We start from the raw sequence: 114111 nt of genomic DNA, 5'->3' as shown, positions 1-114111 counted from the left end.
CCTCGTCAGGTCGACAAGGTGTGGAGGACGAGGCGCACCTGGTGCTCGAGGAGCGCCGCGGCCTCGGGCGGGCCCTCGGGGCCGAACTGTCCGAAGACCTCGAGGCTGACGGCGCCGACGAGGGTCGCCCACAGGTGCACCGCGCGCGCCGCGACCTCGGGGCTGCGCCCGGTGCCCACACCCTCGCCCACGGCGCGCAGCCCGGTGGCCAGTGCGCGCGGGAGGGCGACGCCGGGGACCCGCGCGGACACCTCGCCGCGGTCGACCCCCTCGGCGACGAGCGCGGAGAGCAGGAGGACGACCCGCGTACCGGGCCCACTGGTCCGTTCGGCAGGAGCGACGTATCCGGGGACGGGGCTGCCGTAGAGCAGGGCGTACCGCGAGGGGTCGTCGACCGCCCAGGCGCGGAAGGCGAGGCAGCCGGCGACGACCTGCTCCTGCCAGGACCGGCGCGCCACGGCGGCCACGGCGGTGTCGACGGCGTCGGCGAGGTCGGTGTACGCGTCGACGACGAGGAGGGTGAGCAGCTCGTCGCGGTTGGCGACGTACCGGTACACCGCCGAGGACACCATGCCGAGCTCGCGCGTGACGGCCCGCAGCGACAGAGCCGCGGCACCGTCGGTCGCCAGGTGGCGCCGGGCGATCTCGAGGATCCGGTCGGTGACGTCCTGGCGGCGCTCGGCACGGGAGGGGGACACGCTTCCATCCAACCACAGGAACGAGAGCACTGCTCTTGACAAGGAGCAGCACTGCGACCCACACTGAAACCGAGAGCAGTGCTCACACTTGAGGAGAGACCATGACCCCCACCCCCGGACCTGCGTCCGACCCCCGTCGCTACGTGGCCCCGAACGGCCGGATGGACCGGTGGTTCCAGGTCGCCGTCCGCTGGCTCACCGAGCGGGGGGTCAGCCTCATGGGCTCGCGCGTCCTCACCGTGCCGGGCCGCCGGACCGGCGAGCCCCGCACGGTCGTCGTCAACCTCCTCGTCCTGGACGGAGAACGCTTCCTCGTCGCGCCGCGCGGCAACACCCAGTGGGTCCGCAACGCGCGAGCGGCCGGCGGTGGCGAGCTGGCCCTCGGCCGGCGGACCGAGCGCGTCGTCCTCACCGAGCTGCCGGTCGCCGAACGCGGCCCGGTGCTGCGCGTGTACCTCGACCGCTGGGGCTGGGAGGTCGGCCGGTTCGTCGAGGGCCTGACCAAGGACTCCACGGACGCCGAGCTCGCCGCGGCTGCTCCCGGCTTCCCCGTCCTGCGGGTCACGGCCGCCTGACCCGCCCTCCCTCCCCGAGTCGCGTGCCCGGGTGGTCGCCAGGGCAGCCACCTGAGCACACGACTCGGGAGAGCGCGGATGGCGTTGGCTAGTGTCGAGGGCGTGAGCGACGCACTGGTGCACCGGCAGGACGACGACCGCATCGCCGTCATCACCCTCGACTCGCCCGCCAACCGCAACGCCCTCTCGCGCCGGCTCGTCGCCGAGCTGGGCCAGGCGCTCGCCGAGGCCGGTGCCGACGAGTCGCTGCACGGCGTGCTGCTCCGCTCGTCGCACCCGGTGTTCTGCTCCGGTGCCGACCTCAAGGAGGCCGCGACCGTCGACATGGTCGAGTCCGCCCGCGCCATCGTGGCCCTGCAGCGGACCGTCACCGCCCTCCCGGTCCCGGTCGTCACGCGCCTCGACGGGGCGGTCCGTGCCGGTGGTCTCGGCCTCGTGGCGTCCTCCGACCTCGTCGTCTGCCGCGACGACGTGACCTTCGCCCTCACCGAGGTCCGGCTCGGGCTCGCCGCGGCCGTCATCTCCATCCCGCTGCGGGCCAGGCTGCACCCGCGGGCCGCGTCGGCGTGGTTCCTCACCGGGAGCGCCTTCGGCGCCGGCGAGGCGCTCGAGCACGGCCTGGTCACCGCTGTCGCCGACGAGGCCTCGATGGACGTCGCGGTCGACGCGGTGCTCGCCGACCTCCGCGCCGGCGCCCGCCAGGGGCTCGTCGAGGCCAAGCGGCTGCTGAACCGCGACCTCGTCACCGCGTTCGACCGCGACGGCGAGGAGATGGCGCGGCTGTCCGGGCTGCTCTTCCACAGTCACGTCGCGCAGGAGCGGATGGCCGCGGCCCTGCGCCGCTGACAGCCCCACCACCGGGAGCCGGATGACGCGGCTCCGGGTGCGGGTGTCGGTGGCCGCAGGCAGGGTTGGGGGATGAAGACGCCGCCCGCGCCGCACCGGTGCTCGATCGTCCCGCCCTACCTCCTCGAGGCGCTCGCCTCCTCCGACGACCCCGCCCTCGCCGCGTGGGCCCGGGCGACCCTCGCCGCCGACGCCGACCTGCGCCGGTCGCGCCGCACGAGCGAGCTGCGACGCTCACCCGGACGCTCCGAGGCGGCGTCGACGACGCGCCCGCGACGCGGGACCGCCGAGGGCCCCCAGCGCGCGGTCCACGACGCCGCCGGAGGCACGACCCTGCCCGGCACCCTCGTGCGCGCCGAGGGTGCGCCGGCGACCGACGACCGCGAGGTCACCGAGGCCTACGACGGGCTCGGCGCCACCTGGCAGCTGTGGCAGGAGGTCTACGGGCGCAACTCCCTCGACGGGCGCGGGCTCCCCCTCGTCGCCACCGTGCACTACGGCCGCCAGTACGACAACGCCTTCTGGGACGGCAGCCAGATGGTGTTCGGTGACGGCGACGGCGTCATCTTCCAGCCCTTCACCCGCAGCCTCGACGTCATCGGGCACGAGCTGGCCCACGGCGTCACGCAGTACACCTCGGGCCTGAACTACCAGGACCAGTCGGGGGCGCTCAACGAGTCGGTCTCCGACGTCTTCGGGGTGCTCGTCAAGCAGCGCCTCCTCGGGCAGACCGCCGACGAGGCCGACTGGCTGGTCGGGGCCGAGCTGCTCGGCGACGACGTCGAGGGGGTCGCCCTGCGGTCGATGGCCGCGCCGGGCACCGCCTACGACGACCCACGGCTGGGACAGGACCCCCAGCCCGCCCACATGCGCGACTACGTCGACACCACCGACGACAACGGCGGTGTCCACATCAACTCCGGCATCCCCAACAAGGCCTTCCACGTGGTCGCCACCACCCTCGGTGGCCCCGCCTGGGAGGTCGCCGGCCGGGTCTGGTTCGACACGATCACCGGCGACATCTCGGCCGACTGCGACTTCTCGACCTTCGCAGGGCTCACCGTGCAGGCCGCCACCGCCCGGCACGGAGAGGGATCCGAGGTCGTGGCGGCGGTCCGGTCGGCGTGGGAGGCGGTGGGCGTGCTGGGGGCCGCATCGACCGGTGCCCCCTCCCCCGCTCCCGACGGCGCCGAGGCACCCGTGCCGGACCGGGCCGCCGAGGTCCCCGGGGGCGGCACCGAGGTGGTGGTCCGCCGCACCGGCGGGTTCGCCGGCCGCACCCTCGAGCGCACCGTCACCCTCGACCAGCTGCCCGAGGGCGATGCCCGCGCGTGGCAGGGCCTCCTCGCCGACGACCGCCTCTCCGTCCTCGCCCGGGAGGCGGCCGCGAGCCGCCGGCTGCCCGACGCCTTCTGCTACGGCGTGCGCTGCTCGGTGCCGCCGCTCGACGTCGAGCTGCCCGAACCGCAGCTGAGCGACGACGTGCGCGGCCTCCTCGAACGCACCCTCGCCCGCGGCGCCGGATGACGCCGGGATGACGCCTGCCCGCCTCGCCACACCGTCGAGCTGGTCGGCGCCCGACCCCGGTCCCCGAGGTCGCGCGGACCGTCCTCGGGCGGTGCCTGGCCACCCGCGGCGTCCCCCCCGGATGGGCCCTGGGCGCGAGGTCGGGGAAGGCCGCTCAGGCGCGCTGGGGGTCGGGGGCGCGTGTCGGGGGTCGGACGGCGCCCCGAAAATGCCGGAAATGTGCCCACACGGGCCTCCCCGAGGCATGTCCTGACGGTTCCGACCGGTAGAATGGCGGGTGATCCCGCGCCCACGGCGTTCCACGCCGCGGGCGCGTGCCATGGGCCCCGCCGGAACCACCGGTGCGGGCCACCCGACGAAGGAGACCCGTGGCGGAGCAGCAGCCCGACGTGACCCCCGACGAGACCCCGGTCCCGGGCCCCGAGCCGAGCGGCCAGGAGGCCGTGCCGGTTCCCGCGGGTGAGGGCCCGGCCTACGACGCGTCGGCCATCACCGTGCTCGAGGGCCTCGAGGCGGTCCGCAAGCGCCCGGGCATGTACATCGGCTCCACCGGCGAGCGCGGCCTGCACCACCTCGTCTGGGAGATCGTCGACAACGCGGTCGACGAGGCCCTCGCCGGGTACGCCGACACCATCGACGTCACCCTCATGGAGAACGGCGCGGTCCGGGTCAAGGACAACGGGCGCGGCATCCCGACCGACATCCACCCCACCGAGGGCGTCAGCGCCGTCGAGCTCGTCCTCACCCAGCTCCACGCCGGCGGCAAGTTCGGCGGCGGCGGGTACAAGGTGTCCGGCGGCCTCCACGGCGTGGGGTCCTCGGTCGTCAACGCGCTCTCCACCCGCCTCGACGTCTGCGTGCGGCAGAAGGGCCGCGCCTTCCGGATGCGCTTCGACCACGGCGTGCCCGCGGGCCCGCTCGAGGCGATGGAGGAGACCGACCGCACCGGCACGACGATCACCTTCTGGGCCAACCCCGACATCTTCGAGACCGTCCAGTACGACTACGAGACGATCCGCGCCCGGTTCCAGCAGATGGCCTTCCTCAACAAGGGCCTGACGATCAACCTCGTCGACGAGCGCGTCATCGAGGCCGCCGACGGCGACCTCGACCTCGACGGCGTCGACGCCGACATCACCGTCGTCGAGGACCACGAGGACGACGAGGCCGGTGGCGAGACCCGCGCCACGAAGGCCCGCCAGGTCTCCTACCGCTACGACGGCGGCCTCGTCGACTACGTCAACCACCTCGTCACCTCGAAGCGCTCCGACCCGGTGCACGCCGACGTCATCGCCATCGAGGTCGAGGACGAGGAGCGCAGCCTCTCCCTCGAGCTCGCGATGCAGTGGACGACCGCCTACTCCGAGTCGGTCCACACGTACGCGAACACCATCAACACCCACGAGGGCGGCACGCACGAGGAGGGCTTCCGCGCGGCGCTGACCAAGCTCGTCAACGACTTCGCGCGCAAGCAGAACCAGCTCAAGGACAAGGACGACAACCTCACCGGCGACGACGTCCGCGAGGGCCTGACCGCCGTCATCAGCGTCAAGCTCGGCGAGCCGCAGTTCGAGGGCCAGACGAAGACCAAGCTCGGAAACTCCGAGGTCAAGGGCTTCGTCCAGCGCGCCATGACCGACGAGTTCGGCGCCTGGCTCGACAGCCACCCGAACGAGGGGCGCGAGATCGTCCGCAAGTCGATCCAGGCCGCGGCGGCCCGGATGGCGGCGCGCAAGGCGCGCGAGGCCACCCGCAAGCGCGTCCTCGAGTCCGGCGGGCTCCCCGGCAAGCTGCGCGACTGCCAGGCCAAGGACCCCGCGGTCTCCGAGGTCTTCATCGTCGAGGGCGACTCCGCCGGCGGGTCCGCCGTCCGAGGCCGCAACCCGCACACCCAGGCGATCCTCCCGATCCGCGGCAAGATCCTCAACGTCGAGCGCGCCCGCCTCGACAAGGCGCTCGCCAACCAGGAGGTCCAGGCCCTCATCTCGGCGTTCGGCACCGGCATCGGTGAGGACTTCGACATCGAGAAGGCCAGGTACCACAAGATCGTCCTCATGGCCGACGCCGACGTCGACGGCATGCACATCCGCACGCTGCTCCTGACGCTGCTGTTCCGGTTCATGAAGCCGCTCATCGAGGCCGGCTACGTCTACCTCGCGCAGCCCCCGCTCTACCGCCTCAAGTGGAGCAACGCCCCGCACGAGTTCGCGTTCACCGACCGCGAGCGCGACGCCCTCGTCGCCGAGGGCCAGAGCAAGGGCCGGCGCCTGCCGAAGGACAACCCGATCCAGCGCTACAAGGGTCTGGGCGAGATGGACTACTCCGAGCTGTGGGAGACCACGATGGACCCCGACCAGCGGGTCCTGCTCCAGGTCACCCTCGACGACGCCGCGGCGGCCGACGAGATCTTCTCGATCCTCATGGGCGAGGACGTCGAGTCGCGCCGCTCGTTCATCCAGCGCAACGCCCGCGACGTCCGCTTCCTCGACATCTGACGCCGTCCCAACTTTTCCGCCTGATGCCGGAACCTTCGCCGAGGCACCCCGAAGTTCGGGGTGTGTCACCGGAGGTTCTGGTGCGAAGCACCGCACGACACGCGAAGGACACCGATGACTGAGCAGCCCCCGGTCGAGTTCGACCGCACGGAGCCGATCGACCTCAACACCGAGATGCAGCGGTCGTACATCGAGTACGCCATGAGCGTCATCGTCAGCCGAGCGCTGCCCGACGTGCGCGACGGCCTCAAGCCCGTGCACCGCCGCGTCCTCTACGCGATGTACGACGGCGGCTACCGCCCCGACCGCGGCTTCAACAAGTGCAGCCGCGTCGTCGGTGACGTGATGGGCCAGTACCACCCGCACGGTGACAGCGCGATCTACGACGCCCTCGTCCGCCTCGTCCAGGACTGGTCCCTGCGCTACCCGCTCGTCCAGGGCCAGGGCAACTTCGGCTCCCCGGGCGACGACCCGGCCGCGGCCCCGCGGTACACCGAGTGCCGGATGGCGCCGCTGTCGATGGAGATGGTGCGCGACATCGACGAGGAGACCGTCGACTTCAAGCCCAACTACGACGGCAAGACCCTCGAGCCCGAGGTCCTGCCCAGCCGGTTCCCGAACCTGCTCGTCAACGGCAGCGCCGGCATCGCGGTCGGCATGGCCACGCAGATCCCGCCGCACAACCTGCGCGAGGTCGCGGCGGCGGCCGAGTGGGTGCTCCAGCACCCCGAGGCGACGCGCGAGGAGACCCTCGCCGCGGTCATGGCCGAGGTCAAGGGTCCCGACTTCCCCACCGGCGCGCTCATCATGGGCACCCGCGGCATCGACGACGCCTACCGCACGGGCCGCGGCTCGATCATCATGCGGGCCGTCGTCGAGGTGGAGGAGATCCAGGGGCGCCAGTGCCTCGTCGTCACCGAGCTGCCCTACCAGGTCAACCCCGACTCCCTCGCCCAGAAGATCGCCGAGCACGTCAAGGACGGTCGCCTCACCGGCATCGCCGACATCCGCGACGAGACCTCGGGCCGCACCGGCCAGCGCCTCGTCATCGTCCTCAAGCGCGACGCCGTGGCCAAGGTCGTCCTCAACAACCTGTTCAAGCACACCCAGCTGCAGACGACGTTCGGCGCGAACATGCTCGCCCTCGTCGACGGCGTGCCGCGCACCCTGCCCGTCGATGCGTTCGTGCGGCACTGGGTCGACCACCAGATCGACGTCATCCAGCGCCGCACCGCGTACCGGCTGCGCAAGGCCGAGGAGCGCATCCACATCCTGCGCGGCTACCTCAAGGCGCTCGACGCGCTCGACGAGGTCATCGCCCTCATCCGCCGCTCCCCCACCGTCGAGGCCGCGCGGGTGGGCCTCATGGAGCTGCTCGAGATCGACGAGCTGCAGGCGCAGGCGATCCTCGACATGCAGCTGCGGCGCCTCGCCGCGCTGGAGCGGCAGAAGATCGTCGACGAGCACGACGAGCTCGACACCCTTATCAAGGACTACGAGTCGATCCTCGCGACACCCGCGCGCCAGCGCGAGCTGGTCTCCGAGGAGCTCGCCGAGATCGTGCGGAAGTTCGGCGACGAGCGGCGCACCGAGATCCTCCCCTTCGACGGCGACATGTCGATGGAGGACCTCATCCCCGAGGAGGACGTCGTCGTCTCGATCACGCGCGGCGGCTACGCCAAGCGCACCCGCGTCGACGCCTACCGCTCCCAGAAGCGCGGCGGCAAGGGGGTGCGGGGCGCGGCCCTGCGCGGCGAGGACATGGTCGACCACTTCTTCACGACGACCTCGCACCACTGGCTGCTCTTCTTCACCAACCACGGCCGGGTGTACCGCGCCAAGGCCTACGAGCTGCCCGACGCCGGCCGCGACAGCAAGGGCCAGCACGTCGCGAACATCCTCGCCTTCCAGCCGGGCGAGGAGATCGCCCAGGTGCTCGCCATCCGCGACTACGCCTCGGCCGAGTACCTGCTGCTCGCGACGAAGGGCGGCCTGGTCAAGAAGACCCGGCTCTCCGAGTACGACAGCCCGCGCTCGGGCGGCCTCATCGCGGTCAACCTGCGCGGCGACGACGAGCTCGTCGGCGTCGGCCTCGTCGGCGAGCGCGACGACCTCCTGCTCGTCTCGCGCAAGGGCCAGTCCGTGCGCTTCCACGCCGATGACGCCACGCTGCGCCCGATGGGCCGGGCGACCTCCGGGGTCACGGGCATGAAGTTCCGCGGCGACGACTCGCTGCTGTCGATGTCGGTCATCGAGGAGGGCTCGGACCCCGACGTGTTCGTCGTGTTCGAGACCGGTCTGGCCAAGCGCTCGAAGGCGTCGGACTGGAACGTCAAGGGCCGCGCCATCCTCGGTGTCGCCGTCGCCAAGATGTCCGACAAGGGCGGCGACCTCGTCGGTGCCCTCACCGTCGACGAGGACGACGAGGTGCTCGTCATCTTCGAGAAGGGCAACGTCGTGCGCTCCCGCGTCGACGGCGTCCGGCTCACCGGCCGCAACACGATGGGCGTGCAGTTCGCCAAGGCGGGCAAGGGCGATGCCATCGTCGGCGTGGCCCGCAACCCCGAGCGTGAGGTCGAGGAGGCGGTCGAGGCCGTCGAGGCAGCAGCGGAGGGATCGGTCGCCGCGTCCGCCGCAGATGGTGGTGCCGTTGGTGGCGCCGTTGGTGGTGCCGCCCCCCTGACCGATGACGATGCGGTCTCGGAGTCCGGCGCGCCTGCTTCGGAGGTCGCAGACGGGTCGGAGGATGCCGTACCGTCGGACGACGACGACACAGGAGGCAGTGAGTGAGCACGGCAGACCACGCAGGTCGTTCCCTGCGACCCTCTCCGTCCTCCTCCGGGGATGCAGCCCGCCGCGGCGCACAGTCGGGAGGGGGCCCGGGGGCTTCGGGCTCCGGTGACGGCGGCGCCCTGCGCCGGCTCGCCGGTGGCGACGCGACCCCCACGACCGCGTCGGCCCCGACGGCCCCGATCTCGACGTCGTCGGCGCGGACGTCCTCCCTCCCGTCACCGGCGGCCTCCATGGTCTCGCCCACCGCTGGCGCGGCGTCGTCCTCGAGTGCGTCGAAGACCGCGGCCCGCCCCGGGGTGAACCGCCGCGTCCGCCTCACCGTGTCGCGCGTCGACCCGTGGTCGGCGATGAAGATCTCGTTCCTGCTCTCGGTCGCCCTCGGCATCGCGATGGTCGTCATGGTCTTCGTGCTGTGGACGATCCTCGCCGGCATGGGGGTCTTCGACCAGATCAACGGCGTCGTGGGGCAGGTCGTCCAGGACGGCGGCCAGCGCTTCGACATCATGGACTTCATCGGCCTGGGCCGGGTCCTCTCGCTGTCGATCGTCATCGCGGTCATCGACGTCGTCCTCATCACGGCGATCGCGACCCTCGGGGCGTTCCTCTACAACGTCTCGAGCGCCCTCGTCGGCGGGGTCCAGCTGACCCTCACCGACGACTGACCTCCGCTCGCCCTCCGGGTCGCAGGACACGCCGACAACCCACCGCGGATGTCGGCGTGTCCTGCGACCCGAACCGTTCGCCGGAGGTCGGTGCGGGGTCGGCATGGGGTGGCTCAGGCCGTTTTGGGGGACGGGGCGCGCATCGGGTAACCTCGTGCACCGCGCCTCCCTCCGTGGCGGCGCACGCCGATCGGCGGACGGGCCTATAGCTCAGACGGTTAGAGCGCTTCCCTGATAAGGAAGAGGCCACAGGTTCAAGTCCTGTTAGGCCCACCACCCCGATCCCTCACTCCCAGGCGGTGACCCGGTGAAGAAGATCCTCCTCGTGCTCGCGACGGCTGTCGGAGCGCTGGCGGTCCAGAAGAAGATCGCGGCCAAGCAGGCCGAGAACAGGCTCTGGGCGGAGGCGACCGACTCCCCCAGGAGCTGAGATCCTCGATGACGTCGCCCGCTCGCCGCGTTCCGCGGGTGCGGGTCACCTCGTCAGGGGGCCATGGCGCAATTGGTAGCGCACCTGCTTTGCAAGCAGGGGGTTAGGGGTTCGAGTCCCCTTGGCTCCACCGCAGGTCAGAGGCCTTATCCGCTCCGCGGGGAGGGCCTCTATCGCTGTCGTACCCCACAGGAGTACTGCAGTACCCGGCATCCTTTCCCTCTCTGGGGGTCATGACAGCCCGTTCACGTACCCGATGGCACTGGTCACCGCCATCAAGGCTTGAATGGCGCTTCGGCGGCTGTACTGGCGCGACCCTGCCGCGTGAGTAGTGGCATGCCGAGAGAACGCGTGCGGCACGACGTCTCCGTTGGCGGTGAAGTAGTGCTGGTGGGTGCTCCACATGGCCGCTGCCACGTAGCCCTCCCAACCGCTCAGGTCGTCCAAGCGCTTGGTGAAGTCGGTGACAGACTCGCCCACCCTTCGCTTCGCTGTGACTCGTACATCGACAGGAAGCTTCGAGCTCAAGATGGCATCCAAGATATTCGCCGCCAAAGCTTGTGCCGGCGCGTACAGGTCAGCGTCAAACGCGTCCAGAGCCTGGAGTGCGAGCTCGCGGTACTTAAGGACTTCGAGCTCATCGCACCCCGCTAGGACGGCACGGCAGTCGGTGGCGATGTCACATCGTCGCTCGCCAAGGATGCGCCGTACCGCTGCCCCGTCCTTCGCATCGAGGAGCCGCTTAGCAATGCTTGGCCTTGGAACCAGGTACAACGAGACACCGTGCTCGATAGTGAACTCCACGACATCATCTGAGGTGATGGTCGAGAGCGACCGCAGATTTGACGGCAGCCTGGACGAACGAATCGCCTCGAGGAGTTGCTCCATGCCCCGTGCCAAGCCAGCGGTTGTGTAGACCGGCAAGTTCGCCGTGGCTTGGCGGAACGTCTCGATTGCTGCCGAGAGTCCCGTCAAATTCACGCCGCTGATCTGAGCCAAATAGCCACTGATATCTGGCAGCGCACCAGCCCATGTCTGAGCAATCGAGGGCGACACGATTGAGGACTGCGCCTGGGTGATGCTGCGCAGGATCCGGCTGGTGTCCGGTACTGCAGTGGCCCAGACAGGCGCCGACAGGATGGAGGACTGCGCTTGGGTGATGCTGCGCAGGATCCGGCTGGTGTCCGGTACTGCAGTGGCCCAGTCGGACGCCGACAGGATGGAGGACTGCGCTTGGGTGAAGCTGCGCAGGACCCGGCTGGTGTCCGGTACTGCGTTCGCCCAGGCCTTGGAGAGGGCCGCCGACAGGATCAGGGACTGCGCTCGGCTCACCCCACGCGGCATCAGCTCTGTCTCCGGGACGGGCGTGACCAATGCACCCGGTGACTCAGACGTGGGAACCCGCAACGAGTCCGCTTCTGAGCCACCCGCCGCCACCGACGAGGGTTCCTCGGCTTCCTCGTCAGGCCTGGCATGTTCGCTGGTCACGAGGGGGAGACTACTTCCCGGGTGCGACAGCGCCGTCGTCCGCTTGTGACCAGGCCTGCGCTCCTACGGTACCCATCACGAATCGCTGAGGGTGCTACCCAGCTGCGTTAACGCACGGCGACTTGCCGCCGACGACACTTGCGAATAGACATCCATCGTGAGGGCGATACGACTGTGGCGGAGAACGGCCATGGCGACCCGCGGGTGAACATCCAGAGCGACGAGCAGGCTGGCGCACGTGCGCCGAGTCGCATGAACGGGAATGACGGGGACACCCGCCTTCTTCGCCCGAAGCTTGAAGTCACGGTGAAAGTTTCGTGGGTCGACGGGATCGCCCAACCGAGTCGTGAAGACCAGGCCGCAGTCACCCCACATCTCGCCCGCCGCGAGTCGTCGCCGATTCTCCTCGACTCGATGCCGCTCGAGCGCCCGCAAAGCGATCGCGGGCAGTGGCAGCGGGGCATCCGAGGACGGCGTCTTCGTCTGACGCCGGAGCAGCTGATGCCCGACCCGTTGAACCTGCCACGCGATGAGCGCCTCCCCGCGCTCGAGGTCGACATCCTCCCAAGCCAGGCCCAGCATCTCCCCACGTCTCAGACCGAGCACCAGCAAGAGGACGTATCCCGCGTACATCGGATCATCGTCGGACCTGGCGGATTCGAGGAACCGCCGCGCCTCGTCCACGGTCCACACGGCTTGCTTCTTGTGGCGTGGCACCGGCACACGCACCAGCGCGGCCACGTTCCGGAAGACGAGCTCTTCTCGCATTGCCTGGGTCAGTGCGCCACGCAGCACCCGCACGGCTTGGTGCACCGTCCAGTCAGACGCGACTTGGTGGCAGCATTGCCCGATCGCGCAGCATTGTGGAACCGAGCGCGCGGCGTCTTTACCTTGGAAGCAGCATTGGCACCGGATGCGAAGCGTGTTCACCCAGACCTGGACGTCCCGCACCATCAGCTTGTCGAGCTTCCGGTCCCCGAGGTCGGGGACGATGTAGAGCCGCGTGAACATCTCGTAGTTTGAGGCCGTGGCCGGTGACAAGCTCGGCCGCACCGTCTCTTCCAACCAGCGCTCGAGGAAGTCCCGCAGGCGAGGAGAGACCGGCACCATCGGACCACGTCGGGCCTGTTCGTGCAGGCGAAGCCACTTCTCGTGTACCTCTGGCCTCGTCTTCCCGTAGACGGTCTTGCGCTGCCGGCGGCCCATCGGGGTCACGATCCACACATGTGCCGCGAAGCCCTTCCGGTAGGGATAGATGGACCCCTCCCCGTTCGCCCGGCGGCTCACGGCCAGTCCGCCTCCGCCTGGGCCGCCCGCATGGCGACGTACTCGTCGACCCACGCCGGCAGGATCCGTCGGGACCCTCCGTCCTTCAGCGATCGCAGATCGCCGCTGATACACATCATCCGCACCTTCGTTGGCCCGTAGCCGAGCATCTCGGCGACTTCAGGCACCGTGTACCACCGCCGCTGGATCGGGCCGATCGGTGCCTTCCGCTGGTCGGCTCGACCGCCGTTGTTCTCCGCCATCGCTGACATCTCCACTCCCTTCTTTAGGGACCGGCCTCCCGGAGGCCCTATCCCACCTGTTGCTGACAGACACCTCTTGCCTGTTCCCGCCTGGTCGCTCATCCCGTCGCTCTCACGCTGTGTTGGCTCGCAGTTGCCGAACGACTATCCACAGGTGGATCAACTCCAGCCAGAGACTTGGCGTACTCGTACTGTTCCCGCCAGCGGCGTCGCTCGAGCACCGTCTCCATGAGGACGGCGGCCGACGTTCCTTGGTGGCACACCACGGCGGCCCACACGAATCGCTCCCCGCCGTCGGCTGCTTCGACTTCGGCTGCCATCCGACGGGCCGACTCCACTTCGATGCCTGCCGCCTCGAGTGCCTCCCGCACGACGGCGGCGCGGTCTGCCTTGTGATCGGAAAGTGTCTTCCCGGACCACCCACGGGAGACGAGCACGCGACGACCTCCGACCCCAAGGTGCTCCCTGTCGTGTGCCTTGCTGAGGCATCGGCCCGGTACGAGACCTGGGCCAACCTTCCGCGGCTGGACACCGAAGCGGAGCCAGTTCGCGCAGTCCGGTGAGCACGGAAGCCACCGGACTTCGTGGTGGAGCCGGTCGACGTGTGCCTCGTAGGACGGGTCCTGCGCCTGGTCGGCGTACGTCTCGCCGACAGCCTTGGTGAGGTATTTGGTGAGGTAGCGGACAGATCGGTCGGCGTCGGAAGTGCCGGCCAGCAATCCCTGCACGTCGAGCTCACGGCCAAACCGGATCACGTGCGCGGGCTGCGCGTGCTCGTCGTCCTCCAACTCGGCCAGTGCGTCCGCCCAGGTCTGCAGAGGTACTCCCGTGCACGGGTCCAGGTAGTCGAGGCCATCCCACTCGGGCAGGTTGTCCACGTAGACAGGGCTGTTCATCTGGGGCCACCAGATCTGGTGGTAGGTCGCCCGCGTCACCTCCTTGATGACCGCGCGGGGGATGGCTCCACGGATCGCGACGTGGAAATGCGGTGCCAGCCGACGCTGTCCCTCTACGGCTCCGAAGTACTGCACTTTGTAGCCGGCACACCGTCGGAGGTTCTGGAACCAGCGGTCGAGCAGTCTCGGAAAGTGCAGCGCGTCGAGGGCGGCCCGCCGGTAGTCGTACTCGCGCAAGTTCTGCGGTGTACCGGTGCCAGGCACGATGCGCCCGTATCCGGGGAGGGTGAGCGTAATGAACATCGAGGGCCGATACGTCCGGCCGTCGCGGCCGTGGAAGACCTGCCCGATCGTGCGGTCCTCTTGTGAGCGTCGAGGTAGATCCGCAACGTCACTGCGTCGACGGGTCGATCGATTGCGACCACTCGTGCCGTCGTCCTCGTCCACTTGCTCCAGACGGCGGGGCTCTTTCGGCCTGACTGGGATGTCGGGCTCCTCATCGAGATGCCAGCCGGCGATGCATTGGTGCATCCGCACAGCCCGCGCCCGGACCGCACACGAGGGGCAGCGGGACTCGCGCGTGGATTGGCAGGGCAGAGCGACGAGAGCCGCCTCCCCAGTTTCCAGGTCCATGACCCGGCGCAGCAGAGGACGAATGCAGACGCGCTCCTTGACCGCATACTCCTGGACCGCGTCAAGAGGGACATCAGACAGCTTCATCGAGATCCCCCATCGCGGGTGCAGCGAGAACAGAGCGGACGACTGCACGCAGCGTCTCTCCCCGCTGTAGGCGGTCATCGAGAGCGCTCCGCTCTTCCGTGTCGAGCCCACCCCAGATGCCGTACTCCTCGCCATACAGGAGCGCCGCGGACAAGCACTGCGCCCGAATCGGACACGTAGAGCACGCCGAGCGGGCCGTGCGAGCCGCCGGCGTCCGCGGGTCCATGAACCAGGCGCCGGTCTTGTCGTTGGCGCACCTACCGCCGAGACGCCAGCGGATGCCGTCGAGCTCCTTGATGACGGTTGCCGTTGTTCGCACGTGCGCCAGCGGAACGCCGAACGCGCGGAGCGCGACTCGGTGGGCCTGGATCACCTTGTTGTTCATGCCGCTTCCCCTTCCCATTCATCGTGATGCCGTCGTGCGTCGCCCCCCACTCCGAGGTCGCTCAGGGATCTGGACAGGGCCAGGACGTCCTCGTCCGTGAGGTAGGCGGAGCGGACCCTGCGCACGTCGCGGCTTCCCTCGACACGCACGTAGGCAACTCCGGGGGTCAGTTCGGAGATGTGGTCGGCCTTCGCCCCCCGCTCGCGGGCACCGTCGCCGAGCACCATGTCCACCTGGATCGGGTTGTCGAGGCGCATCGCAATTCGCGTCGGAAAGAGGTCACGCCAGCTGACGACGTCCTTGCCCGGGTCCTGCACGGCGGCGATGACGGTGATGCCGACGGCCCGACCTTGGGTAAGCAGTAGGCCTAGGGCGTTCTCGATGCGGCGCACGACTGTCCGTTCGGCGAAGGCGCTGAGCGTCGCCAGCTCGTCGATGAGGATGACCAGGTGCGGGCTCCCTGCAGACGGTTGGTGAACCCGCTTGCCGTGAGTGGCGAGGTCAAGGCTTCGGCGGGTCTTGAGGTCGACCGCCTCCTCCAGCAGGTCACACATCGCCTCCGGTGAACCGCCCTCGAATCTGGCGAAGGCGCCGCGGCCGAGTCCGAGCTCCATCCCTCCCTTGGGGTCAAGAGCCCATACCTGCACCCAACCGTCGCTGATCGCCGGCGCGAGCCCGTGTACGAGGCTCCACAGCACCGAGCCCTTGCCTGCACCGGTTGCCCCGGCGATCAGGGCGTGGGTGGCCTGCACCCGAAAGCGCCAGAGTCGGCCATCGTCACCCAAACCAACGGGGATGCCGGTCAGGGCCACGTCCGTCGCCGGTTCGGGGCGGATCGCCCGGCGGAGCGGGTCGCGTCGGCGCAGCTCGAGCCACGCCCGGCCGGGTCGGGCCGTGACGACCTGCGTGCCGTCGGCACCGAAGGCGTGGCCGACCGCATCTGAGCAGGCGGCGACGTCATCAGGAGTCATTCCGACCGGCAGGCGCAGGAGCAGCCGGTCCCGGCCGGAGCTGTCGACGACGACGCGCAAGATGTGCGGGACAAGCTGGTTCTTCGACCGGTCAAGGGCCACCACCTCGTGCGGCCGGATCACGAGCCCGCAGCGGCTCGCGACGTGTCGCCAGCGCAACCGATACAGCGGGGCACGCCAAAGCAGAGTGAGCCGCGGCGCGGCCTGTCGGGTGAACGACTCGCGGTGTGCGAACCGCCATGTCGTGAGTGCTGTGGCGATGATGACCACCAGACCGGCGGCAGCGTAGAGGTTAAGCAGCCACACAGTCGTCACGACAACCGCCAAGATGATCGCGGTGCCGGCGTTGCGAGCCGCCCCCTTGGCCACCGCGACGACGAGGCGCAAGAGGAGCCATACCGCGCGAACAACAGCCTCGAGGACGACCGACAGCGGGTCGTCGGGCGCCACGTAGATGTCGGTGCTGCGCGGCCTCATGTCAGCTCCCTCACGACGTCCTGGTGCACCTCTCGGAGCAAGCCCGCTACCTCTGCCACCTGACGCTCGAGCTGCATGACCGCACGGTCCAGCTCGCGGTCCGGGCAGGTGTGCAGCATCGTGCGGAGAGCGACAATGGCCTCGTCGAGGATGTCGACACCGCGCACCAGCGCACGGGTCTGGGCAGGGAGGTCGTCAGGGCCGACACCTAGCAGCTGCGCCCACTCCAGCAGGCTTCCGGCGCGCATCACAGACGATCCCGGTCTGGCGCCGCGCACACCTGAAGCCGAAGCACCTCGCCGTCAAAGGCCGAGATGGCAGGACGGCGCTGCACGTCACGCCGTCCTGTTGACGTCGCCGAGGGTCTCGGCGATCCGGGTGCCGGCTGCGGCCAGAGAGCGAGTGGCGGCGGTGAGCATCATGACGAGCTCCTCGTCCGGCCCATGCGCGAGCGTCGCCCGGATGCGGTTGACGTCCTCATACAGCTCGGCGACCTGACGCGCTTTGGCCTTCAGCGCCCAGGGCAGCTCCTTGCGCCCGACCCCAAGGGTCTCGGTCCAGGCGACTGTGTCGATGGCACGCACGTCACGCCGCCCGACCCTCGCCGGATGTGGTCGCCTTCGGGACGGCCTTGCCAGGTGCGTGCATCGAGTCCGCGCGGAAGGACCACGCGATCCGGGGACGATTGCCGTTGTCATCGATGTACGCCAGGGCTGTCAGGCCGGAGAACTCCACGGGCGTGAACGGCGAGGTGGAGTCGTTCGCTGGCGGCACCGGCTGCACCTTGGCGAGGAACTTGATGCTTACGGTCTTGGACTTCTTGGGCGCCTCCGGGTCGGCATCGAGCACGTCGACGGACCAGATGAGCTCACCCGTGTCCTTATCGACCTGCTGCACCTTGGCGTCACGTGTGGATTGGTCGAAGTCCAGCACCGCCGTGACGGGTGAGACGATGAACGCCCCATGAGGGAACACCTCGTGGTGCGAGATCTGGAAGCGTCGTGCGATGGCCATGGTTGTTTCCCCTCTCAGGACTCTGAATAGCCGATTCGGCTAGGACCAGAAGACCGTTATCCACAGGACGCCGGTACCGCCTGGCGGGACGCCTCGGGACGTCCTACATTCGAGGAAATGGCCGGAAACGTCCCGGGGGTGGGGTCATGGCTAATGACAGGCTCAGAAGTGCTCTTGCTTCGGCGGCGATGACGTCTACAGAGCTTGGTGCGCGCATCCAGGTCGATCCGAAGACAGTCGATCGCTGGATCGCCAACGGTCGCGTACCTCATCGATCCAACCGACAGCGGGTGGCCTCCGCCCTCGGTCAGGACGAAAGCTACTTGTGGCCCGAAGCGTTCAGCGATGCGCAAGCCTCAGCAGTGAGCCGAGCTGAACTGATCCACGTGTACCCGAATCGTGGGTCGATCCAAGCCGCGCTCTGGCAAAGCCTCTTCGAGGCCGCTACTGAGTCGATCGACATCCTGGCGTTCGCGGCCAGCTTCTTACACGACACCCTGCCGGACGTAGATGAGGTGTTGACCGAGAAGGCCCGCTCGGGAGTGCGCGTCCGCCTCGTCTTCGGTGACCCCGAGTCTGAGGCTGTGCGGATCAGAGGAGTCGAAGAAGGGATCGGGGAGTCGCTTGCCGAGAGGTGTCGTCTGACTTGGAAGTATCTCGACCCCATCCTCGCCGAACCGGAAGTCTCGGTGCGGGCACACTCGAATACCCTCTACTGCTCGATGTTCCGCTTCGACGACGATCTGTTGGCAAACCATCATCTCTTTGGGGCTCCCGCTAATCACTCACCAGTCATGCACGTGCGACGTCTCGTAGGCGGCCGCCTTTTCGACCACCACATGACGTCTTTCGAACGAGTGTGGTCGTCGGCGACGGAGGGCCCTGCTGAGCTGCGTGGAGGTACACAAGTGCGGGACTTCTAGGCAATCTGGTCCCGAACCAAGGCATCGTAGACAGAAGTTGGGAACGGGACTTCGAAGTAATGCTTCTCGCGGCGCCGCTCCAGGAGCGCTGACAGCTGACCTCCGTGGATGTCGATGATCCGAGGCTGTCCAGACCTGACGAGCTCGACGATCGCGAGGTGAAAGCGAGATGGTTGTTCCAGGGCTGCTTGCACTTGTCGCGTCTCAAGCCATAGGTCGGATCCACGTGCGGCTCCGCCGAATGCCTTGACCTCGATCAACAGATCCCCTTCTATGTCAGCCACGGCACCGCGGCTGCGGGCGTCAACCGCAACGCGACCCGCAGCATGCTCCCTCGCCAACACCAGGCGGATCGCGATGTCTTCGACCTCTCGATTCGTCAACGGAGTGTCGCTCATGCTGCTCCCTCACTGACGCCCGTTGGGGGCGGTTTCGTCTCTGGCTCCAGGGTGGCAGGACTCTGAGATGGTGCGAAGCGAACGGAGGGGGGCGACGAGTGAGAGCTTTCCCGTCGCTCAGGCGGATTGAGGGGCTCAGCGGAGCTTGGGGATCAGAGTGCGGAGATCCACGATCTCGATGCGCGCGGCACGTGCGAACTGGGCAACGGTCGTGTCGCCGGTCAGCCCCTCCGGGGTTCTTAGCTTAAGGGCGGCTTTGGACAGGGTCTTGGCAGCATTACGATCGCTTTCGGTGAGAAAGCGAACGGGCCGGTCGCCCACGACGAAGACCTGGCGAAGGCGATCTGTGGCATCTAGCGACAGCCCAACAACATCAGCGAAGAGGCCACGTTGGCGACCTCCGTCAGCGCCCTTCCAAGAGGAGAGCTTGAACTCGGCGATCCGGTGGGTCGTTTCCAGATCGTAGTTCCGGGTTGGGTCGTTGCCGGCGCCAAGGGAAGGACGCTTAAGAACCCTCTCGCCCGGTCGCAGGATCAAGGGCAGCACCTGAACGATCACCGCGGCGTGGATCAGGGTGTCGAGCATTCCGATGCGTTCACGGACGATGAGGGCGCTGTCCACTAAGTCCTCATCAAGGCCTGACGAGGCCAGCACCTCGGCGGCCGCCTGGGCGTCGGCGTCTGAGAGGTGGGCCTCCAGGACGGCAATGCTCTTGGTTAGCGAGCCGGATGCCATGAACGAGTCAAGACGGTCAAAGGCAAGTGCAACCGAGCTGACGTCCATCGGATCGGCAGGGGAGCCGCCACCGACGCCGGGCTCTCGTGGCTTGTCCGCGGACTCAGGGATGGGACTAGTTTCGAAACCCAGTCGCTGAAAGACGCGCAGAGCGAAGTGCGTGATGAATGGCTCGTCAACGATGCCAGTTGCCACCCGGAAAGCCTGCTTGGGGGGCCACCGCTGGCCGTCGATTTGAACCCAGTGTGTCCGGATGGGATCCGGCGGTGCCCCAGGCACACGAGCGCGAACGGTGTCCGCGTCGAGTGATCGAACTACCCCGTTGAGTACGAAATCCATGATCGGACACTACGGGTGAGGCGTGGTGGGTGTCTCATGGAAGGGTCAGACCTCGTCGTCCTGGAACGGCTGGCCCGTCGCCAGAACGTAGCGTCCAGTTGATCGTGAGGGGATCACACCAAGCGGTGGATTAGAAGCGCTGCCGGAGAGGCTGTCGCGTCTAGGCAGTGACGCGGCCCGAGCCTTGTTCCAGACGTTCCCGAACTTCTGCATACTTGCCGGCCTGGCGGCGCGCCTCCTCGATCGAGTCGGGACCAGGAACGTCCTCGAGCCAGCGCAGCGTCCAGTACACGACTTGACTGTCCCTGCGCTTATCTCGCAGAAACTGGGAGTTAACCACCAAAGCCCGATAGACCTTGGACCGCTCGTAGTCTGAGGCGCCCAGCCGCTTTAGCTCCACCAAGGACTTCCTCAGCGTCTTCTCTGCCTTTTCTAGCCACTCTTGGCCAGATTCGAAGTCCAAACCCCGCACGAGCGTCTGACCAATGCGTGACGCCGCATATCCGGAGAGCCGCAACAAGCCCGAGTCGGAATCGCCGCATCGCTTCAGACCATGCTCGGCCGCCTCGTGCATTCGCTTCCAGTCCCCCGCCCGGTCCTCAGCTTGGGCCCAGCGCACGTAACCCTCTCGGCGCCGAAGCCCCAAGTCAAATGCCCTTGACCAATCCTGGCGAGCGTCGATCATCCGTGGGGGCCGCTGCGCCGCAAGGACTTCGGCGCGCAGTGCCAGCAGGTCAGGCGAACCCGGGTTACCAGACAATGCCGACTCGGCAACCTCGAGGGCCTCTGCTAGTCGGCCACCCCGCAAGCGAACACTTGCTTGACGGTAGACATCAGCAGTTTCTGAGTCCTTCACCGTGACCTTGAGTGCGCTTTCAACCGCGTTGCGAAGCCACAGTTTGGTCGGATCGGCGCGCACATCTTGCCGCACGATGAGCTCGAGATTTCGGTGCGCACGGTAGCTGGGCACTCCTTCCACCAGCTCCGGCGTTGGCACAAGGAAGCGGCTCTCTAGCTCCTGCACCGCGGAGACCGCGTCGTCTTGGCCGATGCCGAGGATCGCCTCCATCTGCGCGATGGATAGAGGAGCTCTTGCCCAACAAGTGGCTTCCAAGCAGTTCCTTGCAGAGTCGCTTAAAAGGTCACACTCACGCTGCAACGCGTAGCGCCGAGCGGCGTCCCCACGCTGTTGCTTCCACCTGTCTATGGCCTCGCGGACCTTTAGTTGCCGGCATAGGCGAAGAAGATCCTCCATGTATAGCGGGGAGCCCTCCGTCGCATCGTAGATTTTGTCAAATGCCGTGTCCAGGCCAGGGCGATCGGCGAGACCAAGACGTTCCGCGGTGAGTTGGAAATACTCACGTGCGTCGCCTGGGTCTAGACCTGTGATCCGGGTTGACGACTTCGCCATCCCCGGGTACATCCGGCGGCTTGTCAAAAGGACTTTGCTCTTGGTTCGCGGCGCATCGTAGGTGAAGAACTCAACGACGTCCTCTTCGCGCTCCTCAATGCTGTCGATGTCGTCAACAATCAGCAACGAGGGAAAATCGGAGAGCAGCTTGAGAACCACCTCTCTCTTGACTTCCAGAGTCTTATCGAGATTGTTCACATCTCCGAAGTCCCGCAGAAGTCTATCAAGCGCGGTCTCCAGGCCCTCGAAGTCCGGGCGCATTATTGCCTGGATCTCCGATTGCTCGAACCTACGCTTCTTTGCGCTGAGCCACAAAACCGCAGCGGTTCCCTGAGGGTTCGCGATCGAAACACTTGTAGCGAACTGGTATGCGATTGACGACTTGCCCTTGCCACCGTCCCCAACGAGTACCCACCGGCGTGCTTGGTCGTCCGCAAACCACGCCCAGAGTGCTTCTAGTTCATCTGTACGACCGACGAATCGGTCGTACATCGCTTCCCGGGAGGGCAGCGTCTGCAGCATAGAGTCAATAGTGAGGTCACCTGGGTCGACCTCGGCGGCACGACGGAGAAGTTCACGTTGAATGATCTGGATACCGGCGACCGCCGCTTGAAGCTGAAGGAACTTCACAATGCGGATGCAGGCGTCCGCCAAGGTGAGAGCGTCGTACACTGACAAATCCATACTCGGAGGGTGAGCATTAGGATTTCTAGTGTCCTTTACCTGTTCCATCCACGTGAAGAACTTTCTTCTGGTCGCCTTCGCGGCGTCTCCCTCTGGAATCGCGTCGCTGGGTACGAGGTCGAAATAGAACTTCTCGAACAAGGAGTAGAAGTGGTTTACGCTGAGGCGATCTAGTGCATCCAACGGGCGCCGATCGATGCCCTTTGCCTTGGCGATATCCAGTGAGGCACAGATGCTCGCCCATTCCTTGGAGAAGAGCTTCTCTATTGCGGAGTCCAAGTCCGCCCCGAGAGTCTGCGAGAGCCTCGATCGTGCATGTTCCAAGACCGGATTTCTGAATGCTTTGTTGGTGAGTTCATAAGTCAGCCCATCTACGCTCAAAGCCGAGTAGTCCATGGAATCCCATCCGCGTCGTGGTGGCTGCTCGACCATGCTAACCACCTATGGCGGGAGAGGACTCTCGAGGCGGATCGCCGCGGGCATTCGGTGGGGTGCGGCTCCCCCGAGACCCGCCTGGCGCGTGTGCCCTTCCCTCCAACAAGCGTCAGTTTCGAACATGAACCCCACGACAAGCGGACGGGGGTACCTGCGATGTCGCGGGTTCGTGACACGGCAAACCCAGCCGATCCGGGCTTGACCTCGACAACGACGAAGCCTCTCTGCGGCTGCGGTCCACCATGGAGGTACGTATGGATCGCGCTATCGTCGCGTCATGGGGAGGATCGACTACATAGAGGATCCGGCTGCACCGGAGGCCAATAGCGTCGTGCCCTCGGTCGTCGCGATCGTGCGTGACGACGGCGGGCGGGTGCTCCTGATCCACAAGACCGACAACAACCTGTGGGCTCTGCCTGGCGGTGGTCATGAGATCGGAGAGTCGATTGTCGACACGGTCATTCGCGAGGTCAAAGAGGAGACCGGCTACGAGGTCGAGGTCGAGACCCTCACCGGGACCTACACAAACCCCCGCCACGTCATGGCCTACGACGATGGCGAGGTGCGCCAACAGTTCTCGATCGCCTTTCGCGCCCGGCTCGTGGGTGGTGAAGCCCGGACGAGTAGCGAGAGCAGCGAGGTCGTGTGGGTGCCCCCAGAAGAGCTCGACGCCTTAGACATGCACCCCTCCATGCGACTGCGAATCCAACACGCCCTCGAGCGACGCGACGCGCCGTACTTAGGCTGACAGCAACCTCTCCGCGCGTTCGCAGCACGCCTCGAGGTATGGGCGCGACCGCAGTACGGCTCGATGGACCGGGTCAGCCGGCGAGTACCGGGAGACGATCTCATCCAGTCGCGAGTTGACGGTGGCCGGATCACCCGAGGGGGAGACGGTGAGGTCGCACAGGATCAGGGCATCCAAGAGGCTTTGGTCAGGGCGTGGGACCGTGGCCAGTTCCTCGGCCAGGCCTCGCTCCTCCGCCTCAAACTCCGCCCCGGTGTGGAAGGCCACCAACGAGATCACCATGGGGGAAGCACCTACGCCCACCAGGTACCTGGCCCCGTCGAGTGCGTGGAGACCCGAGTCCTGCGCCGCGGGGGCGTAGCCCACGTCGTGGAGCCAAGCGGCCTGGACCACTGGGTCTTCAGCATCGATGGACTGCGACAGTGCAGCTGCCCGCGCGGCGACACCCTGCACATGTCGCCACCGCTGCGGATGAGAAATCGCCAGACACTCTTCCGCGAGTAGCCGGGCGTCATTGCTCCTCATGCAGCACAACGCTACGTGCTCCCCTTCCCTCGCGGCGGCAGCCCTTTGACGTTGGGAGGCTCACGGTTTTGCGGTAGGGCGACCAGCGACGACGGTGTCCCCCCAGGGGTGATCGACAGTCAGGTCGATCGGCTTCACCTCGACGGTTCGGCCGGTCGTGGGCGCGTGGATGATGTTGCCGCGCCCGTCGTAGAGCCCGACATGGTGAAAGAAGCCGAGCCGATCTCGTGGGTCGTGGAAGAAGAGCAGGTCACCGGCCCTGATCTCCCCAAGCGACACGGGCGTGACCGCGGCCGCCTGATCGCTGGCAACGCGCGGCAGAGTGACCCCGGCGGCTTGAAACCACACGTACCTCGTGAAGCTCGAGCAGTCGAACCCGACGGTTGACGCGCCCTTTCCGAATCCGCGGCCCGGGCCGCTCAACGTGCCACCGCCCCACGAGTACGGGATGCCCAGCTGGGTCAGCGCGACCTCCACGACCTTCGAACCAGCCCCGCCGCCGAAACCCGACGCGCACTCCGATGCGGCAATGCTGGGGGTGCTAGCCAGCTGTCGAGCGAGGTTCTCCCACTTGGCGTAAGCGCCAGGGAACGCACTCACCTGCACGGCCTGTGCGGCACGGGTCACGGGCAGGTCGAGATAGTCCGGAACGGACAATAGACCGCGCTGACCGCCCTTGCCGCCAGTGAAGAACATCCTGGACGACATGGCCGGATCAAGTCGGTCTGCTCGGCTTCCCCAAGCGTCGCGTTGTTGGAACAAGCCGATGGAGTCGCGGTCCCCGTACGGGAGGTTGCGCAGCAGCGACTCCTGCAGTGCCGTGCTCAGCGCGATGACCCACCCCCTCGACGGGACCCCCAGTGCGCGCCCAACCGCGACGATCGTCTGAGCGTTCGCCAGCTGCTCGGCGTCCAGGGACCCGATGTCGATAGGTGCTGGTCGGGCGATGACAGCGCAGCCCACGAGCGCACCATCTTCATCGCCGCTGGGGTCCCCTTCGAAGAGCACCGAGGTGAAGACTCCCACCGCCAAGGCGCCCACGAGTAGAACAGGCAGAACGACCGCCAACACGCGGCGCCCGACCCTCCACAGATTCCTCTTGAGCTCCGCAGTCGCGAGCACCGTCACGGGATCCACGATCAGCCGCCTAGTGCCGATGCGAGGGTGCCCAGTGCCTCCGGCTCGATGCCATCGACGCGCCACCCTGCCGCCGTCAGTTCGAGCGCGACGTGGACCGCCCCGCCGTCCGTCGGCACCCGCACTGATGCTGCACCCTCGCTCCTGCGAAGGACCTCGGTGTCCCCGACGACTCGGGATGCCGGCACGGCGACCGAGGACGCAGCATCCAGCTCCAACGCGAAGTCCGGTGTCGAAAGCGCCTGACAGCGCGCCTGCCACTCCTCAATCGCCGCATCGGGTCGTGCCCAGGCGCGAACGAAGGCGACTGCGACTTCCTCCGGCAACTCCGGCATTACCGGAGTGCTTGGTGTAGGCGAGGAGGGCGGAATGGACGGCCGCGATGACTGGACCGGGTAGTCGGATGACATGCCTTGGGTTCTCACGGCGTTCGGACCGGCGGTCGCTGCCTCCAACCCGACCCCGTCTGAGAGGCGCCCGACGCCGGCCACGAATAGGACAGCTCCGATAACCGTGACAACAAGGTTCCGCCACGACCAAAGGGGCCATCGCCACCATCCGAGTCCACCAATGCCGTTCATGACGCATCAACATCCGTGTCGCCAACCGCGACATCCCGATGCAGCATGGCGCCGGTTCGAGCGTCGTAGACGAAGTAGCCGATCCCTTCATCGGCGATTCGAGCATTGCCGTCGTGCGCTGTCACCGGTGCGAAGGGGCGCGGGCCGCTCGAGTCCTCAAGGGTCTGCCCCCTGATGACGGTTCCGCTCGGCTCAGCGGCGGAAACGGCCGACGCGGTAGTTAGAGCCCCCACACCGTTCGTGTGCGCCGCGAGGGATTCGGGCGATCTCGCAATGCCGAAACCATCGGTGGCTAGTCCGGTATTGCGGGTGTCGTTCCCAACGCCGGGAGGCGCTGGCAGTGCCCGTTGCGGGGACAGGGTCCTCGAATCGAACCGGGTCGCGGTCACCGTGGTGGTCCGGCTCAGGCCACCGTCGCTCGTCACATCCCAGACCATTTGGTCCCGGACGAATGCCTCGGCACGGGGGACGGACTTCCCTGTAGGGCGTTCTCCCGGGTCAGTTGGCACCGTCGGTTCGGGGTCCTGATCCTGCGTGTCCTCGATAGCCCGCTTCGTGCCGTCGTTCACGCCTTGACGGGTCACCACGTAGCGCGTGAGCTGTCGACCGAGATGGTGGCGTCGCATCCGCCGGCTCGAGTGGCCGAAGATCCGGGTGAACGACAGTAACGGAGCCATGAGCACGAACGCCGCCAGCGTGATGACCAGGCACAGAACGAGCGCCATGATGTCCATACCCGCGTCATCCGCCGTGCTCAGAACTGCCGAAATGGCTGCGGTGTAGACCACCGAGCCCGCCGAGAACGCGACGACATTGACGACAGCGGCACCGCCGATGTTGGCCATCTGCTTGACGACCCCCGACAACGGGGCGAAGACCCCGATGACGGCGGCGGCCGGCAGGAACATCACGAGGAGCCGCAGGATCACCAGGCCGGCCAGTAGAAAGACGTCGGCGACCAGCCTGAACAGGTCGACGAACACGGCGGCGAATAGCGCCATCACGCCGTTGCCCATCCGGCCGCCTGCTTGCCCTGAAGGACGGCGTAGGTCGCAGGGTCTTCCTCGGCGATCTCTTCGGCCGTCTCCTTCCATCGATTCGCCTTCTCCTCGTTGAGCTGGTTCGTCGCTTCCGGCGTAGCGGCCGCCGCCGACTCCGACCAGCTGACTGCGCTGGCTTCGAACAGGGCTGGCCCCCAGCGGTCGGCTGCGGCCGAGTCGGATGATCCGAGCTGACCGCGCAGCCACGCGTCGTAGAGGACACGGTCGACCGTGAGGGCGCCCTGGGCGCGCGCGCTCGACCGCCCTGGCCTGGTTGAGGAGTCGACGCCCGCCGTGCGCGCTTGGATCGACCCGATGGTCGAGGTGATGGTGTCGTCGAAGAACCCGCTGGCCCGGGAGGGATACTGCGTGATCGCCGCCACGACAGCGAGTACCAGCGCCGCCCATGCTGCACCTGCGACGACAGCGGGGAACTGGCCCCGCATCGCCTGGAGTAGCAGAAGGGCTGCTACGCCCATCACGGCAACGGCGCCCCAAGGGCTCCAGATCGAGTCGTGCAGGCGGGTGGTCACGGTCTCGACGACGTTGTCGAGTGGGCCCATGTACGAGCTCGGGTCTGCCACCTTGTTGTGCAATCCGTTCGTGGCCGCTGTGAGCCACACCGCACACGACAGGAGGACGTTGCCGATCATCGTGTCCGTGGCGGCCGCTGGGTCGCGCATAGACCCTCCGCATCCCAGGTCGTAGGTGTGCCAGATCAGACCGGCGTAGCCGTACTGCTCGTAGATGCTCGTGGACGGGTTCCCGGCAAAGGGGTCACCTGCCACCGGCAACGGATCCGGCTCTGGGTCCAAGGCGGCCGGGAGACCCATTCCCGGACGGTCCGGAATAGGCGCGTCCTTGCAGTCGGGAACGCCCGGGATGCCGGGAAGGGACCGGATGATCGACACCCCACCCCGCGGCGCCGCAACAACGTTCGGAGCAGTGACCACACTGACAACACCGAGACCCGCAGCGACCACGACGAGCAACAAGGCTCTGACGCGCACCCTCATGTCAGGCGCTCTCTCGCGCAGCGCCATTGAAGGTGCGGTCCACGGCGATCGACAGAGCGTTCGCTGCAACATGGGTACGGGTCTTCGTCGGGTCAGCAGTAGTGTCCAGTGCCTCGAGCACTTCGGGGTGGGCGGACAGGTCCATACGGATCCGTTCCACACCTCCCGCCCCGTCGCTGAACACGAACTCACGAGGCCCTCGCCGACCCGTCGCGGTCGGCCGCGAGAGCGACTCGAAGATGGCCTCGTAACCCTGACCCGGCTGGATGCCGGGGATGAACCGTAGTGCGTCCCGTTGCGCCGTCTCGTCGGTGAGCCGGCCGATGAACGCGGCCGACACGAGGTTCGCGAGGTCCAACCTCAGCAAGTCGGAGGGGTTCTGACTGGCCATGAGCACCCGAGTGTTGTGCTTGCGGCTGTCGCGGCCGGCGCGTTCGATGAACCGGCGGCCCGTCGTGAATGTGGATAGCGCCCAGGCCTCGTCGATGAAGATGCCCTTCCGCGCGTGCACGTCGCCGAGGTACATCGCTCGCTGGGCCAGCCAGGCGGCCATGTAGAGGACGCACATGCTCAGCCGTTCGTCGAGGTCCTCGCTTCCCTTCGCGTTCTCGTCAGGGAACGTCAGCCCGCGAAGGGAGTACACAGTCAGGAGCGACTCGTCGGTGTCGTAGTCGTTCCGGTAGCCGGGCGGGAAGAGCAACCGCCCGTGACTGGTCCGCGCGGCCTCAGCGAGGAAGTCATGCATGTAGCCGGCGTGCCGCTGCAGTTCGACGTCACCCTCAACTCGCCCCAGCGCGGAGACGACCTCGGAGAGGCTGGACGTCACACTGGCCGAGACGCTGCCGACCGCGCGCATCAAGGCAACCTCGGTCAGAACGTGATCCTGCATCTGCCTGGGGAGCACCGAGCGCAGGACGCTGCTCGCCAGCAGCCGTCGCGTGGCCTGAGCGTTGACCTGGGCCACGCGCCACTCAACCTCACCGAAGTAGTGCTCGCGGCGAGGTTCCGCGATGACCCGGTACGCGCAGAGTGCTCCGGGTGCGGCATCGAGCAGGTCGACGGCCTTGGAGACGGCAGCCAGCTGCGGGAGCCGACACAAAGCAGTGAGCCGACCCGACGGGTCGAGGACGGTCCACGAGACTCCCTGCATCACCGTGCGGTAGATGATGTTGCCGCCGGCGGTCGACTTGCCGCCGCCGAGTCCCGCACAGATGACAGCGAGCCCGGACTCCTCAGCTTGCTCGGTCGCCTTCCACGGCTCCCAGGTGACCACCCTCGACGACGTGCCGGACGTCTCACCCAGGTGGATGCCGACACGGTCGCCGACCTTCGCCGTGGCGGTCGGGACCGCTGCAGCCAATGTCGTCACCGGCATCCGGCGCTTGTACGCCGTCGTTCCCAGCTTCTCTCCCGGTATGAACTCCCTGGCCACCGCGTACTGGTCGGCGGGCCGGGAGATCGTCACCTGCGGAGCGAAGAGCTGACGCACCGCTGCTGCCCTGTCGAGTGCCTCTTCCTCCGAAACGCCCGACACCGCGATGCGGTACCAGCCGGCGGTCCGGGTGCTCAGGCCGGACAGACCGCTCGAGAGCTCGTCCTCCACAACCAGGGCCTTCGAGGCCTGCCGGTCGAGCGCCCCGGGCGCCGGCTCGGCGTGCTCGTGCTCGTAGTGCTCCTTCTGAGAGCGAATGCGCTGGATGTTGCGCCTCATCGCCATTCCCACGCGACCCGCATCCTCGATCATCACCCTCGCCGACCACTCGACCGGAAACGGCAGCTGGTCCGTGCGCTGGATCCAGGGCACACCGGGCGGAATGTCGAGGTCAGTCATCCGCCCCAACGACAGGACGCAAACGTGTCGCTGGATCTCGATGCCGTCCGCCTCGCCCTGGACAACGATCGTTCGTCCGTAAGGCACGGCGGTCCAGGTGACGTGGTCTGTGAACTCGGCCAGGTCGTCTCGCTCCCAGTCCGCGTCTTCGGCCGCCCCCAGCGTCAGCGGCGCGGGCAGACCGAGTGAGCAGGAACGGTGGAGCAGCCATTCCAGTTGCCGGGGTGACGCGGGTGTCCCCTCGAACCCCGGATGCCGGAGCAGGTCGTCCACCTCACGGATCGGCTTGGCCATCGCGGCGACCTCCCTGTCTGCCACTCGTCCGGCCAAACCGCTCAGCGCGTGCAAAACTCGCCGCGACGTCCCTAGGTCAACACCGAGGTAGACCTCCTTGTCCGCCATGCTGCGGCTGGCGAGCTGCAGCTGATCGCGGATGAGGTGCTCGGGCCAACCCGGCAACGGGGCCGGGGCGTTCGCGTCGTGTGCCTGCGCCCACCTCGAGACCGGGTAGGGGCGCGTTGTCACTCGAAGGTGCAGGTTCCGCTTGGTCAGCTGTGCAAGTGCGTCGGCGGTGTCGACGATGAGCCGCTCGCGAGCATTGTCCGGCCGGAACGACCAGCCTTGTGGCGCGAGCTGGTACCAGGCGGTGACCCGGTCCCCTGCCACTGTGCAGTGCCCGGTGATCCTCCGCAGCGATAGGCCTCGGCTGCTCATGGCGTGGCCCCATCGTTGAGCCCTTCGGTGGCGAAATGGCGTCCCCGAAGACGGATCCGGCCCGGGCGCGGGGGGACAGCGCGGACCCGGGCCGGACGCATGGTGGAGGTCTTCCCTCGCGTCTGGGCACGCGGTGCGTTGACCTCGTTGATCAGCCCGCACAGGACGGCACTGAGGGGCCGGTCATGGTCGACCACTCGCAGGATGACCTTCGTTACGCCCACGGTGACCATGAGCGTGTACGCCAGCGCGAAGAAGCCGATGCCGATGCCGAGTCGGCGCTCGAAGATCTGGAGCAGTACGAAGACCGCTGCCCCGACGGCATAGGCGACGTAGCGGGCACGGAACGGCAGGGTCTTCCCGGGTGGGCCGAGCCAGACCGCGTTGACGTTGTAGATCTCGTCGTCGACAGGAAGGCGCATGGCTCAGCCCGTGATAAGCGACGCAAGCCAGGTACCGACCTCGTCGGCGCGCCCGCTGCTCGCGACCCCCAGCACCGCAAGCGCAACGATCACACCCGCCACGACTCGCATTGCCTTGGCGTTGTCTCCGCGCTGGGCGAAGACGAAGAGCATGACGGCGATGAGGAGGAGGAGCAGCGGGATGATGTTGCCCTTGATCCACGACTGCAGGTTGGCGGTGTCCCCTGTGGCGCGCGCGAGCGCAACGAACTGGTTCATGGTGTCCCCTTGATTGAACGGCAGAGGCCGGAAGGTCCTCTGTCACCAGTCGGCCAAACGGGACGCCACTCGCTCAAGGAGAAGTCACATCTTTACAAACTCCTGAACCTCTTCAAGCGCTTAGGCGCCTCTCGCCCCAAGGACCCTGCGCTTGCTGAGGTACAGACTGGCTCCCCCGCTCCCCATCATCCGGGACCGGTGGGCTACGTCAAGGGCGCCTTCGGCGTCACTGCGTGATGGCCTGCGGCCACCCTTGACCCAACCCCCCAGTCCCTACAGATGCTCCGCTACAAGGAGCCAGTCCAACTGTGGGCAGGGCGGACATACTCGCCGGGGGTGCACGCCGGGTTCTGATGTAACCCGGAGAAGACCGTCGAACTACGACCTTTGCGCCCCGAAACCTGGCGAGGGCCTGAGGCCTTTGCGCCTTGCCACCCTCGCTACCTAGTCACCGCGGCCGAGCAACTCCTGCTCGATATCGTCCACTACCTCAACCCGCTGCCGACATTGGTCCCCGATGAACTGCGCGGCCCTCTCGAGGCGGTCACGCATGAACGTAGCTCGATGACCGTCGTTGGAGAGGTCAACCTCGTCGGCCGCCGGATCGATAGGAAGAAACTGATTGGGAAGAAGTGTCTGGTCATCGGAGATGAGCGCAAAGCCCAAGGTAAGCAGATGAGGCGAGACCTCTAGCCCACTGCGAACTTCACGAGGCACGAGACTTCGCGGAATAGGAAGCGACGCATCGAGGTCGTCACCCCTTTCACCGGACGACGCCGCTAAGGCACATAGCCAAGCCCGGTGAATTGCTCCAGCGGACTGCTTCGTTGCGTCACGAAAAACTGCCCAATCAAGGCCGATTCGTTCAGTGTCTTGGAATCCGTTTACTGCAAGCCGCTTAAAGTCGGAAACCGCAACAGTATTCGAGCCGACGGCGTACCTGGCGGTGAGACTCGACCGCCAAAACCAGCGCTTGAGCGTAAGTGCCTTATCATCACCAATTGGCTCGGACCAGAGATGCGCCGCGAGAACGACCATCAGACTGTTATAGGGCAGCCAATCCCGTGTCAGCACACCCAAGTGTTGCATAGCAAAGCGCACGGCCCCAGCCAAGCTAGCGGCAGCTCGATCCCAATAGTCGTGGATTGAAGCAGGCGTGAGCCTTAGCACACTAGAGGCTCGCACATCTTCCAGCACCCGCAATGCAATAACCTGCAACGGCGCCAGTCCGTCACTCCCATAGAATTTGCTAAGTTCCGGGAAGTCGTTGCGGGCCTGCTCCCAGGCCACTCTGAGGTTGAAAGTCGGCGTAAAGGACTTAGCCACCATCAGGTCGAAGGCGCCAAGTTGCTGTCCCGTCTTGTTCACCCGTTCGAAGATTCTTGCCACAGCCGCGGGGTGTGTTTCGCGCGAGATACGCAGAGCCGGCATGCGGTACCTATACAGCCCGGAAAGGTGACGCCTGTAGACAGAGGTCAACTCGTCTCGCAGATCAGCGTCGGCGTCCCCTGCGGAGTCCCGCCAATCGAAGAACCTCGAAGAGGACCTCAATGCGCTAACTGGCATTAGATGCGACGCGATTTGTGTACGAGGGTTCGCGTAATGGTCTAGCCAGACTGAGCGCTTGAACGTCCGAAGTGCATCATCAAGCGAGTCGATGTCATTCCATGCAAGATCATCGTCGAGACTGATGGCATGTACCGATTCACTTCGGTCGTACAGTGCCGCGTAGAGCGAAGTTAGACGCTGCTGGCCGTCAAGGACGATGGTGTCCGGGATCCCGGCCAACGGCGGGGCAAACTCAAACGGACGCGGATCGTAGAAGTCCCGTGTCTCGGCGTTTCCCTCAATGAGGAGAAGGCTTCCCATAGGCCAGCCGTTGAGGACAGTTGCAAGCAGCGCGCGGACGTCGCTGTCGCTCCAGTCAAAGTCACGCTGAAAGTTCGGGAGCGCTACACGTCCAGCATCGATGCCGTCGAGGAGATCGACCAGGTCCGGGTCATCAATGGTTGTCGTTCGCTGACTCATGTCACGCTCCTGCAATCGGCGGAGTTGAAGAGCTATTAAGTCGATCCACGCCACGCTGCAAGGCAGATACTACTGGTTCTGTCGAGTCGGACCTGAAGACAAGAAAGAGCGGGTCGTCATTCAGAGGATCATCTGCGATCGTCGCCGCCAACCATGAATTGCATTGAACTATGAGACCTTGAGTTACCGCACCGTGAGGGACCACTGTAAGAGTCGACCCCGCCACCCCACACCCGTTGTCGCGCCACTGGCGCTCGATCGTCGCGCCAAAGCCGGCCGCGGCCAAGTCTTCAGAGACGTGCAAGCGAACATCTCGGTTAGCTACCCTGCTCGCCTCCATAATCACAGCCCACAACCCACTTCGGAAGACGTTCTCGTTGCCAATCGCGGCCGTGATTTCGCCCTTGACTCCGAGGATCTCACTCCAAGCCACGCCGTGGGAAGTCCTTACGTAGCGAAGGCCAGCGCGATATATCTCGGAACTCAGGTCGGCAACCTGAAGAACATCGCGAACGTACAGCGGTTTGATGATCCACTCGGTAATGAGCAACGCGCCAGCGATGGACAGGGCTGCGGATGAGAGGGACATTAGGCCAAGACTGACATATTCGTTCGTGATGAAGTAGTCGGCAACTATCAAACCGATTCCTACAAGGACGGTGATAAGTCCCCAAGCCAGCAATGCGATTCCAAGGGCCTCGCTCGACTCGCGCCCACGCTTTTCCCCCACTATCCGATGCCACCCGTCCTGTGCGATCTGTCTAGTACAATTGGCATGCCATTCCGATCCTTAAACATCGGGCCCGATGCTGATCTTTCGTCCCCAGGTAGTCGCGGGTCCTTCGCATGGTAGTGCCCCGCCCCCGTCGCCACGGGGAGCTCGGCGGGCCGTTGGCGTCGAACCCCAGGGGGGCCTTGGAGAAGCGCCTTGAGCCGTGTGGGCACGGCCTTGAAACGCGGGCGGCGTGACCGCCTCTTCGTCGCAGACGGTGTCAGCCTCCGGGCTGGACTGCTGAATTGACCTCTAATGGATCAAGGCGTCGGCTCCGCCGACGCACTCGCGGCCTGCGGGCGGCGCTGGCGCGCCGTCCTCGGCCGCGTTACGGGGCCCGACGCCGCCTCAGCCGCGGAAGGGCGCGAGACTTCGTGGGCGACAGGTGGGCGCCAACGCGGCCCTCAATCCGTCTCACCACCTCTAGTGGCGTGTCCCGAAACAAGGGGATTACGTACAACAGATTCCATGACTGAAACCGCTCAAGCCGTCGTAGATGTTCGCCAAGCCGCGACTGGACGCCTTCCGGATCGCTGGGACGGCACACCGAGCCCACATACTCGACCGTCCCATCCATACCAATGGCCACATAGACCGCAACGGGGTAATCAGGGGGAAGCTCACCGTCTCCGATCTTGACGGGAGCGGGGAGCGACTCAGCCAGGTACTCGCCGGCGTACTGCGCGACGGCCGCGTAGTTGAGTTCGGGCACGTCTACTCCGAGGGCCCGGTGGCCGTACTCTGTTGCCGGATGCCGATCGCGACTCTGTAGTTCATCTCGTATTCCCTGATGTGCGCCCGCAAGACGTCAACGCGGGCGACAAGGTCAGCCGCTTGCTCTGGGGACACGCCTTCGACCTGGTACATAGGCTCATCGTGTCCGTCGTCTATCGTTCTGAGCTGCTCGTCAGCGGCGATCGTGGCGTTCAGGGCGCGTGTCAGTTCGGCTACGCCATCCATGAACTCCTCACGGGGGTTTCGCGCTGGGGGTACTGGCGGCCCTGACCGCGGGACGATCTCCGAACGAAGAATGCCGTCGGTCAAGGCCACGGCCGTCCCTACGCCGCTCATGTCCACGTGCCCGTTGTCATCCAAGACGTGGCCAGCCCGCTGGCCGTCCCTTCCGTCTTCGATGACTCGGACCAACTGCTGAATGCCGCGGACTGTCGTGAGCATCCCGCTGACTAGTTCGTCAGGGGAGCGCCTATCGGCCCCTGCCCCTAGGTCATTACGCGGCATCGACACCTGGCCATGCTTCGCGAGGTACCAGATGGCCCGCACTGCCAGCTCGGTCCCGGCGGCACTCCGGACACGACTCTCAGCCGCTTCTACTGCCTTGGCTGCCAGGTCCTTCAAGGACGTGGTGGTGGGCTGCCAAGTAACATCCCAAGCCTCCGACGGCACGCTTGCCTCAAGCGCTCTGCTTTCCCGCTCGACCGCGGTCTCCGTGATCAGGCCTCTCCTTGCTCGCATGGCCAGGGCCACGGCCAAAGGGACCCTGTCCTTTCGGTTGCTCACCTGCTGGCGCCCCTGGTCACGCTCCAGCACAGTTGCGATTGGGCGCCGAATCACGACCGACTCGGGGCGCTTCTTGGTCGTGAAGGTCCAGAGGAGCTCGGCCCAGCGATCGTCCTCGTAAATGGGATCTCCGTCGATAACTGACGTTCCAGCGGGCACCCGGCCCGCGAGCCATGCGTACCGCTCGTCGGTAAGGAGTGACTCGTCGTGGAGCGCAATCAAGCACGACTCCCCAAGGTGCACGTCTTTAGCTGCAGGATCCCACTGTTGCTTGTGGTTGAGGTGGTCCTGTGCGACCTTCGCGGCGACCGCTTCGCCCAAGGTGGTGTCTGAACCAGAGTCGGGTTCAACCCCCACGACAAGATCCACTGGCATCGTGGCGACACGCACGCGACTAGCCTCCTCCGGAGTGATCCTGGAGGCGGATGACTGGGCCGTCGCGTTGAGCCGTCTGATCAGCTGAGCCTGTTCACGGTCGTCGACGTAGCCGACCAGCAAGTCCCTAGCCGACACACCCAGGATTTCTTGAGCGTGGCTCACGCGGGTGCTGCCCTCGCGGATCAGCACGGCCCCCGTTAGACCGGCCCCAGAAGCATCCTCAATTCGAGCAGGCACCGCCAGGGGAGGCTCCATTACCCCTTGCTCTGCGATCGGGGGCCTCGGAACATTGTTCTTCACCGTTGCCTGCATAGCGGCTTTGAGCTGCCAGGACATTTGTTCGAGGCTTGCCACGACGATGCTGAAGTCTTTGGCACGAGAGATGGGCGGTTCGATTGGCGCAAAGAGAGCCCGTTGATCCGCTCCCGGAGCGATAGCAGCGGGGAACGGGATCTGATTCAAGATTCGAGGGTTGGTCGCGTCCGCAATGACGCGGCTTGTGTACATCTCGACCCGAATCACTAGCAGCTCTGCGCCCGGCACCCGGTACGTTGTGGGGCTCTCCAATAGAGTCTTGGCCAGGTCAGGACGCACCACAGCGCGGGCTACAGCTGACGCGCTTTCGCGTGTAAGGCCCAGGCGCTCTAGCTGAGTTCTGAGCGCGTTCCTGGAGCGCCCGTCGGGTAGCTCCGGCACCAACCGAAGTGGCCGGGGAGTGTCGAAGGCCGGCTCCACGCTCGTCGAGTCGGATCGCTGAGGTTCGGGTGCCACCAGCAGTCACTTTCTATCGGGGAGTTGAGCGGCTGCCTCAGCGAGGCGGACGATTTCAGCGCGATTCTGAGGATTGATACGCTTCGACTTGTAGGCATTCTCCCGAAGCTGGAAGGCTGCACCGTACCTGAGATCTGGGTCCAGCGATTTCAAGCAATAGGAACTATCGTCATCGCCACCACCAACATCGATAGTCAATCCTAGGTCGCGGAGCTCGCGGGTCCGCCTTTCCGTGTGGATCTTGTCACCGCTCAGGAGCCGGATGCGCCAACCCGGGATCGGCGACCCGACGTGCGATGCGAGAAGGGCGTAGATGTCGGGGTGCGGGGTCGTGTAGCGGCGAATAACAAACAGGGAAGAGTCGACGCGACCCTCGAACATGGATCGCATCGTGGCCACAACCTGGGCTTTCACGTCGGCCAGACGGTAGGCATCCCGTGGTACGACCTCTAGCGCCATACTCTGGAAGCTCACAGCCAAGGCTCTCTTCGCCCGGTTGTACTCGCGAGCCATATCCTCGTCGAACGCCGACCCCTCGTTCAGAGCGGCTGTCAAGCGTGCCGCCGCAGATCGAGCCGTCGCCAAGCTTCTCTCAACCATCTAGTCCCCTTGTCGTGGCGTCTGATGCCGGATGGATGTCCCGCAGCATCCAAGGGACACGACGATAACCAGTCAACGGAGCCATGCGGCCGCTTCGGCAGAAGTCGAGCACTGCGGTACGGATCGCATCCTCGCTCAACTGACGCGGCTACGGCTTGATCTCAGGTACTCGTGCCGCGCGTGGCCTGCCTGACCGGTGAAGGCCTTGAAGTCGGAGATTCGGTACGCGGGCCCAGACTGTGTCTTTCTGACTTCGATCACGAAGTCCTCTGCAAGGTGAGCCATGCGCTTTTCGAAGCCCTCGCGGTCGAGCCGCTCGCCAGCAAGCGCGAGAATCCTCTCCGAGGTGAGGAAACGCTTCGAGTTTGAAAGAACCCTGTAGATGCCGTCGTGCAGGTCCTGGCGAGGTGCCACTGAAAGACCTTCGCCCTTGTGCTGCAGCGCAGAGATGATGGCTTGACCAACGGCGCGAGCGACCGGCGGGGGGAACGCGTTTCCGATCTGCCGGTACCGTGCGGTCTTTCCGCCAGCGAGGTTGGCCAGCCACTCCTGATGTCTTGGGTCGTTCTCCTCCCAGCCCTGGAGGCGGGCAACCATTTCGACAGTGAGGCGCGGGGCCTTCACCGCGGGGGGAAGGGCATCTGCCCCGGGCGGGGCATCGGCCAAGCCCAGTCCATCGACGCTCAGCTCACGCCAGGCCGCCTTTGCGCGGGTGGGGCCAAGGTCGGCGCCGCCGTGCTTCTTGCTTCCACCGACGATGGTGGGGGCGATCCGATTCGCCAGTCGCCCCCACTCCTCAGCATGTCGCCACCCTCCAGCACTCATCTGTTCCTTGAGGGCTGACCCCACTGTTTCAGCCGTTGGCTGGGGTGCCGGCCACGAGAAGAAGGGCCAGTCCTCCGGACGCAGGGCGACCAAGACGAACCGCGGGCGCAGCTGCGGCACATCGAAATCAGATGCCTGCAGAAGGCGCCAGTCAGCGACGTATCCCAGCTGCTCGAGACGATCTAGCACGTGCTGCCTGTACGCCGCGAACCGCGGAGCCGACAGGCCCCGGACGTTCTCAAGCAAGAGGGCTCGCGGATGTACAACACCTGCAAGCTCGACCGCCCAAGCGAAGAGATCACGCTCGTCATTGGCACCGCGCTGGCGGCCAGCGATTGAGAAGGGAGGACAGGGGACACCGCCAGCGACCAGATCAATCTGGTCGGCGTACTCGGCGGGGTCCCACACTGAACGGTCGGCGACGTCACCTTCGCGGACAACCTCGTCACCAAGATTCGCGCGAAGTGTCTTGGCTGCCCACGAATCCAGCTCGACGGCCAGCGCGTGGCTGAAGCCGGCCTGCTCCAGCCCTAGCGCCTGTCCACCTGCGCCAGCACATATCTCCAGCGCCTTCAGATGCCTCACGATGATCCCATCCCTGTTCCTCACGACCCGCATCTGGCCGCATGCCTGCCGCAGCGCCATCGGCCACCATCTTTGCCTATCCAGTTGCAGCATCGGGGCAGGCTCTGACACCGTGACGAGAGTGTCGAGCTCCCAACCGCGTGACCAGCGAAAACACGGTCAGTCGACGCACGTCACGACACCCGGCCGGTCTCGAAACATGGCCGCGATACGCCGTACCGATACCCAGCCAGAGCTTGCCCTTCGGTCGGCGCTGCACCGGGCCGGCCTGCGGTTTCGCAAGGACCTGCGACTCGAATGCGGTGGGATGCATCCCCGTCCCGACATCGTGTTCACGCGTGCGAAGGTCGCAGTGTTCGTGGACGGCTGCTTCTGGCACTCATGTCCCGAGCATTCGAACCCTCCGACCAGCAATCCCGACTACTGGGGGCCAAAGCTCGCTAGGAACGCCCAGCGCGACCAACAGCACGACGCGGCCCTTGTGGAGGCGGGCTGGACGGTCATCCGAATCTGGGAGCATGAGGACGTTGCAGCCGCCGCGCACCGGATTGCCCTGGCCGTTCGCCGTATGGAGTAGCTTCACGTGGCCCCATGCCGCTGGGGCTAGCGGGCTCAAAGGCTTCTGCGGAGGCCGGCCACGCACTCCGTCAACCGGAAAAGGGTGAGCAGAACCTGAAGCCAATGGCTTCGCCGTCGACCTGCCGGAGAGGGACCACCTATGAGTGGCGGACTTCCGCCCCTCAGCCAAGTGGCGATGCGTGGCTAAGGAGACCAGTGAGCGATTGCCGTCTCAACGAGCAAGTCGGCTCGTGCCGCGATTTCCGTTTGGGTCCATTTGCGCTTTCTCAGCCAGCTTGCGTTAAGAGCGAGGGGAGCGGCTTTGCCTGTCTTCGTCGGGTGCCTCTTCTTATCCGCAAACGTACCGTTTCCGACGGTAGAATTATGCGAGGGGGTGACGACTGCTAGGTTTCCAAGTGAATGCAGAAGATGACCCATTTGTGCTTCATCTGCGTTCCAGGCCGCGAGGTCATGCGCCCACGTTCCATGTTTCTGAGGGAAGATATGTTCGATTGTATAGTCTCCCCGACCCGATCCAGCGCGGAAGAACATCGCTCCCGACCCACTCAGTTCGGACTCGATTCCGCGCAAGAGGGCCACGACGGCCCTTGAGCTGAGATCTAGATAAAGGGGCTTGCTGGCCGCGACGGAACGAATTTCGTCATCGGTCGGCCACGCCGAGTTCATCAATTCGGTGAGGAGATCGTTGGGGTCCACCGATCGGTTTAGTTTACCCATTACCTCCATTACCCGACTACGAAGGGGGGAGAGCGCTCTCCCTGCGAGGAGCTGGCGAGCAAGGTAGGCCTCGGCGAAGAAGAGTGCAGACTCGAGCTCGTCTTCCGAAACATTGCCCAAAGCAAACTCGGATGCGAAGTGAAGCGCGATTGGGTTGGCGGGATTCGTCGATAGGTCCTGGATCGACGTTAGCAACCGGAGAGTGGTTTCCGGGAATGCCACAGTGACACCTGCGTGGCGGTAGCGGTCAGCCTGACGCACGACGATAGGCCAGGTAGCCATTGCTGGGAGCAGGTCATCCTTGAGCAGGCTGATGAGGGCCTTACCTTTGAGACCTCGAGTCATAACGCTGAAGTGCGCAGCGCCCCGGTTGGCGTTAATAGTCTTTTGCCGCGCCTTTTCTCCACGAGCAATAAGGTAGTCGTACAAGAACATCTTCTCAGCGGCCATCCGCTTCATGCGCACACGGCGGACGGCGTCCTCCGTCACCTTCCATTCAGACTCGTATAGCGCCCTGGCTTTCTCCTCCGGCAGTCTCACGAACAGCGAATTGCGGACGTGGTCAAGCGGCTCTAGAGGTGTACGCATCCCATTGAGGGTGTCGAAAATCGTGGCCTGTGATTCGTCAGTATTCGGATCATGGATCAGGCTAAAGACCGACATTTCGTTCCGGGTTGTCTTTGCAAGGACGTCACAATCAACCTTTGGCCCCCGGGGAACACCGACAGCCCGCTTTGACGAGAGGAACTTGTTCCACTGCTCCTCAAATACCCCTGCATCCTTGGCGGGCCTCAACTGGATTGCCTTCATTGGCTCCTCTTCCAGGAGGGCGTCGTTGCCCAGGAAGAGGAGCCAGCGGAAGTAGGCGTAGGCCTGCAGCGGACGGGTCTCTAGCAGGCGCGCGTAGCGAGCTTGTCGCCACTTACCCTCGAGTGCCACCTTGAAAGGGAGCTTGTCGATCTCTTGCACGTCGACGTGGGCGAACTTTCCTACGTCCATGGTGATCGGATCCTGGATGTCCGCGGCGTGGTGCGCGATCGCGGCGAGCCAGAGTATCGAGGTAGTGAGTCGTTGCTGGCCGTCGATGACGGTGTACGTGCGAATGGAGTCATCGCCGGGGAAGACGACTCCACCGTCTTCGCTGAGTAGGAGGATGCCCAGCCAGTGCGGGGGCTCGCCGGCCGGCTTCGACGTCAGCTGGAAGACATCGTGAGCGAGACCTTGCCACCGCTCTTTGTCCCACTGGTAGGCGCGCTGATAAGGGGGGATCCGGTAGGCGGAGCTGGCGTTCAGGACGTTCGCGATCTTGGCCGGATTCCCCAACATGGCCACAGCTTCGCAGAAAAGTGAGGCGGATATGGCCCGGCGGCGAAGTCCCCGTGGCTGACTGCGAGGGTGGGCCGACGATCTGGAGCTTCGTTCTCACCTCGGCCTCTCTCTGCCCCAACTATGGTGCGGATATGACACCCGGGAAGGATGGTCACGACGGCACGACAAGCAGACTCCCCAATTGGTCGATGGACGAGCGAGTGCTGGCGCTCGACCTCTACCTCCGAACGCGGGAGAGGGGCTACAGCGTGACGACCGCAGAGGTGGAGACTCTCAGTGAGGAGATGCGCAGTCTGAGAATCTGGCCCAGCGAGGTCCGCCAGAACCCCAAGTTCCGCAATGCCGACGGCGTCGGCCTCAAGCTCGCCAACTTCGCGGGCATCGACCCGGCCCACGCCGGCAAGGGGATGCCCAACTGGTCAAAGGGCGATGAAGAGACCTGGGCCAAGTGGGCCCACCGCCCGAATGAGCTTCACGAATTGGCCCTCCGCATCTTGGAGGTAGGCACGTCGGAAGACCTCGTCGAGGACCCCGACCCGGAGGATGACTTCGGAGCGGACGAGGGGGACGCTCTCTACCGAAAGCACAGGCGGCTCGAGCGGAGTCGAGCTTTAGTCAAGAAGAAGAAGAAGCAGGTTCTAGCCGCCACAGGTGCCCTGGCCTGTGAAGTCTGTGGCTTCGACTCGAAGGTGGCTTATGGGATCGAGTGGGTCATCGACGTGCACCACACGGTGCCGCTGCACGTGCTGGGCAAGAGCAACACAAGGCTCTCGGATCTCGCGCTCGTGTGTCCGACCTGCCATCGCAGCATCCATGCCCACAAGCCGTTCATCACCCCGGCAGAACTTCGCCTTAAGGTACAAACAACCAGCGACTGAAGTCGTCGGGCCAGGGTCAGGGGCCAGCTCAGGCCGCGGACCGTTTGGTCTGCCCGCAGGCGCGGTTCCTGCTCAGCCCAGGATGCGTACCCCAGAACGTACTGCAGTGGGGTATCAAACTCGCGAAGCCAGGCGTTCAACAGCGCTCTGACCTATGGATGTGCAGCCATTCGCGGGCTTCAAATGTGGAGTTTGCAAGCAGGGGGTTAGGGGTTCGAGTCCCCTTGGCTCCACCGCAGGTCAAGCTTGGCGATCTCCGCGCTCGGGTTGAGAGGACTTCAACGCTCAGGGTCCGAGGGGCCCCCGCGGTGGACATCCTGAGTTGGCGTCCCCGCTGCCCCAGGCCTTGGACCGGCGGACGCCATCCCCTCCGGACCGGATTCGCTCGAGTCGTTCTCGTGCCCAGCACGGCGCGAGATCCGACGTCCTGTCCTTCCACGTGTTCGGCCACGGCCGCCACCTCTGAGTCAGTACCAGTGCGGCGAGCGGCTGAGCCACTTCTCCATCGCGGCGCAGGGTGAGCCGTAGACGTCCTCGATGTAGCCCAGCCCCCAGTCGATCTGCGTGGCCGGGTTGGTGAGCCAGTCGCTGCCGGCGCTCGCCATCTTCCATCCGGGCAGGGCCTGCGGGATGCCGTAGGCGCCCGATGAGGGGTTCGTGGCCGACCAGCTCCACCCGGACTCGGCGTGCCACAGGCTGACGAGGCAGACGAACTCGGCCTCGGCCCACGCGAAGGACTCCATCTTCGAGCGGGCGATGGCCTGCGCGGCTCGCGGTCCGCTGCCGAGCGAGCCCGCCGCCTGCACCCCGACGAGGCCGGCGTCTCCCAGGCGGGCCGCGGCCTCCCGGAGGCCCACGAGGTCGGCCTCCACCTGCTCGAGCCGGGCCAGCCGCGCGGTGAGCTGCGCCTGGCGCTGTGCCAGCGTCGCGGCCTCGGCTCCCGCCCGCGCCGCCGACCTCTCCACCGCACTGCGCTTCGCGACCGCCTCCTCGAGGGCGAGGGCCCGGTTCCTGCGTGCCGCGGTGAGGCGGCGCTCGGAGGCCGTGGCGGCCGCGGCGGTGGAGGTGGCGGTGTCCAGCCGGGACTGGACCCGCAGCGCCTCGTGGTCCAGGACGACGGAGAGGTCGGCCATGACGTTCGGCGGGGAGAGCAGGAGCGTTCCGAGGTTCTGCAGCTCGCCGCCCTGCATGTACAGCAGCGCGGCGGTGCCGGAGAGGGCACGGTCGGCGTGGTCGCGCGCGAGGCGGGCGCGGGCGAGTGCCTCGGTCGCCTGCGAGAGGGCCTCCTCGCCGGCGGCGAGCCGGGTGCGGGCGAGCTCGTCGGCCGCGACGGCGTCGGCCACCTGGCGCTGGAGCGCTCGCAGCCGGGCCTCGGCCCGGTCGACCTCGGCGGTGATGACGGCGACCTCCCTGGCGGCCGCCACGGCCGCCTCCTTGGCGTCGGCGACGTCGGCATCGGAGGGAAGGGTCCATCCCGGTGTGGGCTCCGGGTCGGCTGCACGCGAGGCGGAGCACAGGGACACGGGCACCGCCAGCGCGACCACGGCCGCGACGGCACCCCTGCGGAGCCGCTGGAGCCGGCCCATCACGGCATCATCCGCCGATCCCCTCACGATGTCATCACGCTGTCCGTCCCGCGGGGTCGGCGGAGCGGCACCGAGGAGGTCGACGGCGAAAGCCTCTGGCGCGAGCGGCGGCAGGGGTCCTACCGTCGAAGAGGACATCGTCCGAGGAGCCCGCGCGCGGGTCGTGAACACGGCATTCGCGCGCGGGACCAGGCGCGAGGGGGTGGGGTCGCCATGGCCGCCACGTCGCCGCGCCGCGTCCCGACCTCCCGGTGGCCTCGCGCCCTCGGTGGGCTCGTCGTCGCCGGCGTGGTCGGCCTCCTGGCCCTGGCCCCCGTCTCGGCCGTCGTGGCCTCGAACCTGCCGCAGCCGATCGTGGCGGCGCCCTCGGACCCGCGCGTGGGCGACGTCCGGCCGACCTCTCGCATCCGCGCCGTCCCGGTCGGCCTGCCGGAGGCGGCGGTCGTCCGCACGCTGGAGGACGTGCGTCCCATCGCGACCGCGGCGCTCGGAGCCGAGGCCGCCGACGAGATCCTCGCCGTCGTGGCCGACCCCGACGTGTCCGTGGCAGGCGCGGGACCCGACCCGTCCGTGTGGTCCTACCCGTACCGCTTCCCCCGTGCCGACGCCGTGGTCGAGCGCGCCGACCCGGAGGCACTGGCAGCCCACGGCGGGGAGCTGGGGGCGGCCCTCATGGTGGTGGCCGCCGACCCGGCCGCACCGTACGCAGTCCCCGAGGATGCCGCACGGCTCGCCTTCGCCGTCCTCGACGCCGCGCGCGGTGACGGGGCGTGCGACCCCCAGCTCGATCTGCTGACCCTCGTCGCGTCCGGCCCGGAGATCGGCCCCGAGATCGTCGACTCCGAGACCCGGCGCACCCAGCTGGCCTGCCCGGGCGACCCCACCCCGGGATGGCTGGCGGTGCAGCGGGCCCTCAACGAGATGTCCGGGGAGGACGACCTCACCCGACTCGTCGAGTTCGACGTCGACCGCCTCGCGACCGCCCGTCGATGGGCCGAGGACCTGGTGGCCCGGTTCCCCGACGACCCCGGAGCCGTGGCGGCCCTGGGGGACGTGCACCTCACGCGGGGTCGCTACCTGGCGGTGCCGCAGCCCTTCTCCTCGCGGCACGCCTACGACGACGCCCGCGGGCTGTTCGCGCGGATCCGGGCGACGGGCGACAGGCTGGCCGGCGGCCTCGGCCTCGCCCGGGCCGAGCTGGGCCTGGGGAGGGCAGCCGAGGCGGCGCGCCTGGCGCTGGAGGTGGCCCAGGGGCAGTCCCGGCCGGGGCGGGCCCTGCAGGTGGCCGTGCGGGCCGAGGAGCGGGACCGTCGGTTCGCCCGCGCGGCCGCCACGGCCTCGCGGCTGGCCGACCTGGGCCCGGCGGCCCTGCCCGTCGACGGATCCTTCATCCCCATCGCACACCCACTGACCTGGGGCGCCGACCGGATGCGGCCGGTGGCGTTCTACATCCTCGCCGCCGGGATGGGCGGAGGCGGGCTGGTCGGTGACGAGGGCTTCGTGCCGCGGTACCGCCCCACCGCCGGCATCACCGACGAGGCGGAGTTCTGTCCGCAGTGGTCCGCCCGCCGGGCCGCCTGGCTGGCCGGGGACGAGAACGTCGCGGCAGAGGGGTGGCCCGACGACTTCGACGCCATTGCCCCGAGCGACTTCGGCGGGACGTGCCCGGACCCCGAACCCCTGAAGCGGCTGATCGACAACCCGGACCCCGCGGCGCAGGCTCTCGGTCTGTAGGAGCCGGACGGGCCCGTCGACGATGCGGATGATCCCTTCGCCCGCCTCGACTCGATCTTCGACGACCGGCAGAACCTCTTCCGGTGGGCCGGAGACCTCGCCGCCGCCCGCCGCGACGTGATGACGTGGGCCCGGTCGATGGGCGAGGACACCGCCCTGGCCCACCAGAGGATGGCCGAGATCGACTACCTCCTCGGGGACTTCGACTCCGCTGCAGCCGAGTTCGTCGTGGCGACCACCCGGTGGCGCGCGCTTCGGTGGAACAACGACCTCGCGGTCGCGCAGTCGCAGCTCGGCCAGGGTGGCGCCCTCCTGCGGTCCGGTCGCCACGACGAGGCCGTGGCGCTCCTGAGGCCACTCGTGCTCACGGGAGCCCAGGGATACGGCTACCAGGACGCCCAGGGGTCCGGTGACGCCGAGCCCTTCGCGAAGATCTCCTACTACGCCGCGACGCAGCTCGCCGACCACGAGCTCGCCACGGGTCAGGACCAGGCCGCCGGCGACGACCTCGCCACGGCGCTCACGTGGGCGGACACGCTCGACGGAGTCGTGCATGTCGACGCCGCCCGGAACAGCGCGGCGGTGGCGGCCCTCGGCACGGGCGACCTCACGAGGGCTCTTGTCATGAGCACCGCTGCGGTACAGGGCGATCCGCGCAGCCCCGTCTACCTCCTCACGGCCGCCGAGGTCAGCCAGCGGCGAGGGGACACCACACGAGCCATCGCCCAGTACCGCAGTGCCCTCGAGTCCGACCCGAGCGTCTACCCGGCGGCGAACAACCTCGCGGTGCTCCTCGCGCGACGCGGGGACGCGGAGGAGGCGAGCCGCGTCCTGCGGGCCGCCGTCGCCGCCGGACCCGGATACGCCCTCGGCTGGCACAACCTGGGGGTCGTCGAGGGGCGTCGCGGGCCTCTCCACGTCCCGGCCTCCCAGGGCGCTCTCGCCCGCGCCATCGACCTCGACCCCTCCTACGCCGACCGCGCGCTCGAGCTGGGACTCGACGACGCGACCTACCGCACCTCACTCGACGTCTCGAAGCCGCTCCCGCAGGGGTGGTCGTTCGCCGGGTCGCAGCGCACCGCACCGACCGTCACGGCCGGACTGCTCGCCGCGGCGCTCGCCGGCGTCGGGCTCGTGTCGCTCCGGGACACCTCGCCCTCACCGGCGGCCCGGGAGTGGCTCGAGGGTGTCGCCGGGCGTCTTCGGGCCGGGCGCCGGAGCCGCCGGCTGCGCCGGCCGTGGTGGGCGCTCGGCGCCACCGTGGTCGCCTTCGTCCTCGCGTTCCGGGAGCAGGCGGTGTGGCCGTGGACCGGGCTGGCCTACATCGTCGGGATCGCGGCGCTCGTCGGTGCAGCCATGCTCGTCCGGACGGCCGTGGCCCGGCGGTCCGGGCGCGGTGTCGTCCACGGGACCTGGGCCCCCGGGGCGGTCGTCGGCCTCGTCTCGGGTGCGTTCGGGGCGCCCTTCGCTCCGCTGCCCGTCGTGCGCGCCCCGTCGGCGAACCTGCGGGTCGCCCTCGCCGCGCCGCTCACGCTGGCCCTGCTGTCTCTGGTCCTCCTCGCGCAGGCGGCCCTGCTGAGGACGCCGCTCGCCACGTCGTTCTGCGTCGCGACCTTCATCATGGCCGGCTCGCTCCTCCTCCCGGTCCCGCCGCTCGACGGCTCCCGCGCGGGTCGAGCGGGAGTCGTCGGCGTCATCGGGCTCCTCGGGGCCGTCCTGCTGCTCGGCCTGGGGCTCGTCTGACGAGCGGAACCAGCCGGGGCCTCAGGCGACCTCGACCTCGATGTCGACCGGGACGCCGGTCGTCATGACGTCGAAGACGGCCGAGCGCGACCGCGACTGCTCGACGATGCCGCGCAGCACGTCCTCCGGGGCGTCGCCCTCGACGACGAACCGGACGCCCACGCCCGAGTACCCGTTCCGGACCGGCTGGAGCCCGAGGATCCCGTTGAGGTCGATGTCGCCGGTGACGGTGGACCGGACCGACGTCAGGGTCACCCCGCGCGCGGAGGCGATGTTGGCGATGCCCGCCGTGAGGCAGGCGGCCAGGGCGTGGAGCAGCATCTCGACCGGGGTCGGCCCCCGGTCCTGACCGACGAGGACCGCCGGGTGGTCGGCGTCGAAGACGAACTCCCTCTCGTGCACCCGCTCCTCACCGACCCCGAAGAAGTCGGAGATCGTCGAGCGGCTGTGGGTGCCCGACTGCCAGGTGTTGTGCGCCCGGAACTGGAACCGGGCGGCGGCCGGCGCCGCCTTGACGGCGTCGAGGGTGGCGAAGAGCGTGGCGGTGTCGACGCCGTTGCGGTGGGTGTCGGGGCCGTGAGTGGTGCTGCGGTGGGTGGTGTCCGTGGACATGGTGGTGGTTCCTCTCGGTGGGTGGTGGGTGACTCGGTGTTGGCGGAATCAGGACCGGGGCAGGGGAGGTCAGGCGACGGACGCGCGCACGGGCGACGGCCAAGCCGCCAGCTCGCCGGCCTGCTCGTCGATGACGCGGGCCAGCTGCCGCTGGAGGTCGACGAACCGTCCGGGTTCGGGGAAGGTGGCGAGCGCGCAGGTGAGGTCGAGGACGGGTCGCGCCAGCCGGTCGCGCTCCCTCGCGTACCGGGTGAGCGAGCGGTCCTCGCACCGGGGATGCCGCAGCACGACGTCGAGGGCGGTCGCCAGGAGCTCGGCGTCACGGAAGGCGTCGCTGATGCCGAAACCGGTGATGGCGTCGCGGTGGTAGCCGGCGTCGCCGACGAGCGACCACCCCGGGCCCCACGCCCGCCGCAGCTGGTTCGGCATCCGCAGCATCCCCCGCACCGGCGAGGTCTGCTCGGCGCCCCGGACGCGGTCGGCCAACCGCGGCGTCAGCTCGCCCAGGAGGTCGAGCAGCACGGAGTCGCGGGCGCCGCGTCGCTGGTGGCGGCGGGCGCCGGCCTCGGACGTGCAGACCCACACGCACGACTCGCCGCCGTGCGTCGGGAAGATCCCGCCGAGCGCCCCGCGACCGACGTGGTACTCGATCGCCGTCCACGGGCCGCGCAGGTAGGCGTAGAGCGACGCGCCCGTCGTCGGCCGGCGGACGACGAGCGGCGCCGCCACCGAGCGGGCAACCCGGGAGATCAGCCCGTCGGCCCCGACGACGTGCCGGGCCTCGACGACGAGGGGGCCGGAGGTGTCACGGGCCCGGACCCCCACCGCCCGGCCGGTGCCGTCGCGCAGCACGCCGTCCACCGCGACACCCGTCGCGACCCTCGCCCCCGCGCGGACGGCCGCGTCCTGGAGGACCGCGTCGAGGGCGGTGCGCCGCGGGGCGAGCAGGTGGTCGACCCCGTACCGGTCCCTGATCGTGCGGGTGAGCACGTCGCCCCCCGTGTCGATCGAGACACTCGTCACCCGCGGCGCCCCCGACGCGTGCACCGCCGGGAGCAGCCCCCAGCGCAGCAGCTGCACCATCGCGACCCGCGACAGGACGTGCGTGGAGACGGTGTCGCTCGGGAAGGTCGCCCGGTCCAGGACGAGGACGTCGTGCCCGGCCCGCGCCAGCAGCATGGCCGTCGCGGCGCCGGCGCAGCGTCCTCCGACGACGACCACGTCGGCGCGCCGGGTCCGGGAGGTGTGGGGTCGGTCGGTGCGGGTCACGGCGGTCTCCTCGTCGATCGCGATGAGGACGACCGTCCTCCGCTACCGGCCGGTGACCTTGGACCCGGGGTGGACCGCGCGTGGACTCGTCGTGGAGTCGTCCTCGGCGAGGAAGGCATCGACCTCGTCGAGGAAGTGGGTCCAGGCGGGCTCGTCCGGACGCATCAGGTGGTTGCGCGAGTCGAGCGGCACGAGCCGGCTGCCGCGGATGAGGCCGCCGAGGCTGACCCCCTGCTCGAACGGGATCCGCTGGTCGCCGCGGGCGTGGAGGATGAGCGTCGGCACGTCCAGCGTGCGGGCCGCCTGCGTGACGTCCATGTCGAGGCAGGCGTCGAAGAGCCGCAACGCGTTCTCGGCCGATGTCGTGCGCCGCATCAGCTCGGCGAAGGCGGTCCACAGCTGCGGGTCGGCGTCGGGCATGAAGACCGAGGAGAAGTACAGGCGGAACGCGTGCTCGTCGCGGCCCCACCCGAGCCGGATCAGCTCGCGCTGCATCTCGAACTCGCGGTGGTGCTCCGGCGTGGACGACCGGGCTCGCCGGCCCTTGACGAACGCGCCGACGAGGACGAGCCGGCTGACCCGCTCGGGATGGCGTGCGGCGTACTCGATGGCGACCGGCCCGCCCTGCGAGAGCCCCATCAGCGGGAACCGCTCGAGCCCCAGCTCGTCGACGACGGCCTCGAGGTCGTGGACGAAGGACTCGAGCGAGACGTCGTACGGGTCGTGGTCCGACAGCCCGCAGCCGCGCTCGTCGTACCGGACGAGGGTGCGGCCGCTGGACAGCCCCTCCATCCAGTGCTGCCACACCGGGCTGTTCCACTCGTGGTCGAGGTGCGTGATCCAGTGGGCCGCACGCACGAGGGGCGGGCCTTCACCGACGGTGGCGTAGGCCAGACGCTCACCGTCTGCGGTGCGGCAGAACCGGATTCGCTGTTCCAGCCGGCGCGGCGGAGGGGACGGGGCGGACGCGCGGACGGCACCGGACGGTTCAGCACCGGTGTCGACGTCGGCCACCCACCGGTACCCCCGGCCGTGCACCGTCTTGATGACGGTCTGGGCGATGCCGTCGTCCCCCACGACGCGACGAGCCGCCTTGATCCGGCTCGTCAGGGTCGAGTCGCTGACGAAGCGGTCGCCCCAGACCGTGTCGAGCAGCTCGGTCTTCGGCACGACCCGGTCGCGGTGCGCCACGAGGTGGCTGAGCACGTCGAAGACCTGGGGCTGGACGTGCTGGGGCTCCCCGCCCCGCTCCAGGAGGTACCGGTCGGTGTCGAGGACGAGGTCCCCGAACGAGTACCGCATGGGTCGAGTGTGGCAGGGGAGCCCCGCCACGGACACCGCCCGGAGCGCTCACCCGGCCCTAGGGTGGCGCGGGTGACGCTCTCGCCGCGGGTCCGGCTGGTGCTGGCCAGCGCCCTCATGCTCTTCGTCGAGCTGGCGCTGATCCGCTGGACCTCGTCGAACAACCTCTACCTCGTCCACCTGACGAACTTCGTCCTCCTCGCGAGCTTCCTCGGCATCGGGCTGGGCTTCCTGCGGGGCTCGACCGGCCGCGACGTCTTCCCCGCGGCGCCCCTGCTCCTCGCCGCGGTCGTCCTCTTCGTCCTCGCCTTCCCCGTCCGGACCGGCACGACGCGCACCGGCGCGTGGGAGCTGCAGAGCCACTTCGGCACCGCCCCCCTTCCGCGGTGGCTGTCCCTGGGTGTGGTCTTCCTCCTCGTCGTCGCCACCCTGTTCGCCCTCGCGCAGGAGGTCGCCCGCACCTTCACGCAGTTCGCGCCGCTGGAGGCGTACCGGCTCGACATCGGCGGCTCGCTCCTCGGCATCGTCACGTTCGCCGGCCTGTCGTTCCTGCGGACCCCCCCGCTGGCGTGGGCCCTGCTCGCGGGCGGGGCCTTCGTCCTCCTCCTCGGCGAGCGCGTGAGGTGGCGGCGGTGGGCGCCGGCCGTCGGCATCGCGGCGGTCGTGCTCACCCTCGGCATCGAGTCCTTCGTCGGCCCGTTCCAGTGGTCGCCGTACTACAAGATCCGCACCGGTGACGCGGTCGGCGGGAACGTGCGCGTCGAGGTCAACAACACCCCGCTCCAGACGTCGATGACGGTGGCGCAGGCCCGCACGAACTCGCCGTTCTACTTCTTCCCGTACACCTACGCGGACAAGCGCGACGACGTCCTCGTCATCGGAGCCGGCACCGGGAACGACGTCGCGGTGGCGCTGTCGCAGGGGGCCCGGCGCGTCGACGCCGTCGAGATCGACCCCGCCCTGGTCCAGGTCGGCCGCGACCGCCATCCCGACCGCCCCTACGACGACCCGCGCGTCACCCTCCACGTCGACGACGGCCGGGCCTTCATGGAGCGCGCGACGGGCACGTACGACCTCATCCTCTTCGCCCTGCCCGACTCGGCCACGATCGTCACGGGGCAGTCCGCCCTGCGACTGGAGAACTACCTCTTCACGACCCAGGCCCTGGAGAGGGCGCGCTCGCTGCTCGAGCCCGGCGGCACCTTCGCCATGTACAACTACTACGAGCCGTGGCTCCTCGACCGCTACGCCAACACGGTGAGCACCGTCTACGGCACCGCGCCCTGCGTCCAGCTCGGGCCCACGCAGGGCAACCGCCAGCAGGCCGTGCTGACCCTGCGCGACGACGCCTCCACCGGTGGCTGCACGACGACGTGGACACCTCGCGTCGGCGGGCTCGAGCCGTCGGTCGACGACCGCCCGTTCCCCTACCTCGCCGAGCGGACCATCCCGGCCTTCTACCTCGGGATGCTCGGGCTCGTCCTGCTCGCCTCGGTCGTCCTCGTGCGGTGGGTCGGCGGACCGATCGGTCGGATGAGGCCGTACACCGACCTGTTCTTCATGGGGGTCGCGTTCCTCCTGCTCGAGACGAAGAACGTCGTGCAGTTCGCGCTGCTGTTCGGCACGACGTGGGCCGTCAACGCTGCCGTCTTCACCGGCGTGCTGCTCAGCGTCCTCGCCGCGGTGGAGGTCGCCCGCCGGGTCACGATCCCGCGCCCGGTCCTCCTGTACCCGCTGCTCCTCGCGGCGCTGGCGGTCGCGTGGGTGGTGCCCGGCGACGCGTTGCTCGACCTGGCCCCCGTGCCGCGGTTCGTCGTCGGCGTGACGATCGCCTTCCTCCCGATCTTCCTCGCGAACCTGCTGTTCGCGGTGCGGTTCAAGGACGTCGGGTCCTCGACGACGGCCTTCGGGGCGAACCTGCTCGGGGCGATGGTCGGCGGCGCGCTCGAGTACCTGGCCCTCGTCCTGGGCTTCAACGCCCTGCTCGTCGTCGTCGCCGCCTGCTACTCCCTGGCGCTGCTCACCGGGCGCAAGCACCTGCGGGCCGCTGCAGCGTGACGTCGCCCGGTCAGCGGGCGACGTACTCGGCCAGGTGCCTGCCGGTGAGGGTGGACCGGGCCGCGACGAGGTCGGCCGGGGTGCCCTCGTACACGACCGTGCCACCGTCGTGCCCGGCGCCCGGCCCGAGGTCGATGATCCAGTCGGCGTGCGCCATGACGGCCTGGTGGTGCTCGATGACGATGACCGAGCGGCCGCCGTCGACGAGCCGGTCGAGGAGTGCCAGCAGGTTCTCGACGTCGGCGAGGTGCAGGCCGGTCGTGGGCTCGTCGAGGACGTAGACCTCGCCCTTCTCGGACATCTGGGTGGCGAGCTTGAGGCGCTGGCGCTCACCACCGGACAGCGTCGTCAGCGGCTGGCCGAGGCTGAGGTAGCCCAGACCGACGTCGTCGAGGCGTTCGAGGAGGGTGTGCGCGGCGGGCGTGCGGGCCTCGCCGGGCGCCCCGAAGAAGTCCCGTGCCTCGACCACCGACATCGCCAGCACCTCGGCGATGTTCCTGCCCCCGACGGTGTACTCGAGGACGGCCGCCTGGAACCTGCGGCCCTCGCACTCCTCGCACGTCGACTCGACGGTGGCCATGATGCCGAGGTCGGTGAACACGACACCCGCGCCGTTGCACGTGGGGCAGGCGCCCTCGGAGTTCGAGCTGAACAGCGCCGGCTTGACCCCGTTGACCTTGGCGAACGTCTTGCGGATCGGCTCGAGGAGCCCGGTGTACGTGGCGGGGTTGCTGCGCCGGGACCCCTTGATGGCCCCCTGGTCGATGACGACGACGCCCTCGCGCTTGGCGACCGACCCGTGGATCAACGAGCTCTTTCCCGACCCGGCGACGCCGGTGACGACGCAGAGGACCCCGAGCGGGATGTCGACGTCGACCTGGCGCAGGTTGTGGGTCGACGCCTTGCGGACCTCGAGCGCCCCTGTCGCGGAACGGGTCCCGGACTTGATGGCCGCGCGGTCGTCGAGGTGGCGGCCCGTGGTGGTGTCGCTGCCGCGCAGCCCCTCGACCGTGCCCTCGAAGCACACCTCACCGCCACCCGACCCGGCGCCCGGTCCGAGGTCGACGACGTGGTCGGCGATGGCGATCGTCTCGGGCTTGTGCTCGACGACGAGGACGGTGTTGCCCTTGTCGCGCAGCTGGAGGAGCAGCTGGTTCATCCGCTCGATGTCGTGCGGGTGGAGGCCGATCGTCGGCTCGTCGAAGACGTAGGTGACGTCGGTGAGGGAGGAGCCGAGATGGCGGATCATCTTGGTCCGCTGGGCCTCGCCGCCGGACAGGGTTCCGGCCGGGCGGTCGAGGGAGAGGTAGCCCAGCCCGATCTCGGTGAACGAGTCGAGGAGGTGCTGCAGGCCCTTGAGCAGCGGGGCCACCGAGGGCTCGTCGAGGTCGCGGACCCAGCCGGCGAGGTCGCTGATCTGCATCCGGCACAGGTCGGCGATGCTCTGCCCCTTGATCTTCGAGGCGCGGGCCTCCGGGGTGAGGCGGGTGCCGTCGCACTCGGGGCAGGCCTGGAAGGTCACCGCGGCCTCGACGAAGCGGCGCACGTGCGGCTGCATCGCCTCGGGGTCCTTGGAGAGCATCGACTTCTGGATCTTCGGGATGATCCCCTCGAAGGTGAGGTTGACGCCCTCGACCTTGATCTTCGTCGGCGGCGCGAAGAGCATCGTGTCGAGCTGCTTCGCGGTGAACGAGGCGATCGGCCGGTCCATCGGCAGCCCCATCCCCTCGAACAGGCGGCCGTACCAGCCGTCCATCGAGTACCCCGGGACGGTGAGGGCGCCCTCGCTCAGGGACTTGGAGTCGTCGTAGAGGGCGGTGCGGTCGATGTCGCTGACGTGCCCCATCCCCTCGCAGCGCGGGCACATGCCGCCGAGGTAGACCTCCTGCTGGGCCACCCGCTTCTCGGTGCGGCCACCCTTCTCGGTCGTCATCACCCCGCTCGCCCTGCGGGTGGGGACGTTGAAGGAGTAGGCCGTCGGGGGGCCGACGTGGGGCCGGCCCAGCCGGCTGAACAGGATGCGCAGCATCGCGTTGGCGTCGGTCGCCGTGCCGACGGTCGAGCGGGGGTTGGCGCCCATCCGCTCCTGGTCGACGATGATCGCCGTCGTCAGGCCCTCGAGGCGGTCGACGTCGGGGCGGGCGAGGTTGGGCATGAACCCCTGGACGAACGCGCTGTAGGTCTCGTTGATCATCCGCTGCGACTCGGCGGCGATCGTCGCGAAGACGAGCGAGCTCTTGCCCGAGCCGGAGACGCCCGTGAAGACGGTGAGCCGGCGCTTGGGCAGCTCGACGCTGACGTCCTTGAGGTTGTTCTCGCGCGCTCCCTGCACGCGGATGAGGTCGTGGGTGTCGGCCGGGTGCGCCCCAGGGGCGCTCCGGCCCGTCGTCGTCGCCATGGGCACACGCTAGAGGGCACCGCCGACGGCCCGCTTCTCCGTTCCTGACGACCCCCTCCCCCACCGAGCAGCAGCGCGAAGCCCACGCCCGGAGGGGTCCGGGTCGTGGGCTTCGCGCTGCTCGGTGCGGGGCGGTCAGGCCTTGTCGGTCGACCCCGCGTCGAGGTTCGGCGTCGAGAGGTCGGCGCCCTCGGACGTGCCAGAGGTCGACGCGGCACCGGTGTCGGACACCTCGGCCGACTCCCAGGTGGCGGCACCCTCGTCGGCGACGGCCCCGGCCGGGGCCTTGGCGCCCTCGGCCCGCGCACTGGCCTTGGCCTTGGCCTCGCCCGCCTTGTCGGCAGCGGTCTGCTTGGCCTCGGTCGCCTTCTCGGCGGCGGCGTCCTTGGCCTCGACGGCCTTGTCCTTGAGCTCGGCGGCCTTCTCGGCGGCGGCCTCCTTGACCTCGGTCGCCTTCTCCTTCGCGGCGTCCTTGAGGTCGGTGACCTTCTGCTGGGTGCTCGTCGGCGGCGTGTAGGGCGCGGCGGTGGCCCACGGGTCGGGGCGCTCGTTGCTCTTGCGCCACGCGTAGACGGCGGCACCGGCGGCGACCGCTCCGAGGAGGAGGATCCAGCGTCCCTTGCCCCCGGAGGGCTTCGCCACGGCATCGCCCTTGAGGACGGCGTAGGCGTCGGGCGCGCGGTCGGCGGCCTCGACGGCCTGCTCCTTGGCGGCCGCGGCACCGGCGGCGATCGCGGCGAGGGCGGTGGCGACCTTGGGCACGATGTCCTCGATGAAGGTCTCCTTGGCGTGCTCGACGCGCGGGGCGAGCTCGTCGTAGGCGTCGGACGCCTTGTCCCGCGCGACCTCGGCGTAGTCGTGGGCCTTCTCGCGCGCGGTGCCCGCGGCGTCGCGGGCGACGTCGGCGTAGTCGTGGGCCTTGTCGCGCGCGGTGTCGTACTGGTCGGCGGCGCTGCCCGACAGGTCGGACGCCCTGCCCTTGGCCTGCCTGGCGCTCTTGGCCGCCTTGTCGGCGGCGTCCTTGGCGGACGCGCTCGCGCGATCGGCGGCGTCGGCGACGGCGTCGCGTGCCTGGTCGGTCCTGCTCTTGGTCCGGAACACGTGTCCTCCTCGAGGTGGGAAGTCTTCCTTCGTCCCCATCCTGCCTTGTTTGCGCTGCTCACCGCGATCCGGGGTCACGCGGATGCAGACGCGTCCGCGGACCGGGCGGACGGTCGGGGGACGCCCGGGGCAGGGTCGGGCCCGCGTGAGAGGATCGGGCGCATGAAGGCAACCCTGCACACGAACCACGGACCGATCGTCGTCGACCTCTTCCCGAACGAGGCGCCGACCACGGTGAAGAACTTCGTCGGCCTCGCGACCGGCGAGAAGGAGTACAACGACGACGCGGGGCGCTCGAACCCCACGAAGTTCTACGACGGCCTGATCTTCCACCGCATCATCCCGGGCTTCATGATCCAGGGCGGCTGCCCGCTCGGCCGCGGTATGGGTGGCCCGGGCTACGACTTCGACGACGAGATCCACCCCGACAAGCAGTTCGACCGCCCCTACCTGCTCGCCATGGCCAACGCCGGCAAGCGGATGGGCAAGGGCACCAACGGCTCGCAGTTCTTCATCACCGTGGCGCCGACGACCTGGCTCAACGGCAAGCACACGATCTTCGGCGAGGTCGCCGACGCCGCGAGCCGTGAGGTCGTCGACACGCTGGCCGGCGTCCGCACCGGTGCGCAGGACAAGCCGCTCGAGGACGTCGTCATCGAGCGCGTCGAGATCCAGGACTGAGCACCACCGGCGCGGGCGGACGAGGAGAGCACGTGGCCGAGCAGCCGGTGACGCCGGAGGCCGCCGAGCAGGTCCCCGTCTGCCCGCGCCACCCGGACCGCGAGTCGTACGTGCGCTGCCAGCGGTGCCGCCGCCCGGCGTGCCCCGAGTGCCAGCGCCCGGCCGCGGTCGGCATCCAGTGCGTCGACTGCGTCGCCGAGGGCCGCAGGTCCGTGCGGCAGGCCCGCACGGTCTTCGGGGGGCAGGTCACCGACGGCCGCCCGGCGGTGACGATCACGATCATCGCGGTCTGCGTCGTCGTCTTCCTCGCCCAGATGGTCGACGGTTCCCTCACCAGCCGCATCGCGTTCGTCCCCGCCCTCGGTGAGGTCGAGCCGTGGCGCTTCCTCACCTCGGCCTTCGCCCACAGCCAGAGCCTCATCCTCCACATCGCGTTCAACATGTACGCCCTGTGGGTCATGGGCACCTACCTCGAGCCGCTCGTCGGCCGGGCCCGCTTCGCGGCCACGTACCTGCTCAGCGCCCTCGGCGGGTCGGTCGTGTACCTGCTCCTCGCCACACCGCAGGGGTACGAGGACGCCCTCGCCACCGGACCGGGGGCGTGGTGGTCCGGCGCGGTCGGCGCCTCGGGCGCGGTCTTCGGGATGTTCGGGGCGTTCCTGGTCCTCCAGCGTCGCCTCGGTCGCTCGGCGGCTGGGATGTACGTCGTCATCGGCATCAACGCCGTCATCGGGTTCGTCATCCCGGGCATCGCCTGGCAGGCGCACCTCGGTGGGCTCGTCACGGGCGCGGCCTGCGCGGGGGTCATCGGCTACCTCGGGCGCCCCCGCAGCCTCGTCGACCGGGGCAACCGGCAGCTGCACTGGGTCGGGCTCGCCGCCATCCTCGTCGTCCTCGTGGCGCTCGCGGGGGCGAAGTACGCCCTCGCCGGCTGACGCCGTCCCCGCCGCCCGCGAGGGGCCCCACGCCGGCTGCGGCCCGCACGCGGTTGTCCACCGTCCTCCACCGCTGTCCCCAGGCTGCGGTCCCCACCCTGTGGACGCCCCGCCGCACCAGTGAGGATCGGGCATCGCCGCAGGTCAACGCGCTTTCCACAGGTTGCCCACCTGTGGATTACACGGGTGTCATTCATCCCCAGTGTGGACAACCCCTGTGGACAGCTCGTCTGAACGTGGGTGTCAGCGCCAGCGGGTCGTCATGAGGAAGCCGGCCATCATCAGGGCGAAGCCGACCCCGAGGTTCCAGCGCTCGATCTGGGGCACGGGGTACTGGTGGGCCCCGCTGATGTAGTAGGTCACGACCCACAGCAGCCCGATGACCATGAGGCCGAGCATCACGGGGACGAACCAGCGCGGGTTCGGGCCCTGGGCCTTCTGCGCCGAGCGCGGCGGGGTGTAGCTGGGCTTCGAGCGACCCTTGGACTCGGGCACGGACTGTCTCCTCGTGGCGTTGGTGGTGTGACCTAGCGTAGAGGCACGCAGCGGAGAGGAGGTGAGCGCGGTGGCCGGAACGCACGGTGGTCGGGTCGACCGACCGTCCCCCTGGCCCTGGCTGGTTCCCGTCGTGGCGCTCGCCGCGGGGGCGCTCTTCGCGTCGAGCGTGCGGGCCGCGCAGGGCCAGGACATCCGGCCCGACCAGGCCATGCTCCCCGACCTCATCCGCAGCCAGAACCGCACGAACGAGCAGCGCACCCTCGAGGTCGACCGGCTGCGCGCCGAGGTCGACGAGAAGACGGCGAACCTCGCCCCGGGCGACGTCACGACCCAGGGGCTCGAGCGGCAGGCCAACGAGCTCGCGCCCCTCGCCGGGCGCACCGAGGTCGAGGGGCCGGCCATCCGGGTCGAGCTCGACGACGCCCGGCTGCCGAACGGCGAGGTGCCCGAGGGCGCGGACCCCGACGACTACGTCATCCACCAGCAGGACGTCCAGGCGGTCGTCAACGCGCTGTGGGCCGGGGGCGCCGAGGCGATGATGCTCCAGGACCAGCGGGTCATCTCCACGAGCGCCGTCCGCTGCGTCGGCAACACGCTGATCCTCCAGGGCCGGGTCTACTCCCCGCCCTACGTCATCACCGCCATCGGCGACACCGCGCGCCTCACCGAGGTGCTGCGCACCGACCCGGTCGTCGAGAACCTGCGCCAGTGGTCGCTCGCGGTCGGGCTCGGCTACGACGTCAGGACCCTCGAGGGCGACACGCGCTTCCCGGCCTACAGCGGCTCGATCGTCCCCGCCCACGCCACCGTCGACGCGGGCTGACGCCGCTGATGGTGCGACGCGTCGTCGGCTGGACCGGGGAGGTCCTGCTCACCCTCGGGGCGCTGCTCCTGCTCTTCGCCGCGTGGCAGCTGTGGTGGACCGACGTCGTCGCCGACCGGGAGCAGGCCGGCATCGTCCGCACGCTCGAGGAGTCCTTCGCCCGTGAGCCGGCGTCGGCCCCGGTGCCCGCCGACGGCCTCCCCGAGGCGATCGGCGAGGACGGGGCGTTCGCCGTCGTGCGGGTGCCCCGCTTCGGGGCGGACTGGGCACGGCCGGTCATCGAGGGCACCGGCCGTGACGTCCTCGCCCTCGGCGTCGGGCACTACGCCGGCACGGCGGGCCCTGGCCAGGTCGGCAACTTCGCGCTCGCGGGACACCGCACGACCTACGGGCGCCCGTTCCACGACGTCGACCGGCTGGTCGACGGCGACCGGGTCGTCATCGAGACCGCGGCCACGGTGCACGTCTACGAGGTGACGTCGCGCGAGGTCGTGCGCCCCCGCGACGTCGAGGTCATCGCGCCGGTGCCCGGTGACCCCGGTGCCGCGCCCACCGAGGCCGCCATCACGCTGACCTCGTGCCACCCGAAGTTCTCGGCGACCGAGCGGTACGTCGTCCACGGGCGGCTCGTCGAGTCGGTGCCGCGCGCCGAGTGGGACCCCGCCCGCTGGCTGACGGCGACGGGGGCCTGAGGGTGTACGGCGTGCTCTGGCGGCTCCTCCCGGGCCCGACCTGGCTCAAGGTGGTCGAGGTCCTCGTCCTCCTTCTCCTCGTCGTGTGGGTCCTGTTCACGTGGGTCTTCCCCTGGCTCAGCCCGCTCCTGCCGTTCACCGACAACACCGTCGGTGCGGCGCCCGGGCTCGGCAGGGCACCATGGAGCCCATGACCCGCGTCCTCGTCGTCGACAACTACGACAGCTTCGTCTTCACGATCGTCGGCTACCTCGAGCAGCTCGGCGCCGAGTGCGAGGTCGTCCGCAACGACGCGGTGTCCCCGTCCGACGCGGCCGACTTCGACGGCGTCCTCGTCTCGCCGGGACCTGGCACGCCCGAGGAGGCCGGGGTGTCGATGGCGATGATCGAGGCGTGCGCCGAGCGGTCCCAGCCGATGCTCGGGGTGTGTCTGGGACACCAGGCGCTGGGGGTCGTCATGGGCGCCACGGTGGGGCGCGCGCCCGAGCTGCTCCACGGCAAGACGAGCCAGGTGCACCACGACGGCACGGGGGTCCTCGAGGGGGTCCCGGACCCGTTCACCGCCACGCGGTACCACTCGCTGACGATCGTCCCCGACACCCTCCCGGACGAGCTGGTCCCCAACGGCCGCACGGAGTCGGGCATCGTCATGGCCGTTCGGCACGCGACGCTCCCGCTCCACGGCGTGCAGTTCCACCCCGAGTCGGTGCTGACCCACGGTGGGCACCGGATGCTCGCCAACTGGCTGCTGACCTGCGGGATGGCCGACGCGGTCGAGCGTTCCGCCGGCCTCAGCCCGCTCGTCCACGACGCTGCCGGGGTCGCGCGCATCGTCGCCGCCGGCTGACCGGGGCGCCGGCCGCGGTCAGGGGAGGGTCGGCGACGGGCTCGGCGACGGGCTGGGGCTCTCGGTGGGGGTGGGGGTCGGCGTGGGGGTCGGCGCGGGCTTCTTCGCGACGATGATCGTCACGGTGTCGCCGAGGTCGAGCTCGCCGTCCTTCGGGTCCTGCTCGACGACCGTGCCCTCGGCCGCCGCGTCGGTCTCCCGCTCCCGGGTGCGGTACTTCAGGCCCGCACTCGTGATGGCCTGCTGCGCCTCGTCGCGGGTCCGCCCGACGACGTTCGGGACGTCAGCCTTGCCGGTGCCCACGGTGAGGACGATCTCGGTGCCGATGGCGACGGAGGTCCCCCGCGACGGGTTGGAGGAGATGACGACGTCCTTCTCGGTGTCGGGGTCGTTGACCCGTTCGGGGTCGCCGACGCGCAGGTCGAGGTCGGTGAGGATGGCCGTGGCCTCCTCCAGCGTCTTGCCGCTGACGTCGGGGACGGTGACCGCACTGGGCCCGGAGGACACGACGAGCCGGACGACCGACCCCTGCTCGACCGTGGTGTTGCCCTCGGGCGTCTGCCGGATGACGTCGCCCTCCTCGACCGAGTCGGAGGTCTCGCGGGTCACCTCGTACTTCAGCCTGGCCTGGGTGATCCGGGCGACGGCGGTCTCCTCGGGGCTCCCGACGACCATCGGCACCGTGGCCTGCGGGATGTCGGGCTCGGTGAGGTACTGCAGCGCGCCGTACCCGAGCGCCCCGAGCGCCGCGAGGACGGCGATCGCGAGGAGGACGAACACCGCCGGGTTGCGGCGCCGGCCGTCGTCGTCCGAGGTGCCTCCGGGGAAGGTGTCGGTGGGCGAGCCGGCGGGGGTGTCGTACGCGGGGACCGGGGCGACGGCGGCCCGGGTCGCGTCGTCGCGCAGGGCGGGCAGCGCCTCGGTGGCGGCACCGAGCCCCGGGCCCAGGGCGGCCCCGGCGAGGGCGGCCGCCGCCGAGCCCCGGGCCGCGTCGCTGATCGGGCGCCCGAGGCGCAGGGCAGCGAGGTCGTTCCGGAACTCGCCGGCGGTCTGGTACCGGGCGTCGCGCGGCTTGGCGAGGGCGTGGAGGACGACGGCGTCGACGTCGTCGCCGACCTCCTCGACGAGCCGCGACGGGGGGGTCGGCGCCTCCCCGACGTGCTGGTAGGCGACCGAGACCGGGCTGTCGCCGGTGAACGGCGGGCGGCCCGTGAGCAGCTCGAACAGCATGCAGCCCGTCGAGTACAGGTCGGAGCGGGCGTCGACCGTCTGCCCCTGCGCCTGCTCGGGCGAGAGGTACTGCGCGGTGCCGATGACCGCCTGGGTCTGGGTCATCGTCGCGTTGGCGTCGGCCATCGCGCGGGCGATGCCGAAGTCCATGACCTTCACCGACCCGTCGGCGCCGAGCATGACGTTCGCGGGCTTGATGTCGCGGTGGACGATGCCGTTGCGGTGGCTGTAGGCGAGGGCGTCGAGGACGCCCTCGGTGACCCGTGCCGCCTCGGTGACCGGGAGCGTGCCGCGGCTGGTGATGACCTCGCGCAGGGTGTGCCCGGCGACGTGCTCCATGACGATGTAGGGGACCTTGACCTCGGCCCCGCCGCTCTCGACGACGGTGTCCTCGCCGTGGTCGTAGACGGCGACGATCGAGGCGTGGTTGAGGCCCGCCGCGGACTGCGCCTCGCGGCGGAAGCGCGCGATGAAGGTCTGGTCGCGCGCGAGCTCGCTGCGGAGCATCTTGATGGCCACCTGGCGCCCCAGGCGGGTGTCGAACCCCAGGTGCACCTCGGCCATCCCACCGCGTCCGAGGAGGTCACCCACCTCGTACCGGCCGCCGAGCAGCATCGGGACGTCAGCCATGCAGGGAGCTCCTCATCGGGCCGACGCGGCCCGTCGTCGTGGCGGCGGTGCGTGCCGCGCTCGTGGTCTCGGGGGTCATCGGTCGAGCCTCGCCTCCATCATCGCCTTGGCGATCGGGGCGGCGACCCGGCCTCCGCCGGCCTCGTTGCCGGCGACGCCGCCGTCCTCGGCGATGACCGCGACGGCGATCTGCGGGTCGTCGGCGGGGGCGAAGGAGATGAACCAGGCGTGCGCCTTGCGTCCCTCGCCGTGCTGGGCGGTGCCGGTCTTGCCGGCCACGGCAACACCGTCGATGGCGGCCCGCTCGCCGGAGCCGTTCTCGACGACCTCGACCATCATCCGCTGCAGCTGGGCGGCGACCTCGGGCGAGACGGCCTGCGAGAGCTCGGCGGGGTCGGCCTGCTCGATGACGGACAGGTCCGAGCCGATGACCGACTGGACCAGGTGGGGCTCCATGACGACGCCGTCGTTGGCGACGCCCGCCGCGACCATCGCCATCTGCAGGGGCGTGACCCGCACGTCGTACTGGCCGATCGAGGCGTAGGCGAGCTGCGGCTGGTCCAGCTCGGCGGGCACCGAGCTCGGTGTCACGCGCATGGGGACCGAGAGCACGTCGCCGAAGCCGAACTTGGCGGCCTGCTCGCGCAGGGCGTCCGCGCCGAGGTCCATGCCGACGGTGGCGAACGCTGTGTTGCACGAGATGGCGAGGGCGCGCGTCATCGAGACCTTGTCACCGGGACCGCACGCGCCGTCGAACGCGTTGGGGAGGACGTTCGTCGTCTGCGGGAGGTCGAGCTCGGCGGGGCCGTCGAGGACGGACTCCTCGTCGTACTCGCCGCTGGAGAGGGCCGCGGCCGCGGTGACCACCTTGAAGACCGACCCCGGCGGGTAGAGGTCGCCGCCGATGGTCCGGTTGAGCAGCGGGCGCGAGGCGTCCTTCGTCAGCGCCTGGTAGTTCTTCTCGACCTGGCCGAGGTCGTGGCCGGCGAGGGTGTTGGGGTCGAAGGAGGGGCGGCTGACCATCGCGAGGATCGCCCCGGTCTTGGGGTCGAGGGCGACGGCGGCGCCGCGGATGCCCTCGAGGGCGTCGACCGCGGCCTCCTGGACGGCCGGGTCGAGGGTGGTCTCGATCGTCGCGCCCTGGGGCTTGCGCCCGGTGAACAGGTCGGAGACCCGCCGGTAGAACAGCTTGTCGCTCGACCCGGAGAGGAACGGGTTCTCGGCCTGCTCGAGCCCGCCGCTGGCGCCGAAGAACGAGTAGTAGCCGGTGACGTGCGCGTAGAGCTCGGCCTCGTCGTAGACCCGCTGGTACTTGTACTCGTCGTCGCTCTCGACCGAGCGGGCGACGGCCTTCTGCCCGACGAGGATCTCGCCGCGCTCGCGGGCGTAGGTCGAGAGCAGCGTGCGCCGGTTGTCGGGGCGGGCGTTGAGCTCGGCGGCGAAGACGTACTGGATGAGCGTCGTCGACACGAGCAGCGAGGCGAACAGCGCGGCGACGACGACCGAGAGCTTGCGGACCGGGGTGTTCACGGCAGCCTCACCACCTCGGTGCGGGCCTCCGCGACCGCGCTGGGCCCCACCTCCGGGAGGGGGCGGCGTGCGTGGTCGGAGATGCGCAGGAGGACGGCGACGAGGGCCCAGTTCGCGAGGAGCGAGGACCCGCCGGAGGAGAGGAACGGCATCGTCAGACCGGTCAGGGGGATGACGCGGGTGACGCCCCCGACGACGACGAAGCACTGCAGCGCCACGGAGAAGGACAGCCCGGCGGCGAGGAGCTTGCCGAACCCGTCGCGGGTGCCGAGGGCCGTGCGCAGGCCGCGCTCGACGAGGAGGGCGTAGAGCACGAGGATCGCGAACAGGCCGATGAGGCCGATCTCCTCCCCGAAGCTGGGGACGATGAAGTCGGACTCGGCGAAGTAGGTGAGGTCCGGACGGCCGCGCCCCAGGCCGGTGCCGAACATGCCGCCCGACGCCATCCCCATGAGGCCGCGGGCCAGCTGGTCGGACGTCTCGAGCGCCTCCGGGCTGAAGGTGTCGAGCCAGAGCAGCACGCGCCGCTGGACGTGCCCGAAGACGAGGTGGGCGACGTAGGCCCCGGCGAGGAGGAGGCTCAGGCCGATCGCGATCCACGAGACGCGCTCGGTGGCGACGTAGAGCATCGCGACGAAGAGCCCGAAGAACAGCAGGGACGAGCCGAGGTCGCGCTCGAAGACGAGGACGGCGAGGCTGGCGACCCAGGCGAGCAGGATCGGCCCGAGGTCGCGGGCGCGGGGCAGCGTGAGGCCGAGGACCTTGCGGCCCGCCACCGACAGGGCGTCCCGCGTCTGCACGAGGTAGCCGGCGAAGAACACGGCGAGGGAGAGCTTGGCGACCTCACCGGGCTGGAAGCTGAACCCCCCCAACCGGATCCAGATGCGGGAGCCGTTGACCGACGTGCCGATGACGGGGAACAGCGGGAGCAGGAGCAGGAGCAGGCCGATGGCGCCCGCGAGGTAGGTGTAGCGGCGCAGGATGCGGTGGTCCCGGACGGCGACGAGCACGCCGACGGCGATCGCGACGGCGAGCGCGCTCCACATGAGCTGCCGCAGCGCGGTGCCCTCGGTGATGGAGTCGCCCTCGGCGATGTCGAGCCGGTGGATCATCACCAGACCCAGACCGTTGAGCAGCGTGACGATCGGCAGCATCAGGGGGTCGGCGTAGGACGCGCGCCAGCGGAGCACGAGGTGGAACGCGATGGAGACGGCGAGGTAGCCGACGCCGAGCCCGACGAGCGAGGGGGGCACCGTGCCGGTCGTCGCCAGACCCATGTCGACGTAGGCGAGGAGGACGATCGCGACCGCCCCGACGAGCAGGGCGAGCTCGACGTTGCGCCCCTTGCGCGGGGTGACGGAGGACACGACGCTCACGACGTCACCGGGGCGGTCGTCGTGGGCGGCAGCGGCGTGACCGGGGCGCGGGAGGCGGCCGGGGTGGCCGACGGCAGCGGGGAGGTCCCGCTCGGGCTCGGCGAGGGCGACGGGGTGCCCGTCGGGCTGGGCGTCGGCGACGGGGTCCCGGTGGGCGGGGTCCACGTGGAGGGCACCGTCCGGCACGCCTCGCCGTGGGCCCGCGCGTACCGGCACGCCTCGGCCTGCAGCCGCAGCTCCTGGACCCGGGCGTCGGCGTCGCCGCGGTTCGCCACGCCGATGCCGGCCTCGAGGCTCTCCTGGTACGAGGACGGCAGGTCGTCGACGGCGATCGTCGTCGCGTACTCCTCGTGCGAGAGGGTGATGGGGCCGAGGGTCTGGTCGACCCCCCGGTACACCGACACGACCCCGCCGCTGGCGGCGAGGAAGTACTGCCGCTGCGACCACGCGTACGCCGCGTACGAGCCCCCGGCCAGGACCACCGCGGCGACGACGACCGCGGCGGCCAGCCGCAGCGCGATCCCGCGGCGGCTGGACGGGCCCTCCTCGGCCAGGGTGACGTGGTCGGCGTCGTCGTCCTCGCCGCCGGTGGCGGCCTTGGTGAGGGCGGCCGCCTTGGCGGCGGGCGTCGTCGGGATGGGGCGGGTCCCGCTGCCGGAGCGGCGGACGGCCGCCGCGCCCACGACCTCCGGGAGCGTGGAGGGGGCGCGGACCTTGTTGAGGTCGACGAGGTCGCCGACGACGACGGTGACGTTGTCCGGGGCGCCGGCCCGCAGCGCGAGGGCGACGAGCCGGTCCGCGCACTCGCCGGGGTCGGAGACCCCGAGGAGGACCTCGTCGATGGTGTCGCGGGCCACGTAGTCGCTCAGGCCGTCGGAGCAGATGAGGTACCGGTCGCCGATGCGGCCCTGCCGGACGACGAGGTCGGGCTCGTCGTGCGCGTCACCGGTGAGGACCCGCGTGACGAGCGAGCGCTGCGGGTGCGTCTGCGCGTCGGTGGCCGAGATGCGGCCCTCGTCGACGAGGTTCTGGACGAAGGAGTGGTCCTTGGTGATCTGGGTGACGGCGCCGTCGCGGACGAGGAAGGCCCGGCTGTCCCCGATGTGCGCGAGGACGACCTTGTCGTGCGAGCGGAGCAGCGCGATGAGCGTCGTGCCCATGCCGTCGAGGCGGGGGTCGTCGCGGACCTGCTCACCGAGCTCGGTGTTCGCGGCGTGGATCCGGTCGAGGAGGGCCTGGCTGACCTCCCGGCCGCTCACGGCGTCGTCGTCGAGCTCGACGAGCGAGGCGATGACGGTGGAGGACGCGACGTCGCCGCCGGCGTGACCGCCCATCCCGTCGGCCATGGCGAGCAGGCGCGGGCCGGCGTAGCCGGAGTCCTCGTTGTTGGACCGCACCATCCCGACGTCGGACCGTGCGGCGAAGTGGAACGCGAAGGGCATGCGTTACCTCTGGAGCTCGAGGACGGTCTGGCCGATGCGCAGCACGCTGCCGACGGCGACCTCCTTGGGCTCGGTGAGGCGGGTGGCTCCGAGGAAGGTGCCGTTGGTCGACCGGAGGTCCTCGACGCGCCAGGTGCCGTCGTCGCCCTGGTAGATGCGCGCGTGCCGGCCCGATGCGTAGTCGTCGTCGAGGACGAGGGCGCACTCGGGACTGCGGCCGATGAGGGTTCCCGCGGGGCGGAGGGGGAGGGTGGTACCGCTGAGCGGACCCTGGGTGACGACGAGCCGGGTGGGGCCGCGTCCTCGCGTGCGGCGTTCTGCCCGTGAGGGTTTCGGGGTGACCGGGCGCTTGGCGGGGGTGGCGCCGGAGGACGCGGTGCGGCGCTTGACCCGGGTGCCGTAGAGGTCGCCGCGCAGCACGCCGACGACCGCGAAGACGAAGACCCACAGCAGCACGAGGAGCCCCAGCCGCATGACGGTGAGGGTGAGCTCGCTCAGCACGTGGCGGTCACCTCTTTCCCGCGCGGAAGGTGATGGAGGTGCGGCCGACGGTGACGCGGTCGCCGTCGTCGAGGTGCTCGCTCGTGATGCGCTCGCCGTTGACGAACGTGCCGTTGGTGGAGCCGAGGTCGCGGATGGTCGTGACCGTGTGCGGGCCGTCGGTGGTCACGCGCAGCTCGCTGTGCCGGCGCGAGATGCCGGGGTCGTCGAGGATGATGTCGGCCGCGTCGTCGCGCCCGAGGATCGTGATCGCGCCCATGAGGGGGTAGCGCTCGCCGTCGACGTCGAGCCAGGGCCGCTCGGCGGCGTTGGGGCGCCGGACCGCAGGGCGCGGCGGCTGCGGGTGGCGGGCCGTGGCGTCGACGTCGTCGCGCGCCGGCGGCGGGCCGGCCGCTGCGGCGGCCGCGGCGGCTCCGGCGGCCGCGGCCCCGGGGGTGGCCTCCGGGCGCCCGTCCCGGACCGGCGGGGCGTCGCGCTCGGCGGGGCGGTGGCGGGGGCGGACCGCCTGGTGCTGGCCCGTCATCCCCGTGGCGCGGGGGCGGCTCGCCTTGCTCGGGCGGATGCGGAAGACGCCGGTCTCGAGGTCGTCGTGCTCCTCGAAGACGATGTCGATGGGGCCGGCCGGGGTGTATCGCTGCCCGTCGCAGTGCTCCTCGGCCGCCGCGACGAGGTCCATCTCGACGTGCTGGAGGTCGGGGTGCAGGCGGTCGTAGTCGCCCGGGGACAGCTCGATGGTGAACACGTTCGGCACGATCGCGCGGCCCGAGGAGGTGACGGCGCGGTCGTCCATCGCGCGGCGGATGTTGCTCGCGATCTCGACGGGGTGCACGGCCGAGCGGAGGTGCTTGGCGAAGGTGCCCTGGACGGCACGCTCGAGCCCCGCCTCGAGGCGGTCGAACAGACCCATGGGCGCACCTCCCTCTCGTGGCTCGGGTCGACGGACGGTCTCACCAGCCTATCCGTGGTGGCCGGGTGCACCCGGACCGGCGCGGCCGTACCGTGAGGGGATGAACGTGGGTCTGCAGGTGATCGTGCCCCGCGAGGTGCCCCTCGGTGGGCCCCGGGCGATGACCGTGCGGCGGACGCTCCCCGCGAAGGAGCGCTCGTTCGTCGGGGCTTGGTGCTTCGTCGACCACTACGGCCCCGACGACGTCTCGCTGTCCGGGGGGATGGACGTCGCGCCGCACCCGCACTGCGGCCTCGCGACCGTGTCGTGGCTGTTCAGCGGTGAGGTCGAGCACCGTGACTCGCTCGGGACCCACGCGCTCGTGCGGCCCGGCGAGGTCAACCTCATGACGGCCGGGCGGGGGATCTCGCACTCGGAGGTGTCGACGCCGGGGACCACCGTGCTGCACGGGGCGCAGCTGTGGCTGGCGCTGCCGTCGGCGTCGGCCGGGGTCGAGCCGCGGTTCGAGCACTTCGCGCCGCCGGTCGTGTCGGTGGGCGAGGGCGTGCGGGCGCAGGTGTTCGTGGGGTCCCTCTTCGGGTCGGTGTCGCCGGTCGCGGTGGAGTCGGCGCTCGTGGGGGCCGAGGTCGTGCTGGAACCCGGCGCGGCGGTGACGGTGCCCGTGCAGGAGGGGTTCGAGCTGGCGGTGCTCGTCGACACGGGGTCGGTCGTCGTCGACGGGACCGACGTCGAGCGGGGCGAGCTCGTCGTCGTGCCGGTCCGGTCGGGCGAGGCGTCGGTGCTGGTGGCGGCGTCCTCGGGCGGGGCGCGCGTCCTCCTCCTCGGGGGTGAGCCGCTCGGCGAGGAGCTCGTCATGTGGTGGAACTTCATCGGGCGTTCCCACGAGGACGTCGAGGCGGCACGCGAGGCGTGGGAGGCGGGGGAGGCATGGCCGGCGGGCGCCGGCGCGTCGGAGGGCGGTGCCGGCCGGTTCGGGCGGGTCGAGGGGTACGAGGGTGAGGTGGCGCGCATCCCGGCGCCGGTGCTGCCCGGGGTGCGGCTCAAGCCCCGCGGCAACCGCGAGCGCGCGTCGGGCTTCGCCGCGGGCGCCGAGGCCCCGGCACTGTCCTGAGCTGAGCCTGAGCCCGCGGCTCCGGCGCCCGACCATCCAGGGTGCTCCCCCGCACTCGTCAACCCGCTTGATCGATCGATCCAGCTGCTTGAGGGTCCGGGCAGCCGGCGGACTTCTCAACCTGCTTGATCGATTGATCCAGTCGCTTGACGAGGTGGCGTGAGCGGATGGCGTGAGGCGCTGCCCGGGCCGCTTTGTGGGATCGGGGCGGCATCAGGCACACTGTCAGGGCTCACGCGAGCACCACGCGCAAGTGGCGGAACGGCAGACGCGCTGTCTTCAGGTGGCAGTGTCCTTATGGGCGTGGGGGTTCAAATCCCCCCTTGCGCACAACGGAAGTCGCCGGAGGCACTCTCACCCAGAGGCCTCCGGCGATTTTCCGTTGGTGCGCTCCTCGGGACTCGGGAGGAGGAGGGGCCGCGTGAGGGACGAACGCGGGACCGGACGACGGCTCCCCCCTCGCGCACTGAACGACGATGACCCCGGCACGCTCGTCGTCGGGCTCATCGGCCTTCGCCGGGGGCGATGCGCAGGGTCTGTCAGGCGACGAGGTGCGCCGCCGCGACCCGGGCCGTGATGACGGCCCGGTCCGCGGCGGGGAGGTGCCGCGGGTCGAGACGGGCGCGCAGCATCCGCTCGGTCACCCACAGCGCGTCCGCGGCCTCGTCGAGCCGCAGCGCCGCCCACACGAGCGCCTCGCCCACGAGGTGCGCGCTCGGCAGGAGGTAGCACGCGGCGCCGTGCTGGACGGCGCGCTCGACCGCGACCGGCTGGCAGCCCTCGTGCCGGCGGCGGCGGTGCTCGAGCTCATGGGCCAGCACGCACCGTCGCTCGACCTGGGTCAGGTCGGAGCGCAGCCAGATGCGGTCGCCACGGGTCGCGCCGTTGAGGGACGGGGGCAGGTCCGAGCGCCAGTGGACGTACGTGTCGGTCATCGCCCGCAGCGCCGTCCACGGATGGGGAGGGTGCATCCCGCGAACCTAGGAGGCGCCGGTGACACTCAGTCCGGTGCCGGCCCTCGCAGGCCCCCAGCCCCCCCGGCACCCTGGTCGTCGAAGGCACGCTCGCGCGGCCCGCTCTCGGCGGCGAGGTCCAGGTCCGCGGGCAGGCCGGGGTCCTCGGCTGCGGCCAGCTGCGCCATCCGGTGCTCGGCGCGACGCAGCAGCTCCGAGGCGGGCACGCCGAGGAAGTCGGCCAGGGCCTGCACCACGGCCATCGGGATGTCGCGCGTGCGGCTCTTGAAGTAGTTCTGCCACGCCGTGGTGGAGACGCCGACGGCCGCGGCGGCGGCCTTCTGGGAGATGTCCTGCCGGGCCAGCTCGGCACGCACCTCGTCGGCGAAGGCGCGTGTGATGGCGTTCGTCATGTGTGGAACTTTAGCCACACCCGGACGCGATGGGACCTCCCTCATCGGACCATTGCGCCCATCCCACGGGCTGGGCGGTGCCGCAGGTGCGGCTTGTGGAGCCTCGTACGGCGCAGAAAGTTGTCCACACGCGGAACCTGGTCATTGTGTCATGCCACATACGTGGCATAACTTGTCCGCATGGACCCCCGAATGACGCGACTCGCAGCCGTTGCGGCTGCCGCCCTCGACGAGGTCGGCATCAGCGAGCACCGAGCCGCCGAGCTCACCGGGATCCCCGGACCGACGCTCCAGCGCCGGCTGGACACGGGCGACTTCACGATCTCCGAGCTCGCCGCGGTCGCCGACGTGGTCGGCGCGACCATGTCGGCGCTGCTCGCTCGAGCAGAGCAGGCGGGCGCGGGTGAGTGGGGTCGCCGAACCACGACACGTAGGGGAGGACGTTGACATGAGCGCAGTCATCCGACGAGGGGGCCTGGCCCTCGCCATCGCGGGGGTCATGGCCCTGGCCACCGTGACGCCGTCACGGGCGAGCGAGTCCGTACTGACCGTGGAGCAGCAGCAGACGGTCTACGAGGCGATGGTCCGGGACGGGATGGACCCGGCCGTCGCACTGGAGGAGTCTCGCGGAGAGCACGCGGACGTGTACCCGGTGCGGTACACCGAGGAGGTGGACGCCAGCGAGCCCCAGAAGGTCCAGAACCGCGAGGTGCCCGGCGCCCGTGTCGGTGGCACGTGCACCGGCTACACCCGGGCGATCGCGCACACGAAGACCGCCTACACGGTCTACGGCGCCGCCCTGTTCTGGCACAGGCTCTCCGTCTACTGGTGCTACAACCACAAGGCCGTGACCGCTGCGTGGTCGACCCGGTCGCAGTCGACGTCGACGTTCGCGTCGGTCGGGGGCTGGTACTTCGACAAGTACACCGAGTACTCCGAGAACCTGTACACCTACAACGGGCGCGTCAACGGCGGCGCCGCCTTCGTCAGCGAGGGGCTGTGGCGAGCCTGTGCCTCGCGCGGAGTCGGCTGTTGGAGCGCGAGGTCGTTGCGCCCGCGGGTGTACGCCCACTACGACGGCAGCTACAGCGCCTACTGAAGGGGGTCCACGTGACCGAAGTGCACACGTCGTGGCGTGGTGCGGTCGGGCGGTACTGGCCGCTGGCGGTTGCGGTGGCCGTGAGCCTCCTCGTCAACCCGGCGATCGGGGCGGTGGCAGCGGTCGTGCTGGCCCTGCATCGGTGGAGCCGCGACCGCACGGTCGCGGTGGCCCTCGTGGTGGTCGGCGTGCTGTGCCTTGCCTACCTCGTCGCCTTCGCCGCGGTCAGGGTGGGCTGACGGAGGCTGAGCGGGCCGGCGCCGCTCAGCGGCCCCGCACACCCGTGGCCAACGCCCGTGCCACTCGGTCCTCGAGCTCGCGCGGGTAGCGCTGGACGCCGTTCGGCAGCGTGGTGGTGCGCCCGTCGAGGATGGCGTGCAGCCCGAGCAGCATGATCGCCGCGAACGGGTCGAACAGCTGCGGGGCGTTGATGCCGAGCCCGGGGGCCAGGTTGACCAGGCTGCCGCGGTTGAGCAGGTAGACGGTTCGGTCGTCGAGGTCGACGCGCTCGAGGCGCCGCACGGTGGTGCGCGGATGCCGGTCGAGCACGTCGACATCGATCTCGCGGTCGCTGTGGCCGACGTTGAGCAACACGGCCCCGTCGGCGACCTGGGCCAGCGCCTGCGCCCCGAGGACGCCGTCGAACCCGGTGGCGGTGACGACGACCTCGGCCGTCCGCAGCGCCACGTCGAGGTCCGCGACCCGGCACCCGTCGTGCTGGGCCTGCACGAGCCGCACGGGGTCGAGGTCGACGACCGTGACGACGGCCCCGAGGTCGCGGGCGCGCGCCGCGACGCCCTGGCCGACGGGCCCGAACCCGACCACCACGACCTCGCGCCCGTACAGCGACAACCCGGTGATCGCCGTGAAGGCGGGCCAGGTCTCGACCCCGACGTGGTGACGGTTGTGGATCAGCTCCTTGAGCGCGATGCCGTTCCAGTCGAGGACGGGGAAGGGGAGGTCGAGGCCGTCGAGGCGGTGCAGCCCGGTCGTCGTCGCCTCCAGCGCCCCAGCAGGCGAGTGCCCGGCGCCCACTGCCCCGGCGATGAGGTCGCCGCCCATGTCGCACAGGGCGTCCGCCGGTTCGGCGAGGAGCCAGCCGAGGGAGTCGTCGAGCTCGGCAGTGCTCATCCCGGATCGGGCCCGGATCTCCACGCCGATGGAGGCGAGGTGGGCGGCGGCGCGGTCGTCGGTGCTCTCGGCGTTGCACGGCGCCACCCGCACCCGGGCGCCCGCCTCGACGAGCGGGGTGAGGATGCTGATGGTGTCGCCGAGGACGTGCTGCCGGCAGGCCACCGTGCGTCCCCGGAGGTCGCCCGCCGCGACCGTCCGCCCGAACGAGGTCGTGATCGGCGTCGTCCACGCGATCCACTCGAGCTCGGCGGCGTCCACCGCCCCAGTAGACACCCGTACGCCTGACGCGTCACGGGCGCCGACCGCCCGCCCGGGGGCCCCGGCCCCCGCGGGCCCGGTCAGGCGGCCTCGACCGCCGGGTCAGTGAGGGCGGGCACGTCCCGCGCGGTCCCGCTGCGCGCCGAGCGGACCCGCCTGCGGTCGGGCCGACCGGCGACCTGGTACACCGCACGGGCGGTGTCGGCGAGGGTGCGGGCCGCGGTCCGGCGGTCGGGCATGAACCGGAGGAAGAACACGAGCCGTAGCACCCACGCGAGGACACCGGTGAACGGGACCCCGTAGAGCTCGGCGACCGAGCGGCCCATCCCGAACGAGGCCGCTCGCCCGAGGCCGCGGTAGCGGAACGGCCTCGTGGGGCGACCGGCGATGCTGCGGGCGACGTTGGCGCCGAGGTGCCGGCCGGCCTTGATGGCCCAGAGCGCGTTCGCGGGCACCGGTTCGCCGGTGACGGGGTGGGCGACCCGGGCGGCGTCGCCCGCGGCCCAGACGCCGTCGACCACGGAGAGGTCCGGGGCGGTGACGAGGCGACCCCGGAGGTCGCGCAGCCCGTCGCCGAGCCCGGGCAGGCGGACGGGTCTCTGACCGGTGGTCGCGATGACGGCCGCGGCGTCGAGGACGGTGCCGTCGGAGAGGACCGCGTGGCCCTCGCCGACCTCCTCGAGGCGCGCCCCGCAGCGCACGCCCACGCCGAGGCGGTCGAGCTCGTCCGCGGCGCGGCGGGCGAGCCGGGGCTGGGAGCCGGCGAGCTCCGGCACGAGGGCGCTCCCTCCGTGGACGAGCTCGACCCGCACCCGGCCGGCGCCGCGGTCGGCGACGGCCGCGGCGAGCTCGACCCCTGCGAGCCCGCCCCCGGCGACGACGACCAGGGGCCCGCCGCCGGCCTCGACCGGCGCGGCCGCGTCCTCCGGGGAGCCCGCGAGCTGCCCGACGCGCGCGGCGAGGCGCGCGATGTCACCGGGGCCGCGCAGCGTCCAGCCGTGCTCGGCGAGGCCGGGGACCTGGCCCGTCGGCTCGCGGCCTCCGAGCCCCACGACGAGGTGGTCCCACCCCATGACGTGCGTCGTCGTCTCGCCGGCGGGCAGCCACGTGAGGGTGCGCCGGTCGCGGTCGACCGAGACGACGACCCCGTGCTCGACCCGCGCGTGCCGGCACGCGGCGGCGACCGGGGTGCGGGTGCGTTCGTAGGGCAGCAGCCCCGCGAGCACCTCACCGGTGAAGCCGTGGAAGCTGTGGCACGGGTCGGCGGTGACGACGACGAGCTCGACCTCACCGCGGCGCAGCATCCCGCCGAGCCGCCGGGCGATCGCTGCGTACGCGTGCAGCGTCACGTAGCCCCCGCCGAGGAGGACGACGCGCGTCATGCCGCCACACCCCCCGCTGCCGCCGGTGCCGGTGCCGGCGCCGGGGTCGGGACGGGCCGGCCGAAGGACGTCGGTGCCGCGGGGACGAAGCCGAGGTGTGCGAGGTCCGCGGCCAGCCCGCGCGTCCGGTCCACGAGGTCGAGGCCGGGGTTGCCGATCGAGAAGTGGCCCCGCTGACCGGACAACGCGAGCATCGCCGTCTCGGCGAAGCAGGCGTAGGCGCGCCCGTCGGGGAGGCCGATGTCGCTCCCGACGAGGCGCAGCGAGGGCACGTCGACGACGCCGCCGTCGAGCACGGTGACGTCGGGGCGCTCGACGAGCAGCCGCGGCGAGGTGTTGCGGGGCTGGGTCGCGTCGAGGACGACCGCGGCGGGGCTCAGGTGCTCCGGACCGATCACCGCGTCGGCGGAGGCGGTGAGGAGGATGACGAGGTCGGCGTCGACGACCGACCGCAGGTCGGTGGCCGTCGAGACGGCGACCCGGCTGCCGACCTCGGCGGCGAGGGCCGCCAGGCGCGGTGCGGTGCGCGAGACGAGGGTGAGCCGCTCCACGCCGCCGTCACGCGCGAGGAGCCTGGTCACCGCGGAGCCCACGCTGCCGGTGGCGCCGACCACGGCGACGTGGCGTCCTCCGGTGGTGACGAACCGGTCGAGTGCGTCACGGGCCTGCTGCTCGACGGTCGCCGCGGTGAACGCGTTGCCGTTGGTCACGGCGATGTCGGTGCGGCTGCGCAGCGAGGTGCCGCCACCGGTGACGGTGGCCGTGAGGGCACCCAGCCCGACGACGCCCGACCCGAGGGCGACGGCGCGGTCCACGGCCCGGGCGACCCGAGCGCGGCCCTCCGCGGGGGCCTCGAGCAGGTGGCGGGCCCCGAACGGGACGAGGACGACGTGGCCGACCCGCTCGCCGCCCACCTCGACCGCGGCGATCGTCGCCGGCGCGACGGGGAGGCGGCGCAGGGCGGTGTCGTAGACGCGCTCCGGCACGCGGCCGAGCGGCTTCCACACCCGGGCGAGGTCCTCGCCGACACGGGTCCGGGGGTGGACGAGGAAGGTGAACGAGGTGCGGGTCACGGCGGGCTCCTGGGGCGTCGTGGCCCGGGTCGGGCCGTCGAAGGTCGAGGAGCCCTGCGGGCGGACGGTGATACACGGTGGCCTCCGGACCAGAGGGGGTCCGGGGCGCCCCGGTGCGGGGAGGGTGCGGACGGTGGGGCGGCCGCGTGCCGTCATCCGGGATTCTCAGGTTCCGCTTGCGCCGTGGGGGCCATCTTGTGGTTAGGTAAGCCTCACCTTCAGTCCGGAGGCCCGCCCGAGCGCCCGAGAGGGGGAGCCGTGATCGTCTGCCAGTGCCACGTCGTCAACGACGCCGCGATCACCGCCGCCGTGGACGCCGGCGCCCGGACCCTCGGGCAGGTGTGCCGGATGACCGGTGCCGGTCGCGACTGCGGCTCGTGCGTCTTCTCCGTCCGTCGGCTGGTGTGCGAGCATGAGGCGCCCCGACCCGCCGAGGACCTGGAGTTGTGCGATGAGGCCAGTTGACCCCCGAGTCGTCGAGCTGCTCAACGACGCACTGACCTTCGAGCTGACGGTCACGAACACCTACTTCCTCCACGCGCGGATGCTCGACAACTGGGGTTTCCCCAGGCTCGGCAAGGTCTTCTACGACCTCTCCATCGACGAGATGAAGGACGCCGACTCCCTCATCAACCGGATCCTGCTGTTCGAGGGCCACCCGAACGTCCAGCGGCTCAACCCCATCCGCATCGGCGAGGACGCCGAGGAGATGCTCCGCCTCGCCCTCGAGAGCGAGGTCGCCGCCGTCGCCCAGTTCAACTCCTCGGCGCAGGAGTGCCACGACCTCGGCGACCACGCGAGCGCGGCGATCTTCGAGGAGATGGCCCGCGACGAGGAGACCCACGCCGACTGGTTCGAGTCGCAGATCGAGGCGATCATGCGCGTCGGCCTGCCGCAGTACCTCTCGCAGCAGATCGAGACCGCCACCCCCTGACGTCGGGCGCCCGGCCTCAGCCGGGCGCGTCCAGCCCACCGGGGTCGGCGAGGTGGGCGAGCACCTCACGCTGCAGCATCCCCGCGTGCGCGCCGTCGACGACCCGGTGGTCTGCGGTGGCCACGAGGACGCAGGTCGGGCGTGCCACGACGGCCCCGTCGACGACCACCGGGCGCTCGCGGACCGCGCCGACGGCGAGGTAGACGGGCACCCGCGCGAACGGCACCGGGGCGAGGTAGGCCTCCTCCAGCCCGAGGCTCCCGACGTTCGAGACGAACGCCGTGCCGAGCGGGCGACCGGGCTGGCCGAGCAGCCCTCGTCCCAGCCCGCCGGTCACGAGGCTCGCGACGTCGACCACCGGCCGCATCGCCCACACCGGCACCGCGCGCAGGATCGAGCTCGAGCGCCTGAACGGGCGGTCCTGCCCGGCCCGGAGGGCCGCTGCGCCCGCGTCGACCGCCCGGGCGACCTCCACCGTGGTGAGCCGGTCGGCGTCCGCCACCCGCACGGGCGCCAGGTCGCGGCCGTCGCCGATGTCCACGGCGAACGAGACGCAGACCTCCTCGATCGGGCGGAGCCGCCCGAGCACGACCCGGGCGCGGGCCTCGGGCACGGCGCGCATCGCCCTCCCGAGGGCGGCCCCGACGAGGTGGGTCAGGGTGACCCGCGTCCCGGTGCGGGAGCGCAGGTCGGCGAGGTGGGCCAGGGCGCAGGAGACGTCAACCTCGGCCCGTGCGTGGATGCGCCCCTCCGTGGGCGCCCGCCAGCTCGCGACGGCGATCTTGCGGCGGACCGTGGGTCGGGCGTCGGCAGGTCGGGGGTCGGTCCGGCCGGTCATCGCGCGGCGCCGACCTGCGCGGCGCGCACACCGGTGAGGGCGGCGCGCACCACCGCCCGCGGTGCCTCGGTGAGCAGCGCGAGCGGAGCCACCCGGCGCGGGAGCGTGAGCCGGTGGCGGTCCTCCTCCACGGCCCGGACCACCGCCGGCGCGACGACGTCGGGGTCGAGGACCGGGAGGGCACCGAGGCGGCGGGCCCGGGTGAAGGACGCGGCCGCGAGCGCCTCGTCCTCGATGCGGTCCATCATCGAGGAGTGCACGGGTCCGAGCTCGACGGTCGTCGTGCGCACGGGGGTCGCGCGCAGCTCGAGGCGCAGCCCCGCCATCGCGGCCGACAGGCCGGCCTTGCTCGCACCGTAGAGGGCCAGACCCGGGAAGGTCGCCACGGCCGCCAGTGAGGAGACGGCCACGACGTGGCCCCGTCGCCGGGCGAGCATCGTCGGGAGCGTGAGCCGCGTCAGCTCGAGCGGTGCGGCCAGGTTGAGGGCCATGGTGGCGCGGACGTCGTCGGGGTGCGCCTCGGCGACGGGGCCCGCGGTCTCGATGGCGGCGTTGTGCAGGAGGACGTCGACGGCGCCGTGGGCGTCCTCGGCGGACCGGAGGACGTCGGGCAGCCGGACGGTGTCGGTGAGGTCGGCCGCCACCACGGCGGCACCGAGCGGGCCAGCGAGCGCCACGAGGGGTGCGCTGGTGCGGGCGACGAGGGTGAGGCGGGCTCCGCGCCGGGCGAGCTCGGCGGCCAGGCGGACGCCGATGGTCCCGGTGGCCCCGGTGAGCAGGACGTGTGCACCGGCCAGCCGCATGGGCCCAGTCTGCGTGACGGCACCGCGGTTGCCCGCATCGGCGCAGCGGCCCGTCGAGGGTTGTCGAACGTCTGCCCGGCGGCGGGCCGACGGGGGCGGTCGGGCTCAGGTGAGGCCGTCGCAGATCCAGGTCTCGATCTGCTCGCCGTCCAGCGACGCGATGGTCCCGTGGGCCGCGGTGACCGTCTCGAAGTCCTCGCCCGGTGCGAACCGGAGCAAGCCCGCTCCCTTGAGGCGCGGCTCGCCGGGCTCGGCCCGACCGAGGTCACTGGCACCGGTGTGCGTGAGCACCCGCTGGGAGATGTCGCCCGGCACGAGGTAGGTGTAGTGGCGGACGAAGTGGCTGCTGATCGTCACGGTCGGCCCCTCGCCGGTCGGGCTGAGCGAGAAGACGTCGCCGGGGGTGGAGATGGTGACGACCGTCCTGGTCGCGAGGCCGTCGGCGGTGTGCCAGCGCGTCATCCGGTCGTGACCCCCACCGCTCACGTACACCTCGAGGCCGTCACAGAACAGCCCGAGGGGCTCGTTGGCGTAGGTGGGCGCGGACTCCCCCTGGCAGGTGATGCCCGTCCCCGTCCGCCAGCAGTCCCACGGGGCGAAGGCCGGGTTGAGCCTCGGGGTCACCGAGGCGGGGTCCACGGGCGTCGGGCCCCCGGCGGTGGCTGTGGACGCCGCGCCGGTCAGGCCGGCGAGGGCGAGGGCAGCCGCGGCGGCGATCGAGGTGGTGCGGTGGGTCGTCGTCATGAGGTCCTCCCGGGTCGGTGCCGGCGGGTGGTGCCGGCGGGTGCTGACGTGGTGTCAGACCGTCCGGGACACCGGTATCGCGCCGGTATCGCCCGCGCGCGTCAGGTCCCGGGGGCCGCCTCGTCGTCGCGCAGGACGCGGCCGTACAGCTGGGCACCGGGCGGCGCGGGCATGAGCGCGAAGCCGAGCCGCTCGTAGAACGCGACGGCGCCGACGTTCGCGGGGTCCACGCCGAGGTGGACCCCGCGGGCCCCGGCGGCCGCCAGCCGCGCGAGGACGTCCTCGAGGAGGCGCCGGCCCCAGCCCTGCCCCTGCAGGCGCGGCAGGAGGTCGACGTGCAGGTGCGCGGGATGGGTCGCGAGGACGTGGGCGGGCGTCCTCGGTGCGTGGTGGAGACGCGCGACGGCCGCCCGGTCGGCAGCGGACGCACCGCTGCCCGCGGGGTACCGCTCGCGCAGGGGCGGCAGCCAGGTCGTCTCGGCCCACTCCTCGAAGGCCGCGGTGTCCGGCGCCGCGACGCAGTACCCGGCGACGCCCTCGGCGTCCTGGACGACGAGCGCCACGGCCTCCGGGTGGACGAGGTAGGGCCCGGCCCAGAGGTGCCCGAGGAGGTCGGGGTCGGCGTGCGCGTCGGTGGCGTCGGTGCCCGCCGCACCGGTGAGGAGGCACACGCGGTAGACGCCGGGCAGGTCGTGGATGCTCGCCTCCCGCATCACCGCCATACCGCTCACGCTAGTGCGCAGTGGACGACCTGGCGGCCCCGTGTCAGGCAGGGACGAGCTCGCGCTCGTCGGCCGGTGCGCTCACCGGGTCGGCGGCGCGGTCGCCGGTGTAGGCGGTCTCGTCGAGGATCCCCTCACGCTTGGCGACGATCGTCGGCACGAGCGCCTGGCCGGCGACGTTCGTCATCGTGCGCATCATGTCGAGGACGGGGTCGATGGCGAGGAGGAGGCCGACGCCCTCGAGGGGCAGCCCGAGCGTCGACAGGGTGAGGGTCAGCATGACGACCGCGCCGGTGAGGCCGGCGGTGGCGGCCGACCCGACGACGGAGACGAACGCGATGAGCAGGTAGTCGGTGACCCCGAGGTCGACGCCGAAGAACTGCGCGACGAAGATCGCGGCGAGGGCCGGGTAGATGGCCGCGCAGCCGTCCATCTTCGTCGTCGCCCCCAGCGGGACCGCGAACGAGGCGTACTCGCGCGGCACCCCGAGGTTGCGGGTCGTCACGTACTGGGTCACCGGCATCGTGCCGACCGAGCTGCGCGAGACGAACGCCAGCTGGAGGGCGGGCCAGGCGCCCGAGAAGAACTTCACGGGGCTGAGGCCGTGGGCCCTGAGCAGGAGCGGGTAGACACCGAACAGCACGATGGCGCAGCCGACGTACACGTCGATGGTGAACACCGCCAGCGGCGCGACGAGGTCCCAGCCGTAGGTCGCGACCGCGTGGCCGATGAGGCCGAGGGTGCCGATCGGCGACAGCCGGATGATCCACCACAGCACCGTCTGGACGACCGACAGGAAGCTCTCGGAGAAGGCGACGAACGGCTCGGCCTTCGCGCCCGTCTTCAGGACCGCGACCCCGATGAGCAGGGCGACGACGACGATCTGCAGGACGTTGAAGCCCAGGCTCACCGAGCCGTCGTCGCCGGTGCTGCCCTCGAGACCGAGGATGTTCGACGGGACGATGCCCTGGAGGAAGTCGAGCCACGACCCGGTCCTCCCGGGTGCCTCAGCGGCGGCGCGGTCGACGCTGGTCCGTATGCCCGGGTCCGTGACGAGGCCGATGACGATGCCGATGCCGACCGCGATCGCGGCGGTGACGGCGAACCACAGGAGGGTCTGGCCGGCGAGCCGGGCGGCGTTCGTGACATCGCGCAGGCGGGCCACGCTGACGACGATCGCGAGGAAGACGAGCGGGACGACGATCGTGCGGAGCAGGCTCACGAACGCGCTGCCGACGATGTCGAGGGTCGCGGCGAGGCCGTCGAGGCCCCAGGTGCGCGCGGCCCACCCGAGGAGGGCGCCGAGCACGAGGCCGGCGAGGATCTGGGCCCAGAACGGGAAACGGGCCCAGAACGGGAAACGGGCCCGGGCGCGCGAGGTCGGGGGCGGGGTGTCCGAGGTGCCGACGGTGGCGGCTGAGGAGGCCACGACTCGGTCCTTTCGATGGGGGAGGCGGACGGGTCGGGCGTCACGCCCGGCCACAGGACGCGGCAACCACGCAGCCACGTCGAGGATTCCCGCCGGGTCTGGGATGCGGGACGGCCGGCCGGAGGCCGGTTCGCGCCAGTCCCCCCGAATGCCCGCGGGGCCGCCCGTCGCCGCCCTACAGTCGTGGCTTCGTCGGGCGAAGGAGTGGTCGTGTCGGGTGGGGTCGTGGGCGGGCGCGGGCTGTCGTCGGGGATGACGGCGCTCGTCGCTGCGGGCCTGGTCATCGGGGGCACCACCTCCGCCGTCGGGGTGGCCCTGACGTCGGCCGTGGTGCTCGGCGCCGGGTCCTCGCACGGGTCCGGTGCCGACGCCGACCTCACCGCGCCGCACGTGGCGCAGCCCCCGCCCTCGACCGTCCCCACGTCCGCGCCCACCGCGTCCCCCGCGCCACCCACCCCCTCGCCGACGCCCACGGCCACGCCCACGCGTACGCCGACGCCCACGCAGCGGGCGACGCCGACGAAGGGCGCGGCCGCGTCCTCCGCGGGGCTCGTCGCCGTCGTGGGGGTCGTCGACGGTGACACGATCAAGGTCCGCCTGGGTGGTGTCACCGAACGGGTCCGGGTCATCGGGATCGACACGCCCGAGCTGGCGTCCGGTGAGTGCTACGCGCAGCAGGCGAGCAGCAGGATGCAGAGCCTCGTGCAGTCGAGGACGGTCCGCCTGGTCCGCGACCCCAGCCAGGGCGACCGCGACCGCTACGACCGCCTGCTGCGCCACGTGCAGCTCACCGACGGCCGCCAGGTCGCGCACGTCCTCATCGCGGGCGGCTTCGGCGAGGAGTACACCCACGACCGGGCCTACGCCGGGCAGGCGGCGTACAGGGCGGCCGAGCGTGCCGCGCGGGAGGCCGGCAAGGGCATCTGGGGCAGCGGGTGCCTGGCGCCGCCGCCCGCGGCTCCCGGCTCGTGCGACATCAAGGGCAACATCTCGAGCAGCGGCGAGAAGATCTACCACGTGCCCGGGCAGCGGTACTACGAGGTCACGAAGATCGACGAGGCCAAGGGCGAGCGCTGGTTCTGCAGCGAGGCCGACGCCGTGGCGGCCGGTTGGCGCAAGGCCAAGGTCTAGCGGCCGAGGAGCCGCCGGCCACTCACGTCGCGGGGCCGAGACCGGTGACGACGAGGACGACCTCGCCGGCCTCGTCGGTGGCGGCCAGGTCGAGCTCCGCGGTGATCCGCCAGTCGCGGTCGCCCTCCGGGTCGTCGATGATCTGCTCGACGAGCCAGCGGTCGTCCTCCTCGGTGACCCGGAACAGCGCCGGCCCGCGGGCCGCGGGGCCGGTTCCGAGGTCGTCGTACTCGGCGAGGTAGGACGAGCGGGCTTCCTCCCACTCCTCCTCGGTGAGGCCACCGTCGAGGGCGGCCAGAGCACCGACCCGGCCGAGGGCGAGGAGCTCGACGCGGCGGAACATGCTCTGGCGCACCATGACCCGTAGGGCGCGCGGGTTCGCCGTGAGGGCACGTCCCTCCGAGGACGGGCGCACGTCGGGGCCCACGACCTCGGTCGGGTTGGCGAGTGCCTCCCACTCGTCGAGGAGGCTGGAGTCGGTGTGCCGCACGACCTCGCCGAGCCACTCGACGACGTCGTCGACCTCCTCGGTGCGCGCCGAGGTGGGGACGGTGGAGCGCAGGGCGCGGTAGGCGTCGGTGAGGTACCGCAGGACGACGCCCTCGGCCCGCGCGAGCTTGTGGTGGGCCACGAACTCCCCGAACGTCATCGCCCGCTCGTACATCTCGCGCACGACCGACTTCGGGGACAGCCCGCTGGGGTCGACCCACGGGTGTGACTGCCGGTAGACGCGCAGCGCACCCTCGAGCTCCTCGGCCAGGGGGCGCGGCCACGACACGTCCTCGAGCGCGTCCATGCGCTCCTCGTAGTCGAGCCCGTCGGCCTTCATCGCCCCGACCGCCTCGCCGCGCGCCTCGAACCGCTGCGCCATGAGGACGGGGCGGGGGTCGTCGAGGGTCGCCTCGATGACACTGACCACGTCGAGGGCGTATCCGGGCGCCTCGGGGTCGAGCAGCTCGAGGGCCGCGAGGGCGAACGCCGACAGGGGCTGGTTGAGGGCGAACCCGTCGTGGAGGTCGAGGGCCACCTGGAACGGACCCTCCGCGTGGCGTCGGCCCTCCGCGCGGAGGAACCGTTCGAGCGCGCCCTGCTCGCGGTCCTCCGAGGGCGCCTGTCCGTCCGTGGTCGCATCCGAGCCGCCCTCCGCCGCAACGGGATCCGCCGAGGCGATGCCTGCCTCGGCAAGCAGCTGTCCGAGGGCACCCAGCCCGGCCGCCGGCGCATCGGCCTCCTCGGTTCCCTCGCCCTTCGCGCCGGGCGCCCCGGCCTCGCCGGCTCCGGAGCCCGTGCCGTCCGTGGGTGCGGGCAGCCACTCCTCCAGGGTCGACCCGTCGTCGGGCTCGACGACCTCGGCCCGCAGCAGCGACCCGAGCACCTGCACCGCCCGCTCGACGAGCGCGTCGCGTCGGGTCTCCTCCTCGTGGTTGTCGAGGAGGAGGGTGTGCAGGGCCGCCTGCTGCCCCTCCCACTGGTCGAGGACGTTGAGCACCATCGCGTGGTTGACGACCATCCGGCTCTGCAGCGGCTCCGGCGGTGCCGCGACCAGCCGCTCGTAGGTGGCCTCGGTGTACGACAGGACACCCTCGGGAGGCTTGCGGCGCACCACCTTTCGCCGCTTCTTGGGGTCGTCCCCGGCCTTGGCGAGGGCCTTCTCGTTCTCGATGACGTGCTCCGGCGCCTGGACGACCACGTAGCCGACGGTGTCGAAGCCGGCCCGGCCGGCGCGACCGGAGATCTGGTGGAACTCCCGGGCCCGCAGGACGCGCTGACGCCTCCCGTCGTACTTGGTGAGCGAGGTGAGGAGGACGGTGCGGATCGGCACGTTGATGCCGACCCCGAGGGTGTCCGTGCCGCAGATGACGGCGAGCAGCCCGGCCTGGGCGAGCGTCTCGACGAGTCGCCGGTACTTCGGCAGCATCCCGGCGTGGTGGACACCGATGCCGTGGAGCACGAGCCGGCGCAGGGTGGCGCCGAACCCCTTGCCGAACCGGAACCCCCCGACGGCCTCCTTGAGGGCGGCCTTCCGGTCGGACGAGACGACCTCGACGGACATCAGCGACTGGGCCTGCTCCACGGCCGCGGCCTGGGTGAACGAGACGACGTAGACGGGTGCCCTGCCGTCACGCAGGAGCAGCTCGAGGGTGTCGTGCACCGGGGTGAGGACCCACGAGAACTCCAGCGGCACAGGCCGTTCCGCGCCGGTGACCGCCACGGTCTCGCGGCCGGAACGGCGGGTCAGGTCCTCCCCGAAGACCGTCGTGTCGCCGAGAGTGGCCGACATGAGGAGGAACTGCGTCTCCGGGAGCAGGAGCAGCGGGACCTGCCAGGCCCAGCCCCGGTCGGGCTCGGTGTAGAAGTGGAACTCGTCCATGACGACGAGCCCGACGTCGGCGAGCTCGCGGTCGCGCAGGGCGTGGTTGGCGAGGACCTCGGCGGTCGCGCAGATGATCGGCGCCTCCGCGTTGACGGCCGCGTCGCCCGTGAGCATGCCGACGTTGCCGGCTCCGAAGATCTCGACGAGGGCGAAGAACTTCTCGCTGACGAGCGCCTTGATGGGCGCGGTGTACCAGGAGCGGCGGCCCTCGGCCATCGCCTGCGCGTGCGCGGCGACGGCGACGAGCGACTTGCCCGAGCCGGTGGGGGTGGCGAGGACGACGTGCGCCCCGCCGGCGAGGGCGAGGACGGCCTCCTCCTGCGCGGGGTACAGCGAGAAGCCGCGCTCGCCGGCCCAGTCGAGGAAGACGTCGAAGGCGCCGTCCGCGTCGGCGGCGTCGGCGCCGGTGAGGCGGTCGGTGAGCGTCATCGCCCCCGATCCTCCCCCATGCCCGACCCCGGCTCAGCAGGGCTTGTCGTGGTTCTCCTCCCACGACCGCCGGACGATCTCGGTGAGGACACCGCGGTCGAGGTCGTCGAGACGCTTGACGTAGACGCAGCTCTTGCCCGTCGTGTGGGGCCCGAGGCGCGCGAGCAGGTCGGTGTTCGTGCCGTAGTAGGTCAGCCCGTAGAGGGTCAGGGCGCCCTTGCGCGGGGAGAACCCGATGGCGAAGGTCTCACGCTCCTTGCCGTCGGCGGTCCGGTACGGCTGGCGCCCGAACCCGACCATCGACGGACCCCACATCCGCGGCTCGTGGCCGGAGACCCGCCGCATCAGCTCGAGGACCTCCTCGGCATCGGCGCGACGTCGGTCGTCCGGAACCTGGGCGACGAAGGCGTCGACGTCGCCGTCGTGGGGCTGGGTCCTGCGGTCGGGCTCGCTCGGCATCGGGCCCTCCTCGTCATTCGGCCGGTTCGGGTCTCGGTGGTGTGGCCGCCGTGCTCGATGAACCGGTCGGGTCGCAGTGCCCGGCGCCGGGGATGTCACGGGGCGTGCTCACCCGCCCACTGTGGCAGCGGTCCACGACAACCGACAGGGCAGCAGAACCTTCGGTGGGGCGCCCCGACGTTCGGGGTGCCCCACCGAAGGTTCCGGCATCAGGCGGGAAGGTCGGGACTCAGGGGGTGGGGAGGGAGGCCTCAAGGGTGGCCAGGTCGTCGGCGGTCAGCTCGAGGGCGGCGGCGCGCACCGAGTCCTCGATGGATGCCGGCCGGGACGCCCCGGGGATCGGGATGACGACCGGGGCCAGCGAGAGCTCCCAGGCGAGGGCCACCTGCTGGGGCGACACCCCGTGGCGCGAGGCGACCTCACCGAAGGCGGCGTGGGTCGACCCGAGGTCGGCGGCGCCCCGGATGCCACCGAGCGGGCTCCAGGGGAGGAAGGCGATGCCCAGCGAGGCGCAGTGGTCCAGCTCGACGCGGCTGGACACGAAGGCCGGCGAGAACTGGTTCTGCACCGACACCAGCCGCCCGCCGAGGACCTGGTAGGCCTCGTCGATCTGGGTGACCGAGGCGTTCGAGATGCCGGCCCGCGCGATGACCCCCTCGTCGAGGAGCTCGGCGAGGGCGCCGACCGACTCGGCGTACGGCACGGCCGGGTCGGGCCGGTGGAACTGGTAGAGCCCGATGGCCTCGACCCCGAGCCGATGGGCCGACGCCTTCGCCGCCTGCTTGAGGTAGGCGGGGTCCCCGTTGCGGGTCCACGACCCGTCGCCGGGGCGCAGGTGGCCGCCCTTCGTCGCGACCACGACGGCCGAGGCGTCGCCGGGCCACGAGCGGAGGGCGCCGGCGATGAGCTCCTCGTTGTGGCCGACCTCGCCGGCGTCGCGGTGGTACGCGTCGGCGGTGTCGATGAGGGTCACGCCGGCGTCGAGGGCGGCGTGGATCGTCGACACCGACCGCGACTCCTCGGGCCGGCCCTCGATCGACATCGGCATCCCACCGAGGCCGATCGCACCGACCCGGAGGTCTCCGAGGGGGCGCTGCTGCATGTCGTCTCCTGTCGTCGTACGTGAGGTGTCGACCGCTCCTGCGGACACCGCTGACGAACAGCACGACCCCACGCCTGCTTCCCGATACACCGAATTCCCCGGGCCCGCAGGGCAAAGTCTGCCGACGTCACCAAGGACATCTGGCGGATGCCGACAATGAGCGAACCCACGCCACTTCCCACACTCGACTGTCAACGGACACCACCCAGCCGGTCCCCCGCCCCGGCGGTCCGACGCCTCGAGGAGCGAGCCCATGACCCGTCCCACCACCCGTCTCGTGGCGGCGCTCGCCGCCGCCCCGCTCCTCCTCCTGGGGGCCTGCGGCTCCGAGGACGGCGGCACCGCCGGCGCCGGGGGCGACGACGGCAAGGTCAAGATCTCCGCGATCTTCTCCGGCCCCACCAACGACGCCGACTACAACGCGCTCGGCCTGCAGGCGCTCAAGGCCGCAGAGCAGGGCGGCGCCGAGATCTCCTTCACCGAGAAGGTCGCCGTCCCCGACATCGAGGCCCGCCTCAACGAGGCCGTCGGCGACGGCGCCGACGTCGTGTGGACCCACGGTTCGCAGTTCTACGAGGCGACGGCCAAGGTCGCCGAGGCCAACCCCGACGTCGCCTTCATCGGTGAGTTCGACGGCACGCCGAAGGACCAGCCGGCCAACGTGTGGACCATCGACCGCCAGTTCCACATCGGCTTCTACGGCATGGGCGTGTTCGCCTCGAAGCTCAGCAAGACCGGCACCGTCGGCTACGTCGGCGGCCTGGGCCTGCCGTTCTCGATGGCCGAGGTCCACGCGATGGAGCAGGCCGTGAAGGACACCGGCGCCGCGACGACCATCAAGCCCGTCTGGACCGGCGACTTCAACGACGCCGCCAAGGCACAGCAGTTCGCCACCCAGCTGATCGGCAGCGGTGCCGACGTCATCGTCGGCTCGCTCAACCAGGGCTCCACCGGCACCTTCCAGGCGTTCGAGGGCAAGCCCGAGGGCAGCGGCTGGGTCACCGCCAAGTACACCGACAAGTCCTCGGCCGCCGGCCCGCACTACGCGGGCAGTCTCGAGTACGACTTCACCAAGCCCCTGGCCGACGTCCTCGCCAAGATCAAGGCGGGCACGACGACCGGCCGGTTCGCGCTCGGCTTCGACACCGGTGTCCGCATCCAGGTGTCCGACGCCGTCCCCGCCGACGTCAAGGCCGCGGTCGACGAGGCCGTCGCCAAGGTCAAGAGCGGCGAGGTCGAGGTCAAGCTCGACACGAGCAAGATCGGCTGACCTGCGGCGATGAGCGACACGACGGCCCCCGCGGCCGCCCCCCTCCTGCGGATGTCCGGCATCCGCAAGACGTTCGGGCCGGTCGTGGCCCTGGACGGCGTCGACTTCACGGTCGCGCCGCGCCAGGTCCACGGCCTGCTCGGCGGCAACGGGGCCGGCAAGACGACCTTGATGAACGTCCTCTACGGGCTCTACGCGCCGGACGCGGGGACGGTCGAGATCGAGGGCCGCCCGGTCACCATCGCCTCCCCGCGCGACGCCATCGCGGCCGGTGTCGGGATGGTCCACCAGACCTTCCTCCAGGTCGACGTCTTCACCGTCGCCGAGAACGTCGTCCTCGGCACCTCGACCACGGGCGTCGACGTCGTCGGGCGGCTGCGCGAGCTGTCCGAGCGGTTCGGCCTCGCCGTCGACCCCACCGCGCGGGTCGCCGACCTGCCCGTCGGCGTCCGCCAGCGGGTCGAGATCCTCAAGGCGCTCTACCGCGGCGCGAAGGTCCTCGTCCTCGACGAGCCGACGACGAACCTCACCCCCCAGGAGGTCGACGCCCTCTTCGGGTCGATGCGCGCCATCGTCGACGAGGGGATGTCGGTCGTCCTCATCACCCACAAGATCCGGGAGACGATGGCCGTCTGCGACGCGATGACGATCATGCGCGACGGCCGGTGGGTCGCCACCGTCGACGCCGGCGAGACGAGCGCCGACGACCTCGCCGCCCGCATGGTCGGCAGCACCGCATCCCCGGAGGACGCCGCGGTCAAGGTCGCGCTCGGCGAGGCCGAGGTCGGCGAGGCCACCCTGGAGGTCCCCGAGGTCGAGGGGCAGGAGCGGCTCGTCGTCAGCGGCCTCACCGTGGCCGGCGCGAGCACCGGCGCGCCCGCCCTCGTCGACGACGTCTCGCTCACCCTGCGCCGCGGGGAGATCCTCGGCATCGCCGGGGTCGCCGGAAACGGCCAGGTCGAGCTGGCCGAGGCCCTCACCGGATGTCGCTCCGCCGCAGGCTCGTTCGTCCTCGACGGCACCGACCTCGCCGGGCGCCCGACCTCCGAGTGGCTCGACGCCGGGGTCGTGTACGTCCCCGAGGACCGCCAGCGCGACGGCATCCTCCCCGGGGCGGGCATCACCGAGAACCTCGTCCTCGGCTCGCACCGCCGCCGAGCGCGCCGGAGCCTCATCCCCTGGGGCGACGCCCGGGCCGAGGCCGTCACGGCCATCGAGGAGTTCAGCGTCAAGACGCCGAGCGCCTCGACCCCCTGCGGCCAGCTGTCCGGTGGGAACATCCAGCGCGTCATCCTCGCCCGGGCCTTCGCACACCGGCCCAAGGTGCTGCTCCTGCACAACCCCACCCGCGGCCTCGACATCGCCTCCACCCGGTTCGTCTACGACCGCGTGCGGAAGGCGGCCGCCGAGGGCTGCGTCGTCATCGTCATCTCCGAGGACCTCGACGAGGTCATCGCCCTCGCCGACCGCGTCAAGGTCGTCTACTCGGGCCGCCTCGTCGGCGACGTCGCCCGGGGCGCGACCGACCCGTACGAGCTCGGCCGCCTCATGACAGGAGTCGGTGCATGAGCACCACGGTCCTCGCCCGGCCGACCGCGACCGACCGGGCCCGGTCGGCCGTCGTCGCCGCGGTGCCCTACGTCCTCGCGGTCCTCGCCGCGTTCGTCGTGGTCGCGGTCGTCATCGTGCTGCTCGGCCACGACCCGCTCAGCGCCTTCCGCGCCGTCCTCACGAACTCGTTCCGCAACCCGACGGGCATGGTCCAGACCCTCCAGAAGTGGGTGCCGCTGACCCTGCTCGCCCTGGCCTTCGCGATCCCGCTGGCCGCTGGCCGGTTCAACATCGGCGGCGAGGGCCAGATGATCCTCGGCGCGACCGGGTCGGTCGCCGTGGGCATCACGCTCTCGGACCTGCCGATGGTCGTGCTCCTCCCGCTCTCGGTGCTCGCGGGTGTCCTCGCCGGGGCCCTGTGGGCCGCGATCTCCGCCTGGCTCATGGAACGGTTCCACGTCAACGAGATCCTCTCGACGGTCCTGCTCAACTTCGTCTCCTTCGAGATCCTCGACTTCTTCGCGGCCGTGGTCTGGTCCGACCCGGGCGCGGGCGGCGCGGTGACCCTGCCGATCGGCGAGGGCGCCGAGCTGCCGACCATCGGGCGCCCCCCGATGCACCTGGGCGTCCTCCTCGTCGTGCTCCTCGCGGCCGGCGCTGCCGTGCTCGCCCGGCGCAGCGTGGCCGGGTTCGAGCTGACCGCGGTCGGGCTCAACGAGCGGGCCGCGAGGCTGCACGGCATCCGCACCGGTCGCGTCGCCGTGATGTCGATGGTCGTGGCGGGCGCGATCGGCGGCCTCGCCGGCGCCATCGAGGTCGCCGGCGTGCACCAGCGCATGCTCGAGGGGATCCAGAGCAACTTCCTGCTCCTCGGCATCATCATCGGGCTGATCGCCCGCGGCTCGCTCACGGCCGTCCCGTTCGTGGCCTTCGGCATCGCCGTGCTCGAGGTCGGCGCCGGCTCGATGCAGCGGGTCTCGGGTGCGCCGGTCGAGGTCGTCCTCATCCTCGAGGGCCTGATCCTGCTGTTCATCCTCATGTCCGACGTCGTCATGACACGACTGCGGCAGTCCCGAGCGAAGGCCGTGTCATGACCGAGTTCATCGCCCTGACGATCACCGCGATGGTGCCGTTCCTCTTCGTCGCGCAGGGGACGATGCTCAGCGGCCGGGCGGGAATCTTCAACGTCTCGCAGGAGGGGCTGATGCTCCTCGGTGCTGCCGTGGGCTACCTCGTCTCCCTGGCGGTCGGGTCGAACGCGGTGGGCCTCGTCGTCGCCGGCCTCGCCGGCGCGGTGTTCGGCGCGGTCCTCGCGTGGGCGACGACGCACCTGCGGATGGACCAGTTCGTCGTCGGCCTCGCCCTGTTCTTCCTCGCGGGTGGCACCGCGAGCCTGCTCTACCGCGTCGTCATCGGCGACGACGAGCCCCCGCGCATCAAGCCGCTGCCCGACGTCCTCCTCGGGCAGGACCTCCTCGTCTACCTCGCCATCGCGCTGTCGGCGGGCCTGTGGTGGTGGCTGTACCGCACCGACGCCGGGATGCGGCTGCGGTCGGTCGGCGAGAACCCCAAGGCCGCCGACAGCCTCGGCATCGACGTCACCCGCACCCGGATGCTCGCGGGCACGGTCGGCGCCGCGCTCATGGCGATCGGCGGCGCGTACCTGCCGATGGTGTTCTCGGGCGTCTACGCCGACGGCATCGTCGCCGGCCGCGGCTGGCTCGCCATCGCCCTCGCGTTCTTCGGTGGCTGGCGCCCGCAGCTGATCCTGCTCGGGTCGTTCTTCTTCGCCGCGATGGACGTCCTCGCCCAGCGGGCCCAGGTGCTCGGCATCGGGGTGCCCCACCAGTTCGTGTCGATGCTGCCCTACCTCGCGACGCTGCTCGTCATGATCGTCGCGTTCCGGTGGGCGCTCGTGCCCCAGTTCCTCGGTCGCAACTACGACCGCGAGTCCCGGATCGTCGGCTAGGGCCGCGCTCCCCGTCCGCGCCGTCGTCCGTCCCCTCGCTCGTCCGGTGGGGCTCCCGGCCGACCCCGCTGCCCCGGGCCCCAGCCCCTCGGAGGCGCAGGTCAACGCGGGTGTGGACCCTCGCCGCAGGGTCGAGGACGGGCGTTCACGCGCCGTTCGCCGACGGGTGCGCCCACACCCCTCGCCAAGGTCCCTCGAAGGTGTTAGGTTCACGCCGCACCACCGTGGTCGAGGCGTCGCAGAGGGCGTCGGCCTCCCACTTCTTCTCTGGAGGACGCATGGCCCTTTCGTCGTTCCGTCGGCTGGTCGCGAGGGTCGCCGTCGGCGCCCTCGCGGTGGCCGTTCCCGTCGTCCTGACGCCCCTGCCGGCGTCGGCCGCCCCGGCCTCGGACCTGTTCATCTCCGAGTACGTCGAGGGCTCGAGCAACAACAAGGCGCTCGAGATCTTCAACGGCACCGGTGCGGCGGTGAACCTCGCCACGGCGGGCTACAACGTCCAGGTCTTCTTCAACGGCTCCGCGGCCGCCGGACTGACGGTCAACCTCACGGGCACCGTGGCCGACGGCGACGCCTTCGTCCTCGCGCAGGCCTCCGCGGCCGCGGCCGTCCTGGCCGTGGCCGACCAGACGAACGGGGCGGGCTGGTACAACGGCGACGACGCGGTCGCCCTCCGCAGGGGCACGACCGTCGTCGACGTCCTCGGTCAGATCGGCACCGACCCCGGCACCGAGTGGGGCACCGGCCTCACGAGCACGGCCGACAACACGCTGCGCCGTCAGGCGACCTTCTGCGGTGACACCGACGGTGCGGACGCCTTCGACCCGGCCACCGAGTGGGACGGGTTCGCGGTGGACACCTTCGACGGCCTCGGCAGCCACACCGCGAACTGCCCGACGCCTCCTGACGCCGCGCCCTCGGTCACCGAGGTCACGCCCGCCGACGGTGCGACCGCTGCGGCCGGCGCGAACGTCGTCGTGACCTTCAGCGAGGACGTCACGGCCCCGGCGTCGGCCTTCGGCCTCGCGTGCGCCGGTTCGACGGTCCCGTTCTCGCTCGGCGGTGGCCCGCGGACCTTCACGCTCGACCCGAGCGCCGACCTGCCGGCCGGTGCGGCGTGCACCCTCACCGTCACGGGCAGCGGCGTCAGCGACGTCGACGCCAACGACCCGCCCGACACGATGGCCGCGACCTTCACGTCCGGCTTCACCGTCGCGTCGGCCCCGACCGACCCGTGCACCCTCCCCACGACGACCATCGGCGCGGTGCAGGGCACGACCGAGACCTCACCGGCCGCAGGCTCCACGGTCACGGTGCGCGGCGTCGTCGTCGGTGACCACGACGGTCCCGCCCCGGCGCTGCGTGGCTTCTACCTCCAGGACGCGGGCGACGGCGACCCGGCGACCTCCGACGGCATCTTCGTCTTCACCAACACGGCGAACCTCGTCTCGCTCGGCGACACGGTGACGGTCCGCGGGTCGGTGTCCGAGTTCCAGGGCCAGACGCAGATCACGCCCGCGACGGGTGGCGTCGCCGAGTGCGCCGACGCCGGACCGGCCACGCCGGCCGACGTCTCGCTGCCCGTCGCCTCCCCGAGCGCGCTCGAGCGCCACGAGGGGATGCTCGTCCGGTTCCAGCAGCCGCTGTACGTCACCGAGCACTTCCAGCTCGGCCGCTTCGGCCAGGTGACGATGTCCGGCACCGACCGCCTCGACCAGCCGACCAACGTCCTGCGCCCCGGGGTCGACACCGACGGCGACGGCACGACGGACGTCGCCGAGCTCCAGGCGGCGAACAACCTCAACCGGATCATCGTCGACGACACCAACCAGGCGCAGAACGCCGACCCGATCGCCTTCGGGCGGGGCGGGCAGCCGCTCAGCGCGTCGAACACCCTGCGCGGTGGCGACACGCTCACGGGCGCCGTCGGCGTCATGACCTACACCTGGGGCGGGGCGAGCGCCAGCCCGAACGCGTACCGGCTCCGCCCGGTGGCCAACGGCGGGTCGTTCGACTTCCAGGCGGTCAACGCGCGCCCGAGCGCCCGCGAGGACGTCGGCGGTGACGTCCAGGTCGCCGCGATGAACCTGCTCAACTACTTCGACACCTTCACCGGCTGCTCGTTCGGGGTCGGCGCTCCGCCCACGAACAGCGCGTGCCGTGGAGCCAACAACGCCACGGAGTTCGACCGTCAGTGGCCCAAGACGGTCGCGGCGATCGCCAAGGTCGACCCCGACGTCCTCGGCGTCAACGAGATCGAGAACGACGGCTACGCCGACGGCGCCTCCGCCATCGATCACCTCGTCGACCGGCTCAACGACGCCCTCGGCGAGGGGACCTTCGCCTACCTCGACGTCGACGACCTGACCGGCCAGACCAACGCCCTCGGGACCGACGCCATCAAGGTCGGCATGATCTACAAGCCCTCGGTCGTCACCCCCATCGGACAGACGGCCGCGCTCAACGACATCGACTTCGTCGGTGGCGGCGACGGGACGGCCCGCAGCCGTCCCTCGCTCGCGCAGGCCTTCCGGGTCAACGCGACGGGCGGGACGTTCGTCGCGGACATCAACCACTTCAAGTCGAAGGGCTCGGCGTGCAACGCCCCCGACGCCGGTGACGGGCAGGGCAACTGCAACGCGGTCCGCACCCGCTCCGCGCAGGAGCTCGCGGAGTGGCTCGCCACCGACCCGACGGGAACCGGCGAGGCCGACACCCTCGTCCTCGGCGACCTCAACTCGTACGCGAAGGAGGACCCGATCCGCACCCTCGAGGAGGCCGGGTTCACCAACCTCGTCGAGGAGTACGTCGGCGACGAGGCCTACTCGTACGTCTTCGACGGGCAGTGGGGCTACCTCGACCACGCCCTCGGCAGCGCCGGCATCCTCTCGCAGGTCACCGACGTCACCGAGTACCACGTCAACGCCGACGAGCCCTCGGTCCTGGACTACAACACCGACTTCAAGACGGCGAACCAGGTCGCGAGCCTCTACGCCCCCGACGAGTTCCGGGTTTCCGACCACGACCCGATCGTCGTCGGCCTCAAGCCCAACTCGGCACCCACGGTCACGGCCGCCTTCACCGACACCTCGGTGCCGTGCGGCACGGGCAACGCCTCGCTCCGGACGTCCTGGACCGACCGAGACGGCGCGGACACCCACGCGGTCACGGTCGCCTGGGGTGACGGCACCGCCGACACGACGCAGGACCCGGCCAGCTCGCCGCTGACGCTGTCGCACACCTACGCGGCCGCCGGGCGCTACACCGCCACGGTCACCGTCACCGACAGCCACGGCCTGTCGACGACGGAGACCGCGGAGGTCGTCGTCGAGTACACGAGCACCGGCATCCTGCCGCCGCTCGGCTCGGGCACGACCGTCAGGTACGGGTCGGTGGTGCCGGTCAAGGTCGCCTACACCGACTGCGACGGCTCGGTCCCCACCGACCTCGCGCCGACCGTCAGCGTGACGCTCGGTTCCACCGTGGTGGCGACCGGCACGACCTCGCTCGTCAAGGGCGAGTGGAAGTACGAGCTGAACACCCGCACCCTCCCGAACCCGACCGGCACCTACACGGTGACCGTCACGGTGCCGGAGACCGGGCAGACCGACTCGGCCTCGCTGCGGCTGCGCCGCTGACCCGCTGACCGACCGGTCCGAGGAGGCGCCCCACCCGCGTGGTGGGGCGCCTCCCTCGCGTCCGGGGTCAGACCTGGCGCTCGAAGGTGACGAGGAGACCCTCGACACCGCCGGGGCCCACGCGGCCCTTGACCTCGGCCGAGGTGATCGTCTTCAGCTGCCAGCCCTGGGAGGCGTGCTCGTTGAGGACCTTCTGGAGCTTGTCGCCGGAGAGCTTGCCCCCGACGAGCCCTTCACGGAGCTCGACCACGCGGTACTCGTATGCCATGGCCCCACGCTAGCGACGGCTCACCGAAGGATGCCGGCCGCCTGCAGGACCGTGGTGCCGGCGGCCCACGTGGCCGCGGCGCAGGTGAGGACGAAGGTGAGGGTCCACAGGGCCGTGGGCACCCGGGTGAGCCGGGACAGGACCTCGGGGTCGCTCGTGCCGGCGCGCGGCGCCCCCACGACGGCACCGAGGTGGCGCCACGCGCCGACGAGGAGGACGACCCCGGCCGCGACGACGACCTGAGCCTGGAGCGTCCCGTCGGCCGCCCACCACAGGGCGCCCGCCCCCGCGAGGACCGCGAGCACGACGGCGGCGGTCAGCGCCGAGCGGACCCGGAGCAGGGCCGCGACGAGGAGGACGAGCACGGCCGTGAGGACCGGCCCTGACCAGCCGCGCACGGCGAGGACGACGAGCAGCGCCCCGACGAGCGCCGGCGCGGGATAGCCGGCCCACGTCGTCGCCACCCGCCCGGGGCCCCGGGCCGGCCCGACCGTCACGGCGTGCCCCGACATGTCCCCCCGCAGCACGAACCCGGTGAACCGACGCCCCGAGAGCACGCCGACGAGGGCGTGCCCGAGCTCGTGGACGAGCGTGACGCCCAGCCGCAGCACCCCCCACGTCGGCCCCACCGACACGGCGACGAGCGCTGCGACGAGGACGACGAGGACCGGCGCCCCCGACAGGGCCACCGCGTCCTCGGGCAGCACCTTGGCCCACACCGTGTCGAGGTCCATGGCGGGCGAACCTAGCCGCCTCGTCTGGGAGGTCGCCGGGTGGGTCAGCGCGAGCGCCCGCGGCCGGCGGACTCGGAGAAGGAGGCCGCCGAGCGCGCCGGGCGGCCGGAGGACCGGGTGGCGGCGGAGGGCCGGGCAGCCGGGGAGCCGGACGATCCCGAGCCCCCACGCCGCTGGCCGGACCCGGCCGGACGGGTCGAGGACGAGCCGGCGGCAGCGCCGCGCCCACGCGCGCCGCGGCGGCCGTCGCCCCCACCGGAGCCGGAGCCGGACGCAGTGGGACGGCCGGGCGTGGCCACGTCGGCGCTGCGCGAGCCGGCGCGGTTGCCCGGACGACCGCCCGAGCCGGACCCGGTGCCGCGCCCGGACCCGCCACAACGGGGTGCCGACTCGGCGAGGGCGACGCCGCCCTCGAAGGTCCGCTCGCCGGGGGCGATGGTGCGCAGCAGCGGGTGCGTGGCGTCGACCCGGGTCGTCGTGGGCCGCACGCCCGCCTTGCGGGTGAGGTCGCGGACGTCGCGCACCTGGTCGTCGGTCATGAGGGTGACGACCGTGCCCGACGCCCCGGCCCGCGCGGTGCGCCCGGAGCGGTGCAGGTAGGCCTTGTGCTCGACCGGCGGGTCGGCGTGGATGACGAGCGCGACGTCGTCGACGTGGATGCCGCGCGCCGCGATGTCGGTGGCGACGAGGGTGCGGGCCGCGCCGGAGTGGAAGGCGTCCATCGTGCGGGTCCGCGCGTTCTGGCTGAGGTTGCCGTGGAGCTCGACCGCGGGCACGCCCGAGGCGTTGAGCTGGCGCGCGAGCTTCTTGGCGCGGTGCTTGGTGCGCGTGAAGACGACGGTGCGCCCCGGCGCCGCGACGAGGTCGAGCAGCACGCCCTGGTGACCGTCGGCGGCGACGTGGAGGACGTGGTGCTCCATGGTGGCGACGGGCGACTGCGCCGAGTCGGCCTCGTGGGTGACGGGGTCCTGGAGGTAGCGGTTGGCGATGACGCCGATGCCGGCGTCGAGGGTCGCCGAGAACAGCATCCGCTGGCCCCGGCGGGGGGTGGCGTCGAGGAGGCGCCGAACCTGCGGGAGGAAGCCGAGGTCAGCCATGTGGTCGGCCTCGTCGATGACGGTGACCTCGACGGCGTCGAGCGACACGTGACCCTGGCGGATGAGGTCCTCGAGGCGGCCCGGGCAGGCCACGACGACGTCGACCCCGCGGCGCAGTGCGGAGACCTGCGGGTTCTGGCCGACACCACCGAAGACGGTGCGGGTCGTGAGGCCGAGGCGCGCGGCGAGCGGCGCCATCGCGGCGTCGATCTGGGTCACGAGCTCGCGGGTCGGGGCGAGGACGAGGGCGCGCGGCCGGCGGGCGGTGCGCGGAGTGCGGCTCGCCGCGAGGCGCGACAGGAGCGGGAGGACGAACGCGACGGTCTTGCCGGACCCGGTGCGCCCGCGGCCGAGGACGTCACGGCCGGCGAGGGAGTCCGGCAGCGTGGCCGTCTGGATGGGGGTGGGGGTCGTGATCCCGCCGGCGGCGAGGACCTCGACGAGGGACGTGGGCACGCCGAGCGCGCCGAAGGTGGTGCTGGACAAGGAGGAGCTCCGTAGCTGAGGTGGGCGTCGCGGACGGCTGCGTCGGCGACGACGGGATGTTCTGCCGGGCGGGCTCTGGGGCCTCGGCGCCGCGACCGGCCCATGGGGGGTCGCGTGGCATCGACATCAGACGTTCGGCGACCCGAGGCAGATGGCGGGTCGTTGCCGACCACTGTACGGGGCGAGGCCGACATCCCCTCAATCGGCGCCCCGCGGCCACCACCGCCCTGCCCCGCCCTGCCCCGCCCTCCCCTCGGGCGAACGTGGGTGAAGATCGTCGGCCCACCGACGATCTTCACCCACGTTCGCGTGGAAGGCCGCGGCCCTGGACCTTCGACCACGAAGGTGCCGTGCGGGGCGTGTGCTGCCGACCGGTGCCTACAGTGGCCCATGGTGTCGCTGCCCCTCTTCCCGCTCGGCACGGTCCTCCTGCCCGGCGCGCGGCTGCCGCTCCAGCTGTTCGAGCCGCGCTACCTCGACCTCGCACGGCGGCTCGCGGAGCAGGAGGAGGACGACCGGCGCTTCGGCGTCGTGCACATCCGCACCGGTCACGAGGTCGGGCCCGACGCCGTCGCCGACCTCGAGGGGATCGGCTGCGAGGCCCGCGTCGACGCGATGGCGCTCGCGGAGAGCCCCGTCGGCACGGTCGTCCACCTCGTCGCGACCGGGGTGCGGCGCTTCCGGCTCGACGGGCTCGACGAGGCAGCGGGCACCCCGTTCACGACCGGCGAGGTCACGTGGCTCGACGAGCCCCGGGCCGACGACCCCGAGGTCGGGCGGCTCGCCGAGGTCGTGCTCGCCGAGCACGCCGCCTACCTCGACCGGCTCGGTGCCGTGGCCGAGCCGGTCGAAGCGGCGGCGACCCAGGTGGCCTACCGGGTCGTCGAGCGGATGGTGCTCGACGCCTCGGACCGCCAGCGGGTCCTCGACGGCCCGGACGCCGCGACCCGGCTGCGCACCGTCCTCGCGCTGCTGCGCCGCGAGGCCGCCATCATCGGACGGTTCGGCGCGGTGCCCACGCCCCCGCCGGTCGGTGGCGCCGGCCTGAACTGAGGGCACCGACGGCGCGGCCGGTAGGTTCCCGCCATGGACCTCGCCCGACTCCAGGACGTCATCGAGCGCACGTACGGCGAGCGCGACCGGGCGCGGGGGGTCCCGAGCACCGTGGCGTGGCTCGCGGAGGAGGTGGGCGAGCTGGCCCAGGCGGTCCGCAAGGGCAGCCACGCCGAGCGCGAGCACGAGTTCGCCGACGTCCTCGCGTGGGTGGCCTCGCTCGCCAACCAGGTCGACGTCGACCTCACCGCCGCCATCGAGCGCTACGCCTCCGGCTGCCCGCGGTGCGGCGCGGTGCCCTGCGCCTGCCCCTGACCCGACCGCCCGGCGCGCTGCCGGCCGGCCGGCCCGCCGGCCCCGGTCAGCGGGCGCGGAGCAGCCCGCCCTCGACGAGCGAGCGCACCGCCCCGAGGACGAGGCGCTCGGCCTCCGGGTGCGAACCGAGGCCGTCCTCGGCGTCCTCGACCAGCCGCGCGACGCTCGTCGGCTCGGTCGCCGCGAGCCAGGCCCGGGCGGCCAGGCCCGGGAGGGTCGTCGGGAGGGCGTCCTGGAGGACGAGCACCGCGCCGTCGGACACGAGGGCGTCGTCGTAGGGCGCCCGGACGACGACCGTGTCGATCTCGACGACCAGGTCCGGGACGAAGACGCCCGGGGGCGGTGGCACGGGGGGCGGCTGCTGCCTCGCGGCCGCGGTGGCCGGGTCGGCGCTGCCGGCGAGCCACTGCCACTCGACCTTCTCGGGCAGCCCGCCGGGGGTCCGCCCGGCGGCGAGCTCGGCCACGATCGTCGCGCAGTCCTCGATCTCCCGGTAGCGCAGCCGCCACGGGCCGTGGCCGGCGACGAGCACCTCGGCGAGCCGGTCGAGCGGGCGCTCGAGGCTGGGCAGTGCGGACGTCTGAGGGAGGACGAGGGTCGCGGCGTCGACGAGCGCGAACGGCTCGAGGACGGGGGCGTCGACCTCGTCGGTGCGCTCGAGGACCACGGTGGCGACGAGCCGGAGGTCGGCGGGCGCCGTGAGCAGTCCCAGCTCGTCGGGCGAGTGCTCGGACTTGCCGTGCGGGTCGGTCGGGTCGACGACGACCGACAGCGGCTTCGGGTACGCGCGCACCCGCAGGTCGTCCTCGACGGCCACGGTCTCGTCGGTGACGTAGCCGAGGCGTCGCCCGAGCCGCGAGGCCGCGGTCGTCTTGCCGGTGCCGGACGCAGCGACGAGGGCGACGGTCGAGCCGTCCGCCGCCGCCACCCCCGCCGCGTGGAGCATGAGGCACTCCCCCGTGCGCCGGACGATCGAGGCGAAGGTCAGTGCGCGCGACACGGCGTAGGGCACCTCGTCGTCCGTGGCGTCCTGCTCGTCGCCGTCGATGACGACCAGCCCCGGGTGCGACCCCCTCGTGACGACGAACACCGGTGCGGCGCAACCGTCCTCGCCGTCCTCCGACTCGTCGGCCACGGCCGCACGGGACCACAGCTCCTCGACCCGGGGCCCGAGGTCGGGGCCGAGCCCGGACACGTCGAGGCGCCACCGGCAGCCGAACGCGTCGAGGAGCACCGGCCCAGTGTGCCGGTCAGAGGTACCGCGACGCGGCGCGAACCGCCTGACGCGCGTACCCGCCGCCGAACAGCACGGCGTGCAGCAGGAGGGGGTGGACCTGGTGGAGGGCGACCCGCTCGCGCCACCCGGGGGCGAGGGGCGCGACCTCCTCGTAGCCGGCGAGGACGTCCTCGAGCCCGGGGCAGCCGAAGAGGGCGAGCATCGCGAGGTCCGCCTCGCGGTGGCCGCCGTGCGCCGCGGGGTCGATGAGCACGGCGCCGCCGGCGGTCCAGACGACGTTGCCCGACCAGAGGTCGCCGTGCAGGCGCGCGGGGGCGTCACCGGTGTCGAGGGCGCCGGAGGCCACCGTGGCGGCGAAGCGGTCGAGGACGGCACCGTCACCGGGGTCGAGGCTGCCGTCGTCGCGGCCGAGCGGACGAGGGGGGCCAGGCGGGCCTCGGCGAGGAAGGTGCCCCACGACTCCCACGCCCCGAGGGGCAGCGGGAGGGGCTTGCTCGTGGGTCCGAGCCAGCCGTCGCCCTCCCAGCCGGGCGGCCCGCAACCGAAGGCGGGGGCGGGGGCGCGGTGCGTGACGGCGAGCCCGCGGCCGAGCTCCCGGGCGAGCGCCGGCGTGGCCGGCGCGGGCTCGAGCCTGCGCAGGTCCAGGTGCCCGGGGCCGACATCGAGCACCTCGACGACCCGGGCGCCACCGTCGGGCACCGCCTCGGCGAGCCACCGAAGGCCTGCGGCCTCCCACGCGGCGTAGCGAGCCGCCCCCTCGGGGGCGGCTTTGCGGTGTCTCGGCACCCTCGACATGGTCGCAGGTTCGGCCTTCGGCGCGGCGCCGCCGCTCGCTACGCTCGGGTTCGCACACATGACCCGGAGGAACTCGATGTCGAACCACGTCGCCGACCCGCCGCGGGGTCCGCTCGCGGACTCCGCCGACGACCCCTCGGCCCGCGTCCTCGCGGCCCTGACGAGCGACCTCGGCGGCGTCCTCGAGTCGATGGAGCAGGTGTCCGACTACCTCGAACGCGTCGTCCACGCGGTGCGGCGGCACATCGACGGGTGCGACGAGGTGGGCGTCACCGTGCTCAGCGCCGACCGCCCCCACACGGCCGCCTACACGACGGTGCAGACCCTCGAGATCGACGCCGTCCAGTACGCCCTCGACGAGGGGCCCTGCCTCGACGCCGCGCGACACCGCCGCGAGAACCACGTCGGCGACCTCGTCGTCGACGACGGGCGGTGGCCCCACTTCGCCCAGGAGTGCCGCGAGGAGGGGATGCGCAGCCTCCTCGCGCTCCCCCTCGTCAGCGGCACCGAGTGCGTCGGTGCCCTGAACCTCTACGCCTGGGCGCCGCACGCCTTCGACGGCTTCGACGCCGCGCTCGTGCGGGTGGCGGCGTCGCGGTGCGCCGACGCCCTCGTCGCCGTGACCGCCCTCGACGGCGCCCGACGCCTCGCCGGGCAGCTCGAGCAGGCGATGGCGAGCCGGGCCGTCATCGAGCAGGCGAAGGGCGTCATCATGGCGATGCGCGGCGTGCCCGAGCACGAGGCGTTCGAGGTGCTGCGCAAGACCTCCCAGGACCGCAACGTCAAGGTCCGCGTCCTCGCGCAGCAGATCGTCACGGGGGTGAGCGCACCGGCCGGGGCGGAGGGCCCGTGAGGCTGCTCTAGCATCGGCTCATGCCGCGACCGCACGCCGCAGCAGTCCTCGAGGACGCCTACCACGCCCGGAAGGCGAGCCTGCTCGCTGCGCGCGGGTGGATGACCCGGGTCGTGCCGTGCACCGGGTACGGCAGCGCGACCCAGCTGCGGATCTTCGGGCGCGTGATCATGACCCGCGGCCTCCCCGAGGACGAGCCCGAGGAGCCCACGTACGCAGCGCGCCTGCGGGCGGTCGAGCTCGAGACGCGGGGGTGGCGGGCGTTCGTCGCGACGCCGGCGGCCGACGAGCCGGTGACCGTGCGGGTCAACGAGCGGATCATCCCGACGCGCACCGACCGCGGTGGCTACATCGACCTCTCCGTGCGCGGCCACGGCCTGACGCCGGGCTGGCACCGGGTCTATATCGGGTCGCCTCGGGCCGAGACGATCGACGTGCCGGTCCTCGTCGTCGGCACCACCGTGACCCACGGCATCATCAGCGACATCGACGACACCGTGCTGTCGACCTCGTTGCCACGGCCCCTCATCGCCGGCTGGAACACCTTCGTGCGGTCCGAGGGCGCGCGCAAGCCGGTCCCCGGGATGGCGACGATGTACCGCGAGCTCCTGGCCGAGCGGCCCGACGCCCCGGTGGTCTACCTCTCCACGGGCGCGTGGAACACCGCGCCCGCCCTGACCCGCTTCCTCCGGCGCAACGGGTACCCGGCCGGCCCGCTCCTCATGACCGACTGGGGGCCGACGAACACCGGCTGGTTCCGGTCCGGGCAGGACCACAAGCGCGCCCAGCTGCACCGCCTCGCGCGCGAGCTGCCGCACGTGAAGTGGCTGCTCGTGGGTGACGACGGGCAGCACGACCCGCGGCTGTACACCGAGTTCGCCTCCCGCCGGCCCGACCACGTGCGGGCCATCGCCATCCGCGAGCTGTCGCCGGGCCAGCAGGTGCTCTCCCACGGCGTGCCCCTGGCCAACGACGACCTCAACCCGGCACCGACGGAGGACCTCGAGGTCCCGGTCGTCCGGGCTCCCGACGGCTACGGGCTGGCCGACCTCGTCCGGGGCGTCTGGCGGGGCGACGACGTCCCCGTGCGGACGTTGGCCCGGCACGCCTCGGGCATCGTCACCTCCATCGACGACCCGCCCGAGTACCTCCTGCCCGACCCCGACGACCGCTGACCCCGGGCCCCGCGACGGAGGCCGGGGGTCAGGCGCGCTGGGATGCCTCGATGACGAGCTCCGGTCCGGGCTCGGGGTTCGGGTCCACGAGGGGGGACCTCGTGTCCACCCGGACGACGAGCTCGGCCGCCGCGTCCAGAGGCGTCACCCGGACGGTGCCGTCGGGGAACGGCGTCACCTCGTAGCCGTCGCCGGGGAGGACGACCGTTCCCGGCGCGATGTCGACGTGCCCGGGGCCGTCGTCGAGGCCGAGGAACGGCCGGAACCGGATCGCCCCGTCCTCGACCCCCGCGACCTCGCCGGTCCCGCCGAGGAGGCGGACCCCGGCGACGTCGAGCCCGAGCGGGAGGACGAACCCCGACCGCGGCGGCACCTGGAGGGCGGCCCCGTCGAAGAGCTCCTCACCGTCGAGCGTGACGGTGGTGGGCAGGGCCGCCCCGGAGACGTTGATGAGGTGGAGCGCGCGCTGCCCGTCGGCCGATGCCGTCGTCGTCGTGATGACGCCGGGGAACGGCGTCGACGTCGAGACACCGGCCGTCGCGCCGAGAGCGGTGAGGGCCCGCGTGAACAGCTCGCGGCTCGAGGGCAGCTCGGCCGCGAGGAGGACGACGCGACCGTCGCCGAGGGGGACGTCGACACCGCAGGCAGTGCCGTACACGTCGGTGAGGACGACGTCGCCACGGGTCGGGCGCAGCTCCTGGCGCCAGCCGACGCGCGTCTCGGGCCACGGCGCGGCCCAGCCGTGGGCGACCACCGACGGGTAGTAGTGGCCGCTGTCGCGGACGACCTCGCCGTGGCCGAGGTCGAGGGCGTCGGCCAGGACGTGGCAGGGCGACCCGTCGAGGTCCCGCTCCGGCACCGGGCCCAGGAGGAGGACGCGGCCGCCGGCCTCGGCGTGGGCGACGACGCGGCGCTGGACGTCCGCGGCCAGGTAGCGTCCCGCTCCCAGCACGAGGACGGATCCGGCTCGGGGAGAACGCTCCTCGAGGTGCACCGCGCCGAACCGGTACCCGCCGAGGAGCAGCGACCGCACGAGGGCCCGTCGCTGGCCGGCCCCGCGGTGCTGGGTCAGGTCGGTGACGGCGTCCGTCATCAGCGCGGACGCGGGATGGTGGTACTCCGTGGCGTAGGCGTCGAGGACGAGGCCGAGCTCGACCTCGTCGTGCTCCTCGTCCATGACCGCGAGCCACGGCTCGTTCGCGGTGACCGCGTGCACCGTGCGGGCGGTCGCCGCGTAGGCGAACCCGCGCTGGCCCTCGGGCCCGACCGGGGCCGCCGTCCCGTGGCGCTCACCCGTGAAGGAGAGCCGGTCGTTGCCGTCGTCGACGACCTCGTCGAGCGGCGGGTTGATGCCGCCGGCGAAGAGGTAGTAGTTGACCAGCCGGTTGCCCTGGGCGAGGCAGAGCCGGGTCTTCAGCTCGGCGGTCGAGGGGTCGTACTGCATCTCCGCGCCGGCGCCGTAGTCGCCCGAGCCGGCCTCGAACTCCAGTGAGGTGAGGGGCTGGTCGTCGTCGTGGACGGCGTCCATGAACGCGTTGATGACGTAGAGGTCGCTCATCGTCGTCAGCGTCGCCTCCCCCATGTAGTGGTCGCTGCCCGAGACCATCCCGGGGATCCCGGAGTAGGTCCGCACGAGCTGGCTGATGCCGATGGGGAAGGGGGTGCCGCTGCCGCCCTCCGTGCCGTGGATGTTGATGGCGAAGGGCACGCCGCGCACCCCGAGGTCCTCGGCCATCGTCCGCAGTGCGACGACGTAGTCGGCGAACCGCTCGCGCATGAACTCGCCGAGGTCCACGCGCAGCGGCCCGGCCCACTCCTCGGAGGGGGATCGGACGACCTCCGCCCAGCCGTCACCGCCCGGGGCGGCCGGGTACGGCCGCGCGGCGCCGTACTTCACGTCGACCCAACGGGCGAAGTGCTCGAGCAGGTGGTCGGTGAGGTCGGGCGAGTTCGTGACCCACGCGAGCATCCCGACCTCGTTGTCGAGCTGGACCATGACGACGTTGCCGCCGTTCGGCTGCAGCCGCGGCACGAGCACGGGGAGGATCGCCTCGTACCAGCGCCGCGTCTCCTCGAGGAAGGCCGGAGCGAGGTAGTCGACGGTGCGCGACGGGGTCGGCACGCCGTCCCAGCCGCCCGGCACGATCTCGGGGTGCTCGCGGTAGACGCGGAAGGGGATGCCCTCGTTCTTCAGCTCGGCCATGACGAACGGCCCCGGTCGGGCGATGAACATCAGCCCGCGGTCGGCGCACAGGTCGACGAACGCCGCGACGTCGCGCTCGGGTCGCGTCGTCCCGCTGACGTCGATCGTGCCGTCGGGGAGCTCGTGGTACACCCACGGGATGTAGGAGGCCACGGCGGTGAGGCCGGCCTCGACGACGAGGTCGAGCCGTTGCTCCCACTCCTCGCGGGCCACCCGGAAGTAGTGCACCTCCCCCGCCATGACGATGCGGGGTGTGCCGTCGATGACGACCTGCTTGCGGGTCAGCTCGATCACGGGGGTCTCCTGGGCAGGGGGTGGGTGGTGCGGTCGGTCGGGCGTCCGGGGCGGGTCAGGGCGTGACGAGGAGGCTGACGGGGCGCAGGGTCGCGGCGTCGGGGCCGGTGAGGAGGACGACCTCCCCGGTGTCGACGCGTTCGGTGAGGTCGCTGCCCGTGTACGCGAAGTCAGCCGCCGTGACGGCGAGCTCGACCTCCGCGGACTCCCCGGCGGCGAGGTCGACCGCGCGCCAGTCGACGAGCTCGACCTCGGGGCGGGTGACGTCGGCGACCGGGTCGTGCGCGTAGAGCTGGACGACCTCGCGGCAGGGTCGCGGGCCGGTGTTCGTGACACGGACGGTCACCGAGGCCGTGCCGCCCCCGCGCGACAGCATCGGCGAGGACAGGACGGGGTCGCCGTACTCGAGCGTCGTGTACGACAGCCCGCGCCCGAAGGGCAGCCGCGGGTGCGTCAGCGCGTCGAGGTACCGCCCCTCCCACCGGTCGCGCTCCACGGGGATCGGTCGGCCGGTCGGCCTCTGGTGGGTGCTCGTCGGGACGTGCCCCGTCGACAGCGGGAACGTCATCGGGAGGCGGCCGTGGGGCTCGACGTCACCGGTGAGGACGCGGGCGAGCGCCGTGCCGGCCTCGATCCCCGGGTGCCACACGACGACGACCGCCGAGGCGAGGTCGAGCACCTCGGTGAGGTCCAGCGGTCGCCCGGTGTAGACGACCGCGACGAGGGGCTTCCCCAACGCGGCGACGTGCCGCAGCACGTCGAGCTGGCCCGGGGGCAGGCCGATGTCGGTGACGCAGCGGTCCTCCCCCGAGCGGCCCCGGTGCTCGCCGAGGAGCATCACGGCGGTGTCGGCCCGCCGGGCGACCTCGAGCACCTGGTCGCTGAACCGACCGTCGATGACGTCGAGGCGCTCGCCGTGCCGCACCCCCTCGGCCTCCTGGAACCGTGCCCGGAGGGCGTCAGCGGGCGTCACGACCTCCTCGCCGAGGCCGTCGAGGACCCACGTGCCGAGGAGGGCGTCGCCGTCGTCGACGAACGGGCCGGTGACGAGGACGCGGCCCGAGTGCCCGCCGAGTGGCAGGACCCCGTCGTTGTGGACGAGGACGTGCGCGGCCTCCGCGGCTCGCAGCGCGAGGGCGCGGGTGGCGGCGGTCGGGGCCGGCGAGCCCTCGAGGTCGCCGGCGTACGGGTGCTCGAAGAGGCCGAGCCGGAGCTTCAGCCGCAGGACACGGCGCACCGCGTCGTCGAGCAGCGCCTCGTCGACCTCCCCGGAACGGACGAGGTCGGCGAGGTGCGCGGTGTACGCGCCCCCGCACATGTCGAGGTCGACACCGGCCTCGATGGCGCGCCGGGCGGCCTCCCGCAGATCGCCCGCGACGCCCTGGCGGACCAGCTGCCCGACGCCGTTCCAGTCGGCCACGACGACGCCGTCGAAGCCCCACTCGCCCTTGAGGACGTCCCGCAGGAGCCGGCGGTGGGCGTGCACCGGCGTGCCGTCGACGTCGTTGAAGGACGCCATGACCGTCGTGACGCCCGCTTCGACCGCCGCCTTGAAGGGGCGCAGGTGGAGGTTGCGCAGGGTGTTCTCACCGACGGTCACGGTGTCGTAGTCGCGGCCACCGGCCGACAGGCCGTAGCCGACGAAGTGCTTGGCGCACGAGGCGAGGCGGCGCCGGTCGGCCACGTCCTCGCCCTGGAAGCCGCGGACCAGGGCCGCCGCGAGCCGACCGGCGAGGACCGGCTGCTCGCCGAGCGACTCGGCGACCCGCCCCCATCGCGGCTCCTCCGAGATGTCCATCATCGGCGCGAACGTCCAGGCGACCCCCTCGAGCGTCGCCTCCTCGGCGGCGATGCGTGCGGACTCCTCGGCCAGCGGGGCGTCGAACGACGCGGCGACCCCCAGCGGGATCGGGAAGACCGTGCGGTGGCCGTGGATGACGTCGCGACCGAAGAGCAGGGGGACGCCGAGGCGGCTCTCCTCGACGGCGACCCGCTGGACGGCGTCGATGTTCGTGACGAGGACGCCCTCGTCGCGCTCGTTCCCGGCGTGGGCGCCGGACGCGAAGAGGCTGGAGGAGACCCCGCCCGCGCGGATGGCGGCGACGTCCTCCGGCGTGAGGTTGGCGACCTGGTGGGTCTGGCCGACCTTCTCCTCGAGGGTCATCGCGGCGAGCAGGGCCTCGACGCGTTCCTCCACCCCGAGGGTGGCGTCGAGCCACGGACGTCGGGCGGGCTCCGGCATCGTCAACGGGTCTCGACGACGACGTCGGGGCGGCCGTCGGCCGGGGTCCGGGCGGCCACCGCGGCCCGCAGGTCCGCGAGGTCGACCGACACCCCGCCGTGGCGGTAGGGGTTGTCGAGCGGGGTCGTCGCGAGGTGGCCGAAGCGGGTCGAGACGCGGGTGACGCCGTGGCCGGTCCCGCCGGGGCGGACGAGGACGTCGAGCGTGCCGCCGTCGAAGGGGACGGTGGCGTGCAGCTCGCCGACCGCCGGGTCGACGACCGGGTCGAGCTCGACGCGGGCGCCCCGGCGGCGCACGCCGAGGAACGCCTCGACGACGAGCCGGAGGAACAGGCCCGGCCCCGAGGAGTAGACCCGCCAGCCGCCCTCGATCGGCACCTCGCCCGCCATGAGGTCGGCGTACCGCTCGGACGCCTCGGCGCGGTCGGCGAACGCGGCGTCGGAGGACGAGAAGTAGGTGGTCGACTGGCGTGGTCGCGCGGGGTCGACGAGGTCGACCGCGCCCCGTGGGGTCGCCTGCGCGAGGGCGCGCAGCAGCCGCTCGCCGTGGCCGACGCGGGCCAGCGCCTCGGCGTACCGCAGGTGTGCGTGGACGTACATGAGGCCGATCTCGCGCCCCCAGAAGGTGCTGGCCTCGGCCCGCTGGAACACCGCCATGGGTCCCCCGGTGTAGGCCACCGGCCGGTCGAACAGCCGGGCGCCGTCGGGCCCGAGGAGGTGTTCGTCGATGAGCGCGAGGTGGTGCTCGGCCTGCTCCGAGGTGAGCAGGTCGGCGCTGATCGCGTGGATCCACGGCAGCACACCGTAGGTGAGCCCGGTGCGGTCGTCACGCGGGTGGACGAGCGGCTCGCGGGTGCCGTCGTCGCCGTGGAGGACGTACCCGGGCAGCACGTCGTCGACGAGCAGCTCGCGGTGGATGGCGTCCTCGGTCGCGTCGGCGAGGGCCGCGGCCCGCTCGCGCAGCTCCGGCTCGGCGTCGACGGCGCGCAGGCCGGCGGCGAGGGTGCGCAGTGCCTGGGTCTGGAGCACCGAGGTCCACACCGAGACGAGGTTCTCGGCGAGGTGCCGGTCGGCGGGCTGCAGCGAGTCGTTCCAGTCGCCGTGGCCGTAGGCGGGCAGGGGGCTGCCCGCGACGGTCCCGGCCTCGATGCGGTCGAGCGCGCGGGCGAGGTGGTCGGCGACCGGCAGCGGCTCGGTGAGGCCGTCGTCGTCGACGAGCGGGACCACGACGTCGAGCAGGTCGGCCGCACCGCTCGTGAGGAGGTGGTCACCGGTCGCGAGGAGGGGCCAGAACACGACGTCGCCGTGGGAGTCGGCCTGCCCGGCGGTGGGCAGCGGTGGCAGGAACTCGAAGGCCTGCGGCCAGTCACCGCGCGCGTTCTGGGCCCGGAAGACCCGGCCCAGGAGCCCGCGGACGACGTCCTGGCGGTCGAGCGCGGTGAGGAGGCCGACCGGACCCTGGCACACGTCGCGCGTCCCCCAGCCGCCGCCGGTGTACTGCTCGAGGCCGCGCGGAGAGAGGTAGTGGACGAGGGCGTCGTGGGCGAACCACGGCAGCGCCCCGCGGATGGGCTCGAGGAGTGCGGTGCGGTCGGCGGGCGCGTTCGCGGCGGTGAGGTCGAGGGTGCGGGCCGCACTGTCCCAGAACGGGGTTCGGGTCGCCGGTGCGGTGCCTGCGGCGTCGGCGAGGGCTGTCAGCTGCATCGTCCAGACCCGGGTCGGGTCGACCGAGAGGGTGACCCAGGAGGGGTCGCGCGGGAGCCGGTCGGCGTGAAGCACGGCGTCGTCCCCGACGGTGGTCGGCGCGCCGTCCCAGCCGACCCGCCACCTGTCGGCACCACCGACGGTCAGGGCGGTGGATCCGTCGGCGACGGTGTCCTGCTCACCCGCCGTCGCGAGGGCGACGAGGAGGGCGCGGGGGGTGCCGCGGCGCACCCGCACGGCGAGCGTCAGCTCGTGGCGGTCGGCCGGGGCCGTCGTCGACACCTCGAGGACGAGGTCTCCGCTCGCGTAGACCCACGTGCACCCGTCGAGGCCGACACGCCACGCCGAGGGGGTGCCGAGCAGGCGCCAGCCGTCGTCGGTGCCGACGAGGACGCGCGCGCCGTGGGCGCGGTGGAGGCCGACGTAGGACCGCCGACCGGTCAGCAGCGGGTCGCGCCCGACGTGCCCGCGGGTGACCTGGGAGAGGAAGGTGCCGTCCATCCACACGGTCGTCGTGAGGTCGCCGGGGTCGGGCTCGAGGCTTGCGCCGGTGCGCAGCAGGTGCCCGTGCGGGCGGAGCACCGCCAGCTCCTTGGCCGCGAGCACGACGTGCCCGTCGGCGGCGGACCACGCCCACGGCTCGCCGCCCGGGGAGGCCTCGACGTCACCGGCGGGGGCGAGGCCGAGGGAGGCGAGCTCGTCGGTGGTCAGCGGGCGCGAGTCGAGCGTCGGGGACCCGGCGAGCAGGGTGGGCACGACGGGCGAGCCACCGGCGGGAAGGTCCTCGTCGCCACCCGTCGGTGCGGTCTCGGCGACGGCCAGGGCGAGCCACCGGGCGTCCTCCGGGCCGGTCGCGTCCGGGTGGTCGGCGACGACGACACCGGCGAAGCCGGTGCGGTGCGTCGCCCCGGGCGCCAGTGGGGCGGGTTCGTCCTGGAGGACGACGAGGGTGTGCTCGTGCTGGAGCCGCGTCGAGGGCAGCGTCGGCCGGTCGAGGCCGCACCAGCGGGTGCCCTCCGGGGTGCGCTCGACGACCTGGAGCGCGTCGGTGGCCCACCCCGACCCGTGGCGCAGCGCCCCGATGACGAGCCACGGCACCGAGGCGCCCGGCATGTTCTGGCGGACGGCGAGGGCGGTGCCGCGCGAGGTGGCGAGGGGGGAGACGTCGAGGTACTGGGCGACGTAGTACTCGTTGGTGGCGACGGCCCCCGGCGGGGCGAGGGCCGGGTCGTGGGTGTGCACGACGTCGACCACGAGCTCGCGGTCGCCGGTGTTCTCGACCTCGACGTCCCAGCGCCACGAGGCGTGGGCACCGGTCGCGGGCGCCCCCTCGACGGTGCGGTCGGAACCGGTGCGGAAGGTGGCCGCCCACTCCAGGCCGGACCACGAGCCGCTGACCCGGACGGTGCTCCCGCCGGCGGTGACGACCCCCTGCGAGGCCGGGCCGAGGAGCGGGGTCCAGCTCACCCGGTCGCGCTCGAGGATGCGCAGGAAGAGGCCGGCCGGGCCGGGCTCCATCTCGCGCGCCGGGTAGAGCAGCAGGCTCTGCCCGAAGGCCTCGAAGCGGGCGGGTGACCCGTTCGTCGTGAACTCCGCCGTGAGCCCCTGGGCGCTGTCGACCCGGGGCCTCGGCGCCGGGACCTGGACCGTCGTCATCTCGTGCACGTCCCCTGTCCTACCAGCGGGCGGAGAGCCAGTGCACCGCGAAAACCCTTGAAAACAAATGAAAACAGTGGTGTCCAATGAAAGTAGTTTCATGGTTCCACAGACCCCGCAGGAGCCTCCCGGGCACCTACGTTGGCGCCCGTCAACCCGCCTCAGGAGGTCTGCAACGATGCTGACTCGATCGACGTCCCTCGCCGCCGCCGGCGGCCTGCTCGCGAGCCTCGCCCTCGCCGCGTGCTCGGGGGGAGGTGGCACGACCGACGGCGGCTCCGCAACGGGCGCCGGGGGCACGGTGGCCCAGCTGACCTTCCCCGCCGAGGTCCAGGGCGCGGTCGGTGGGCTCGGGAACTTCAACCCCTACTCCCCGAACCCGTTGACGACGTTCTGGCTCTACGAGCCGCTCATCATCAAGAACGGCCTGTCGTGCGAGGAGACCCCCTGGCTCGCGACGAAGGCCGAGTGGAGCGATGACAAGACCCTCGTCATCGAGGTGCGCGACGGGGTGAAGTGGAGCGACGGCAAGCCGTTCACCGCGAAGGACGTCGCCTTCACCTTCAACCTCGCCAAGCAGTACCCGGGCATGGACAAGGCCGGCGTGTGGAGCGAGACGTTCGGCGCCCCTGCGACCTCCGTCACCGCCGAGGGCAACACGGTGACGATGTCGTTCTCCGGCAACGCTGCCGCGAAGTACGACGAGATCATCAAGCAGAAGATGCTCCCCGAGCACGTGTACTCCAAGGTCGGCGACCCCACCAAGTACATCGACAAGAAGCCCGTGTCGACGGGCCCGTACGCGCTCGGTTCGTTCAACGGCCGCCGCCTCGTCCTCGACCGCCGCCCGGACTACTGGCAGGCCGACAAGGTCAAGGTGAACAAGATCGTCCAGGAGGGCCAGTACGACGCCTCCCAGGCCGCCCTCAAGCTCCGCGCCGGCGAGCTGGACGCCTACTGGGGTGAGATCCCGAACCCCGAGAAGACCTTCGTCTCGGCCGACCCGAAGACGAACAAGTTCTACTACGCGCCGAACGGGATGACCGTCCTCACCGGCAACCTCGAGAAGAAGCCGTTCGACGACCCGAAGTTCCGCGAGGCGATCTCGTACGCCATGGACAAGGAGGCCATGTCGACGAAGGCCACCTACGGGGTCATGAAGCCGGCGAGCCAGACCGGCCTCAAGCTGCCCTCGATGGACAAGCTCCTCCCGGACCAGTACCAGGGCAAGGAGACCGTCCTCCCCTACGACACCGCCAAGGCCGGACAGCTGCTCGACGCCGCCGGGTACGCCAAGGGCGCCGACGGCAAGCGCACCCTCCCCGACGGGTCGCCGCTGGCCGTGAACTTCTCGGTGCAGGCCGGCTGGATCGACTACCAGGCCATCGCCGACGTCGTCGCCAAGGGCCTCAACGAGGTCGGCGTGGCGACGAAGGTCACCGCGTCCGCCCCCGAGGCGATCGACGACCAGAAGAAGACCGGCGAGTTCCAGGTCCTCCTCGAGTACCTGCACGGTGGCTGCGAGCTCGCCCGGAACATCGGCGCCAAGCTGTCGAGCAAGCAGGTCCCGACCGAGAAGGAGATCCTGCCCAACGTCGGCCGCTTCTCCGACCCGACCGTCGACGCCACCGTGGCCGCGCTCGGTGCGGCCACCGACGAGGAGACCCAGCGCGCCGAGGTCGGCAAGCTCGTCGACGTGATGATGACGCAGTACCCGGTGACCTCGCTCATCTACGCGCCCACCCGCCTCATCTACCGCACCGACAAGGCGACCGGCTGGCCGAGCGAGGAGGACCCGTACGCGAACCCGTCGGACGACCGGCTCCTCGTCCTCACGCGGCTGACCGCGCCGAAGTGACGGACTGAGCCCGTGCCGGGGCGTGCGACCCACGCCCCGGCACGAGCCGACGACCAGGACGGAGAGCACCATGAAGTACTTCGCCCGAAAGGTGGGCTTCTTCCTCGCCACCCTCTGGGCCGTCGTCACCTTGAACTTCCTCATCCCCAGGATCCAGCCCGGGGACCCGGCGGAGCTCATGGTGCGACGGCTCTCCGGCAAGGACAACGCCCTCGACCCCGCGCAGGTGCAGGCCATGCGGGCGATGCTCGGCACCCCTGACGGTTCGCTGTGGGAGCAGTACACCGCCTACCTCGCCGACCTCACGCGGGGCGACTTCGGCCTCAGCTACACCTACTACCCGTTCCCGGTGAGCGAGGTCATCGGCCAGGCGATCTGGTGGACGGTCGTCCTCGTCGTCGTCACCCAGGTGCTCGCGTTCGTCATCGGCATCGTCCTCGGCACCTACGCCGCGTGGCGCCGCAACGGGCGGCTCGACTCCGTCATCACCCTCGGCTCGACGTTCCTCGGCACCCTCCAGCCGTTCTGGATCGCGCTGCTCCTGCTCTACGTCTTCGGCTACACCCTCGGGTGGCTGCCGACGTCGGGTGGGTACTCCGCGGCGACACCGGGGTTCAACGGCCCCTTCATCCAGGAGGCGCTGACGCACTCGGTCCTCCCGGCGCTGTCGCTGCTCATCGTCGCGCCCGTCGGCTGGGTGCTCGGGATGCGCAACACGATGATCATGAACCTCGGCGAGGACTACATCCGCCTCGCGCGGGCCAAGGGCCTGCCCGACCGCCGCGTCGCCCTGCGGTACGCGGCGCGCAACGCCCTGCTGCCCAGCGTCACCGGCTTCGCCCTCGCCCTCGGCAGCGTCCTCGCCGGCGCCATCCTCGTCGAGACCGTCTTCGACTACCCCGGCCTCGGGCGCCTCATGGGCGAGGCGGTCGGCGCCAAGGACTACCCCCTGCTGCAGACGCTGATGCTCCTCACGACGGTGGGCGTCCTCGTGGCCAACCTCGTCGCCGACCTGCTGTACGGCGTCCTCGACCCCCGCGCGCGAAGGAGCGAGTCGTGACCACCACCCCCGCCTCCGACCCGATGCGGGTCGGCGACCCCACCCAGGGCCTGGCCTCGGCCGCCGTCGAGGAGGTCAGCGACGCGCAGGCGCCCGCCACCTGGTGGCAGGTCGTCTGGAGCAGCAGGAAGGCCCGCGTCGGGATCGTCATCGTCGCGGTCTACGCGCTCGTCGCGATCTTCGCCCCGCTGCTCGCCCCGCACGACCCGAGCAACTCCGACTTCGTCCCCCTCGCCGGGCCGAGCGCCGAGAACTGGCTGGGCACGACGACCAACGGCCAGGACATCGCCTCCCAGCTCATCCACGGCACGCGCGTCTCGCTGCTCGTCGGGCTGTTCGGTGGCCTGCTCGCCACGGTCTTCGCACTGCTCATCGGCATGATCTCCGGCTACGCCGAGGGGACGCTGCTCGACGACGGGCTGACCTTCCTCACCAACGTCGCCCTCGTCATCCCCGTGCTGCCGCTCATCATCACCCTCGTCGCCTACGCGGAGACCCGCGGCGTCGGGCTCATCGTGGCCGTCATCGCCATCACGTCGTGGGCCGGTGCGGCGCGCGGGAAGAGGGCGCAGATCATCACGCTGCGCAACCGCGACTTCGTCACCGCCGCCAAGTTCTCCGGCGAGGGCACGTTCCGGATCGTCTTCCGCGAGATCATGCCCAACATGACCTCGCTGGTCGCCGCCGGCTT

Annotated in this window: 100 protein-coding genes and 3 tRNA genes (1 of these 103 running past the window's edge); 42 read left to right on the top strand and 61 right to left on the bottom strand. The window is 70.8% G+C overall.

Annotation, left to right across the window (positions count from 1 at the left end; genetic code table 11):
* Window positions 1-5: 5 nt before the first annotated feature.
* On the bottom strand, window positions 6-698 hold the full coding sequence (locus tag ACK8HX_RS05205) for a TetR/AcrR family transcriptional regulator (protein WP_411939602.1): 693 nt from the start codon (window positions 696-698) through the stop codon (window positions 6-8).
* 101 nt (window positions 699-799) lie between these two features.
* Here ACK8HX_RS05205 and ACK8HX_RS05200 point away from each other — a divergent pair, with 101 nt between their 5' ends.
* The 9 genes from ACK8HX_RS05200 to ACK8HX_RS05160 all read left to right on the top strand — a co-directional run bounded on the left by ACK8HX_RS05200 (window position 800) and on the right by ACK8HX_RS05160 (window position 10156).
* Window positions 800-1273, top strand: a complete 474-nt coding sequence (locus ACK8HX_RS05200) for a nitroreductase/quinone reductase family protein (protein ID WP_411939601.1) — start codon at window positions 800-802, stop codon at window positions 1271-1273.
* A gap of 102 nt (window positions 1274-1375) precedes the next feature.
* The gene (locus ACK8HX_RS05195) at window positions 1376-2119 is read left to right on the top strand and encodes an enoyl-CoA hydratase-related protein (RefSeq protein WP_411939600.1); all 744 of its coding nucleotides are present in this window, start codon (window positions 1376-1378) and stop codon (window positions 2117-2119) included.
* Between the two features lie 72 nt (window positions 2120-2191).
* Window positions 2192-3646 carry a protealysin inhibitor emfourin gene (locus tag ACK8HX_RS05190; RefSeq protein ID WP_411939599.1) on the top strand — a complete coding sequence of 485 codons (1455 nt, stop codon included), beginning with the start codon at window positions 2192-2194 and terminating at the stop codon, window positions 3644-3646.
* A 443-nt stretch (window positions 3647-4089) separates the two neighbouring features.
* Window positions 4090-6141 carry a DNA topoisomerase (ATP-hydrolyzing) subunit B gene (gene gyrB / locus ACK8HX_RS05185; RefSeq protein WP_411939888.1) on the top strand — a complete coding sequence of 684 codons (2052 nt, stop codon included), beginning with the start codon at window positions 4090-4092 and terminating at the stop codon, window positions 6139-6141.
* 114 nt (window positions 6142-6255) lie between these two features.
* A complete protein-coding gene (gyrA, locus tag ACK8HX_RS05180) occupies window positions 6256-8931 on the top strand; it encodes a DNA gyrase subunit A (protein ID WP_411939598.1) in 2676 nt (891 codons plus the stop codon).
* 233 nt (window positions 8932-9164) lie between these two features.
* Entirely contained in the window at window positions 9165-9596 is a 432-nt protein-coding gene (locus ACK8HX_RS05175) for a DUF3566 domain-containing protein (RefSeq protein WP_411939597.1), read from the top strand.
* Between the two features lie 199 nt (window positions 9597-9795).
* A tRNA-Ile gene (locus tag ACK8HX_RS05170) sits at window positions 9796-9872 on the top strand.
* A 31-nt stretch (window positions 9873-9903) separates the two neighbouring features.
* Window positions 9904-10026 (top strand): DLW-39 family protein, encoded by a 123-nt coding sequence (locus ACK8HX_RS05165; protein WP_411939596.1) that lies wholly within the window; start codon window positions 9904-9906, stop codon window positions 10024-10026.
* A gap of 57 nt (window positions 10027-10083) precedes the next feature.
* Window positions 10084-10156: transfer RNA gene (locus ACK8HX_RS05160), tRNA-Ala, on the top strand.
* Between the two features lie 101 nt (window positions 10157-10257).
* On the opposite strand, the gene ACK8HX_RS05155 is transcribed toward ACK8HX_RS05160, so the two are convergent.
* From ACK8HX_RS05155 to ACK8HX_RS05115, 9 genes are all read right to left on the bottom strand, one after another.
* Complete coding sequence (locus tag ACK8HX_RS05155; protein ID WP_411939595.1) at window positions 10258-11514, bottom strand: hypothetical protein; 1257 nt, start codon at window positions 11512-11514, stop codon at window positions 10258-10260.
* Window positions 11515-11589: 75 nt separating this feature from the next.
* Entirely contained in the window at window positions 11590-12720 is a 1131-nt protein-coding gene (locus tag ACK8HX_RS05150; RefSeq protein ID WP_411939594.1) for a tyrosine-type recombinase/integrase, read from the bottom strand.
* A gap of 77 nt (window positions 12721-12797) precedes the next feature.
* Window positions 12798-13043 carry a helix-turn-helix domain-containing protein gene (locus tag ACK8HX_RS05145; protein WP_411939593.1) on the bottom strand — a complete coding sequence of 82 codons (246 nt, stop codon included), beginning with the start codon at window positions 13041-13043 and terminating at the stop codon, window positions 12798-12800.
* A 98-nt stretch (window positions 13044-13141) separates the two neighbouring features.
* Window positions 13142-14659 (bottom strand): replication initiator, encoded by a 1518-nt coding sequence (locus tag ACK8HX_RS05140; protein ID WP_411939592.1) that lies wholly within the window; start codon window positions 14657-14659, stop codon window positions 13142-13144.
* Window positions 14646-15044, bottom strand: coding sequence for a WhiB family transcriptional regulator (locus tag ACK8HX_RS05135; protein ID WP_411939591.1), 399 nt, complete (start codon window positions 15042-15044; stop codon window positions 14646-14648). The genes ACK8HX_RS05140 and ACK8HX_RS05135 overlap by 14 nt, the downstream gene beginning before the upstream one ends.
* Window positions 15041-16492, bottom strand: a complete 1452-nt coding sequence (locus ACK8HX_RS05130) for an FtsK/SpoIIIE domain-containing protein (RefSeq protein WP_411939590.1) — start codon at window positions 16490-16492, stop codon at window positions 15041-15043. Before ACK8HX_RS05130 ends, ACK8HX_RS05135 begins: the two co-directional genes overlap by 4 nt.
* Window positions 16489-16740, bottom strand: coding sequence for a hypothetical protein (locus ACK8HX_RS05125; protein WP_411939589.1), 252 nt, complete (start codon window positions 16738-16740; stop codon window positions 16489-16491). The genes ACK8HX_RS05130 and ACK8HX_RS05125 overlap by 4 nt, the downstream gene beginning before the upstream one ends.
* Window positions 16741-16827: 87 nt before the next feature.
* Window positions 16828-17076 carry a hypothetical protein gene (locus ACK8HX_RS05120; RefSeq protein ID WP_411939588.1) on the bottom strand — a complete coding sequence of 83 codons (249 nt, stop codon included), beginning with the start codon at window positions 17074-17076 and terminating at the stop codon, window positions 16828-16830.
* Between the two features lies 1 nt (window position 17077).
* Window positions 17078-17506, bottom strand: a complete 429-nt coding sequence (locus ACK8HX_RS05115; protein ID WP_411939587.1) for a plasmid replication, integration and excision activator — start codon at window positions 17504-17506, stop codon at window positions 17078-17080.
* 146 nt (window positions 17507-17652) lie between these two features.
* Here ACK8HX_RS05115 and ACK8HX_RS05110 point away from each other — a divergent pair, with 146 nt between their 5' ends.
* Window positions 17653-18429, top strand: a complete 777-nt coding sequence (locus ACK8HX_RS05110) for a phospholipase D-like domain-containing protein (protein WP_411939586.1) — start codon at window positions 17653-17655, stop codon at window positions 18427-18429.
* Here ACK8HX_RS05110 and ACK8HX_RS05105 read toward each other — a convergent pair.
* The 3 genes from ACK8HX_RS05105 to ACK8HX_RS05095 all read right to left on the bottom strand — a co-directional run bounded on the left by ACK8HX_RS05105 (window position 18426) and on the right by ACK8HX_RS05095 (window position 22428).
* Complete coding sequence (locus tag ACK8HX_RS05105; RefSeq protein WP_411939585.1) at window positions 18426-18827, bottom strand: protein NO VEIN domain-containing protein; 402 nt, start codon at window positions 18825-18827, stop codon at window positions 18426-18428. The genes ACK8HX_RS05110 and ACK8HX_RS05105 overlap by 4 nt on opposite strands.
* A gap of 135 nt (window positions 18828-18962) precedes the next feature.
* Window positions 18963-19757: a hypothetical protein gene (locus tag ACK8HX_RS05100; protein ID WP_411939584.1), complete on the bottom strand. Its 795-nt coding sequence runs from the start codon at window positions 19755-19757 to the stop codon at window positions 18963-18965.
* A 304-nt stretch (window positions 19758-20061) separates the two neighbouring features.
* The gene (locus ACK8HX_RS05095) at window positions 20062-22428 is read right to left on the bottom strand and encodes an NB-ARC domain-containing protein (protein WP_411939583.1); all 2367 of its coding nucleotides are present in this window, start codon (window positions 22426-22428) and stop codon (window positions 20062-20064) included.
* A 280-nt stretch (window positions 22429-22708) separates the two neighbouring features.
* Here ACK8HX_RS05095 and ACK8HX_RS05090 point away from each other — a divergent pair, with 280 nt between their 5' ends.
* Entirely contained in the window at window positions 22709-23179 is a 471-nt protein-coding gene (locus ACK8HX_RS05090; protein ID WP_411939582.1) for an NUDIX hydrolase, read from the top strand.
* Here the strand turns inward: ACK8HX_RS05090 and ACK8HX_RS05085 are convergent.
* From ACK8HX_RS05085 to ACK8HX_RS05025, 13 genes are all read right to left on the bottom strand, one after another.
* Complete coding sequence (locus ACK8HX_RS05085) at window positions 23171-23704, bottom strand: HD domain-containing protein (protein WP_411939581.1); 534 nt, start codon at window positions 23702-23704, stop codon at window positions 23171-23173. The two genes, ACK8HX_RS05090 and ACK8HX_RS05085, sit on opposite strands and share 9 nt — an antisense overlap.
* Before the next feature lie 60 nt (window positions 23705-23764).
* Window positions 23765-24832, bottom strand: a complete 1068-nt coding sequence (locus tag ACK8HX_RS05080) for a C40 family peptidase (protein ID WP_411939580.1) — start codon at window positions 24830-24832, stop codon at window positions 23765-23767.
* A gap of 11 nt (window positions 24833-24843) precedes the next feature.
* Window positions 24844-25251, bottom strand: a complete 408-nt coding sequence (locus ACK8HX_RS05075) for a hypothetical protein (RefSeq protein WP_411939579.1) — start codon at window positions 25249-25251, stop codon at window positions 24844-24846.
* Between the two features lie 167 nt (window positions 25252-25418).
* The gene (locus ACK8HX_RS05070) at window positions 25419-26438 is read right to left on the bottom strand and encodes a hypothetical protein (protein ID WP_411939578.1); all 1020 of its coding nucleotides are present in this window, start codon (window positions 26436-26438) and stop codon (window positions 25419-25421) included.
* Window positions 26423-27478, bottom strand: coding sequence for a hypothetical protein (locus tag ACK8HX_RS05065; RefSeq protein ID WP_411939577.1), 1056 nt, complete (start codon window positions 27476-27478; stop codon window positions 26423-26425). The genes ACK8HX_RS05070 and ACK8HX_RS05065 overlap by 16 nt, the downstream gene beginning before the upstream one ends.
* Window position 27479: 1 nt before the next feature.
* The gene (locus tag ACK8HX_RS05060) at window positions 27480-30023 is read right to left on the bottom strand and encodes an ATP-binding protein (RefSeq protein ID WP_411939576.1); all 2544 of its coding nucleotides are present in this window, start codon (window positions 30021-30023) and stop codon (window positions 27480-27482) included.
* Entirely contained in the window at window positions 30020-30445 is a 426-nt protein-coding gene (locus tag ACK8HX_RS05055) for a hypothetical protein (RefSeq protein WP_411939575.1), read from the bottom strand. The genes ACK8HX_RS05060 and ACK8HX_RS05055 overlap by 4 nt, the downstream gene beginning before the upstream one ends.
* 3 nt (window positions 30446-30448) lie before the next feature.
* Window positions 30449-30703 (bottom strand): hypothetical protein, encoded by a 255-nt coding sequence (locus ACK8HX_RS05050; protein WP_411939574.1) that lies wholly within the window; start codon window positions 30701-30703, stop codon window positions 30449-30451.
* Between the two features lie 444 nt (window positions 30704-31147).
* A complete protein-coding gene (locus tag ACK8HX_RS05045; protein WP_411939573.1) occupies window positions 31148-32731 on the bottom strand; it encodes a GmrSD restriction endonuclease domain-containing protein in 1584 nt (527 codons plus the stop codon).
* 1 nt (window position 32732) lies between these two features.
* A complete protein-coding gene (locus tag ACK8HX_RS05040) occupies window positions 32733-33461 on the bottom strand; it encodes a hypothetical protein (RefSeq protein WP_411939572.1) in 729 nt (242 codons plus the stop codon).
* Window positions 33462-34217: 756 nt separating this feature from the next.
* The gene (locus ACK8HX_RS05035; protein WP_411939571.1) at window positions 34218-35735 is read right to left on the bottom strand and encodes a hypothetical protein; all 1518 of its coding nucleotides are present in this window, start codon (window positions 35733-35735) and stop codon (window positions 34218-34220) included.
* A gap of 441 nt (window positions 35736-36176) precedes the next feature.
* On the bottom strand, window positions 36177-36770 hold the full coding sequence (locus ACK8HX_RS05030; protein ID WP_411939570.1) for a hypothetical protein: 594 nt from the start codon (window positions 36768-36770) through the stop codon (window positions 36177-36179).
* A gap of 135 nt (window positions 36771-36905) precedes the next feature.
* Window positions 36906-38240 (bottom strand): DNA cytosine methyltransferase, encoded by a 1335-nt coding sequence (locus ACK8HX_RS05025; RefSeq protein WP_411939569.1) that lies wholly within the window; start codon window positions 38238-38240, stop codon window positions 36906-36908.
* Here ACK8HX_RS05025 and ACK8HX_RS05020 point away from each other — a divergent pair.
* On the top strand, window positions 38182-38757 hold the full coding sequence (locus ACK8HX_RS05020) for a very short patch repair endonuclease (protein WP_411939568.1): 576 nt from the start codon (window positions 38182-38184) through the stop codon (window positions 38755-38757). The genes ACK8HX_RS05025 and ACK8HX_RS05020 overlap by 59 nt on opposite strands.
* Window positions 38758-38942: 185 nt before the next feature.
* On the opposite strand, the gene ACK8HX_RS05015 is transcribed toward ACK8HX_RS05020, so the two are convergent.
* Window positions 38943-40802, bottom strand: a complete 1860-nt coding sequence (locus ACK8HX_RS05015) for a DUF262 domain-containing protein (RefSeq protein WP_411939567.1) — start codon at window positions 40800-40802, stop codon at window positions 38943-38945.
* Window positions 40803-40993: 191 nt separating this feature from the next.
* On the opposite strand from ACK8HX_RS05015, the gene ACK8HX_RS05010 reads away from it, so the two are divergent.
* The gene (locus ACK8HX_RS05010; RefSeq protein ID WP_411939566.1) at window positions 40994-41683 is read left to right on the top strand and encodes an HNH endonuclease; all 690 of its coding nucleotides are present in this window, start codon (window positions 40994-40996) and stop codon (window positions 41681-41683) included.
* A 467-nt stretch (window positions 41684-42150) separates the two neighbouring features.
* On the opposite strand, the gene ACK8HX_RS05005 is transcribed toward ACK8HX_RS05010, so the two are convergent.
* Window positions 42151-43269: a coiled-coil domain-containing protein gene (locus ACK8HX_RS05005; RefSeq protein ID WP_411939565.1), complete on the bottom strand. Its 1119-nt coding sequence runs from the start codon at window positions 43267-43269 to the stop codon at window positions 42151-42153.
* A 213-nt stretch (window positions 43270-43482) separates the two neighbouring features.
* Between ACK8HX_RS05005 and ACK8HX_RS05000 the strand changes: the two genes are divergently transcribed.
* On the top strand, window positions 43483-45003 hold the full coding sequence (locus ACK8HX_RS05000; RefSeq protein WP_411939564.1) for a hypothetical protein: 1521 nt from the start codon (window positions 43483-43485) through the stop codon (window positions 45001-45003).
* 138 nt (window positions 45004-45141) lie between these two features.
* Entirely contained in the window at window positions 45142-46746 is a 1605-nt protein-coding gene (locus ACK8HX_RS04995; RefSeq protein WP_411939563.1) for a tetratricopeptide repeat protein, read from the top strand.
* 21 nt (window positions 46747-46767) lie between these two features.
* On the opposite strand, the gene ACK8HX_RS04990 is transcribed toward ACK8HX_RS04995, so the two are convergent.
* From ACK8HX_RS04990 to ACK8HX_RS04980, 3 genes are all read right to left on the bottom strand, one after another.
* Window positions 46768-47358, bottom strand: a complete 591-nt coding sequence (locus ACK8HX_RS04990; protein ID WP_411939562.1) for an OsmC family protein — start codon at window positions 47356-47358, stop codon at window positions 46768-46770.
* A gap of 69 nt (window positions 47359-47427) precedes the next feature.
* Entirely contained in the window at window positions 47428-48627 is a 1200-nt protein-coding gene (locus ACK8HX_RS04985; RefSeq protein ID WP_411939561.1) for an NAD(P)/FAD-dependent oxidoreductase, read from the bottom strand.
* A 42-nt stretch (window positions 48628-48669) separates the two neighbouring features.
* Window positions 48670-49929, bottom strand: coding sequence for an alpha/beta hydrolase (locus tag ACK8HX_RS04980; protein ID WP_411939560.1), 1260 nt, complete (start codon window positions 49927-49929; stop codon window positions 48670-48672).
* Between the two features lie 72 nt (window positions 49930-50001).
* On the opposite strand from ACK8HX_RS04980, the gene ACK8HX_RS04975 reads away from it, so the two are divergent.
* A complete protein-coding gene (locus ACK8HX_RS04975) occupies window positions 50002-51987 on the top strand; it encodes a spermine/spermidine synthase domain-containing protein (protein ID WP_411939559.1) in 1986 nt (661 codons plus the stop codon).
* A 10-nt stretch (window positions 51988-51997) separates the two neighbouring features.
* Here the strand turns inward: ACK8HX_RS04975 and ACK8HX_RS04970 are convergent, their stop codons facing one another.
* Window positions 51998-54385 (bottom strand): ATP-binding cassette domain-containing protein, encoded by a 2388-nt coding sequence (locus tag ACK8HX_RS04970; protein ID WP_411939558.1) that lies wholly within the window; start codon window positions 54383-54385, stop codon window positions 51998-52000.
* 135 nt (window positions 54386-54520) lie between these two features.
* On the bottom strand, window positions 54521-55486 hold the full coding sequence (locus tag ACK8HX_RS04965) for a hypothetical protein (RefSeq protein ID WP_411939557.1): 966 nt from the start codon (window positions 55484-55486) through the stop codon (window positions 54521-54523).
* A 162-nt stretch (window positions 55487-55648) separates the two neighbouring features.
* Here ACK8HX_RS04965 and ACK8HX_RS04960 point away from each other — a divergent pair, with 162 nt between their 5' ends.
* On the top strand, window positions 55649-56167 hold the full coding sequence (locus tag ACK8HX_RS04960) for a peptidylprolyl isomerase (protein ID WP_411939556.1): 519 nt from the start codon (window positions 55649-55651) through the stop codon (window positions 56165-56167).
* A 32-nt stretch (window positions 56168-56199) separates the two neighbouring features.
* A complete protein-coding gene (locus tag ACK8HX_RS04955) occupies window positions 56200-57102 on the top strand; it encodes a rhomboid family intramembrane serine protease (protein WP_411939555.1) in 903 nt (300 codons plus the stop codon).
* Window positions 57103-57345: 243 nt separating this feature from the next.
* Here the strand turns inward: ACK8HX_RS04955 and ACK8HX_RS04950 are convergent, their stop codons facing one another.
* On the bottom strand, window positions 57346-57597 hold the full coding sequence (locus tag ACK8HX_RS04950; RefSeq protein ID WP_411939554.1) for a cell division protein CrgA: 252 nt from the start codon (window positions 57595-57597) through the stop codon (window positions 57346-57348).
* Between the two features lie 133 nt (window positions 57598-57730).
* Between ACK8HX_RS04950 and ACK8HX_RS04945 the strand changes: the two genes are divergently transcribed.
* Genes ACK8HX_RS04945 through ACK8HX_RS04930 form a run of 4 tightly spaced genes read left to right on the top strand, consistent with a single transcriptional unit; the run spans window position 57731 to window position 59962 of the window.
* Window positions 57731-58423 carry a DUF881 domain-containing protein gene (locus tag ACK8HX_RS04945; RefSeq protein ID WP_411939553.1) on the top strand — a complete coding sequence of 231 codons (693 nt, stop codon included), beginning with the start codon at window positions 57731-57733 and terminating at the stop codon, window positions 58421-58423.
* A gap of 8 nt (window positions 58424-58431) precedes the next feature.
* Window positions 58432-59115, top strand: coding sequence for a class E sortase (locus ACK8HX_RS04940; protein ID WP_411939552.1), 684 nt, complete (start codon window positions 58432-58434; stop codon window positions 59113-59115).
* An 11-nt stretch (window positions 59116-59126) separates the two neighbouring features.
* A complete protein-coding gene (locus tag ACK8HX_RS04935) occupies window positions 59127-59309 on the top strand; it encodes a hypothetical protein (protein ID WP_411939551.1) in 183 nt (60 codons plus the stop codon).
* On the top strand, window positions 59306-59962 hold the full coding sequence (locus ACK8HX_RS04930) for an aminodeoxychorismate/anthranilate synthase component II (RefSeq protein WP_411939550.1): 657 nt from the start codon (window positions 59306-59308) through the stop codon (window positions 59960-59962). Before ACK8HX_RS04935 ends, ACK8HX_RS04930 begins: the two co-directional genes overlap by 4 nt.
* Window positions 59963-59980: 18 nt before the next feature.
* Here the strand turns inward: ACK8HX_RS04930 and pknB are convergent, their stop codons facing one another.
* From pknB to ACK8HX_RS04900, 6 genes are all read right to left on the bottom strand, one after another.
* Window positions 59981-61822, bottom strand: coding sequence for a Stk1 family PASTA domain-containing Ser/Thr kinase (gene pknB / locus ACK8HX_RS04925; RefSeq protein WP_411939549.1), 1842 nt, complete (start codon window positions 61820-61822; stop codon window positions 59981-59983).
* Between the two features lie 75 nt (window positions 61823-61897).
* Window positions 61898-63352 (bottom strand): peptidoglycan D,D-transpeptidase FtsI family protein, encoded by a 1455-nt coding sequence (locus tag ACK8HX_RS04920; protein ID WP_411939548.1) that lies wholly within the window; start codon window positions 63350-63352, stop codon window positions 61898-61900.
* Entirely contained in the window at window positions 63349-64728 is a 1380-nt protein-coding gene (locus ACK8HX_RS04915) for an FtsW/RodA/SpoVE family cell cycle protein (protein ID WP_411939887.1), read from the bottom strand. The genes ACK8HX_RS04920 and ACK8HX_RS04915 overlap by 4 nt, the downstream gene beginning before the upstream one ends.
* Window positions 64725-66170, bottom strand: coding sequence for a PP2C family protein-serine/threonine phosphatase (locus ACK8HX_RS04910; RefSeq protein ID WP_411939547.1), 1446 nt, complete (start codon window positions 66168-66170; stop codon window positions 64725-64727). Before ACK8HX_RS04910 ends, ACK8HX_RS04915 begins: the two co-directional genes overlap by 4 nt.
* A gap of 3 nt (window positions 66171-66173) precedes the next feature.
* The gene (locus tag ACK8HX_RS04905) at window positions 66174-66668 is read right to left on the bottom strand and encodes an FHA domain-containing protein FhaB/FipA (RefSeq protein ID WP_411939886.1); all 495 of its coding nucleotides are present in this window, start codon (window positions 66666-66668) and stop codon (window positions 66174-66176) included.
* Between the two features lie 10 nt (window positions 66669-66678).
* The gene (locus ACK8HX_RS04900; protein ID WP_411939546.1) at window positions 66679-67578 is read right to left on the bottom strand and encodes an FhaA domain-containing protein; all 900 of its coding nucleotides are present in this window, start codon (window positions 67576-67578) and stop codon (window positions 66679-66681) included.
* A gap of 100 nt (window positions 67579-67678) precedes the next feature.
* Between ACK8HX_RS04900 and ACK8HX_RS04895 the strand changes: the two genes are divergently transcribed.
* Window positions 67679-68689, top strand: a complete 1011-nt coding sequence (locus tag ACK8HX_RS04895; protein WP_411939545.1) for a pirin family protein — start codon at window positions 67679-67681, stop codon at window positions 68687-68689.
* A 247-nt stretch (window positions 68690-68936) separates the two neighbouring features.
* Window positions 68937-69019, top strand: a tRNA-Leu gene (locus ACK8HX_RS04890).
* Window positions 69020-69228: 209 nt separating this feature from the next.
* On the opposite strand, the gene ACK8HX_RS04885 is transcribed toward ACK8HX_RS04890, so the two are convergent.
* Complete coding sequence (locus ACK8HX_RS04885; RefSeq protein ID WP_411939544.1) at window positions 69229-69660, bottom strand: ImmA/IrrE family metallo-endopeptidase; 432 nt, start codon at window positions 69658-69660, stop codon at window positions 69229-69231.
* Window positions 69661-69689: 29 nt separating this feature from the next.
* Window positions 69690-70055, bottom strand: coding sequence for a helix-turn-helix domain-containing protein (locus tag ACK8HX_RS04880; protein ID WP_411939543.1), 366 nt, complete (start codon window positions 70053-70055; stop codon window positions 69690-69692).
* 192 nt (window positions 70056-70247) lie between these two features.
* Here ACK8HX_RS04880 and ACK8HX_RS04875 point away from each other — a divergent pair, with 192 nt between their 5' ends.
* The 3 genes from ACK8HX_RS04875 to ACK8HX_RS04865 are packed head-to-tail and all read left to right on the top strand — an operon-like array spanning window position 70248 to window position 71393.
* Entirely contained in the window at window positions 70248-70502 is a 255-nt protein-coding gene (locus ACK8HX_RS04875) for a hypothetical protein (protein ID WP_411939542.1), read from the top strand.
* A gap of 1 nt (window position 70503) precedes the next feature.
* Window positions 70504-71154 carry a hypothetical protein gene (locus ACK8HX_RS04870; protein ID WP_411939541.1) on the top strand — a complete coding sequence of 217 codons (651 nt, stop codon included), beginning with the start codon at window positions 70504-70506 and terminating at the stop codon, window positions 71152-71154.
* Between the two features lie 11 nt (window positions 71155-71165).
* Complete coding sequence (locus ACK8HX_RS04865; protein WP_411939540.1) at window positions 71166-71393, top strand: hypothetical protein; 228 nt, start codon at window positions 71166-71168, stop codon at window positions 71391-71393.
* A gap of 25 nt (window positions 71394-71418) precedes the next feature.
* On the opposite strand, the gene ACK8HX_RS04860 is transcribed toward ACK8HX_RS04865, so the two are convergent.
* The 3 genes from ACK8HX_RS04860 to ACK8HX_RS04850 form a co-directional block, all read right to left on the bottom strand.
* Entirely contained in the window at window positions 71419-72546 is a 1128-nt protein-coding gene (locus ACK8HX_RS04860; RefSeq protein WP_411939539.1) for an adenosylhomocysteinase, read from the bottom strand.
* A gap of 80 nt (window positions 72547-72626) precedes the next feature.
* Complete coding sequence (locus ACK8HX_RS04855) at window positions 72627-73928, bottom strand: NAD(P)/FAD-dependent oxidoreductase (protein WP_411939538.1); 1302 nt, start codon at window positions 73926-73928, stop codon at window positions 72627-72629.
* Window positions 73925-75001: a saccharopine dehydrogenase NADP-binding domain-containing protein gene (locus ACK8HX_RS04850; RefSeq protein ID WP_411939537.1), complete on the bottom strand. Its 1077-nt coding sequence runs from the start codon at window positions 74999-75001 to the stop codon at window positions 73925-73927. Before ACK8HX_RS04850 ends, ACK8HX_RS04855 begins: the two co-directional genes overlap by 4 nt.
* 258 nt (window positions 75002-75259) lie before the next feature.
* Between ACK8HX_RS04850 and ACK8HX_RS04845 the strand changes: the two genes are divergently transcribed.
* A complete protein-coding gene (locus ACK8HX_RS04845) occupies window positions 75260-75466 on the top strand; it encodes a (2Fe-2S)-binding protein (RefSeq protein WP_411939536.1) in 207 nt (68 codons plus the stop codon).
* Entirely contained in the window at window positions 75453-75935 is a 483-nt protein-coding gene (bfr, locus tag ACK8HX_RS04840; RefSeq protein ID WP_411939535.1) for a bacterioferritin, read from the top strand. Before ACK8HX_RS04845 ends, bfr begins: the two co-directional genes overlap by 14 nt.
* Window positions 75936-75951: 16 nt before the next feature.
* Here bfr and ACK8HX_RS04835 read toward each other — a convergent pair whose 3' ends face one another.
* The 5 genes from ACK8HX_RS04835 to ACK8HX_RS04815 form a co-directional block, all read right to left on the bottom strand.
* Window positions 75952-76773, bottom strand: a complete 822-nt coding sequence (locus ACK8HX_RS04835) for a 2-oxo acid dehydrogenase subunit E2 (RefSeq protein ID WP_411939534.1) — start codon at window positions 76771-76773, stop codon at window positions 75952-75954.
* Window positions 76770-77576, bottom strand: a complete 807-nt coding sequence (locus ACK8HX_RS04830) for an SDR family NAD(P)-dependent oxidoreductase (RefSeq protein ID WP_411939533.1) — start codon at window positions 77574-77576, stop codon at window positions 76770-76772. Before ACK8HX_RS04830 ends, ACK8HX_RS04835 begins: the two co-directional genes overlap by 4 nt.
* Before the next feature lie 105 nt (window positions 77577-77681).
* Complete coding sequence (locus tag ACK8HX_RS04825) at window positions 77682-78320, bottom strand: hypothetical protein (RefSeq protein WP_411939532.1); 639 nt, start codon at window positions 78318-78320, stop codon at window positions 77682-77684.
* Between the two features lie 101 nt (window positions 78321-78421).
* Window positions 78422-79042, bottom strand: a complete 621-nt coding sequence (locus ACK8HX_RS04820; RefSeq protein WP_411939531.1) for a GNAT family N-acetyltransferase — start codon at window positions 79040-79042, stop codon at window positions 78422-78424.
* A 43-nt stretch (window positions 79043-79085) separates the two neighbouring features.
* The gene (locus ACK8HX_RS04815; RefSeq protein WP_411939530.1) at window positions 79086-80471 is read right to left on the bottom strand and encodes a dicarboxylate/amino acid:cation symporter; all 1386 of its coding nucleotides are present in this window, start codon (window positions 80469-80471) and stop codon (window positions 79086-79088) included.
* 210 nt (window positions 80472-80681) lie between these two features.
* On the opposite strand from ACK8HX_RS04815, the gene ACK8HX_RS04810 reads away from it, so the two are divergent.
* Window positions 80682-81602, top strand: coding sequence for a thermonuclease family protein (locus ACK8HX_RS04810; protein WP_411939529.1), 921 nt, complete (start codon window positions 80682-80684; stop codon window positions 81600-81602).
* A 22-nt stretch (window positions 81603-81624) separates the two neighbouring features.
* Here ACK8HX_RS04810 and ACK8HX_RS04805 read toward each other — a convergent pair whose 3' ends face one another.
* The 3 genes from ACK8HX_RS04805 to ACK8HX_RS04795 form a co-directional block, all read right to left on the bottom strand.
* Window positions 81625-84405 (bottom strand): DEAD/DEAH box helicase, encoded by a 2781-nt coding sequence (locus ACK8HX_RS04805; protein ID WP_411939528.1) that lies wholly within the window; start codon window positions 84403-84405, stop codon window positions 81625-81627.
* 33 nt (window positions 84406-84438) lie between these two features.
* Window positions 84439-84864, bottom strand: a complete 426-nt coding sequence (locus tag ACK8HX_RS04800; protein WP_411939527.1) for a DUF1801 domain-containing protein — start codon at window positions 84862-84864, stop codon at window positions 84439-84441.
* A 229-nt stretch (window positions 84865-85093) separates the two neighbouring features.
* On the bottom strand, window positions 85094-85966 hold the full coding sequence (locus ACK8HX_RS04795) for an aldo/keto reductase (RefSeq protein ID WP_411939526.1): 873 nt from the start codon (window positions 85964-85966) through the stop codon (window positions 85094-85096).
* A gap of 253 nt (window positions 85967-86219) precedes the next feature.
* Here ACK8HX_RS04795 and ACK8HX_RS04790 point away from each other — a divergent pair, with 253 nt between their 5' ends.
* The 5 genes from ACK8HX_RS04790 (at window position 86220) to ACK8HX_RS04770 (ending at window position 94391) form a co-directional block, all read left to right on the top strand.
* The gene (locus ACK8HX_RS04790; protein WP_411939525.1) at window positions 86220-87236 is read left to right on the top strand and encodes a BMP family protein; all 1017 of its coding nucleotides are present in this window, start codon (window positions 86220-86222) and stop codon (window positions 87234-87236) included.
* 9 nt (window positions 87237-87245) lie between these two features.
* Window positions 87246-88805, top strand: coding sequence for an ABC transporter ATP-binding protein (locus tag ACK8HX_RS04785; RefSeq protein ID WP_411939524.1), 1560 nt, complete (start codon window positions 87246-87248; stop codon window positions 88803-88805).
* Window positions 88802-89881, top strand: a complete 1080-nt coding sequence (locus ACK8HX_RS04780; protein WP_411939523.1) for an ABC transporter permease — start codon at window positions 88802-88804, stop codon at window positions 89879-89881. The genes ACK8HX_RS04785 and ACK8HX_RS04780 overlap by 4 nt, the downstream gene beginning before the upstream one ends.
* The gene (locus ACK8HX_RS04775) at window positions 89878-90756 is read left to right on the top strand and encodes an ABC transporter permease (RefSeq protein WP_411939522.1); all 879 of its coding nucleotides are present in this window, start codon (window positions 89878-89880) and stop codon (window positions 90754-90756) included. Before ACK8HX_RS04780 ends, ACK8HX_RS04775 begins: the two co-directional genes overlap by 4 nt.
* A 278-nt stretch (window positions 90757-91034) precedes the next feature.
* Window positions 91035-94391 carry an ExeM/NucH family extracellular endonuclease gene (locus ACK8HX_RS04770; RefSeq protein ID WP_411939521.1) on the top strand — a complete coding sequence of 1119 codons (3357 nt, stop codon included), beginning with the start codon at window positions 91035-91037 and terminating at the stop codon, window positions 94389-94391.
* Window positions 94392-94458: 67 nt separating this feature from the next.
* Here the strand turns inward: ACK8HX_RS04770 and ACK8HX_RS04765 are convergent, their stop codons facing one another.
* Genes ACK8HX_RS04765 through ACK8HX_RS04755 form a run of 3 tightly spaced genes read right to left on the bottom strand, consistent with a single transcriptional unit; the run spans window position 94459 to window position 96976 of the window.
* Window positions 94459-94659, bottom strand: a complete 201-nt coding sequence (locus tag ACK8HX_RS04765) for a DUF4177 domain-containing protein (protein WP_411939520.1) — start codon at window positions 94657-94659, stop codon at window positions 94459-94461.
* A 20-nt stretch (window positions 94660-94679) separates the two neighbouring features.
* Window positions 94680-95393: a M50 family metallopeptidase gene (locus tag ACK8HX_RS04760; protein WP_411939519.1), complete on the bottom strand. Its 714-nt coding sequence runs from the start codon at window positions 95391-95393 to the stop codon at window positions 94680-94682.
* A gap of 44 nt (window positions 95394-95437) precedes the next feature.
* A complete protein-coding gene (locus ACK8HX_RS04755; protein ID WP_411939518.1) occupies window positions 95438-96976 on the bottom strand; it encodes a DEAD/DEAH box helicase in 1539 nt (512 codons plus the stop codon).
* Window positions 96977-97369: 393 nt separating this feature from the next.
* On the opposite strand from ACK8HX_RS04755, the gene ACK8HX_RS04750 reads away from it, so the two are divergent.
* The gene (locus ACK8HX_RS04750; protein ID WP_411939517.1) at window positions 97370-98029 is read left to right on the top strand and encodes an LON peptidase substrate-binding domain-containing protein; all 660 of its coding nucleotides are present in this window, start codon (window positions 97370-97372) and stop codon (window positions 98027-98029) included.
* Window positions 98030-98062: 33 nt separating this feature from the next.
* On the top strand, window positions 98063-98344 hold the full coding sequence (locus ACK8HX_RS04745; protein WP_411939516.1) for a MazG nucleotide pyrophosphohydrolase domain-containing protein: 282 nt from the start codon (window positions 98063-98065) through the stop codon (window positions 98342-98344).
* A 46-nt stretch (window positions 98345-98390) separates the two neighbouring features.
* On the opposite strand, the gene ACK8HX_RS04740 is transcribed toward ACK8HX_RS04745, so the two are convergent.
* The gene (locus tag ACK8HX_RS04740; RefSeq protein WP_411939515.1) at window positions 98391-99578 is read right to left on the bottom strand and encodes a hypothetical protein; all 1188 of its coding nucleotides are present in this window, start codon (window positions 99576-99578) and stop codon (window positions 98391-98393) included.
* A gap of 16 nt (window positions 99579-99594) precedes the next feature.
* Window positions 99595-100038 (bottom strand): fructosamine kinase family protein, encoded by a 444-nt coding sequence (locus ACK8HX_RS04735; RefSeq protein ID WP_411939514.1) that lies wholly within the window; start codon window positions 100036-100038, stop codon window positions 99595-99597.
* A 396-nt stretch (window positions 100039-100434) separates the two neighbouring features.
* On the opposite strand from ACK8HX_RS04735, the gene ACK8HX_RS04730 reads away from it, so the two are divergent.
* Together ACK8HX_RS04730 and ACK8HX_RS04725 are read left to right on the top strand one after the other, a co-directional pair.
* A complete protein-coding gene (locus ACK8HX_RS04730; protein WP_411939513.1) occupies window positions 100435-101229 on the top strand; it encodes a GAF and ANTAR domain-containing protein in 795 nt (264 codons plus the stop codon).
* Between the two features lie 20 nt (window positions 101230-101249).
* Window positions 101250-102404 (top strand): App1 family protein, encoded by a 1155-nt coding sequence (locus ACK8HX_RS04725; RefSeq protein WP_411939512.1) that lies wholly within the window; start codon window positions 101250-101252, stop codon window positions 102402-102404.
* A 28-nt stretch (window positions 102405-102432) separates the two neighbouring features.
* Here the strand turns inward: ACK8HX_RS04725 and ACK8HX_RS04720 are convergent, their stop codons facing one another.
* From ACK8HX_RS04720 to ACK8HX_RS04710, 3 genes are read right to left on the bottom strand one after another with little or no spacing between them, the layout of a single operon-like run.
* Window positions 102433-104901 carry a beta-galactosidase gene (locus ACK8HX_RS04720; protein ID WP_411939511.1) on the bottom strand — a complete coding sequence of 823 codons (2469 nt, stop codon included), beginning with the start codon at window positions 104899-104901 and terminating at the stop codon, window positions 102433-102435.
* Window positions 104902-104956: 55 nt separating this feature from the next.
* Window positions 104957-107143, bottom strand: a complete 2187-nt coding sequence (locus tag ACK8HX_RS04715; protein WP_411939510.1) for a glycoside hydrolase family 3 N-terminal domain-containing protein — start codon at window positions 107141-107143, stop codon at window positions 104957-104959.
* 2 nt (window positions 107144-107145) lie between these two features.
* Window positions 107146-110502: a cellobiose phosphorylase gene (locus ACK8HX_RS04710; RefSeq protein WP_411939509.1), complete on the bottom strand. Its 3357-nt coding sequence runs from the start codon at window positions 110500-110502 to the stop codon at window positions 107146-107148.
* A gap of 178 nt (window positions 110503-110680) precedes the next feature.
* Between ACK8HX_RS04710 and ACK8HX_RS04705 the strand changes: the two genes are divergently transcribed.
* From ACK8HX_RS04705 to ACK8HX_RS04695, 3 genes are all read left to right on the top strand, one after another.
* Complete coding sequence (locus tag ACK8HX_RS04705; RefSeq protein WP_411939508.1) at window positions 110681-112360, top strand: ABC transporter substrate-binding protein; 1680 nt, start codon at window positions 110681-110683, stop codon at window positions 112358-112360.
* A gap of 70 nt (window positions 112361-112430) precedes the next feature.
* Complete coding sequence (locus ACK8HX_RS04700) at window positions 112431-113420, top strand: ABC transporter permease (protein WP_411939507.1); 990 nt, start codon at window positions 112431-112433, stop codon at window positions 113418-113420.
* Window positions 113417-114111 carry the 5' portion of an ABC transporter permease gene (locus ACK8HX_RS04695; RefSeq protein WP_411939506.1) on the top strand. The gene runs 244 nt beyond the window's last position, so 695 of the gene's 939 nt are visible here — the first part of the coding sequence; the start codon lies at window positions 113417-113419; its stop codon lies off the right edge, out of view. The genes ACK8HX_RS04700 and ACK8HX_RS04695 overlap by 4 nt, the downstream gene beginning before the upstream one ends.

Source organism: Oryzobacter faecalis (assembly GCF_046764005.1).
GTDB classification, from domain to species: Bacteria; Actinomycetota; Actinomycetes; order Actinomycetales; family Dermatophilaceae; genus Oryzobacter; species Oryzobacter faecalis.
Note: the sequence above shows the minus strand (reverse complement) of the source record. Positions and strands in the feature narration are given on the sequence as shown.

Excerpts from the sequence above, each read along its gene's own strand:
- ACK8HX_RS05105 (WP_411939585.1), bottom strand. The coding sequence starts at position 18,827 with ATGAGCGACACTCCGTTGACGAATCGAGAGGTCGAAGACATCGCGATC.
- ACK8HX_RS05070 (WP_411939578.1), bottom strand. The coding sequence starts at position 26,438 with ATGGGCAACGGCGTGATGGCGCTATTCGCCGCCGTGTTCGTCGACCTG.
- ACK8HX_RS04825 (WP_411939532.1), bottom strand. The coding sequence starts at position 78,320 with ATGACGACGACCCACCGCACCACCTCGATCGCCGCCGCGGCTGCCCTC.
- gyrA (WP_411939598.1), top strand. The coding sequence starts at position 6,256 with ATGACTGAGCAGCCCCCGGTCGAGTTCGACCGCACGGAGCCGATCGAC.
- ACK8HX_RS05125 (WP_411939589.1), bottom strand. The coding sequence starts at position 16,740 with ATGCGCGCCGGAAGCCTGCTGGAGTGGGCGCAGCTGCTAGGTGTCGGC.
- pknB (WP_411939549.1), bottom strand. The coding sequence starts at position 61,822 with ATGGCTGACGTCCCGATGCTGCTCGGCGGCCGGTACGAGGTGGGTGAC.
- ACK8HX_RS04960 (WP_411939556.1), top strand. The coding sequence starts at position 55,649 with ATGAAGGCAACCCTGCACACGAACCACGGACCGATCGTCGTCGACCTC.
- ACK8HX_RS05135 (WP_411939591.1), bottom strand. The coding sequence starts at position 15,044 with ATGAACAACAAGGTGATCCAGGCCCACCGAGTCGCGCTCCGCGCGTTC.
- ACK8HX_RS05145 (WP_411939593.1), bottom strand. The coding sequence starts at position 13,043 with ATGGCGGAGAACAACGGCGGTCGAGCCGACCAGCGGAAGGCACCGATC.
- ACK8HX_RS04820 (WP_411939531.1), bottom strand. The coding sequence starts at position 79,042 with ATGGCGGTGATGCGGGAGGCGAGCATCCACGACCTGCCCGGCGTCTAC.
- ACK8HX_RS04795 (WP_411939526.1), bottom strand. The coding sequence starts at position 85,966 with ATGCAGCAGCGCCCCCTCGGAGACCTCCGGGTCGGTGCGATCGGCCTC.
- ACK8HX_RS04780 (WP_411939523.1), top strand. The coding sequence starts at position 88,802 with ATGAGCACCACGGTCCTCGCCCGGCCGACCGCGACCGACCGGGCCCGG.
- ACK8HX_RS05110 (WP_411939586.1), top strand. The coding sequence starts at position 17,653 with ATGGCTAATGACAGGCTCAGAAGTGCTCTTGCTTCGGCGGCGATGACG.
- ACK8HX_RS05090 (WP_411939582.1), top strand. The coding sequence starts at position 22,709 with ATGGGGAGGATCGACTACATAGAGGATCCGGCTGCACCGGAGGCCAAT.
- ACK8HX_RS05150 (WP_411939594.1), bottom strand. The coding sequence starts at position 12,720 with ATGGGCCGCCGGCAGCGCAAGACCGTCTACGGGAAGACGAGGCCAGAG.
- ACK8HX_RS04830 (WP_411939533.1), bottom strand. The coding sequence starts at position 77,576 with ATGCGGCTGGCCGGTGCACACGTCCTGCTCACCGGGGCCACCGGGACC.
- ACK8HX_RS04700 (WP_411939507.1), top strand. The coding sequence starts at position 112,431 with ATGAAGTACTTCGCCCGAAAGGTGGGCTTCTTCCTCGCCACCCTCTGG.
- bfr (WP_411939535.1), top strand. The coding sequence starts at position 75,453 with ATGAGGCCAGTTGACCCCCGAGTCGTCGAGCTGCTCAACGACGCACTG.
- ACK8HX_RS04940 (WP_411939552.1), top strand. The coding sequence starts at position 58,432 with ATGGTGCGACGCGTCGTCGGCTGGACCGGGGAGGTCCTGCTCACCCTC.
- ACK8HX_RS05140 (WP_411939592.1), bottom strand. The coding sequence starts at position 14,659 with ATGAAGCTGTCTGATGTCCCTCTTGACGCGGTCCAGGAGTATGCGGTC.
- ACK8HX_RS05015 (WP_411939567.1), bottom strand. The coding sequence starts at position 40,802 with ATGTTGGGGAATCCGGCCAAGATCGCGAACGTCCTGAACGCCAGCTCC.
- ACK8HX_RS04730 (WP_411939513.1), top strand. The coding sequence starts at position 100,435 with ATGACCCGGAGGAACTCGATGTCGAACCACGTCGCCGACCCGCCGCGG.
- ACK8HX_RS05060 (WP_411939576.1), bottom strand. The coding sequence starts at position 30,023 with ATGAGCAGCCGAGGCCTATCGCTGCGGAGGATCACCGGGCACTGCACA.
- ACK8HX_RS04835 (WP_411939534.1), bottom strand. The coding sequence starts at position 76,773 with ATGACCGGCCGGACCGACCCCCGACCTGCCGACGCCCGACCCACGGTC.
- ACK8HX_RS05190 (WP_411939599.1), top strand. The coding sequence starts at position 2,192 with ATGAAGACGCCGCCCGCGCCGCACCGGTGCTCGATCGTCCCGCCCTAC.
- ACK8HX_RS04760 (WP_411939519.1), bottom strand. The coding sequence starts at position 95,393 with ATGGACCTCGACACGGTGTGGGCCAAGGTGCTGCCCGAGGACGCGGTG.
- ACK8HX_RS04775 (WP_411939522.1), top strand. The coding sequence starts at position 89,878 with ATGACCGAGTTCATCGCCCTGACGATCACCGCGATGGTGCCGTTCCTC.
- ACK8HX_RS04995 (WP_411939563.1), top strand. The coding sequence starts at position 45,142 with ATGGGCGAGGACACCGCCCTGGCCCACCAGAGGATGGCCGAGATCGAC.
- ACK8HX_RS04910 (WP_411939547.1), bottom strand. The coding sequence starts at position 66,170 with ATGCCCTTCGCGTTCCACTTCGCCGCACGGTCCGACGTCGGGATGGTG.
- ACK8HX_RS05010 (WP_411939566.1), top strand. The coding sequence starts at position 40,994 with ATGGACGAGCGAGTGCTGGCGCTCGACCTCTACCTCCGAACGCGGGAG.
- ACK8HX_RS04870 (WP_411939541.1), top strand. The coding sequence starts at position 70,504 with ATGAGCGCAGTCATCCGACGAGGGGGCCTGGCCCTCGCCATCGCGGGG.
- ACK8HX_RS05030 (WP_411939570.1), bottom strand. The coding sequence starts at position 36,770 with ATGGTTGAGAGAAGCTTGGCGACGGCTCGATCTGCGGCGGCACGCTTG.
- ACK8HX_RS05005 (WP_411939565.1), bottom strand. The coding sequence starts at position 43,269 with ATGGGCCGGCTCCAGCGGCTCCGCAGGGGTGCCGTCGCGGCCGTGGTC.
- ACK8HX_RS04980 (WP_411939560.1), bottom strand. The coding sequence starts at position 49,929 with ATGCGGTACTCGTTCGGGGACCTCGTCCTCGACACCGACCGGTACCTC.
- ACK8HX_RS04885 (WP_411939544.1), bottom strand. The coding sequence starts at position 69,660 with ATGCACCCTCCCCATCCGTGGACGGCGCTGCGGGCGATGACCGACACG.
- ACK8HX_RS05000 (WP_411939564.1), top strand. The coding sequence starts at position 43,483 with ATGGCCGCCACGTCGCCGCGCCGCGTCCCGACCTCCCGGTGGCCTCGC.
- ACK8HX_RS04805 (WP_411939528.1), bottom strand. The coding sequence starts at position 84,405 with ATGACGCTCACCGACCGCCTCACCGGCGCCGACGCCGCCGACGCGGAC.
- ACK8HX_RS05200 (WP_411939601.1), top strand. The coding sequence starts at position 800 with ATGACCCCCACCCCCGGACCTGCGTCCGACCCCCGTCGCTACGTGGCC.
- ACK8HX_RS04800 (WP_411939527.1), bottom strand. The coding sequence starts at position 84,864 with ATGCCGAGCGAGCCCGACCGCAGGACCCAGCCCCACGACGGCGACGTC.
- ACK8HX_RS05130 (WP_411939590.1), bottom strand. The coding sequence starts at position 16,492 with ATGAGGCCGCGCAGCACCGACATCTACGTGGCGCCCGACGACCCGCTG.
- ACK8HX_RS05035 (WP_411939571.1), bottom strand. The coding sequence starts at position 35,735 with ATGTCCTGGCAGCTCAAAGCCGCTATGCAGGCAACGGTGAAGAACAAT.
- ACK8HX_RS05075 (WP_411939579.1), bottom strand. The coding sequence starts at position 25,251 with ATGTCATCCGACTACCCGGTCCAGTCATCGCGGCCGTCCATTCCGCCC.
- ACK8HX_RS04715 (WP_411939510.1), bottom strand. The coding sequence starts at position 107,143 with ATGCCGGAGCCCGCCCGACGTCCGTGGCTCGACGCCACCCTCGGGGTG.
- ACK8HX_RS04855 (WP_411939538.1), bottom strand. The coding sequence starts at position 73,928 with ATGACGCGCGTCGTCCTCCTCGGCGGGGGCTACGTGACGCTGCACGCG.
- ACK8HX_RS04990 (WP_411939562.1), bottom strand. The coding sequence starts at position 47,358 with ATGTCCACGGACACCACCCACCGCAGCACCACTCACGGCCCCGACACC.
- ACK8HX_RS05050 (WP_411939574.1), bottom strand. The coding sequence starts at position 30,703 with ATGAACCAGTTCGTTGCGCTCGCGCGCGCCACAGGGGACACCGCCAAC.
- ACK8HX_RS04770 (WP_411939521.1), top strand. The coding sequence starts at position 91,035 with ATGGCCCTTTCGTCGTTCCGTCGGCTGGTCGCGAGGGTCGCCGTCGGC.
- ACK8HX_RS04900 (WP_411939546.1), bottom strand. The coding sequence starts at position 67,578 with ATGGGTCTGTTCGACCGCCTCGAGGCGGGGCTCGAGCGTGCCGTCCAG.
- ACK8HX_RS04745 (WP_411939516.1), top strand. The coding sequence starts at position 98,063 with ATGGACCTCGCCCGACTCCAGGACGTCATCGAGCGCACGTACGGCGAG.
- ACK8HX_RS04880 (WP_411939543.1), bottom strand. The coding sequence starts at position 70,055 with ATGACGAACGCCATCACACGCGCCTTCGCCGACGAGGTGCGTGCCGAG.
- ACK8HX_RS05085 (WP_411939581.1), bottom strand. The coding sequence starts at position 23,704 with ATGAGGAGCAATGACGCCCGGCTACTCGCGGAAGAGTGTCTGGCGATT.
- ACK8HX_RS05065 (WP_411939577.1), bottom strand. The coding sequence starts at position 27,478 with ATGAGGGTGCGCGTCAGAGCCTTGTTGCTCGTCGTGGTCGCTGCGGGT.
- ACK8HX_RS04785 (WP_411939524.1), top strand. The coding sequence starts at position 87,246 with ATGAGCGACACGACGGCCCCCGCGGCCGCCCCCCTCCTGCGGATGTCC.
- ACK8HX_RS05045 (WP_411939573.1), bottom strand. The coding sequence starts at position 32,731 with ATGAGTCAGCGAACGACAACCATTGATGACCCGGACCTGGTCGATCTC.
- ACK8HX_RS04765 (WP_411939520.1), bottom strand. The coding sequence starts at position 94,659 with ATGGCATACGAGTACCGCGTGGTCGAGCTCCGTGAAGGGCTCGTCGGG.
- ACK8HX_RS05175 (WP_411939597.1), top strand. The coding sequence starts at position 9,165 with ATGGTCTCGCCCACCGCTGGCGCGGCGTCGTCCTCGAGTGCGTCGAAG.
- ACK8HX_RS04895 (WP_411939545.1), top strand. The coding sequence starts at position 67,679 with ATGAACGTGGGTCTGCAGGTGATCGTGCCCCGCGAGGTGCCCCTCGGT.
- ACK8HX_RS04725 (WP_411939512.1), top strand. The coding sequence starts at position 101,250 with ATGCCGCGACCGCACGCCGCAGCAGTCCTCGAGGACGCCTACCACGCC.
- ACK8HX_RS04710 (WP_411939509.1), bottom strand. The coding sequence starts at position 110,502 with ATGACGACGGTCCAGGTCCCGGCGCCGAGGCCCCGGGTCGACAGCGCC.
- ACK8HX_RS05115 (WP_411939587.1), bottom strand. The coding sequence starts at position 17,506 with ATGGCCATCGCACGACGCTTCCAGATCTCGCACCACGAGGTGTTCCCT.
- ACK8HX_RS05020 (WP_411939568.1), top strand. The coding sequence starts at position 38,182 with ATGATCCCATCCCTGTTCCTCACGACCCGCATCTGGCCGCATGCCTGC.
- ACK8HX_RS04790 (WP_411939525.1), top strand. The coding sequence starts at position 86,220 with ATGACCCGTCCCACCACCCGTCTCGTGGCGGCGCTCGCCGCCGCCCCG.
- ACK8HX_RS05055 (WP_411939575.1), bottom strand. The coding sequence starts at position 30,445 with ATGCGCCTTCCTGTCGACGACGAGATCTACAACGTCAACGCGGTCTGG.
- ACK8HX_RS05095 (WP_411939583.1), bottom strand. The coding sequence starts at position 22,428 with ATGGTCGAGCAGCCACCACGACGCGGATGGGATTCCATGGACTACTCG.
- ACK8HX_RS04970 (WP_411939558.1), bottom strand. The coding sequence starts at position 54,385 with ATGGCGACGACGACGGGCCGGAGCGCCCCTGGGGCGCACCCGGCCGAC.
- ACK8HX_RS04930 (WP_411939550.1), top strand. The coding sequence starts at position 59,306 with ATGACCCGCGTCCTCGTCGTCGACAACTACGACAGCTTCGTCTTCACG.
- ACK8HX_RS04705 (WP_411939508.1), top strand. The coding sequence starts at position 110,681 with ATGCTGACTCGATCGACGTCCCTCGCCGCCGCCGGCGGCCTGCTCGCG.
- ACK8HX_RS05025 (WP_411939569.1), bottom strand. The coding sequence starts at position 38,240 with ATGGCGCTGCGGCAGGCATGCGGCCAGATGCGGGTCGTGAGGAACAGG.
- ACK8HX_RS04875 (WP_411939542.1), top strand. The coding sequence starts at position 70,248 with ATGACGCGACTCGCAGCCGTTGCGGCTGCCGCCCTCGACGAGGTCGGC.